Origin of the sequence: Bacteroides sp. NGMCC 1.200775, from assembly GCF_040798045.1 — a bacterium.
In the GTDB taxonomy this organism is placed as follows: domain Bacteria; phylum Bacteroidota; class Bacteroidia; order Bacteroidales; family Bacteroidaceae; genus Bacteroides; species Bacteroides hominis.
This window is the reverse complement of sequence record NZ_JASCQK010000001.1, coordinates 980,417-1,095,759: the sequence shown is the minus strand read 5'-3', so window position 1 is coordinate 1,095,759 and position 115,343 is coordinate 980,417. Positions and strand designations below refer to the sequence as shown.

Sequence of the window (115,343 nt, the reverse complement as noted above, 5' to 3'; positions counted from 1 at the left end):
GGCATGGTGCTCAAAGGTGTCGGTCCGGAGTTTGATCCTGCCTTTTTCCGCGACCATCTGGTAGAAGGAGAGATACCGGTCTTCAGTGATACGGCTTCCACCAATCAGGTGGTCATATCGAAAGCGATAGCTGACCGGCTGAAACTGAAACTGGGAGATAAAATATATGCCTATTTTATCCAGAAAGATGTGCGTGCCCGCCGATTGACGGTGAAAGGTATTTACCAAACGAACTTTTCTGAATATGATAATCTCTTTCTGCTGACTGACTTGTATTTGGTGAACCGTTTGAATAACTGGGCCCCCGGACAAGTGAGCGGAGCAGAGTTGCAGGTACGTGACTATGACAAACTGGAAGATATAACCTATGGTATAGCCGTTGATACGGACAATAAGCAAGATGTTTACGGGGGGACTTATTACGTACAGAGCATCGAACAAATGAATCCTCAGATATTTGCCTGGCTCGATCTGCTCGACCTGAATGTATGGGTCATTCTTATCCTGATGATTGGGGTAGCCGGCTTCACGATGATTTCCGGATTATTGATTATCATCCTTGAACGCACACAGATGATTGGTATCCTGAAGGCTTTGGGAGCCAATGATTTCACTATCCGTAAAGTATTTCTGTGGTTCTCTGTTTTTCTGATTGGGAAAGGGATGTTGTGGGGAAATGCAATTGGGATTACTTTCTGTGTTTTGCAGTCACAGTTGGGACTTTTTAAACTCGATCCCGAAACTTACTATGTAAGTATGGTGCCGGTTTCCATGAACATCTGGCTTTTCCTTCTGATCAATGCCGGCACCTTATTGGCTTCTGTATTAATGTTGGTCGGTCCCTCTTATTTGATTACCAAGATCAATCCAGCCAGTTCTATGCGGTACGAGTAGTCAAGTTATCTTCGCATAAAATCACCCTTTCTGCGATAGAGACGGTAGAGTCTGAACTTCAGGGATTGTAGCGGACGGATGATGTCGAAAACCGGTAGTGTAAAGTAGTAAGAGCGGTTGTCTCCCATCTCATTGGCTGTTTTGTTGATGACGTAGGCTTGCGCCGAATAACGTACGATCCATAACAATAGAGCCAGTCCCGCAGCCAGCCAGTGAAAAGAGAGGATACCGAATACGATTCCCGATAGGCAGGCGACATAAAACAATAGCCTCGTGGCGGTTTCCAACCCCAGTAACCAGCGTTGTGAACCTTTATAGAAGCGTGCGGTTGCCATATAGCTTACCTTTTCTTCTTTCCAGTCCTTATAGCGTTCCACAGGTTGCATCCGTATCACTGAATCCGGTGAGGTTTCCACCCGGGTATTGTTTTCATTGGCAATTTGGTTGATAAACAGGTCATCTTCTCCCCGCTGCATGTTCAAGTGGGTAGAAAATCCTTTGACTTTGAAGAACAATTCCTTGCGGTAGGCCAGGTTGCGCCCGATGCCCATGTACGGTTTACCCGCCAGGGCAAAACCCAGATAGCGAAGCGAGGTGAAAAGCGAGTCGAAAGATACCCGTTTGTGCAGCCATCCTTTTCCCCGTTCGTAACCGCTATATCCCAGTACGATGTCTGTACTCGGCGTGAAATTGCGTGCTATCCGTCGAAGCCACTTGTCACTGACCGGAGTGCAGTCGGCCTCGGTGAATACCAGCCAGTCATATTTACTGGCTTTAATGCCCAGCGTCAGTGCCAGTTTCTTCCGGCTGATGTACCGCGCGCTGTCCGGTGTGAAACTGTGATACAGGTTCGGGTATTCTTCTTCCAGCTCTGACAGGAGATCTTCGCTTTCGTCCGTAGAACCATCGTTGATGACGATTACTTCAAAGTCCGGATAATCCTGTTTCAGGATAGCGGGTAGGTTTCGGCGCAGGTTTTCCGATTCGTTGCGTGCACAGATGACTACAGACAGCGGGGGAAGTTCCCGTCCGAAGTGTACTTCATCTTTTCCAACAGCAAGGTTGTGGGTGTGTATCCGGTTATACAGTCCGAGATAGTAGATAAGTTGAACGATCAAAAGAACGCCTGCGGCTGATAGCAGTATCAGTTCGGCCGTATTGAATGTGAATGCTTCCATTGAATCTTACAAGATGTTTACGTCACAAAAGTACATAATTTTTCAGAGATTAGGTGATTTGTTTCTTTCTTATTTCTTATTGTCCAGATATTCCTTTTTGAACATATCGACAAATAACAAGAACAGCGATAATATAAGCGGTCCGAAGATGACTCCCATGAATCCGAACAACGGTAATCCGATGACTACACCGAAGATTGTAATAAGCGGATGGGTGTCTGCCATTTTCTTCTGTAAGATAAAGCGTATCAGGTTGTCACATTGCGAAACGACAATTCCTCCGTAAGCTGCCAGTCCGATGGCGTTTGCCCATTCACCGGTCAGTGCAAGGTAGGCAGCCACCGGAAACCAGACGAGAGCAGTCCCCACCATCGGGATGATTGTAGCAAAACAAGTCAGAACACCCACTAACCAGGCATTCGGTGCTCCGAAGATAAAGTAGCCGATCAGTGCGACTCCTCCCTGAATAACGGCAAGTAAGGGAATGCCGATGGCATTGGAGCGGACAATCATGTTGATATTGTGTGTTACCTCCCGGGTGTTTTTCTCATTGAAAGGTAGGATGTCGTCAATGTAGGACTCCATTTTGGTTCCTCCTATCAGCATGAAATAAAGTACAAAGACCAGAACAAACAGGTTGATTGCAAAGCTGCTGATACCTCCCATGACTGCCTGTCCTATTTTGGGGAGCAGAGAAACGATGAACGAAAGTGTGTCACTGCCCAGTACGTCATATCCTGTTTTCGCCTTGATGATCCCTGCCAATTCTTCAACAGGGGCAATAATGGCCTGTGGGTCCAGATTGATGTCCTGCAACTTGTTGACCAGCATCCATACAATCAGAGAAATAGGTACCAGGAAGCACAGGATGGCTTCACCTGTAATCAGCAGGGCTGCGAAACTTCGTTTCATTCGTGCACCGAGATACATCATTTGTCGCCGGACCAGGATATAGATGGTGAGTGCTCCCAATAATCCGCCGAGAAAAGGGGTAATTTGCCGGAACAAGATGATGCCCAGTCCGATGATGATGATAATCAAAGAATATTTCCAATATTTTTCTTTCATAATAAATAAAAAGGAGAGTAGAGATTCCTCTCTATTTATAACATTACACCTACTAAAATGTTTCAGTCCTGAGGCAGGTCGATACTGAAAATTGTTTGTCCCGGACGACTCTTACGGATCGATAAGTGTCCGTCATGTTGTCGGATGATCTGCTTGCAGAGACTGAGTCCTATTCCGCTTCCTTCCGCTTTTGTGGTAAAGAAAGGAATGAAGATCTGCTCACGTATCTCTTCCGGGATGCCGGGACCATTGTCTTCTATTTCTATCAGCAGACGGTCTGCCTGTTGCAGGCGGAGGATGATTCTGCCTTCCGTCTGTCCTTCGAGAGCCTGCATCGCATTCTTCAGTAAGTTGAGGAATACTTGTGACAGCTGGTTTGCGTCGCCGGCGGTTTCTATCGAATCCGGTGTGGATTGTAACACGAAGTGAATGCCACGTTCGCGGAAATCACTTTGCAACAGTTCTTCCAGATTGCGCAACATATCGGTCAGTGAGAAACGTTTCTTTTCCGGGTGAGGGAGGTAGGACAGATGCCGGAATGATTCCGTGAATTCCATCAGCCGTTCGCTTTGCGTTTGGATAATCCGTAGTCCGCGGGCTGACTTTTCGTTGATATCCGGATATGCGGATAAGGTTTGTGAGAGTGAAATGATCGGTGCAATCGTGTTCATGATTTCATGGGTCAGCACATGTGTCAGTTTGCTCCACGATTCACTCTCCTTATCACTCAGCTCGTCACCGATATCTTTGATGGATAAGATGGTTATGGTTTCACCTTCCAGGATCATCTCTTTTCGGGATATGCTGAGGCTGTCGCGAATGCCGGTTGCATTCAGCAGTTGTGCCAGTTGCATTTCGGTGTAAAGACGGTTGCACTTCAGCAGAGAGAAGGCAGCACTGTTGGCAGTGATGATTCGGCCCGAAGCATCCCAGGCAAGCACGCCGCTGGGCACTTCTTCAAGTAACGACCGGTAGAAGTGCTCCTGTTTCTGGTTTTCGCCTTTGGTACGGGCAAGCAGGTCATTGAGCCGGTTGAGCGAACGGTTCAGTTGTTCCTGTTCTTTGCTGACATTCACTTCCGGAAAGTAGAACATATTGTCTTTATCCTGCACTGCATCGAAGAACAATTTGATTTTTCGGTTGAATGTATTTAGCCGCCGGGTCAGTGCACCGATCTGAAAAAGAGAACATAGCAACAATATACTGCCGATGATGTATCCGGTGCCGGATAAGATCAGCCATAGTCCGGCACCTGCCATAGCGAGTATCAGTACGATGTGGAGCAGTATAATGAAATAGATGCGTCGGCTGAATATCATCGGGGTCAGAGTTTGAATCGTTTGAGCTTGTTATACAACGTTTGCCGGCTCACGCCCAGTTGCTCGGCAGCGGCAGTCAGGTTACCGTTGTTTTGCAGGATGGCAGTTTCGATGGCTTGCCGTTCCACCTCTTCCAGATTGGGAACGGTGACTGCTGCCTGTGGCTGCCAGGTCTGTTTCACCAAGATATCTTTAGGGCGGATCACGCTGCCCTCACACAAGATGACCGCTTTCTCGATGGTATGCTGCAACTCCCGGATATTGCCCGGCCAGTGATACCCGCGCAGTTTTTCAACAGTCTGTTCGTGCATCCGTATTTCCTGACGTTGATATTTGGAAGCGAATTTACGTAAGAAACCGTCGATAAAGAGCAAAATGTCGTCTCCCCGCTCACGCAAGGGAGGCAGTTCCAGGTGGATGGTGTTGATGCGGTAGAACAAGTCTTCACGAAACATCCCCTCTTTTACCATTGCGGGTATGTCCTTGTTTGTTGCCGAAATCAGGCGGATATCTACCGGGATCACTTTGTTGCTTCCCAACCGCATCACATTGCGGCTTTGGAGTACCGTGAGCAACTTGGCCTGGAGCGACAGGGGCAGGTTGCCTATTTCGTCCATAAACAGTGAACTTCCGTCGGCGGCCTCAAACTTTCCCCGGCGGCTTTCGTAAGCATCGGTGAAAGCCCCCCGTTCGTGCCCGAACAGTTCACTCTCGAACAGTGATTCGCTGATCGCTCCCATGTCTACGTTCAGCATCGGGCGTGCACCGCGAGGTGAAAGGCGGTGAATCTCCCGTGCCAATATCTCTTTACCGGTTCCGTTTTCTCCTGTTATCAGGATGTTGGCATCTGTCCGTGCCACTTTAGATACTACTTTCATCAGTTGCAGCATGGCAGGCGAATGTCCAACCAGCATTTCGAACCCTTCTTTTTTGTTTTCCTTTGTCTGCCGTTCCGAAGGTTTCATGTTATTGCGGTAGGCTTCCGTCACTTTATCGATCAGGGCCTGATTATCCCATGGCTTCAGGAGGAAGTCGGCAGCTCCGTTTTTGAGTGCTTTTACGGCAAGTTCCACGTCTCCGTAAGCAGTCAGCATCACTACGGGCAGGGTAGGAGCCATCTTCCGGATATGTCCCAGCCAATACAGCCCTTCGTTGCCATTATTGATGCCTGCCGAGAAGTTCATATCCAGGATGACCACGTCGATGCGGTGGGTCGTCAGCAGGGCAGTGATCTGATTCGGGTTCGAAGCCGTCAGTATCTTGCAGAAGTAGTTTTCAAGCAAAAGTTCGAGTGAAGCCAACACCCCTTTGTTATCGTCTACAATCAGAATAGTTCCCGTGTTCATGATATCTCCTTTTGATTCGCTTCCTGTTTTTAAGTTCGTGGTAAAGATATTTGTTTTTGTAACTCCCTGCAAGAGAGTGTCCAATAATTAGACGTTTTCGAATTGAGAATTTATATGGGAAGGGGATGTGGGGACAAATCCGGGGAATGTTGACGTCAACCGTCCAATATCTGTACGCAGTAGCGTCCAAATATTGGACGGTATCTTTTTATTGATAAGTCTATGTGGTTGAATTTTAGTTGTTTATTCTTTTTGGCACACTCTTTGCCCAGATGGTTTATATGAAACATCTTATATCACTTTGTACTTTATTTCTTTTTTCCGCTCTTTTGTCTGCACAGACAGAGAGATCGCTCGACGAATGTATTCGTATCGCATGGAAACAGAATCCGTCTTTGCGGAATAGCGAGATAGATATCAAGGAAAACCGGATGAACTATATCTCTGCCGTGGGAAGTTTCCTTCCCCGCGTCAGTGTATCGGCCGAAGCCGGACGAAACTTCGGACATTCCATCGATCCGAGCACCAACGGATACACCAATAATACGTTCGATGAAGGAACCGTGGGGCTGGACATGACGCTTTCCCTTTTCGAAGGTTTCACCCGCATCAACCGGGTACGTTTTGAGAAGATGAACCGCAGCCGGAGTGAATGGGCTTTGAAGGAACGGCGCAACGAACTTGCTTGCCGGGTGACGGATGCCTATTATAAACTCCTGCTTGAAGAGCGGATGCTCGATCTGGCTTTTGAGCAGAGCCGGCTAAGCGAACGTTATCTCAAACAAACCGAAGCTTTTGTAGAACTGGGTTTGAAGTCGGTTTCCGACTTACAGGAAGTCAAAGCCCGTCGCGAGGGTGATATTTACCGTTACCAGGTGCGTGAGAACGGTTGTCGCCTGGCATTGCTCCAACTGAAACAATTGTTGAACCTGCATGCCGGGGATACGTTGGTACTTCAGGATACAATCAACTACGAATCTCTTCCGCCTTGTTCGCTGCCCCAGACAGATGAGCTCTATATGCAATCTCTGGTAGCAATGCCTTCGATGCGGATGATGGAACTCAGGCAGCGGGCCGCCCGTAAAGAGTATGCCATGGCGGGCGGTAAGTTCTCGCCGACGGTTTTTGCCCGTTTCTCAATGGCCTCCCGTTATCTCGACGGTTTTTCTACCAAACAGCTGAACGACAATTTAGGAAAGTATATCGGTGTCGGCATTTCCATCCCTTTATTGAGCGGGTTGGAACGACTGACCACCCTGCGCAAACACAAGTTGAATATATTCCGTCTCCGGAATGAGGAAGAACTTCAAAAACAACAACTCTATACAGAGGTGGAGGAAACGGTTCTTTCTCTCCGTTCCGGATATGATGAATTCCGGCAGGTATTGCAGCAGTTCAGGGCCGAAGAACTGGTACTGAAAGAATCCGAACGGAAATGGGAAGAGGGGCTTATCTCCGTATTCCAGCTGATGGAAGCTCGCAATCGTTTTATCTCTGCCAAGGCCGAGTTGACCCGGGTGCGCTTACAGGTGGATATGACCCGGAAGATGGAAACTTATTATCGGACGGGAAGCTTTTGTACGTTGCCCGGTGAGAAGTGATATACGGGGTATGTGACCGGTGCATCACGAGTTGTGCAACTGGTGCGCGACGGGTTGCACAACTGGTACATCGTTCCTTTACGACCTGACGGTATAACCTTATAAACAAACGTGAATCATACATAAAACAATAACTATCTATGGATACAATGATCGAACGGAAGCCCGGAATGAAGCGAAAACATTATTATGCTATTGCCGGAGCCGTGGCACTGGTGGGACTTATCTTTTATTTTATTTTCAGGGACACTTCCTCTTCTATGAGTGTAGAAAAAGACCGGCTGACCATTGCTACTGTTACCCGCGGAGAGTTCAGTGATTACATCCGGGTCATCGGACAAGTGATGCCCAACCGCATCATTTATATGGATGCGGTAGAGGGAGGCCGTGTCGAGGAGCGGCTGAAAGAAGAGGGGGCCATCGTCAAAGCAGGCGACGTCATTCTCCGTCTCAGCAATCCGCTCCTGAACATCGGGATCATGCAGAGCGAAGCCGATCTCGCCTATCAGGAAAACGAGTTGCGCAACACCCGCATCAGTATGGAACAGGAGCACCTGCGGCTGAAGCAGGAGCGCATCGGGCTGAGTAAGGAACTGGCTGTGAAGAAGCGTCGTTACGACCAGTACAGCCGTCTTATCAAAGAGCAACTGATAGCACAGGAAGACTTCCGGTTGGCACGTGAAGAGTATGAGGCGGCACGGGCACAACTGGATGTTGTGGACGAACGTATCCGTCAGGACAATATTTTCAGGGAGAGTCAGGTTCATAGTCTCGATGAAAACATCCGTAATATGAAGCGCAGTCTTGCCCTGGTACGTGAACGGGTGGAAAACCTGAAAGTAAAAGCTCCCATAGACGGACAGGTGGGGAACCTCGATGCTCAGATCGGCCAGTCCATTGCTGCCGGCGAGCATATCGGACAGATCATTACACCCGATTTGAAAGTGCAGGCACAGATTGATGAGCATTATGTGGAACGGGTGGTTCCCGGACTTCCGGCTGATTTTACCCGTGACGGAGGAAACTATAAACTCGAGGTGACCAAACCCTATCCCGAGGTAAAGGAGGGCCAGTTCCGCACCGACCTTCAATTTACTTCCGGACGTCCCGAGAACATCCGTGCCGGACAGACTTATCACATCAATCTCCAGTTGGGAGATCCTGCCCAGGCCATTCTTGTTCCTCGTGGCGGATTCTTTCAAATAACCGGGGGCCGCTGGATGTATGTTGTTGACGAAAGTGGTAAATTTGCCACGCGCCGTCCCATCCGGATCGGACGGCAGAACCCGCAATATTATGAAGTGACCGAGGGATTGAAACCGGGTGACCGGGTGATTGTATCCGGATATGAATTGTTTGGGGATAACGAGAAACTTATATTGAAATAAGAACCGAATACTATGAACTACATTTCGCAAGTGATACGAAGCCAGCGGGTTAAAAAGTCTCTGACGCTGATAAACATAACAGGGTTGTCGGTCTGCATTGCGGCGGCACTTCTTATTATGCTTTATGTCTGGTCGGAGTTAAGTTATGATTCATTTCATGATACCGACCGTGTGTATCGTGTTGAAAGCAGACTGTATGAGGGCGAGATGCTGACGGATAATTGGGCGACTACGGCTTATGGGCATGCTCCTGCCATGAACAGGGAAATAGCGGGAATTGAGAAGTACGTCCGTGTTACGGCTCAGGATCGCGAGCAGGTGGTGAATTACTTCGACAGGAGATTTGCCGAGGAACATTACTGCTATACCGAGCCTGCCTTTTTCGAAATATTCAACTTCCCCATAGTTAAAGGAGAAAAGACCGGGCAACTGGTACGCCCTAATACGGTGGTACTGACTGAAAGCGCTGCAAGCCGCTATTTTGGTGAAGAAGACCCGATAGGCAAGATACTGACCTTCAGTACCTCTTCATCACAGCAAAACTTTGAAGTAACGGGCATTATTGCCGATATGCCTGTCCGTTCGCACCTGCGCTACGATTTCCTGCTTTCCTACAATACGATTCCCAAGGAACGGCAGGACATCTGGTACATTCACGGTGTATATACTTACGTCCGCCTGATGCCCGGAAAGACTCCGGGAGAAATTGAACAGGCTTTCCGTGACATATCCGACAAGTACAAGACTGATGCACTGAAACATAAAACCTGGGCTGTAGAACTGATCCCGTTGAAAGACATTCACCTTACTCCTCAAAAAGCATACGAGAAAGAGGTGAAAGGAAGCCGGACGGCGGTTCTTATTTTGTTCGTAATGTCCGCCATTCTGCTGCTGATAGGTTGGGCAAATGCCTTGAACCTGACCGTAGCCCGCTTTTTGGAGCGTGGACGGGAGTTCGGGCTCCGTAAAGCTTTTGGTGCTTCGCGCCGTCAGATTATTATCCAGGGACTTCTTGAGTCCGGTTTCATGAACTTGCTGGCTACGTTGATAGCTTTCGGCTGGCTGGAACTCCTCTTGCCTCTTGTCTATCGCTGGGCAGGGCAAAGCTTCGGGACAGACATACTTATGCAACCCGCTTTCTGGGGGATTGTAGCCGGAGTGGTTATCATCGGTACGTTGGTTGTAGGGCTTTATCCTTCCTGGCTGATGGTCACTATCCGTCCGTCGGAGATTATGCGCGGTAAACTGTTGCACGGAAAGAGAGGCAACCGGATCAGAAAGGCGTTGATTGTTGTTCAGTTCCTGGCTTCTTTTGTTCTGATTGCAGGTACGTTTACTGTGTTTCAACAGGTCCGTTACATGCAGCGTGAGGCCGAATCGGATCTGAATACCCGCATTCTGGTCATTAAATATCCTTCGTTCACCGAGGGACTGTCGCTGCGCATGGAGAGTTTCACCAAACGTTTGAAGCAACGGGCGGATGTAAGTCACGTGACAGTTTCGGGAGCTGTTCCCGGTGTGGAAGTTGCCAACTATTTTACCAATCGGCCGTATGGAAGTGATCCCTCACAAGTAAAATTGATACAGATGTTTTCTGTAGACTACGACTATTTGTCTGCCTATATGCCTCGTATGATTTGCGGACGAAGTTTTTCCGAAGATTATGGTGGCGATCTTAACCGGGTGGTGCTTAACGAAGAAGCTGTCAGGCTGTTGGGCTACGAATCGGCAGAAGCGGCGTTGGGGCAACAACTTAAAATGGAAGTGGTTAGTGACCCGCTTGAGATAATAGGAGTGGTGGAGAACTACCACCAGCAATCGCTTGCCGTGGCTTACAAGCCTATCATTTTCTTTTTGAAAGAGCGTGTTCCTTTTATTGCAACGCCTTATATTTCTGTCTGTCTGAAAGGAAAGGGGGATGCCGGCGTCTTGACGGAAATTGAACAGATGTATCGTGAATACTTCCCGACTTCTTTATTTTCTTATTTCTTTTTGAATGATTTTAATGAATTCCTATACAAATCCGATCGTAATTTTGGCTGGATATTTGCCAGCGCCTCATTGCTTGCCGTATTTGTTGCTTGCCTTGGATTGTGGATTGTAACCCTGTTTTCCACCTTGTCACGTTTGAAGGAGGTGGGTATCCGCAAAGTGCTCGGCGCAAATAAAACCAGCCTGTTCTTTGTCCTGACCAAAGAACTGTTGTTGCTTACCGTATTGGCATCTGCAATCGGTATTCCTGTATCGGCAGTGCTGATGAATGCTTGGCTGGAAACGTACGCTTTCCACATTTCGCTGTCCTGGTGGATATATGCAGCCACTTTTGTACTGCTGATGCTGATAGCCTTTCTCACTGTGTTCCAACAGGTATGGCGTACCATCCGCCAGAAACCTATGCGCATTTTAAAATATGAATAACTAATATAATATATAACAATTATGATTAAAACAGAAAAACTGTCTATGCTTTTCACCACCGAGGAGGTGCAGACCAAAGCGTTGAATGAAGTGAGTATGCAAGTGGAGCGGGGAGAATTTGTAGCTATCATGGGCCCTTCCGGGTGTGGCAAGTCTACTCTGCTGAATATCCTGGGTACACTCGATTCACCCACTTCCGGCTCTTACTTCTTCGAAGGCAAACAGGTGGATAAGATGAACGAGAACCAACTGACGGCTCTGCGTAAGGGAAATCTGGGATTTATTTTCCAGAGTTTCAACCTGATTGACGAACTGACCGTATACGAGAATGTGGAGCTTCCTCTGGTATATCTGGGCATGAAACCTGCCATACGGAAAGAAAAGGTGAAACAGGTACTTGAGAAAGTAAATTTGTTGCACCGTGCCAATCATTTTCCGCAACAGCTTTCCGGTGGACAACAACAGCGCGTCGCCATAGCCCGTGCCGTGGTGACGGACTGTAAATTGTTGCTTGCCGATGAACCGACCGGAAACCTCGACTCGGTAAACGGTGTGGAAGTGATGGAGCTACTACGGGAACTGAACCGTCAGGGGACTACCATCATCATCGTTACTCACTCGCAGCGTGATGCGACTTATGCCCACCGGATTATCCGCCTGCTCGATGGGAAGATCGTAGCCGAGAATATCAACCGTCCGCTGGACGAAACTTCCGGGACTAATACAGAGAGCGTATGATAGGGAATTATTGGAATAGTGCCTATCGTAACCTGATGAAACGGAAAGGATTCAGTTTCATCAATGTTTTCGGATTGGCAGTCGGCATGGCATCTGCCTTGCTGATATTGACTTATGTCACTTTTGAGTTCAGTTTCGACAAGATGCACGAGAAGTACGAACGCATTTTCCGTGTGGAAAGCACTTTCTATGAAGGCGAAGTACAGACCGACTATTGGGCCAGCAGTTCGTTTGGTTATGGTTCGGCCATGAAAGAGAATCTGGCCGGAATTGAAGACTATACGCGGGTGGTTTCCTTGTATCAGCCGGAACAGATTGTGAAGTATGGTGAACTTACTTTACGTGAAAACCAGATTGCTTATGCCGATCCCGGCTTCTTCCGTTTGTTCGACTTTGAGTTGGTGAAGGGAGATAAGGCCACTTGCCTCTCCATGCCCCGGCAGGTGGTCATCACCGAACGGATTGCCCGTAAATATTTTCAGGATGAAGATCCCATCGGTAAGATACTTATCTTTACTGGACCTTATGACAAGGTGGTTTGCGAAGTGACCGGTGTTATGAAAGAGATGCCTTCCAATTCACATGTCCATTACAATTTCCTGATTTCCTATAAATCGCTCGGACAGTATTTGCATGATTATTGGTATAAGCACGAGGTTTATACTTACGTATTACTCGATTCTCCCGAAAGGAAGGCAGAAATAGAAGAAGCGTTTCCGGCAATGGCGGAGAAATATAAGACGGACGAGGCTCTGAAGAACAAAATCTGGGGCGTTTCACTGACTCCATTGGCCGATATCCATCTCAAACCCCAAGTGGGATACGAGGCCGAGATCAAGGGAAACCGCACGGCGATGATTGCCCTGATCTTTGCTGCCATAGCCATTCTGGCAATTGCCTGGATCAATTATATCAACCTGACCGTAGCCCGTTCGATGGAACGTGCCAAGGAAGTAGGGGTACGCCGGGTGATAGGAGCTTTCCGCAAACAGCTTATTTCACAGTTCTTATTTGAGGCTTTGGTGATGAACTTGGTTGCTTTTGTGCTGGCTGTGGGGCTGATTGAACTGGTTCTCCCGTATTTCAATCAGTTGGTAAGTCGTACGGTTACCTTCTCTGTTTGGTTGACCGGATATTGGTGGCTGTTACTGTTGTTCGTGTTAGTTGGCGGTATTTTCCTTTCCGGTTACTATCCTGCACTGGCACTGCTGAATCGTAAACCGATTACGTTGCTGAAGGGAAAGTTCCTCAACAGTAAATCGGGAGAAGGCACTCGCAAAGTGCTCGTGGTTGTTCAGTATACAGCTTCCATGATTTTGTTGTGCGGTACATTGATTGTGTTTGCGCAGTTGAACTTCATGCGCAGTCAGTCGTTGGGAGTGAAGACGGACCAGACCCTGGTGGTGAAATTCCCCGGACGGACCGAAGGGATGAATACCAAACTCGAAGCCATGAAGAAAGCTATTGCCCGTCTGCCTTTGGTGGATAAAGTCACTTTTTCCGGTGCGGTTCCGGGTGAGGAGGTGGCTACCTTCTTATCCAATCGCCGGAAAAGCGACGCTTTGAAGCAAAACCGGCTCTATGAAATGCTGGTGTGTGACCCGGACTACATCGATGCTTACGGACTTCAGCTTGTGGCTGGACGCGGGTTCTCCGAGGATTATGGAGACGACGTGAATAAGTTGGTGGTCAACGAGTCTGCTGTCCGTAACTTAGGACTTGCTTCTAACGAAGAGGCTCTCGGCGAAGAGATAGAGGTGGAGTGTACCGATGCTCCGATGCAGATCATCGGCGTGGTGAAGGATTATCACCAGCAGGCACTCAATAAAAACTATACGCCGATTATGTTGATTCATAAAGATAAAATCGACTGGTTGCCGCAGCGGTATATCTCTGTTGTGATGAAGTCCGGCGACCCGAAAGAGCTGGTGTCACAGGTTGAGGAGATCTGGCATCGCTATTTCGAAGATTCCAGTTACGACTTCTTCTTTCTCGACCAGTTCTTCGATCATCAGTATCGGCAGGACGAGGTGTTCGGTGTCATGATCGGCTGTTTTACAGGTCTGGCTATTTTCATCTCTTGTCTGGGATTGTGGGTACTGGTAATGTTTTCGTGCTCGACGCGTACCAAGGAGATGGGGATCCGGAAAGTATTGGGGGCTGCCCGTTGGAATCTGTTCTATCAACTGGGTAAAGGCTTCTTCCAATTGATCCTGGTAGCAGTAGTCATTGCGCTGCCCGTCGCCTGGTTCAGCATGAATGCCTGGTTGAGTCATTATGCTTTCCGCACGGACTTGAAAGCATGGTTCTTTATAATTCCGGTAGTGTTGATGCTGCTGATTTCGTTTGTGACAGTAGCCTGCCAGACAGTGAAGATCATAGTGGGAAAACCGGCACGGTCATTACGATATGAGTAACCTGACGGAATAGATACGAATACAATTCACCACAGGTACACGGAGTACACAGAGTTTTTAATCTCTGTGTACTCCGTGTACTCTGTAGTGGATTAAAAGTCATTGCAAAATCAGTTGGTTTAATTTCTCTGATTCCTGAGCGGAGCGATAATTCCTTTATGGCTGTGTATGGTTCTCTTCACCCCAATGCGTTTTCGCTTCCAGTTCTTCACGGTCACGCACCTCTTTTGCTTTCTTTGCATAAACAATCATTCGCAGAGACTGGTCGTAAGTGAAGTAATTCCATATCCAGTTGAGCAATACGTTTGCTTTGTTTCGCACTCCCAGGATGGAACGTAAGTGAACAACCAACCACATCACCCAGGCCAGCCATCCGGCGGTTTTGAAACTGCTGAACTCTGCTACGGCACGGTTGCGTCCTACGGTTGCCATCGATCCCAGGTTGCGGTAATGGAACGGTTGCATCGGTTTTCCTTTTTCCAGTCTTTGCAGGTTTTTGGCAAGCAGCTCTCCTTGTTGGATGGCTACTTGTGCCAGTTGCGGGTGTCCGTTGGGATAGTTCTTGTCCGTGGTCTGGATACACTGGTCGCCGATTGCGAAAATATGCTCAGTTCCCTGTACACGGTTAAATTCGTCTACCTTGATTCTTCTTCCCCGTCCCAGTAACTCTCCGCTGATATTGCCAAAGGTGATGGCTGCCACACCACTCACCCAGATGAAGGTGCGTGTGGCTATCTCTGTCCCGTCTTCCAACACCACTTTATGATCTTTGTAGTCCGTCACCCGCTTGTTCAGCAGGATGTTGACTCCCATTTCGCGTAGGAACTGTTCGGCATGACGCGATGAATCTTCGGACATTCCGGCCAACAGTCTGTCTCCTGCTTCAATCAGATAGACGTGCATCAGGCTGCTGGGCATATCCGGATAATCATTGGGGAGTACGAACTTTTTCATTTCCGAAAGTACTCCGGCTATCTCCACTCCGGTGGCTCCCCCGCCCACTACGACAACATTAAGCAACTCCTGTCGCTCACGTTCTGTGGCGCAGGTGATTGACCGTTCAAAGTTTGCCAGCAGAGCATTTCTCAATCCCATGGCTTCCGAAACGGTTTTCATAGGCATGGCTTCTTCTTCGATGTGTTCGTTGCCGAAGAAGTTCGAAGTAGTGCCGGCTGCCAATACCAGATAATCATATTCTGCTTTACCGATGGAAGTCTGGATCATCTTTTTCTCGGGGAAAATGGCCCGTACCTCTGCCATGCGGAAGTAAAAGTCTTTTCGCTTTTGAAAAATCTTCCGGAAAGGGAAGGAGATAGAGCTGGGTTCAAGTCCGGCGGATGCGACCTGATAAATCAGGGGAGGAAACTGATGATAATTGTTCTTGTCTACTAAAACAACCTGAAAGCCAGATTTCTTTAGCTTGTTGGCCAACTTGAGACCACCGAAGCCACCACCTACGATGATGACACGCTTCTTGTCGTTTTTTACAATGTTGAAACTCATACTGAAAACTTCTATTTAACCTGATGTGTCTAAAAACTAATGTCATGAAATAAACATTTATCATCGGTATAAAGTTTCCGTAAACAGCAATTAAAATACTTGTTATCATCACAGGTTAAGAGATTACACAAAGATATAACAGCCGGAGTTGCTTATCCTTGAATTGCCTGTTTGTGTAATCCGTTAATCTGTGGTGAAAGAGATTTTGCAATCGTGTACCGTGGCGTTTATAATTCCGGTACTGTCCTGAATTTAGTTTCCGGGAAATGCTTCTTCAGATACCGTTGGATAAATTGCTGTGTATCCTCTTGTATGGTTCGGTCTTCGACTGTGGGATAGAGGTTGTATAATACCGTATCCAGTTCGATGCCCCGGCTTTTAATAGCTTCCAGGCTGAGGAGAGTGTGGTTGATGCTGCCCAGCTTGCCCGAAGTGACAAAAAGTAACGGATAACCCTTTTGCGCTACATAGTCGATGGTCAGGAACTCTTCGGTGAGTGGAACCATCAGTCCGCCGGCACCTTCGAGCAGGACGATGTCGTAACGGTGGCTCAACTCTTCTGTGGCACGTTCTATCTTGTCGAAATCGATGGGCCGTCCGTCGATACGTGAGGCGAGATGTGGAGAACAGGGATAAGAAAAGATTTCAGGCATGGTCAATCCTTCCCGGTCGTCATCGGTAAGGGCGATGTCCATGATGCGGCGGTGCAGGTCGATATCTTCCGAATGACCCGTATTTCCGGTCTGGATAAACTTTTGGGTAATGGTACGTTGGCCTTTCCGGTTCAATTCCCGTGCCAGATAACCTGTGGCATAACTCTTTCCTGCATCTGTATCGATGCCGCTGATAAAATACACATTCTTTTTCATACTTCTTATGTTTGAGACCCGCAGGTCGTTATTATCTTTTCTTTGCAATGATATAAATGGGATGATAGGTCAGTGAAACAGAGCCTTTACCAGGGCTGAACAGACGCTCATATTCCTGACAGAAGAGGCTCAGTTTGCTCCGGGTCCAGGCTCTGTTACAGGTACCCGTCACTCCGGTTTGTTTCAGGTGATAAAGTACTTCCATCGGATTGCTGAAATTCAGTGAGATGACTTCTTCTTCCGTATGCACGATGTCGTATAGTGCCGAGAGCGAAGCAGTCAGTTCTTCTCTTGAACGGTAGGCGAGTCCCTGTCCGGTCAGTTGACGGATCTCCTTCATGTTTTCTTTCCCGAATGTACTGAAGGCGATGTATCCCTGTGCATTCAGGATGTTTTCGCATTTGCGGAAAAAAGCGTCGGGATGCTCAAACCATTGCAGGACGGAACACGAGGTGATCAGTTCCGTTCCGTGGGGAAAGGCAAGTGCTTCGGCATCTCCGGGCAGGAAAGAAACCTGTTCGTTCAGGATATCTTCGCAACTGTGGCGCATCTCTTCACAGAGATCATTCAGCAGTAAGCGTTCCGGACGAAACGAACGGAGCAACAAACGCGAGTAAGTACCCGTGCCACAACCGAACTCTACGATGCGGCGGAAAGATTGCCGGGGGAGGTGCTGCTGTAACAGGGTACACATTTTCCGGGCAATCTGCTGTTGCACGCGGGCTTCGTGAGGATAGGTATCGATTGCTTTTGAGAAGCGTTGGGCGATCAGCTGTTTGGAAAAGGGAATAATGGGAGAGAGGTTCTCTTTCAATATCTTATCGTCATAATGTGCTCCTTCATATCGCTGTATTTCAGTGCAATGCCCTTCCCACGCCTGTTCCTGATTCCGGGACGGAAAGATATGGTCTGATTCTCCGATAATCGCTTTATTCCAGACAAAGGCGGATGGGGGCAGTTCGTTGCATTGCTTGCGGATGGCGGCCAGTTCCTCTTTCAGTTCCTCAACCGTTCTTTGGGGAGCTATCTCGCAGAAAGCCTTAAAGTCACTTCCCGAACCGCACATCCGTCTGCGAAACTTCTGTAGCGTTGCTTCGCTGAGGTTGTTGAGTGTGCCCTCAAAAATGACGGGAGGGATTCCTCTTGCGTTATCGATGGGGAAAGGAGTACCGTTGATGGCAATGCTTTGCGTTATGGGAAGGTTACTGCCTTGCAGCACTTGTGAAGCAGCCCATACTCCCATTGACCAGGCTACAACCTGTATTTGGGTATATGTGGAGAGCAACGTCTTGTCAAAGTCAAGGGAACGGTAATCATAGCAGATAATCAAGTCTCTATGTTGTGGGAGATAATGTATGAAGGGAGTTTCGTCCATTCCCCATCCGGTAAAGAAGAGAATGACTTCACTCCCGGTCTCTCTCCCGGGGAGAGGAGAGTTCTGAGAATATTTTGTTTGATATAGTCTTTTAAGTATCATAGCTTTATTGTTTATCGTTCACAGTTTATCATTCATCGTTTACAGTTCATCGATTATCATTTACTGTTGATATGAGTTTTTCCACTTCCTCGTCTGTCACGTCTGCGGTCAGTGAAAAGCGGATGCGGGAAGTACCTTCCGGTACTGTAGGCGGACGGACAGGTAATGCGTAGAATCCTTTACGTTGTAACTCTTTCGCTATCTGTATGGCAGTTACACTTTCACCTGCTACCATAGGCACGATCTGACTGACTGAAGTGGAAGAATAACCTTTCTCCCGGAGCGCAACTCGCAAACGCTTACTGATGGCTGCTAAGTGTTCTCTCTTTTCTTGATATTCAGCCAAATGGCGGAGTACGAATGAAGTCCATTGTAGGGTGACGGGCGGAAGACCGGTGGTGAAGATGAAAGGACGCATCTTATTAATCAGATAATCCCGTATTACTTGTTTGCATACTACGTAGGCTCCGGCAGAAGCCAGCGCTTTTCCGAAGGTACCTACCAGAAAGTCGATATCCGCTATGCATCCGTAAGCTTCGGCGCATCCCAGTCCGCCTGCTCCCCGGACACCTACCGCATGGGCTTCGTCCACGTAGAGCAGTATGTTCGGATACTTTTGTTTGAGCTTGATCAGCCGGGGCAGGTCTGCTTCGTCTCCATCCATACTGAAGATGCTTTCGGTAACGATAATCACCTGTTCGTATTGTTTGTGATGGGTTTCAACTAATTTTTCTAACTGGCTGTATTCATTGTGCCGATAACGGATATATTTGGCCTCCGATAACCGGATACCGTCTATCAGGCTGGCATGTACCAGTTTGTCCGCGAGAATCAGTGTCTTTGTGTTGCATATGGCTGGCAGAATACCTGTATTGGCATGATATCCGCAGTTGAATACCAATGCTGCTTCTGTCCCGAAAAGTGAAGACAAGAGATCTTCCAGTTCACCGTATGCGGCAAAATTACCGGTAAGCAGACGGGAGGAAGAGGAAGAGAATTTGACTTCTTCCGGTTTTACTGTCTGCCAGAAAGCATTTAGTAAGACAGTATCATTGGCCAGTCCCAAGTAATCGTTGGACGATAGGTTTAGCATCCGTTGCCCGTTAATGATGACCTCTTTGCCTTGATGAATCAGGGTAGGGAGGATACGGAAATTATTCTGTTCTTTGAGAAGTTTCAACTCCTCAAAGAAACGGACGGATTCATAGCCTTCCGTTTCTTGATTATAGTTCATGATTGTAATGTTTTTGAGTTTATTTCACCACAGAGGACACAGAGGACACAGAGTTTTAATCTCTTGTTTATTAGGATGTTTAAGAGAAATATATTCTCTGTGTCCTCTGTGTCCTCTGTGGTGAATCATCAGTTTAGAGACAGGTGGAGCCGTCGGTTATACATTTTATCATTCCTTCCGTCAGTTTCGTCAACTGTTCGGATGTAATGATAAACGGGGGCATTACATATACCAGTTTACCAAACGGACGCAGCCAGATCCCTTCTTCTACAAAACGGCGTTGCAGATGTGCCATGTCCACCGGTTCTTTCATTTCGATCACTCCGATGGCACCCAATACCCGTACGTCCGCTACTTGAGGAAGCTTACGCGCCGGAGCCAGTTCACGGTTTAGTTGTGCTTCGATCCGTTTTACATTTTCTTGCCAGCCGGATTCCAGAAGCAGCCGTATCGATGCACACGCCACGGCACATGCCAGAGGATTTCCCATAAACGTAGGCCCGTGCATGAAGGCACCCGGGAAATGGTTGGAGATGCAGTCTGCTACTTCGTTGGTGGTCAGTACTGCCGACAGGGTCATGTATCCTCCTGTCAGGGCTTTTCCGATGCACATGATGTCCGGCTCTACTCCGGCATGTTCCCAGGCGAAGAATTTTCCGGTACGCCCGAATCCGGTCGCTATTTCGTCAAAGATCAACAATACCCCATGCTGTCGGCAGAGGTGTGCAGCTTGCCGTAGGTATTCCGGATGATAGAACCGCATGCCTCCCGCACCTTGTACAATTGGCTCGAGAATGAAAGCTGCCAATTTTCCGGACTGCTTTTCCAGCAGTTGTTCCAGCGGACGGATGTCTTCCGGATCCCATTCGTCTCCGAACCGTGAAGTAGGGGCGGGGAGGAAATGGCGGATAGGGAGTGCCGAACCGAAGATGCTATGCATTCCCGTTACTGGATCGCATACCGACATGGCATTCCAGGTATCTCCGTGGTAACCGCTGCGGATGGTGACGAAATTACTTTTTTCCGGTTGTCCGGCTGCATACCAATACTGTACGGCCATTTTCATCGCTACTTCAACTGCTACCGAACCTGAATCGGCATAGAATATCTTTTGCATGGAAGGCGGAACCAGCGGCAGCAACAGTTTGCCCAGTTCGATAGCCGGATCGTGTGTAAGTCCGCCGAACATGACGTGAGACATCTTGCTGAGTTGCTCTTGTACTGCCCGGTTCAATGCCGGATGATTGTATCCGTGGACTGCACACCACCACGATGACATACCTTCGATCAGTGTCTGCCCGCTTGCTAATGTGATGGTGACACCGTCAGCCCGTTTCACTTTATAGACCGGAAGTGGATTGGAAGTCGAAGTATACGGGTGCCATAAGTGTTCGCGGTCGAACTGTGAGTCGGCAAAATGGTAGCCTTCCGAAAGAATCATCTCTTTGTCATCCGATACTTTAGAGCCAAGAGTAGTCAGCAAATCTCCCACAATGGCGGAGTTAATGCCGATATAGAGCGATTTCCGGACAGCTTCGGGCGTGAGCTGCGAACGTCCCCCGGCAAAGCGCAGGTAGGCTGTAGGGTTGATGAAACGGAAAAGGGCGACTGTTGTCAGTACCTCTTCTTCGCTGAGCGGTGACTGATGTTCGAGCGGAGTGCCCGGTATGGGTTGCAACAGGTTGATCGGGATGGACTGGATGTCGAGCTCGCGGAGCGTGAAGGCAAACTCTATTCGTTGTTCCACGGTTTCGCCCATACCGATGATACCTCCGCAACAAAGGTCCATTCCCACCCGTCGTGCGGCATGCAGGGTCTTCAGTTTCTGCTCCTGTGTATGTGTGGTGCAGAGTGAGTCGAAATGTGAAGGAGCAGTCTCAAGGTTACAGTGATACCGGGTGACTCCGGCATTGTACAGTGCCTGTAATTCTTCTTCGTCCAATAGTCCCAGTGAGGCGCATAGCCGGATAGACGAGTGACGTCGCATTCGTCGTGCGGCTACACAAAGTTCCTTCATGTTTTTAGGCGAAGGTTTCCGACCGCTGGTCACCAGTGAAAAACGATTGATTCCTTGCGCTTCGTTGTATTTGGCCTGACGCAGACACTCTTCCGCACTCACCAGATCGTATACATCTGCCTTCGTCTTGTAGTGGGACGACTGTGCACACCATTTGCAGTTTTCGGGGCAGCGTCCCGAACGGGCATTGATGATGGAACACATGTCGAACTCCTGTGAAGCGCAGAAACGGGTGATTTCGTGCGCTGCATCGTACAACTCTTCTTTTCGGGGAAATTGTGCCAGCCATTCGGCCTGCTCACGGCTGATCGCCGTTCCCTGTAATACTTGGTTTTTGATTTCTTCAATGGTCATAGGATGGGGAATTAAAAAAGAGGTTGCCGGTCCCATTTGGATGGGAGGCAACCTCTTTATATAAAATGTATAAAACGGATGTCGCAACAGCCTGCTGTGCGGCACCTGAATAAGAATGTTTCAAAGATTGAAATGGAATGAAAAGAAAGAGTAAGGGTGTGGGAGACAGTACGGTACTCTCCCAATCTTCTTCCGGGACAGAATCTTCTGTTTCACGTTGCGGGTCAATTCCTTCCGTATGTGGAGTCTGTTGCTTGCACAACGCACATTCCGTAACATTCTTTCTCAATTGTCCGATGGTGACACACAATCCCAAAGTGGCGAATATGGCATAGGCTTTCCGGCTCCACTGGCGGAAGCGGATGAACGAATGCGATATATACCTTTCTTTTTTCATAAGCTATATGGGGGATATCTTGTTATCGGACGGGGGCAAAGCTACAAAGAATCTACGGAATGACCAAGGGATAGCATCGGTTTGTGAACAGAAGTGTCACTTCTACCACAAATGCGGTACAAGAATCCCCTATAAAAGGGATTTCGGGAACAACCTCTATGCTCTACTTTTGCAGCATGGAATGATCCGTGAAAATTAATTAAAAAATGTAGGTGGCTTTTGACACACCTTCAAGAATAAAACAACAATTTCAAAGCTTTTAACAACAATCTGCCGGATTGTGTGTTAAACAAAAGATTCTAATTTAAACATAACTAAACTTAAGGTATGAAGACCAATTTACGTCTATTATTTACGTTGCTCTTTGTGGTTTCGGTTGCAGCATTACATGCCGGGACAATGAATGACATACGTGTTTCGGGCACTGTTGTGTCCGAAGGAGACCCGTTGCCCGGTGTATCGGTATTAGTGAAAGGAACCAGTGTCGGTACCATTACGGGTATCGACGGTAAGTATTCCATTAATGTACCGTCCGATGGTACGCTGGTATTCAGTTTTATCGGACTGAAATCCGTGGAACATAAAGTGGGTGGACGCTCAGTGATCAATGTCGAACTGGTGCCCGACAGCAAACAATTGGAAGAAGTGATGGTAGTAGCCTATGCCACTGCCAAGAAATATAGTTTCACCGGTGCCGCTTCTACCGTTAAAGGTGACGAGATAGCAAAATTACAAACCTCGAGTGTCTCACGTGCCCTTGAAGGAACCGTAGCCGGTCTGCAGGCAAGTGCCGCAAGCGGTCAGCCGGGTACCGATGCAACCATACGTATCCGTGGTATCGGATCCATCAATGCGTCCAGTGCACCTCTTTATGTAGTGGATGGTGTGCCTTATGACGGCAGTGTGAACTCTATCAACCCCGAAGATATTGCATCGATGACGGTTCTGAAAGATGCGGCCTCGGCTGCTTTGTACGGTTCGCGTGGTGCCAATGGTGTAATTATTATCACCACTAAACAGGGACAAAGCGATTCGAAGACTACGGTGAATGTGAAAGCCAGCTTCGGTGGTTCCAATCGTGCGGTACGCGATTACGACCGGATCGGCACCGATCAGTACTTCGAACTTTATTGGGAGGCTTTACGTAACCAATATGCACTTGATACAAAGAATTACACTCCTCAGACGGCGGCTATCAAAGCTTCTAAAGACTTGGTAGGAAAACTCATGGGGAGTGGCCCCAATCCTTATGGGGCTAAATACCCTCAGCCGGTAGGCACGGATGGAAAATTGGTGGACGGGGCCGTTCCACTCTGGAACTTCGATTGGCAGGATGCCATGGAGCAGCAGGCACTTCGCACGGAATTGGGATTGAATGTCTCAGGAGGGGGCAAAACCAATCAATATTACTTCTCTGCCGGATATCTGAATGATAAAGGTATTGCCTTGGAGTCCGGCTATGAACGCTTTAATCTCCGTTCGAACGTGACAAGCCAGATGACCAAATGGCTTCGGGGAGGAGTGAACATGAGCTTTGCCCACTCTTTGCAGAATTATCCTGTATCATCGGATACGAAAACAAGTAACGTCATCAATGCCGGCCGTCTGATGAACGGGTTCTATCCCATCTATCAGATGAACGAAGACGGAACCTATAAACTGGATTCCGAGGGACAGCGGATATACGATTTCGGTTCTTACCGTCCGTCCGGTTCGATGGCTAACTGGAACCTTCCGGCTACATTACCCAATGATAAGTCGGAGCGTATGAAAGATGAATTTTCGGGACGTACTTTCCTTGAGGTTACTTTTATCGAAGGATTGAAGTTTAAAACCAGCTTCAACTTTGACCTGATCAATTATAATTCACTCGACTATACCAACCCTAAAATAGGCCCGGCTGTTAATACCGGAGGTTCATCGAGTCGTGAAAACGACCGTACTTTTTCGTGGACTTGGAATAATATCCTGACTTATGACAAAACCCTCGGAGAGCATCATTTCAACCTGTTGGCCGGACAAGAGGCTTATTCTTACCGTTACGATGTGTTGCGGGCATCCCGTTCGAATATGGCATTGCCCGATTTTCCCGAACTGGCTGTCGGTTCGCTGGTAACCGGAGGGACAGGATACCGCGTCAATTACTCGTTGGTAGGATACTTCTTAAATGCCCAATATGACTATCAAAGCAAATATTTCTTTTCAGGTTCTTATCGGCGGGACGGATCTTCCCGTTTTGCTCCAGAGACCCGTTGGGGTAATTTCTGGTCCGTCGGTGCTTCCTGGCGTATCGATCGTGAAGACTTCATGGTGGCTACGAGCGACTGGCTTTCTGCTCTCACATTGAAGGTTAGTTATGGTGCGCAGGGTAACGATAATTTGGGAACGTATTATGCCAGCAGCGGACTTTATTCGGTGGTGAGCAATAACGGAGAGAATGCATTGGTATCCGATCGTCTGGCTACACCAAAACTGAAGTGGGAAACCAACTTGAATTTCAATGCCGGCATTGACTTCTCGTTGTTCAACAACCGATTCTCCGGTTCGTTCGATTTCTTCCGTCGGCGTTCGAAAGATTTACTCTATTCCCGTCCGCTGGCTCCCTCGCTCGGTTATAATTCAGTAGACGAGAATGTAGGCGAACTAAAGAATACTGGTGTTGAAATCGATCTGAAAGGTACCTTAATCCATACCCGGGACTTTATGTGGCGATTGGGGCTTAACCTGACACATTATAAGAATGTCGTGACTGACCTTCCATTGAAAGATATGCCTGTGAACGGAGTTCATAAACTGGCAGTGGGACGTTCTGTTTATGATTTTTACATGAAGAAATGGGCGGGAGTTGATCCGGAAAACGGGGATCCGTTGTGGTACAAAAATGTGAAAGATGCCAATAACAAGATCACCGGGTGTACGACTACCAATGACTATGCCCAGGCGGATTATTACTATACCGGCAAATCATCCTTACCCAAAGTGTACGGGGGATTTAATACCGCTTTCTCGTATAAGGGCTTTGAACTATCGACAATTTTTGCCTATAGTATCGGAAATTATATCGTGGACCGTGACGTAACTATGCTATGGCATAACGGAAGTTCTACTGGACGTGCCTGGTCGACAGAAATCCTGAACCGTTGGACACCGGAGAATCGATATACTGATGTACCGGCACTAAAAACCGTATCGAACAGTTGGAATGCAAATTCCACACGTAACCTGTTTAATAACTCGTTCCTGCGGATGAAGAATATCACACTATCGTATAACTTCCCGCAACCGATGATAAAGAAGATCAGTCTGAACAGCCTGCAATTGTTTGTACAGGCCGATAATCTGCTCACCGTTTCGAAGAATCAGGGACTCGATCCCGAACAGGATATCAGTGGGTTGACATATTACCGTTATCCGGCCATGCGTTCCATTTCAGGAGGAATCAATGTTTCGTTCTAAGGCTTTAATCCCCGGAAAAGGGCTGTTGCAATCGTATGCTCCGCCCCGGTTTAATCATGCATAAATCACATATAACAGATATAGTAAAGTATAAAATAACAGATGATATGAGAACAATACGATTTAACAATAACAGACATATCTCTTCTTCTCCTCTTCCTCGGACAGAGGGTGGGAGAGAGGTTTCCGTGAGTAATACCTCCGGAGATAAGATCCCTAAAGGTAAGTTTTCCTTTCTCCTTCTCTTCTTCCTTTTGTTCCTGGGGAGTTGCAGCAGCGACTTCCTCGACAATAAGCCGACAGATGCCGTAGATTCCGGCCTCGTACCTGTACCTTCGAATGCCGAACGCATCTTTAACGGTGCGTGGTACAATCTGTTCGAATATGGTACCACTTATGCCAACATCGGCTATCGTGCTTTGATGTGCCTGGACGACATGATGGCCGATGACGTGGTTTCGCGCCCTATGTATGGGTTTAATTCTTCTTATCAGTTCAATGACGTGGTGATGCCTTCCGACGGACGTACCACTTTCGCCTGGTATCTGATGTATAAGACCATTGACAACTGTAATACGGCCATTTCTATTCAAGCTACCGGAGATGATGATACACCTGAGTTCCGGCATGCCCAGGGACAGGCACTTGCCGTACGTGCTTTCTGTTATCTTCATTTGGCACAGCATTATCAGTTCACCTATCTGAAAGATAAGAATGCTCTTTGTGTACCGTTGTATACCGAACCGACCAATCCGAATACCAAACCTAAAGGAAAGGCAACGCTCGAAGAGATCTATACACAGATCATCAATGACCTCAACCGTGCCAAAGGACTTCTTGACGGTTATGTACGTCCGAATGACAAGTCGAAATACAAACCTAACACCGATGTGGTAAACGGACTTCTGGCCCGTACTTATCTGCTCACCGGACAGTGGGACGAAGCCGCCAAAGCCGCATTGGAAGCTGCCAAAGGTTACACTCTGATGACGGATGCCAAAAACTATATGGGCTTCAACGATATATCGAATACCGAGTGGATCTGGGGGCATCCGCAATCTGTCAGCCAGTCCGATGCCAGCTATAACTTCTATTATCTGGATGTGGTGGAACCCGATTCATATAATAGTTTTATGGCCGATCCGCATTTCAAGGATACTTTTACCGAAGGTGATATTCGTCTGGAATTGTTCCAGTGGATGCGTGAAGGTTATCTGGGATACCGCAAGTTCCGTATCCGCTCTGATCAGACGGGAGATATTGTCATTATGCGTTCTGCCGAGATGTATCTGATAGCTGCCGAAGCTTTGGCACGTAAAGGTCAATTGGGCGAAGCCGTAAAACCGCTCAATACTTTAAGGAATGCCCGCGGACTGGCCGATTATGATCTTACCGGAAAAACGCAAGAGCAGGTTATTGATGAAATTCTGATGGAACGTCGCCGTGAACTTTGGGGTGAAGGATTTGGCATTACTGATGTTCTACGTACGCAACGTCCTGTGGTACGTGTCGCACTGACTGATGTGGAAGCTGCTAAGGAGTACGATTGTTGGCAGCAGAACGGCACTTTCAAGAAGTATCATCCAGAAGGACATTGGTTCACCAGCTTCCCCGATGGAACGAAGTTTGTGCCCAATAGTAAGTATTATTTGTATTCTATTCCTGAAAAAGAGACGAATGCAAATACGAATCTGAAATAAGAAACCATAGTCAACTGATTTTATATGACCTGTTTCTGAAAAATCAGATAGATTAATACAATAGACAAAAGGTGTGTCATAACTCTGCGGTGAATAAGAGTTGCGACACACCTTTTTTATCAATACCGTTAATGGTTAACTGAATATATACACAATGATTCCCGTAATGACTACATAAGCCAGTGCATATGGAATGGCTGCTTTCAGGATTTCTCCTTCTTTCCCTTGTTGGTTTCCTGCCGATGTAGCGATGGCGATACTTTGAGGAGAGATGATTTTGCCTCCTGTCGCACCTACCGTATTGGCGGCTGATAACCAGTCCGGACTGACATTGATATGTCCTGCTACGCTGGCTTGCAGCTTTCCGAAGAGGATGTTCGAGGATGTATCACTTCCGGTGATGAAGGTACCCAGACAGCCGATAACCGGAGCAAAGAGAGGGTAGAGGCTTCCGGTGGCTGTGGCGAGTGCAGTGGCAATCACGGAAATCATGCCTGCCGTATCCATAATGGTAGATAACCCCACCAGGCAGATAACGGTGACGAACGTTTTCTTTAATTGTTTCACCGTGTTCCATAAAACGACAAACAGCTCTTTCACTTTGGCTCCCTGTATCAGACCGCCTACAAACGTGCCTACGAAAAGCAGAACTCCGGCATGTGTCAGCCAGGCGATGGTATAGTTCACGGTGGAGTCATTGATGGGGAGGCTGATGCGTGTCACCCAGTTATTTTCAAGCGTACTTCGGAGTCCCGGGAAAAGCGGACTGGTCAGTATGATCAGTAACAAAATCAGCAGATAAATGCTCCAAGCGTTTAGGATATCTTTACCCTTCAACATGCTTTTCTGTTCTTTCTCTTTTTTCGGAGAGGTCAGTTTGCCATAAATAATGATAACGACGATAGACAAGATGCTGCCGATGATAGCCGGTGATTCCGCCCCCATATATCGGGCCGCAACGTACTGGCTGCCTAAAGATACAGCGCCTACCAGCAGTGCCAGAAATAGGTTTTTGGGTAATGATTTTATTTTCGGGTCGGCCAGGAAGAGCAGTACCAACGGTATCAGGAACATTAGTACGGAAAGTTGCAGTACGACGTTCGTACTCAGCACCTGTACATCCAGATTGGTTTCTTTGGCGAGTACCAGCACCGGTGTACCTATGGCACCGAAAGCCGTAGCCACACTATTGGCAATCAGGCTGACGGTAGCTGAAAAAATGGGTTTGAATCCCAGACTGATCAGGATAGCGGCGGGGATGGCAACAGCTGTACCAAAACCTGCCATAGCTTCAAGCAACCCTCCGAAACCCCAGGTAAGGAGCAGTACCTGGATACTTTTATCGGTAGAGATGGAAGAGAATTGTTGTTTGATAATCTCCATTTTCTCTGTTTTCAGCAATACATTGTAGCTGAAGATAGCCATTAGGATGATAATCAGGATGGGAGAAACCGCTTTCAGTGCACCGTATACGAATGAAAATACCAAGTTGTCTGCCGCATAATGGAATCCGAAAAGAGCTATCAGCATAGTTACTATGAGGGAGATGACGCTACTTTTGTCACCCGGCATTTTAAAAAATGCCATTAATACAATCAAGAGCAATACCGGAACGATGGCAAGGATCAATGTCATAATTGTCTGTTTTTAATAGTTGATGTTTAAGTTAAGATATTGATATAACAAAACCGGAACCTGTTTTGACGGATGAAATAATTATTTTTTTGCTGTATAGCGGTAAATAACGTGAGTTCGATATAATCTAAAACATGGCAAGCTGCCTGTCCTTGATAATATTAACATCAATGGCAGGCTTCTTTTCAAAGAAACAGTAAGCCGCAATGGCAGCTATGTGAAATAGATACTCAGATCTATTGTTTCGTTTTGTGTGATTTTTGAAGAATTACAAAGTGATTTTTATTTGAATGAAGAATGCAAGGAGTAATTGAATTTCTGTGAGTTCTTGGATTGTCAACTTGCGACTATATTAAAGATTGCGCGATAGCATAGATACGCCATTCCATAATTCGGCAATTTTATCGCGTGTCAGATTATGGCCATAATAATACGAGATCATAGCCAGGCAGGCTGTGCCACAATCCATCGCATTATATTGAGAATAAAACTTAAACTTTTTACATTTACTCATTTACGATCATTATCGAAATAAGTGTTTACCTTCTCCATCCGTTTTGATTTACCTGCCGTGAAATAGTAATTGATCCGGAGCATGAAACCTTTTGAATTAAGCTTAAAATAGTCTCTTTGTGAATAAGTATCACTAATAGTATGCACCACCTCTGCTGATTCCACTATGGATTGATAGCCTGCAAAAACGTTGAGATTCAATTTGTCAAAATGCTTCATTATGAAGATGGCGTTAATTGAACGAAGTGGAGCTATATATCCTGTAGTAGTAAGAGTCTTACTATTATATGATCCGTAAGTGCCGCAACCGAATCCCATTGGAAAAGCAAGCATGACAGTTCCGCCGAGTTTATACAGAAAATTACTTCGCTTAACGCCATTGTAGCCCATAGTCTCATAAGCCGCACTAAGCTCAGGGTCAATGCTAATCGCTCCACCAAGGAAGTTGAGTGAACCATTGATTCTCAGACCCGCTCTCTCAAGCTTACCTCCGTTTGTAAATGTGCTTATTGTGTTTAGCTCATTGTCGTGTAAAATTTGGTTTACTATCAGATTATTACTTTTATGATAGTATGGTATAGTGTTGATGGTTATGGCATCCGTTCTATAAGTGTATGTTAGTTCAAACACTTTGTATTGTTGGAGTTTGAGATTGGGGTTGCCTCGTGATATGGTCTTTTCGTCATCTTTTATTTCATACGGTGCCATCATCCATGCTGATGGATAGTTTGTAAGGTATTTGAATTCAGCTTTCAGAGTGTTTTCATTATTTATTTTCATTATAGCAGCAGCCGTTGGCATAAGTGTAAACTGTGAACTGGAGCCATAAGCTTTGTCCTTAAACTCGTTTGCATTTACTTCGCCTTTTGCACCGACTCTAAATTGAAACTTGCCAACAGAGGCGTTTAGATCGGCAAATAGGTTACAACGATAGTTCTTCAGGTTATTTTCGTTCGGCTCATTGTTGAGCGAACCTTTAAAATCCTGAAAATAGCCTTGCACGCCTGTGTTGAGATGAAAAACGTCACTTAAAACGTTATTGTACTCTACTCGTAACGTAGTCGAAAATTTATTTCCCAATTCACGATTCATAAAAGGCTGAGTTCCATCCTGATATTTAGTATCAACATCTTCAATCGCATCCATAAAGCCGAAATTGGCATTAATAGAAAAGTAATCCTTCGCCTTATTTTTCATCGAATGGCGATAATATAACGTATAGTTACCCATCCAGTACCTATTGGCAAAACGAGTGTTAAACGGCGAAAGATCGTACTGCTTCCCGTCAATGATATTGAAGGTTGAATAATCAATCTCTTTACGAGTACGAACCTGCTTAGTGCTGGTGGTGATATTGAAAAAGTCACGTGGGGTTATTTGGTAGTCGAGATTAAGACCGATGTCATGTGTCATTTCAAAAGGTTTAGCCGAATATCCAATTTTTCCATATAGTTCGTCCGTTAATTGGTCGGTACGTTGTTGTTGGATATCGAATGGATTGGCACGGTAATAGTTATCATAAGACATTTTTAGTCTCACTTTGTCCGATCCCCACGTTACTCCCACATAAGTGTCGTTAGAGCGTAAATCTAATTTCAGCGTTTCTTCAACATCAACCGAAATGCCTTTTTGAGCCTTAGGTTTGAGTATGATATTAATAATACCGTCATACTCCACTTCCGTGCCACTTGACGGCGAAGTAATCACCTCTACTTTTTCCACATCCCTGAAGTTGATTGAGCGCATATCTACCGAAGTTCCGGTATTCACGCCATTAAGCAATACAAGGGTATTCTCTTTACCCATAATTCTTATTTTCCGGCTTAGTTCATCTACAGCAATTTCCGGTATCTTACGCATAAGATCAGTAGATGTATATACATTCTTTAACCTGAGGCTGTCGATAATATAGGAAGTTTTGTCTACAGATACCCGGGTTCTGTAATTACCCAATACGGTTACTTGATCCATCTCCATGCTGAGCTCTATCGCTTTCAGAGGGATGACGCCCAAATCAATTTCCCGTTCAATCGCTTGTTCATCAAGAACAATATTTTTAGTAAAATATCCGTTATTGCTTATTACAACCTGACAACCGCCTTTATCTATTTTGATCTTATCGAATGCAAAAGAGGCATCTTCCGATTCAACCATACCGGTAAACAGCATCTTATTGTTGTTGTCGATAACGCTTACAAGCGTCATCGTAACAGGAGCAAGCGTTAAGCTATCTACGGTTTGACCTTTGAGTTGAATCTCTTTTGAAAAAACATTATTTAAACTCAATGTAAGATATAATAATACAAGCAAAGTGTTTTTCATTATCCTAAGTTTGACGTGAGTTCGATATAAGTATTAAATTATTTCTCTGAATAATAGTAACGTAGCGATAAAAGTATTAAATTTATAGTGCTAAATTATAACATTAAAAACAATTACTGCTATATTTTCAGAGGCTAAAGTTACATAAATATATTGTTTGGCTGGCGATTTCCTCCATAAATTTGCATTATAGCAAGAAAAATATACGATTAGGTTTATTCCGGTACTTATGAACCGGAATAAACCTAATCGTATGAATGATGATGAAATCACGGTCATCCTTATCTTATTCCACTCGGGAGGTTTCCGTTGTTTTAGGCATTATTACAAGGAATATGTTTGCAAACATCTGGTACATTTTTTCCAAAACCGTATATCTTGCAGGCGTTTCGTGGATTCCACCCCACTTCGTGTGTGTTGTAATCAACGCATACTGATTCATGAAACTTTTAGAGGGCATGCCGAACGTGGAAAATGTTCCATGGGGTGATAATAACTTTATTGCTAATTCACTCTGCCATTGCGGCTTACTGTTTCTTTAAAAGAAGTCTGCAGTTGATGTTAATTTTTTCAAAGACAGATAGTTTTCTATGTTTTAAGTTATATCGAACTCACGTTAAATAAAAAAAGGTGTAGCCCTCCGCATGGAAAGGCTACACCTTTTGGTCCGGATAGCTACACCCTTTTCATCGGATGGCTACACCCCAATGCCGGGGATTTATTTTTTCTTCATATTCAAGATCTGTTGCAGCTGCTGCAGGTTGGCTTTAGCGGCCTCGTTACCCATCTGGGCAGCTTGGTTGAAGGCAGCGACAGCACGTTGTACATCTCCATTGAGGAAGTTGTATACACCTACGTTGTTGATGAATTCTGCTGTTTGATGGTTGGCTTTATCCATATACTTGATTGCGTTTTCCAGATCTTTCTTGGTCAGTGATACGGCGGCGGCATTCAGGTTGGCTACTTCATCGTTCGGATACATACGTACAGCGATGTCGAATACATTCACGAAGTCGTTGCTTCCTTTTGGATAGCTGTTGGCCACCTGATACATCTCATTCAGACTCAAGTATTTCGGGTTGACTTTTATCACCACCCGTCCTTGCTCTACATCGAAGTTGGCTACGGTGTAGTCTATCTTGCAGTTCACTTTGCGGAGTCCGGGATAAATCTCTTTCAACATCGTACGGTAGGGTACGCCTCCGTCCACGCGCATGATTTCCTGTTTGCGGCGTGCATCGTCAGTCGTATTCTTGATGATACCGATAAATTTATCTTTATCCTTCATTGACGATTTTTCCAATGCTTGTACCAATCCGTCCCAGTTTTCACCACCAAAAGTTACTTTGTAAAGTTTGCCGGGAACTTTTTCGTTGGTAGTCAGATAATTCTTCAGAGCTTCGGCACGTTTCTGCGACAGTTGTTCGTTGAATTTCAACGGACCCTCCGGTGAAGCGAATCCTTCGATACTGATTTCTGTTACTGTCAGGTTCTTGTCATTCTGAATCTTGTCGAACATAGCATGAATGTTCATCAGTTCTTTGTGGTTATTCATGAATTCCGGCTGGATAACAGCTTTGCTTACAGGGAAATCGAGGTGGGCCTCATATTGCTCGCTACGGTTCTTCACAACTTCTACGGTAGGCTGAATATAAGCAACCACGGGTACCATGGCGCTCAGGCGTTTGGCTTCGGTAGAGACATCGTTGGTGATCAGTTCCTGTGCGAGCATCTCTTCGTTATTGCCGCATCCGCAGAGGTTTTCAACCAGATTCAGTGAGGCATTTGCCATCCAGGGTTCATAAGGGATCACTTGGGCATAATTGAGTACTTCTCTTTTATTATAAGGCACCACGATACCGGCAGGCAGTTCGCGGCTGATGGCTAATCCGCGTAAGTAAGCTTTCTGACGGCGTTTACCGTTAATGATGATCTCTTCCAGCGCTACGTTGTGCTGTCCGTCTGTCAGGAGCGGAGTAAGTGTGAGCATACGTTCGGGACTGACCGTTAGATTCTTCATATCGACCTGCATGTCTACATAAAGCGAATTGCCTTGTTGCCACAGCGAAACATCGGATAGACTGATGGCATCTTTAAAGAATTTCTGGGCACTGGCCGGCATAACAACTGCGAGGGCCAAGAGGAAATATATGATTTTTCTTTTCATTGTTACTATTGATTTAGTTTTTTATAATTGGTTCCGGAGAATGTGTGGGGGGATTTACTTGATAGTATAAATAATGCTGAGTCCTATTTTCGTCGGACCGAAATAGTTCTTGTTGTTATGTCCCAGCTTTTCACCACATTTGCCACACGCATATTTATCGTAGTTCAGGCGGGCATATCCTGCACCGATGGTAGCTTCCATACTCCAGCGATTCTTGAGTATCCAGTGGTAACCGTAAGAGATACCTGCACCGTATATCTTACCGTCATAGCGGTAGTTGCCCAATCCGAAGATGTCGAGATTGCTCATGTTGACATCGGCGTAATGGCCGTGCAGGCCGAAAAAGCTACCGTTGAAACGTTCGCAAAGCCAGTAACGGAGTTCGGGTTGTACCAGCCAGTGCTTGATTTGTCTGTTTTTGGAGAATTTCCAGGGGTTGTAGTTGCCCGATACGTCAAGAGTAAGTTTTTTCGCCAAAGCCACTTCAAATCCCAGGTTCGGAGTACTGGTAGCCCAGTAGAGGGCGTTGGTTTTGATGGCAAACTTGGGCAGATAAGTTTTTGTTCCCTGCTCTTGTGCATGTATGCCTGTGGCAAACACAAGCAGGAAGCATGCTGCTAAAAAAAGTTTGATTGTTCTCATTTTCATTTTGGTCTAGGTTTTTACATAAACTATTTGCGAGATTAAACGTCTGAGAGGGGAAGTTTGTTGACTCATACTCAAAATAATGTTATAGGACATGCACGCTAACATTTTTAAGCAAATAATTGTTATCCTAATAAAGTCGGGATTCCAAACTTTTCATTTTCTCCGGGAAAGAGGATGAAAATAAACAAGCAATTGTAATTTGGATTACATCTATTCTTTTTTTTGCATGCTAACTTTACATATACTTTAAAATAATAGCCTATGAAAGAGCTTATCAATCGCCTGGAAGAACTGAACAGGCAAGCTGAAAAAGGTGGCGGAGACGCCCGTATCGAGAAACAGCATTCTGTCGGAAAACTGACGGCACGTGAACGCATCGACCTGCTTCTGGAGAAAGGGTCATTTATTGAACTCGATAAACTGGTAACCCACCGTTGTACCGATTTCGGTATGGAGAAACAGAAGATTTCCGGTGACGGGGTTGTGACCGGATACGGAATGATCGGCAAACGGCTTGTCTATGTTTTTGCCCAGGATTTTACCGTTTTTGGCGGTGCACTGTCCGAAACGTATGCCAAGAAGATTTGTAAAGTGATGGATATGGCTATGCAGATGGGGGCACCCATCATCGGACTGAACGATTCTGGAGGAGCCCGCATTCAGGAAGGAGTCCGTTCGTTGGCCGGTTATGCGGAGATATTCCTACGCAATTCTTTAGCCTCGGGTGTCATTCCGCAGATCAGTGCCATCATGGGTCCATGTGCGGGCGGGGCAGTCTATTCGCCAGCATTGACCGATTTTATCCTGATGGTGAAAAACTCCGGTTATATGTTTATTACCGGTCCCGATGTGGTAAAAAGTGTTACGCAGGAGGAGGTCAGCAAAGAAGATCTGGGAGGGGCAGATGTCCATACTATGAAGTCGGGGGTGGCGCATCTTTCTGCCGAAAATGATATTGAATGTATCAATTACATCCGTGAACTGATTTCTTATCTGCCCGGCAATAATATGGAGGAACCTCCGTTTGTGGCTACCACCGATTCTCCGACGCGGCTTACGCCCGAACTATCGGAACTCGTGCCTACCAACCCCAATCAGCCATACGATATAAAAGAGATGATCCGTGCCGTGGCGGATGATAATAGCTTCTTTGAATTACAGGAAGAATTTGCCCGTAACATCGTTATCGGCTATATCCGCCTGAACGGGAAAACGATAGGAGTGGTGGCCAATCAGCCGTTGGCATTGGCCGGAACACTCGATATCAATGCTTCTATCAAAGCGGCACGTTTTGTGCGTTTCTGCGATGCGTTCAATATTCCGTTGCTCACGCTGGTCGATGTGCCGGGGTTCCTTCCGGGTGTGGATCAGGAGTATGGTGGCATTATCCGTAACGGTGCTAAACTGCTTTATGCTTATTGCGAAGCCACTGTACCTAAAGTGACTGTCATTACCCGTAAAGCTTATGGCGGTGCTTATGACGTAATGAGTTCCAAGCATATCAGGGGAGATGTGAATCTGGCATACCCTACTGCCGAGATTGCCGTAATGGGGCCGGACGGTGCGGTGAATATTCTGTTCCGCAAAGAGATTGACAAAGCCGCAGATGCCGAGGCGAAAAGAAAAGAGCTACAGGATGATTATCGCAGTAAATTTGCCAATCCGTACCGGGCTGCCGAATTGGGCTATGTAGACGAGGTTATCGACCCTGCCATTACACGTATGCGCCTGATACGCAGTTTTGAGATGCTCGCTAATAAGCGGCAGTCCAATCCACCGAAGAAACATTCAAACCTTCCACTTTAAAGCAGAGGAGAACATCGTATGATAAAAAAGATATTAGTTGCGAACCGTGGCGAGATTGCCATGCGTATTTTCCGTACCTGTCGGGTGATGAATATTGCTACGGTGGCTATTTATACCCGCGTAGACCGTGGTGCCTTGCATGTACGTTATGCCGAAGAGGCTTATTGTATTTCCGATTCGCCGGAAGATACCTCTTATCTGAAGCCGGAGAAGATTCTGCAGATTGCTAAAAAGACGGGAGCTGCCATTCATCCGGGATATGGCTTTCTGTCTGAGAATGCGGACTTCGCCCGTCGTTGTGAGGAAGAAGGGGTTATCTTTATTGGTCCGAGTGCCGATATTATTGCCCGAATGGGTATTAAGACTGAGGCCCGCCGGATTATGTGTGAAGCCGGTTTACCGATCGTACCGGGCACGGAAGATCCGGTGAAAGGCATTGCCGAAGCCAAAAAGGTGGCTGCCGAAGTAGGCTATCCCATTATGCTGAAAGCACTTGCCGGAGGTGGTGGGAAAGGTATGCGTCTGGTACGCAGTGAAGAGGAGATGGAAACCGCACTTCGCCTTTCGCAATCCGAAGCCGGAACTTCATTTGGCAACGATGCCGTTTATATTGAAAAATATATCGAGAATCCGCATCATATTGAGGTGCAGATACTGGGCGATAAATATGGCAATGTGATTCATCTGTACGAACGTGAATGTTCCATTCAACGGCGTAACCAGAAAGTGATCGAAGAGTCGCCTTCTCCTTTTGTGAAGCCCGAAACACGTGCCAAAATGCTGAAGGTGGCAGTGGAAGCCTGCAAACGAATCAACTATTACAGTGCTGGTACGCTGGAGTTCATGATGGACAAAGACCAGAACTTTTATTTTCTGGAGATGAACACCCGTCTGCAGGTAGAGCATCCGGTGACGGAAGAATGTACGGGAGTGGATTTAGTGCGAGACATGATTTTGGTGGCTGCGGGCAACCGCCTCCCTTACCGGCAGGAAGATGTCGAATTTCGGGGTGCTGCCATCGAATGCCGCATCTATGCCGAAGATCCTGAAAATAACTTTATGCCTTCACCCGGGGTGATTACTGTCCGTGAGGCTCCCGAAGGGCGTAATGTTCGTTTGGACAGTGCTGCCTACGCCGGCTTTGAGGTTTCTCTACATTACGACCCGATGATTGCCAAACTTTGTTGTTGGGGGCGTAACCGTGATTCTGCCATTTCGAATATGGCCCGTGCACTGCGAGAATACAAGATTTTAGGTATCAAGACTACGATTCCTTTCCACCAGCGTGTGTTGAAGAATGCGGCTTTCCTGAAAGGAGAATACGATACTACTTTCATCGACACCCGTTTCGACAAGGAAGACCTGAAGCGCAGGCAGAATACAGATCCGACTGTAGCGGTGATTGCTGCTGCGCTGAAGCACTATGAAGAAGAAAAAGAGGCTGCTTCACGCGCCACTACGCTTCCGGTAGTAGGAGATTCGCTTTGGAAATATTACGGCAAGTTGCAGATGACTGCCAATAACTATTAAACTCAGAATGATTATGACAACAATATTAGCAACCTATTATGCCAAGATACAGGATGTGCCCGACAGTGAATACAAAGTGGAGATACTGGAAGACGGGCCTGTGAAGAAAGTGGCGGTTAACGGAAAAGTATATGATGTGGACTATAATGTAGGAGGTGATTCTATCTATTCCATCATCATCAATCATCATTCGCACGGAGTACAGATATCTCCGACTTCCCATTCCTCCTATACCATTATGAATAAGGGGGAACTTTATCAGATTGAACTGAAAGGGGAGTTGGAAAAGATTCATAATGCCCGTAACGGAGCAGATGTCGTAGGACGTCAGGTGGTTGTGGCTCCTATGCCGGGTGTTATCCTGAAAACTTATGTGAAGAAAGGAGACGAAGTGAAGAAGGGTGATCCGCTATGTGTGTTGGTCGCCATGAAGATGGAGAATGAAATTCGTTCGGTGGCCGATGGGGTGGTGAAAGAGATTTTTGTGGAAGAAAATACGAAAGTGGGATTAAATGACCGCATCATGGTGGTTGAGTAACAAACAGGTATTTAAGAGGTAGGGGCTCTGGAAGTTTTTATTTCAGAGCCCTTTTTACGTGTATTGTTATCTTTCTTTGAAATAAATATAGTTGGTTTTGGAGACCGGTATAAGATATTCTTAATCATTCCTAAAAAGAACCTGCTTCGTTTTGTCAATTCAGAATCTGTTCGTAGTTTTGCGAACAATAAACAATGGGAGAATGATAAAGTGAAAACAAAGCAGTACACAGAAAAGCAGGAGCAGCTTGCCCGCTTTGCCAAGGCTATGGGACATCCGGCGAGGATTGCTATCCTTAGTTTCTTAGCGAAACAGGATAGTTGTTATTTCGGGGATATCCATGAAGAGTTGCCTATTGCCAAGGCAACCGTCTCACAGCATTTAAAAGAACTGAAAGATGCAGGATTAATTCAGGGAGAAATAGAAGCGCCTAAAGTTCGGTATTGCATCAACCGTGAGAACTGGGAGTTTGCCCGGTTGTTATTCGTAGAGTTTTTAAACGATTGCACCTGTACCGGGACATCATGTTGTGGGTAAAGGGATTTTTTTTACGAAAGATGTTCGTGTATTTACGAACAGATATTCTTGCAATAGGGCTTTAATGAAGAGTATCGGATACGGAAGATTATAGTATGATTAAAAATAAGAACAAGATGGAAAAGAATCAGATAAAAAACAATCAAGATTTAAAGGAGTTAGTGAAACAACGTTATAGTGAGCTCGCTCTGAATGCAGAAGAGCTGAAAGGTTGCTGTTGCGGTAGAAACCCTTTGGCTGCTTCAAAAAAAGTATTTACCATAATGAGTGAGGACTATACAAATTTGAAAGGTTATGAACCTGATGCGGATTTAGGGGTCGGCTGTGGATTACCTACACAATATGCCAATATTAGTGAAGGTGATACAGTGGTTGATTTAGGTTCGGGAGCAGGGAATGATTGCTTTATTGCCCGTGCGGAAGTAGGTGAAAGCGGTAAGGTCATTGGTATTGACTTTTCCCCTCAAATGATAACAAAAGCACGTAACAACGCACTTAAACGGGGATATGCCAATGTGGAGTTCTTGGAAGGTGATATAGAGAATATGCCTTTACTGGATAATACGGCAGACGTCGTTGTGAGCAACTGTGTACTTAATCTGCTTCCTGAAAAGAATATTATTTTCAAAGAGATTTATCGTGTGCTGAAGCCTGGCGGACATTTCTGTATATCCGATGTTGTACTTAATGGAACATTCCCCAAAAAGTTTACTGATAATGCGGCGATGTATGCAGGGTGCATCGCAAGTGCTATTCAAAAGGAAGATTATTTGCAGGAGATAGAAAAGGCCGACTTTGTGGATATTCGTATTGCGAGGACTAAAACGGTTCTTATTCCTGACGCAGTGTTATATGAACATCTGGATGAAGACACGATCCGAAAGTATAAATCCGGAAATGTCGGGATTTACTCAATTACAGTAACGGGAGAAAAACGATCTGTGTAATATGCGGATTCTTAATTCTTTCCGTTTAAATGGATATAATTCCGGTTATCGCTGATTCTGCGTTAACCGGAATTTTATTTGGAGGGGAGTCGGGCTTTTCTACGTGAGGACTATTAAATTTTATTCTTGTATATTGTTCCTCCCTTCATAATCATTGCGAAATTTCTTTCCGGATCGCCCAGTAGTGTAATGTCTTTCAGTACATCTCCATCTACCAAGATTAAATCGGCCCAGGCTCCTTCTTCTATACTGCCTAACTTTCCTGGATAGGGGTTTCTTGCACCAGATAAGGCCAGTAACTCCGCATTATCATGTGTCACCATTTTAAGAATTTCAAAATTGCTGAACCATTCCTGTAATTTGAGGATACCTTGATTCTGATTTTTCGTATTGGCCGGATTGAATAGTAAATCTGTTCCCCATGCCAACTTGACCTTATATTTCTTTGCCAGTTGATATGTCTGGTCTGTACCCTGAACTACTAAAGCATGTTTCTCCTGCTGTTCTTTCGTAGGGAACTGATTATCTCCCAAAGTGAAAGGCTGCATACTGAGCCATATCTCTTTCTCCGCAATCAGTTCCATAGTCGTCTCATCAATCAGATGTCCGTGCTCAATACTTTTTACTCCCGCATGGATAGCTCGTTGAATAGCTCTGGGCACATAGACATGCACCATTACATAGGTTCCCGCATCTTCTGCCGCTTTGACAGCAGCATGAATTTCTTCTTCAAAAAACTGTGTGTCTTCCAACCGATCGTATAGGGAAGCAACTCCGCCACCTGTCATCAACTTGATCTGGCTGGCTCCCAAGCGGAGATTGTTGCGTGCGGCAACAGTTACGGCATCCACTCCATCGGCAATAATGGCAGCACCGATCTCTTCCGTATGCGTTAATCCGCAACAATCGAATGGACGCGGTTCGTCATACACCGCTCTGAAATCTCCATGTCCTCCTGTCTGAGAGATAAGGGAACCGCTTGGATAGATACGTGGTCCGGAAAGAATATCTTCATCAATGGCCCGTTTTAGTCCGAAGACCGGACCACCGGCATCCCTGATGGTCGTAAATCCGCGTAGTAGCGTGGCCTCTGCTTCCTGTCCGGCTTTGAATTGTGTATAAGCGGTGTCAGCAGTCAGCAGATCCATCATTGTATTGCATGACATATAAGCATGCCAGTGTGCATCGATTAGTCCGGGCATCAGGAATTTTCCCTTTCCGTCTATGATAGTGGGATTACTAATTCCGTCTGTAGGGATCGGAGTTTCTGAAATGGCTTTAATCCGGCTGTTTTCTATCAGTACATTTCCCCGGATAGTCTGCTCGTGGCTGCCATCGAATATTTGAACGTTATTGATTAAAATACTTTTATCCATGATACATCGTGAATGGGTGAATACTGGTGGTATAACCCGTGAGGGAAGGTATTGGTTTACTTACCGGGATGATAAACTTCGTTAACCGGGAAATACTGCGTCTGTATTCTAAAAAACTTTACTAAATATGGAGCGCCCTTCTGTCTGATGATTTTGATTACTCTATATGCTGTTTTATGTCTTGTCATTATTAAAATAGAATATTTTTCTTGTCCGGAATAATTAAAATGACCTAATTAGAAAGTTCTAATAACTTTCCACATTGTACTATTTACAGTACTTTCATGCATAGATTACTTCTTTTTGATAGACTGTACATTAACCTTAATTGCTGTTGATTTGAACCTATTCTTTTTGCTGTACGTTCTCTTTTTATAGACGAAGTAATTGAACCCGTCACATTTCAGCCGGTAAATGTGGCATATTGTCTCACTATTAAACACATATGGATATGAAAACTTTATTCATTTTTCTATTTGTTTTGCTTGCATTCTACTCCTGCGATACGGACGAACCGATCAGTGCAGAGGATTTATCGGCTGCAACCGTTACGAATATGGATGATGTCGATGTAGCTTCCCGTCCGGGAAACTACTTAATCTGGCTCAATGGAACGAGTGCGGAAACAAAGAAAGTTGCAGTTCGACTGCAAACCGTGAACCACTACGACAAGATGATATCTTTTAATGATCTACCCGGTACAGATAAGCTGGCAACGTTGGAATCTATGGCAAAAGATACATTGAACGACCTGACAATTGTAGGCAATGTCGCTGACTTTTTAGCAGGTACTTATAATTTTGAAATGATACAGGATATCCGTCACAATCGTCAGGGAGTGATTTTAATAGCCAAAGATGGTAAGGAGGAAGATTTGAAGGAACAGATGCTGAAACTTTTCGGACTTTATGTAGATAAAGGGTATTATAAAGTTAGCTTCCCGCGCGAGCAGCGTTATGCTTATTATGACACAAATGATCCGGACGCTTTGAAGAAACTCTGTGGCACGAATGGTCTTAACCCCCATACCCGTAGTATGCTTTCTTCTCCCGGCCCAACGGATGATCCTTCTGCCCCTGAAGTTACCGAACGGGCTTTGCATGCTATGAAGAAAATTTATATCAGTAACCGGTTCTATGTTTATACCAGTGATTACAAGTATCATATGACTGGATATGAAACGCTGTTACCTTATACTGCTGAAACAAGGAATTATGCTCCAAGGGAAGATAAAAGGTATGATGGGATGGTTGACAGAGAATGGACTATTGATGCTTATAATTTACGCATTTATGCGCCAACCAATGGAGATAATATGCTTGCTGTTTACAGTTCGGGTGGCAACGGATTTTCTAACAGGCTCGATAATTCATTGGTATCTTTGAATAATCCACCCATGTATGAACTTTGGGCACTGATATGGGGATTACGGAATAATGCTTATACAAAGATTAATATCCGTGACGACGAACAGTCTCAATTAGATCTCAAATTGGTTGATTTTGCACCAGGACTGCCGCAAACCGAGAGTACCATTGAACATGCGTATGAAAAGAGTGTAGGGTTTGATTTGGGAGCGAGTCCTGTTTTAAAGGGTGAGTATCGTTGGGGAAAGTCTATCATCTATCAGCTGGCGGAAATGACCCGTGAAGTGACCCGTACGATTACCGATACTGAGATGGATTATTGCTGGAAATGGTATCCTGAAATCCTTTTCAAGGGGAATAAAGCAATGAAAGCAGATGGTATGATCGATGGGGTTGCCATGATTTCGCCCGCATGGTATGATATTCTCTACAACCATGTGGCGGGAACCCCGGGCACGGATAATGTTTTTTGCGATTATAACAATGACTTGCAGTTTAACCGGAATTTGCTCAATTACAATCAGGAGTGTGCTATTACTGCTCGTACAACCGGCGCGTCGGCGGGTGTTGTAGCCATTGAAATAACTGACGGAATGGTGTTACAGCGCGGAGGAGCCTGGTTCACGAGTTGGGGAGCTGCAGTGATTCATCCTTTGCCAAGTAGTGCCGGCACTGCTTATGATGCCACAGTAGATGTGCATAAAACAACTACGGTGTGGATTGACTATAATAACTGGTAAAACGAACCATTAAAAAAAGATTATTATGAAAACAAAAATGATATATGTGCTACTTCTGTTCTCAAGCATTCTTTTAGGGGCATGTGTTAGGGATATTATCGATGATGTTCCGGTGCCTGATGAAGATAATGAGATCGATAAGAAAGATGTAGTCTTGGTACGCATGGGAACTGATGATGCGGAAGTGAAAGATATTACTTCCCGTTTGTTCAACAACATTCCCACTTCCTGGGAAATAGGGAAAAAGACAATTGTGGACTATGATAAGATGACAAATCCTGAGACAGAACTCGATGCCGATATCAAGAATCCGGATATCTATGTGACGGTTATCCTGAATATCAAAGATGTTGTTTCCGGTAAATATCCGGTCTCTCTGTTCCGCATGCTGAAGTTCTATAAGAGAGATTTCTATGTTATTGCCACTCAGGATACTCCGGAACAAAAGAACGAAATGCTTTCATTAATAGGAGTTTATATGGAGCCGGGTTATTATGCCATTAATTATGATAATGTGCAGCATTACCGAATCTTTCCTTCTGCCGATCCATATGCCAAAAACAATATGATTGGTAAGGGAGCGGCCTCTTTCAACCAGCAACTGTTGACCCGTTCTGCGGATATTTTGCCCAAAGGTACCGATCCGGATCCTGCATATAATGCACAAATGGCAGATAAGGAGGCTTTGAAGCGGATAGAAATTTATAACCGTATCTACGGTTATGCTCAGGGGGATATGAACTATTCCATGCAGGCGGTTCCTTATAAGATGAAAGAGGGGGCAGCACCCGATGTGATTATAGATAACTCCTGGGCGATAGATGCCTATAACTTCCAGATATACAGTAAGAACAACAATTGTATATTGAGTATAACGAACGACGCGGGAAATGGTTTCACTGCTAATATCAAAGACTATACAACGCCCAAAGGAGCCAATGTCTATGCTTACATCTGGAACCTGATGCGGGAAGCCTCCAGTGAGATCACTGTCCATTCGGATGGGGGTATTTTCCGGGAAATCAGTTATCAGCCGCAAACGGTGAATCATGGAACCAACTATACAGAGAATTCTTTTTGGAAAGTATCTGTATCCGTATCACCTGCTGAACTGGAAGAAAAACCTTGGAAGGCTTTCAAAGTATCGTTTGGCAAGGAATCGTCTACTGAAATATCTTATAAAACATTGTCGATGGATTACTCTTGTAAAGGACAATATGGCAATGGGCTATACAGTAAGCTCTGGCAGTTTATTCCCGGAGAGTTTTATGATAGAGCAGAAGCCTTTGTTTACGAAACGAGCGAGGGGTTGCGGTGGATTGATGCTGCGCAGGCAATGACTCCCAATTATGTAACATGGGGGGGCTGGACTCTTCGCCAGAATTATCTGGCTCACATCAACAATAGTATGAAGCTCCATCGGCAGCAGTGTATTTATTCTCTGGAAGCTGATGCGCAACCCGGAGTTGTTTCTGTTGCCATTACCGATGCTATCAATTTGCAAAAGACTTATGTGCATTATAACTGTGGTATTCGCTATGGACACGATTCGGCTAAAACGGATCTCAAAATGTCGAAGATGGTTTGGATTGATTTCAGGCAGTGGGACAATTGAAACATCTAATTAATACGGAAAAAGTTATGCGAAATCTCTGTTACAATACGGATATGTGTAGCCCTTATATGCCTTATTCAGATGAGAAGTGAAGTGTTTCAGTCGGTCGCCATCTCCCCGGAAAGGAGGTGGCGACATTGTCTGTAAATGTTGCTTTTTTAAATTTTTGTTAATTGCTTGGGTGAGCCATGCCAGGAACACCCCAAGCAATATACTTCCGTAAAGTCGAATCCCTCAGTTGAGGCTTCCGGATATTTGGGGACTACTGTTCCATCTTGGGTGATGTATACTAATAACCGCTCTCCTTGGCTGTTTTTTACGTACATACCAGCGATTTTGCACTGGGGACAGAGTAATTTTTTCATATTACTAAAAATGGATTCTTTGATAAAATGTTATTTTATAATTGTTTTTATCTGTATGCCTATAAATCGGATAACATTCTACAAGCTCTTTAAATCTCAGCTCTCTGCAAATATGAATAGCAGATTTAGTAAAACTACTTCTATCTAATTATTTTGAGAAGAGATATTCCTATTCTTTGGTTATCTGCCAAAGATTTTTCTGTGGTCTGCCATCACTTATTGATCGCATTTCAACAGGGCTTGCCTATAAATAATTTTTCTATTTGGAATATCATAAATTTCGGTGACCGAACCCTTCTTTTTACCCTGTTCTGATATATATTTATCCAGCGCAGGATATACTTTGATAAAACCAATAAATATGGAAAGCCCGTTTTTGAGCGGAAGTTCAGCTGTTGCATAGTCTTCTGACGGTAGAACTTTTGTTTTGTACATGCATTCGTTGATAGACAAACGGTTAGTGTCTTTAGACTCAATGATGCAACCGATTTCCGAACGTAGCTTATCCTTGGCTATTTCTTTCGGATTATCATAAAAGATACCTATGCCTCTGTTGGCTTCTATTTTAAGTTTGTGCAACAAGTAATAATAGATCTTGTTGGTTATTGCTTTAGTCTGTTTATAGTCGCCTGTTACTTCTTGGTAGACAATAGTTTCTCCACCGGACTTTTGGGTACTTACTTTAATCTCGGAGAATCCGCCCAAGTAAGCATAGAGCCCCAGCAATAATACTAAAAGGATTATGATTAACATCAACAGTGTCATTTCTTCTTTTTATTAATGATAATGTTATGACCATTTTTAATGGATGCTGCAAAAGTACATATTTCCTTCTTATGTTTATGGTAAAAAAGCGACTTGTTACTTTTGTTCTCTTTCTTCATATGAAAGATACGGGATCAACTTAAAACTAAGCTCTATCCTTTTTTGTTGTTAATAGTAGGAATAACTTAAAAATTATACGATTATGAAATATGATATAGCTATCATTGGCGGGGGACCCGCTGGATATACCGCTGCCGAGCGGGCAGGAGCAAACGGATTACGTGCCGTTTTGTTTGAGAAAAAAGCAATGGGTGGCGTGTGTCTCAATGAGGGATGTATTCCTACGAAGGCATTACTCTATTCTGCCAAGATACTTGATAGCATCAAGAGTGCCCCGAAATATGGTGTCTCTGTAGATAGTGCTCCCACATTTGATATGGAAAAAATGATTAACCGGAAAAATAAGACGGTACAGAAACTGACGGGTGGGGTAAGAATGACGGTGAACTCTTACGGAGTGACCATTATAGATAAAGAAGCGGTGATAGAAGGTGAGGGTGAAAATGGCTTCCGCATCCATTGTGACGGAGATGTTTACGAGGCGACCTATCTGATGGTTTGTACAGGATCGGATACAGTGATTCCTCCTATAAAGGGGCTTTCGGATATAGATTACTGGACTTCGCGTGAAGCATTGGACAGTACCGTTCTTCCCTCTTCACTTGCCATTATCGGTGGGGGAGTAATCGGAATGGAATTTGCCTCATTCTTTAACAGTATGGGCGTCAGGGTACGGGTTATCGAGATGATGCCGGAAATTCTCGGGGCAATGGATAAAGAAACGAGTGCCATGTTGCGTGGAGACTATACAAAGAAAGGTATAAACTTCTATTTGAATACAAAAGTAACAGAAGTGAGTGATAAAGGGGTGACAGTGGAGAAGGATGGAAAAAGCTCGTTTATTGAAGCCGACCGGATATTGGTAAGTGTAGGTCGGAAAGCTAATATCACTCAGGTAGGATTGGATAAACTGAATATCGAATTACACCGGAACGGTGTAGTAGTGGATGAACATATGTTGACCTCTCATCCACGTGTATATGCTTGTGGTGATATTACCGGTTATTCACTGTTGGCACATACCGCTATCCGTGAGGCAGAGGTGGCTGTTAACCATATTTTGGGTATAGATGATTCAATGAATTATAATTGTGTTCCCGGTGTGGTTTATACTAATCCTGAACTTGCCAGCGTTGGTAAAACAGAGGAAGAATTGATGGCTAAGGGTATTTACTATCGGATACAGAAGCTCCCAATGGCTTATTCGGGACGTTTTGTTGCCGAGAATGAATTAGGTAACGGACTCTGCAAACTGATTATCGATCATAATGATCGAATTATCGGTTGTCACATGCTGGGTAATCCGGCTTCGGAAATTATTGTCGTGGCGGGCATTGCTATCCAACGGGGCTATACGGTCGATGAATTCAGAAAGAGTGTTTTCCCACACCCGACAGTCGGTGAGATTTATCACGAAACACTGTTTGCCTGATGCGTTTCATCAACAGTCTTTCAACGGATGCTGGTTTTAACTTGGCTGCTGAGGAGTATTTGCTGAAACAGGGTACGGAAGATGTATTCATGCTTTGGCAAAGTGCTCCTTCCATAATTATCGGTAAGCATCAACGGATGGAAGCGGAAGTGAATTTAACGGCAGCAGGTGAAAAGCAGATCCCTGTATTCCGCCGTTTTTCCGGTGGTGGCGCAGTATATCACGATCTGGGTAATATCAATCTTACATTTATTGAGACTACCCGCCTGGCACGTTTTGAGACTTATCTGGAGAAAACGATTACAATGCTGAGGGCTGCCGGAGTGGCAGCGACGGGTGATGAACGGTTGGGTATTTATGTCAGTGGGCGAAAGGTTTCGGGCAGTGCGCAATGCGTACATCGCAATCGTGCGATGTATCATTGCACATTGCTGTATGATACGGATTTGAAACTGCTGAATACACTGCTTGCCGTAGCCCCGTCAGAGGAAAATATCAGATTACATCCTTCTGTACGTTCGGTCCGTAGTGAGGTGACGAATCTGAAAGAGTATTTTTATCCGGCTATACCTACAGATAGGTTCCGGAATTGGATTTTCAGATATTTTGCAGAGACATCGGTCTCCGAGGGATTCAACAAGGCAGAACAAACAGTCATTAAAGAGTTGCGTAGGAACAAATACAATGCACTTGATGAATAATCATAGGATGGCCTGCAATATGATGTTAATCAAGATATTCGTGTAAAGTCTTTAGCAGAAGTTCCTTGTTTACCGGTTTTACGATATATGCGTTACAACCGGCTTCAAGTGCTGCTTCTTTGTCCGAGTTGAATGCATGTGCTGTTAAGGCGATAATGGGTAGGCTTTCATTTGTTCTTCTTATCCTTCGTGTAGCTTCCAGCCCATCGAGATGTGGCATTTTCATATCCATTAATATCAGGTCAAACTGTTCTGCCTTTGCTTTTTCTACAGCTTCGATTCCGTCCATTGCCCGATGGAGGCTATAGTTAGTGTGTTTTAATAAGGCGGTTATCAGCCGGTAGTTGCTATCGATATCTTCAGCTACTAATATTTTCTTTGGCTGGGGATCTGTCAGATCATTGAATCCGGCTGATGGTTTCTGTATAGCTCTGGATGAAGAGTCGGAGTCCGAAACTTCGATAATGTCAGTCTCTTTTGTGTCAGGTTCGCAGAACTCACATGGAATCCATGACCAGAAAGTAGATCCTACACCTTCTTTTGTCTCAAAACCTAATCGTCCACCACAGGCTTCGGTAATTGCCTTACAAATAGAAAGACCTAATCCTGTACCTTGTGCAAATTCGTCTAATTTCTCAAAGCGGTGATACACACGGGGTTTATTCTCTTCCGAAATGCCAATACCTGTATCTGACACATAGAAGCGGAGCCCTCCGTCACAACGTTCATATCCCATGCGGATAGTTCCTTTGGGAGTATATTTGATTGCATTCGTCGTGTAATTCAGCACCACTTGTGCCATTCGTTTGCTATCTAATTGTACGATACAGTGTTCGTATGGATTTTCGCAGATTAGTTTCACGTCCGGATTTGTCATTCGTTGTTGTGCCGAGTGATATAGCTCATTGAAGTAGATTGCCAAGTCGAGTTTATCTATCTTCCGGTCTACAAATCCGGCTTCAATTTTCGATAAGTCAAGTATGTCGTTAATCAAGCGCAACAGCAAGTCCGTATTTGTAGTGATAATCCGGTTAAATTCCATTTTTTCTTCTTGACTTTCAGTATTCATCAGCAAGCTTGAGAAGCCGACTATGGCATTGAGCGGTGTCCGTATTTCGTGGCTGATATTTGCCAGGAATGCCGATTTTAATTTGTCCGATTGTTCTGCACGTTCTTTGGCTTCACTTAGTTCTGAGATCAGGCGTTCGCGTTCCGAAACATCGTTAAGCCGGAGCACTACACCTTCTACCTTATCATGGCTGTTAAAAATAGGTGTAGCATAGGATTCTATCAGCCGGTTATTCAAATTGAGGACATGTCGTTCTGTTTGCCGGGAAAGCATTGCTTTTTGCATTACACAATCTTCGCAGGGAGTATTGCGACCGTATGTGGATTGATAGCAGAATGTTCCTTTCTTATAAGCTTCGTTTGAGATGCTGGTGGAGCAGGTGCCCAGGTTAGTCCATTGTACTATATGGTCAGTTGAGATATAAACCAGACCGGAATTACTGTTATTGAGTATCAGTTCGTTCTGTTGATTGGCTTTCAGGAGCGCGTCATTCAGTTTTTTCCATGACGAGATGTTACGACGGAAGCCGGTATAAACCAATACTTTTCCATTTTCATCTTTCAGAAAGGGAGTACCGCTTATGATATGATACAGTCCTGCCAGTCGGGATCGTATGCTGTTTTCACCCGTATGGGGATCTCATAAGAAAAATCCTTTCCTTCATCCATTGCATTGATATATTCGCGGACATTGGCAAGGTCTTCGAGATGATGCATTGCGCTAATATATTCTTCGGTTGGCATCAATGCATCATTGTTATAATTGGTCACCGGATCGTTATAGGATGAAAACAAACGACTCCGGTTGTCATATCGCCAGAGTACCAGGTTTGAAGCCTGTATAGCTTCATGAGATAGCCGGATGCTTTCTTCCAGTTGCTTTGCTTGTTCATACTCTTTGGTAATGTCATTCATGATAAAAACGTAATTCTGCATTTTACCATAAGAGTCGAATACCGGTGTACCGTTACAGCTGATACGTTTTATTTCATTACTGCGGTTAGTGTTGTAGAAACCTGTATTATTCACGATAGAGAAATCATAAGGAAAGTCTATTTGTATTTTCTTCTGGTGCTGAAAAGCTTCTTTCACAGCCAGTGGAATGACGGGGTTTTTCATGATTGGTATGGAGCCAAGTAACTCTTTTTTATCGGTTACTCCGAAGATTTTGCAACTACGTTCATTCAATCCTATCAGAACTCCTTCTTTGGAATATACTTCTACACCAACAGGAAGATCACCTAAAATCGCTTCGGTACGTAGGTTTTGCAGTTTTAGTGTTTCGTAAGCATCTTGCAGTGCGTTTGCCGTACTTCGTCGGTGCCTTGACATCCGGATCAGAATGACTGATAAGATAATGACGGCACAAGATGTCAGGAGAAGCAGAAGAGTTAATAAATATGTCATATCCTTGTTACTGATTTTAGTGAAAAACGTTACAGTTTAAAAACAAGTATACAAAAATACGTAATTTTTCATTAAAGCAGTATCTTGGAAACGCTTTTTTGAGCAGTACAACCTATTATTTTTGAATTTCACTTTAAAATATTCCAAAATGTTCGCTAAGAACATTTTTGTATAATCGCCCGGTGAATTTCAGGGGGAGTGATGGGGGCTTTATCAGTTACTTGGCAATCTTCTTTTTTCAAGCTATTACTTAAAAAAAACACTAACTTAAAACATTCTTTTTCAAAATCTTGTTCTACTTAAACAAGTGAAAGAATAAATAATTGTATGTATGGCAAGATTCGAAATAAAAATGCCCAAACTGGGCGAAAGTATTACCGAAGGAACCATTCTGTCATGGTCGGTACAAGTGGGCGACAGGATCAATGAAGATGATGTGCTTTTTGAAGTAAACACCGCTAAGGTGAGTGCGGAGATCCCTTCTCCCGTTTCCGGAAAGGTGGTGGAGATATTGTTTAAAGAAGGTGATACTGTGCCCGTGGGCACTGTAGTTGCTATTGTAGATATGGATGGAGAAGACTCCGTAGAAACATCGGAAACTGAAGGTTCCGCGGAAGATACATCTGTTTCCGAAGCGGCGGAAGTTTCAAGTGCCGCGTCTGCTCCGAATGTGAAAGCGGAAACTACTGTCTCGAAAGTAGAACGTTGGTACTCACCGGCAGTGCTCCAACTGGCACGGGAGGCAAAGATTCCCCAGGAAGAACTGGATGCGATCCCCGGGACAGGTTATGAAGGACGGTTAAGTAAAAAAGATATCCGTCATTATATTGAAATGAAAAAAGGTGCTCCGGTTGCCGATGCCCCTGTTGCGGTGTCTTCAGCGGTTAAGGTGAACACTCCTGCTTCTTCACCTGCGACTCCGGTTGCTGCTGAAATGCCAAAGAAACCTGTAGCTGTGGCTTCCCAGTCCCTCAGCCCCTCTGTTTCGGACGCATCGGTAGAGGTGAAAGAGATGGATCGTGTTCGTCGCATTATCGCCGACCATATGGTGATGTCGAAGAAAGTTTCTCCGCATGTGACCAACGTGGTTGAAGTCGATGTCACCCGGTTGGTTCGCTGGCGTGAAAAGAATAAGGATGTCTTCTTCCGTCGTGAAGGGGTGAAACTGACTTATATGCCTGCTATTGCTGAGGCTACGGCACAGGCATTGGCTGCCTATCCGCAAGTGAATGTGTCTGTGGATGGATATAACATTCTGTATAAGAAACATATTAATGTCGGCATTGCGGTTTCTCAGGATGACGGAAACCTGATTGTCCCTGTGATTCACGACGCTGATCGCCTGAATCTTAACGGACTTGCCGTAGCTATCGATTCGTTGGCGAAAAAGGCCCGGGTGAATAAGCTGATGCCCGATGATATTGACGGAGGTACGTTTACAATTACCAATTTCGGCACTTTTAAGATGTTGTTCGGTACGCCGATCATTAACCAGCCGCAGGTAGCAATACTTGGCGTGGGAGTTATCGAAAAAAAGCCGGCCGTAGTGGAGACTCCCGAAGGCGATGTGATTGCCATTCGTCATAAGATGTACTTGTCGCTCTCTTACGATCATCGGGTGGTGGATGGTTCGTTGGGAGGTAACTTCCTGCATTTCATTGCCGATTATCTGGAGAACTGGAAAGAGTGACTGCTGTGTGAAACTAACTAAAAAGATTGAAAATGAAGAAATATGATATAAAAACCACTGACGAACAGACCCTCCGCAAGTGGTATCATTTGATGACCCTGGGCCGCGCTCTCGATGAGAAAGCACCCGCCTATCTGCTGCAATCCCTTGGCTGGTCTTATCATGCTCCTTATGCCGGACATGACGGTATCCAACTCGCTATAGGGCAGGTTTTTACCCTTGGTGAAGACTATCTTTTCCCTTACTACCGGGATATGCTTACGGTTCTTTCTGCCGGAATGACACCGGAGGAGCTGATTTTGAACGGAATTTCGAAAGCTACCGATCCGGGCAGTGCCGGACGTCATATGTCCAATCACTTTGCCAAACCGGAATGGCACATCGAGAATATCTCTTCTGCTACCGGCACACATGATCTTCATGCGGCAGGCGTGGGACGCGCCATGGTATATTATGGACATAAAGGTGTTGCGATCACTTCACACGGAGAGTCCGCCACTTCCGAAGGCTTTGTCTATGAAGCCATCAACGGTGCCAGTAACGAACGTCTTCCGGTGATCTTTGTGTTTCAGGACAACGGTTACGGCATTTCTGTTCCCAAAAAGGATCAGACAGCCAACCGTAAAGTGGCCGATAATTTCTCCGGTTTTAAGAATCTCCGTATCATCCATTGCAATGGGAAAGATGTGTTCGACTCGATGAATGCCATGACCGAAGCTCGTGAGTTTGCTATTGCCAATCGTACTCCGGTCATTGTCCATGCTAATTGTGTCCGTATCGGTTCGCACTCCAATTCGGATAAGCATACGCTTTATCGTGACGAAAACGAGTTGGCTTATGTGAAAGAGGCCGATCCGTTAATGAAATTCCGCCGCATGCTATTGCGCTATAAACGCCTGACAGAGGAAGATCTCCAGCAAATAGAGGCTGCCGCTAAAAAGGAACTTGCCGCAGCCAATCGTAAGGCCTTGGCTGCTCCCGATCCGAAACCGGAAAGTATTTATGATTTTGTACTTCCCGAACCTTATATCCCTCAAAAGTATAAAGACGGGCTTCCGGGACCTGTTGAAGGAGAGAAGAGTTTTATGGTGAATGCCATCAACGAAACTCTCAAAGAAGAGTTCCGTCGTAACCCCGATACATTTATCTGGGGACAGGACGTAGCCAATAAGGATAAAGGAGGTGTATTCAATGTAACCAAAGGTATGCAGCAAGAGTTTGGTGATGCACGTGTATTCAGTGCCCCGATTGCTGAAGACTATATTGTGGGAACCGCTAACGGTATGTGTCGCTTCGACCCTAAAATACATGTTGTTATCGAAGGAGCTGAGTTTGCCGACTATTTTTGGCCAGCCGTAGAACAGTACGTGGAGTGTACGCACGAGTATTGGCGTAGTAACGGTAAGTTTACTCCTAATATAACACTTCGTCTGGCTTCCGGTGGTTACATTGGCGGTGGATTGTATCATTCGCAGAACCTCGAAGGGGCTCTTACGACTTTACCCGGTGCCCGCATCGTTTGTCCGTCGTTTGCCGACGATGCTGCCGGATTACTCCGCACCAGTATGCGTTCCAAAGGTTTCACTCTTTATCTGGAGCCGAAAGCACTTTACAACTCAGTAGAGGCTGCTGCTGTTGTGCCCGAAGAGTTTGAGGTCCCTTTTGGTAAAGCCCGTATCCGTCGCGAAGGAACCGACCTGACTGTAGTTACTTACGGGAATACGACTCATTTCTGCCTGAACGTAGCCGAACGTCTTGCTCAGGAGGGGTTGGGCAGTGTCGAAGTCATCGATCTCCGTTCGTTGATCCCATTGGATAAAGAGGCTATTTTTGCCTCTGTGCAGAAAACCGGTAAAGTATTGGTTGTACATGAAGATAAAGTCTTCTCCGGTTTCGGTGCTGAGATTGCCGCGCAGATTGCCGAAGAGATGTTCCGTTATCTGGATGCTCCGGTACAGCGTATTGGCTCCACCTTTACTCCGGTAGGTTTCAATCCGATATTGGAGCGTGCCATCCTGCCGAATGATGAAAAGATATATAAAGCAGCCAAAGAGTTGCTGGAATTTTAATTAAAAGCAAGCAATCATGAAAAAGATAGGAATATTTTATGCTGCCAAAGCTGATAAAACCTCTTGGGTAGCTGAAAAGATACAAAAGGAATTCGGTGCTTCCGCCGAGTCTGTGGCTATCGAAAATGCCTGGCAAAACGATTTTGAGGCTTATGACAACTTTATTGTCGGAGCTTCCACGTGGTTCGATGGTGAGTTGCCCACTTATTGGGACGAACTACTTCCCGAACTCCGTACTCTTCAGTTGAAAGGGAAGAAAGTTGCCATCTTCGGACTTGGCGACCAAGTGAAATATCCTGAAAACTTTGCCGATGGTATTGGTATTCTTGCCGAAGTATTTGAGAATGACGGAGCCACACTTGTTGGTTTCACCTCTATTGGCGGATATAGTTTCGAACGCTCACGGTCTTTGCGGGATGACAAGTGGTGTGGACTGGTTATTGATATTGAAAATCAGTCGGAAATGACTGATAAACGAATAAAAGACTGGTGCAAACAGGTAAAAAAAGAGTTTGAGAGCCAATAAGGACCTTTCAAGAGTAACAAAGAACTTTATTCAGAGGTAAGCTACGCAAATCCCACTAATTTCTTTGATGGATACAAAATCAGAATATTTGTGGGATTTGCGTTTATTGCTATGTTTCCTGCTCTTTTAGATGATTGAGCACAGGATGAATGTTCAAAGGAACTTTAATTAGAGTACAAATTTTACTGCTGTCCACCGATTCTTTTCCTGATGGTGTACAAATGTAAATCCGTTCTTTTCCGCTTCCTGTCGGATGACCGGAATATCATCTACATAAAATCCGCTCATATATAGCTCCGATCCCGGGTGCATGCATGCTGCATACTGTTTCATGTCATTCAGTAAGATATTCCGGTTGATATTGGCTATTACTACATCGAATGGTCCTTTTCCTGCCAAAGCCGAAGCATCTCCCTGAGAAACGGCAATATCTGTCACTCCGTTCAGTTCGATGTTCTCTATCGAATTACGTACACACCATTCGTCAATATCGATGGCTGTACAAGGTTGAGCTCCCCGCATCCGTGCAAGGATGGCCAGGATTGAAGTTCCGCATCCCATATCCAGCAAGGACTTACCGGTTAGCTCACTATCTAACAGTTCACCGATAATCAGGCTGGTTGTTTCATGGTGACCCGTCCCGAAAGCCATCTGCGGATTGATCACGATGTCATATTCCGCTTTGGGCACGTCTTGATGGAATGTACTATGAATCACACAACGGTTTCCGATCACAATGGGCTGAAAGAAATTCTTTTCCCACTCTTCGTTCCAGTTTTTATCTTCAGCTTCGGTAAATACATAAGTAATTTCCGTATCCGGTATCGGGAAGTTTGCCAGTTCAGTTTTCAGCGTCTCTTCATTGTAGAGTGATTGTTGAATATAAGCAGTCAGTCCGCCTTCCCGTTCGACAAAACTTTCAAATCCGGCCTCACCCAACACGGCAGCCAGTACATCATTCACCGTTTCGGTGCAAGGATGGGTATCAAAAGTGAACTCAAAGTACTTCATAAGTGTTTTTTTTATTTGCAAAAGTACGATTTAAAGAGATAGAAACAAAGTAAACATTGTTTTTATCGGGTTGAGATTTGTTAAGTTAAAGAACGGCAAAATAGGGAAATCCCTATTATTGTTTGGGGAAAATCTATCCGGTAGCGTGAATACCTTGCTTATCTTTGTAACGTGAATAAAAAGATAAAGTAACCAATAAACCACGGAAATATGAAAAAGATTGTTTTATTATCGCTGTTTGCCCTGTGCCTTCCACTGGCTGTGATGGCACAAAGCAATAATGACGACCTTTATTTCGTGCCTTCTAAGGAGAAAAAGCAGGAAGCAGAAAAGACTCCTGTAAAGAAGGTACCGGAAAAAAGGACAGTCACCACGAATATTTATACGGCTCCGGGTACTACGGTAGTGGTTCAGGACCGTAAAGGAAACAAACGCGATATGCGTGATGTGGATGAGTATAACCGCCGTTACGATGCTAAAGATAATGAGTTCGCAATGGAGGACGATACATTATATGTAAAAGAAAAAGCTGTCTCCGATCCGGATGGTGAATGGGTGAACGGGTTCAATGGCTCACAGGATGACTACGAGTACGCTGAACGCATCATTCGTTTCCGTAATCCCCGTTTTGCGGTGAGCATTAGCAGCCCGCTTTACTGGGACATTGTTTATGGAGCTAATTCTTGGGATTGGAATGTTTATACAGACGGTTTCTATGCTTATGCGTTCCCAACGTTTACCAACCGCTTGTGGTGGGATTGGCGTTATAACTCTTATGGTCCCGGATGGGGCTGGGGATGGGGATGGTCTTCACCTTATTACGCCTGGGGAGGCTATTATCCTGGTTATTGGGGTGGCTACTGGGGTGGTTACTGGGGCGGCTGGTATGGCGGCGGCTACTGGGGACATCACCATCATTATCATCCCGGATGGGGTGGTGGAGGCAGTTGGGCAGGAAGATACGATACTTATACCCGCCGTGGTTCGTCTGCTGTAAGAAGTAGCTATGGAAGTCCTTCAACTGTTCGTCGGTATGGTTCAGGTGCGGTTCGTTCCAATAGTGGTTCTGTTGTTCGTTCGTCCGGAACCTCCTCTTATAGCAGAGGACAAAATTCTGCCAGACGTGTGATTGGTACACGTGTAGTGGGAGAACGTCCGGGATCTACTACCCGTACAGATGCTTCTTCTTCACGCCGAAGCACTTATACGCGTCCAAGTAGTACACGCAGTAGTTCTTCTTACGAGGGTACTCGCGGTGGTGCTACTACCGGTTCTCCTTCTTACTCTGAGGGAGGCAGAAGGGCAAGTACTAGAAGTAGTTCTACTTATACCCGTGGCAGTTCGGCAACTCCTTCACGCAGTTATTCTAATGAAGGTACCACTCGTCGTTCGTACAACAGTACTCCTTCTCGCAGTAGCTCGTCTACGCGCAGTTATTCTTCACCATCCGGTAGCGGTTCACGTAGTTATTCTACTGGTGGCGGCGGTGGTTCTTCCCGTTCTTCCGGTGGAGGTGGCGGCTCTTCAAGAGGTAGAAGATAATAATGGAGATATTAACTTTAAAAGGCATTTGACGATGAAAAAAATAATAACTTTAGCAACTTTAGGGCTGCTGGTAGCAGCAGCCCCAATAGGTGCACAAACTGTGTACGATGCTGCCAAGATAACAGGAAAAGATCTGAATGGAACAGCCCGTTTTGTAGGAATGGGCGGTGCTATGGGGGCTTTGGGAGGTGATATCTCTACAATTGGAACTAACCCTGCGGGTATCGGTATTTATCGTAGCAATGATTTTATGACTTCTTTTGGCTTTTCTTCGTATGGGACCGAAAGTAAGTATTTGGGGAATAAATTAAGCTCGGATAAAATCCAAGGCTCTTTTGATAACCTGGGTTTTGTGTTTGCTACAAAAATAGGTAATGCAACTTCATTGCGTTATGTGAATTTTGGATTTAACTATCACAAGGCTAAGTCTTTTTATAAGAATATGAAGATGACAGGAGGACTTGGTAACAGTTCGCAGACCTATCAGATGGCCGAACAGGCAAGCGGTATATCAAAATGGGGAGATCATCCTTACGATGATCCGGAGATAGGATGGCTTTCCATATTGGGATATGACGGTTGGTTGATTAGTGATATTACAACTGATAAAATGAATGCAGCCGGCAAGCCTAATCCTCCGTATGTGGATAAAGATGGGAATCAAAGATATGACGTCAATGGTAAACCACTGTATACAACACCGGGCAATTATTATGGTATGTATGATGATGGTGTTGCCAACTTTAGCTCACAGGAACGTGGAGGAATCGATCAGTATGATTTTAATATTGCTTTCAATTTTAATGATCGGTTTTATCTGGGATTGACTATTGGAGCATATGCTGTTGATTATAGTAAGTACACTTATTATTCCGAAGCATATACAGGAGCACATGCACCACAGAATTACAACTTAAGAAGTTGGAATAAAGTAAGAGGTTCGGGCTTTGATGTAAAATTAGGTACAATTCTTCGTCCGTTCGAAGATTCTCCGTTCCGTATCGGTCTTGCTATCCATACTCCTACATTCTATAATTTGGATTATAAGACCAGTGCTTATTTGGAATCGGATGTGCTGAATGTTGAGACAGGGAAGATAGATCAGTGGTCTATAGATACAAGGGACAAGTTACCCGGAAATGGAGATATGGTACGTGAATTCCGGCTTCAGACTCCGTGGACTTACAATGTAAGTTTAGGATACACCGTGGGTACCAGTCTGGCATTAGGTGCTGAATATGAATATCAGGATTATTCAACGATGAAGTTCCGAGGACCGACCGGTTCAAGTTCAGAGTTTACGTTTGAAAATAGCACGAGACCTATGATGAAAGGTGTAAATACCCTCCGTCTTGGCCTTGAATATAAAGTGATTCCCCAGTTTGCTTTGCGTGCCGGTTATAATTACTCTTCGGCAATTTTCCATGGAGATGCTTTCAAAGATATGCCTTTTTATTCTATCCAGACAGATACTGATTGGGCAAATACGAAAGCTTTGAGCAATTATACTTTGGGTATTGGATATCGTGGATCTATGTTCTATGCAGATTTGGCTTACAAATTCTCTGCATATAAAGAAGATTTCTATCCGTTCGTAAATAAGTATGAGGAGAACAACGCAACTACGGTACTGACACCGGAAACAACCAAAGTAACAAATACCCGTAGCCAGGTATTGTTAACTTTAGGTCTGCGTTTCTAAACAGATTCCCAAGCAATTAAATTATAACTTTTGTGTGTATAGAAATCCCCGAAGAACGATGCAGTGTTCTTCGGGGATTCTTGTTTTATCAGTACTCTATCTTATCTTCTTTCTTCATCCACTCCTCAAAAGCTTTGATTGCTTCGTCGTGAAGTAATATCTCGGATGGCAACTTCCTGTCCTCAGGTTTCAGTTCCAATTCATCGTAAATAAACGAGTCGTCGAATCCGATGTTTTTGGCATCTGTCTTGTTATTGCCATAGTACATCTTGTCTAATCGTGCCCAATAGATAGCACCCAGGCACATGGGACATGGTTCGCAAGAGGTGTAAATCTCGTAACCGCTCAGGTTAAAAGTTCCCAGTTTTGAGGCGGCAGCACGGATAGCGCTTACTTCTGCGTGAGCGGTGGGATCGCACGAAGCTGTTACACGGTTAACACCTGTGGCTACTATTTCTCCATTTTTTGTGATAACGGCTCCGAAAGGGCCTCCTCCGTTTGCTACATTTTCTTTGGAAAGCTCAATCGCTTTCCGCATTAGTTCTTCTTTGGTCATGTGATATAAAAAAATCTATCGTTGATATTGTTATCTGTTTTTTGCAAATATAAACAATAAGAACGATAGATTGTTCCTTCAAGTTAAGAAATCGGCCTATTCTTTACGGATTGACAGGTTACTTTCATCTGCCGGGATGCGGCGGCTGACCGCTGGGGGCTATTGTTACCAATACCAGCAGAGGCCGAAAGAATAAGGATAAAGTTCGGGTCCTTTCTTGTGTTCGAAGAGGCTGTAGGTAGAATAGCGCAAATAAACTCCGATATCGCCATAACCTGCCTGTGCTAAAAGGTTGATGCCTATCGGATGAACATTCAGGTTATTGCCTAAATTTTCTTTATGTCCGTTTACTTTCGCCTTTGACTTAACCCCGTGGCGGATTTCTGCCTCAAGTCCGGCTGAGAAGAATAGAGGACCGTGTCCGTTACTGTGGCTAAATCTTTTTTGCCATTCCAATGTTACCGGAATGCGGAAATAGAAATAGCGTAACCGGCTTTTGCTGTAAACTTCTTCATCTGGAATCCCCGGAACAATGTTTGTGATTCCATCGGTTTGTCTGAAAGCGTAGTTGCCACCCAGACGGAAGGAGCGATATCCCCAGCCTAAGCCTGTCGTTATGCCCCATTGGCGATCACGTGAGAGCGTCAGGGAACCTTGAAACAGGTTAAAACCAATTTCCCAAGACTTATTTGCATTGACGTCCAATCCGTTCGGAGTGTTGAAATTGATACCGTCGGAGAGCCGTGTGTATCCCATATAGATCCCGGCAATATGCGGTTCAAACCGATAATAGTTCTTTCTCTTAACAAAAGGCATGGTGAATGCTGTGCGGCGTTCGGTTGTTTGTCCGTCCGTATAGATTCCTTCGAATATCTGATCGTTCTCTATCGTATCACCGCGCGAAGACTGTTCGTAAAGTTTTACCTTTATTTTCCCCTCTTTTTCTTTAATCAGGATTTTGCGTCCGTTTACGTAAAGAGTCGTGTCTTGCGAAACGCTTTCTTGAGCCATTCCCGCCATCGGGATCAGCATAAACAGTAATAAATAAATGTGTTTCATACTCTTATAATGTTTAGTTTTTCTTCATAAATAACATGGTTACCAAATCATCTGCATCCAACTCGCCTTCGATGTAAATCAAGGTAGCCGAGCCTTTCTTGCCGGTTTTGAAGAGGATGAACCGGTTGACATCTTCTTTTAGTTGGGGTAACTGATAATAGCCGGACTGTATTTGTCCGCCTGCTACTACTTCCTTTACTTTCCTGGCCTTTCTCTTGTCGGCTTCCAGGCAGTTGAGAATATCGGGCAAAGCTTCTTCGACGTCTTTAAAAACAAGGCTTTTATAGAGAGTCATCTGATAGGTTTCCAGCATCTCATTGGATAACTCTACCATAGTCACTCCTTTCTGTTTGCCGTATTTCTGGAATACGGAAGCTATTTGCAGTCCCTGTTGTGCTCTTACCATGCCCGAGGCAACGGTGAGCAGCAGGACAATCCATGTGGTGCGAATGACTTTATTCATACATCGTTTCTTTTATTGTTTTCTTTTTTTATTCGGAGAATAGCGTGGCAAACACTTCCTCTTCGCTGATACTGACATCACGGAATGCTACCATGGCCTGTTCGCGCACCAGTCGGGTGTCGGTATAGCATTTTCCGTCGATGATTACATAATTTCCGGTAGAGGTGCTGAAATGTTGGTTGAGGCCGGCGATACCCAGCACAATCAACATTCCGGCAGCTATTCCGCTGAATATGTATAGCAGACGGCGGCGCAGAGGAACGGAAGTTTTCGGAACTCCGGAGCCGGCAATCTTGCTTTGCCGGTTCTCTTCGCTGAAGAAAGCAAACATCGGGCCATACATCTGCAGATGTTCCGGTACGATGCCCTGAGTGAAAAAACGGCGGAGCTCACGTTCTTCCTCACAGTTGGTTTCCCCTTCAAAATACTTGTTCAATAATTCTTCTATATTCATGCTTCGTTTCTCCTTTTTCTTTGTTGTATGGTTTGTTGGTAAATGTCTCTCACTTTTTTCCGTGCCCTGCTTAGGTTGCTGCGGATGGCTTCGGCACCGCATCCTGTTATCTCGGCGATTTCCTCGTTTTCATACTCTTCAACATCTTTCATCCTCAGGATGGTTTGTTGCAGAGGTGGTAGCGTGCCGATTATTTCGCGCATCAGGCGGAATTCGTCTTTCTCTTCCAGTAAGCGTTCGGGGGTGGCAGACGGACTGGCAGCTTGTACGCTGTCGAGCGATAGGTTGTCCATATGTTTTCCCCGCCAGATGTCCATACAGGTATGGTGCGTCATTGTCATGGCAAGTGCTTCAATGCTGTGGTACTCGTCCAGTTTCAGGCGGAGGTTCCATAGTTTCAGCATTACTTCTTGCACGGCATCTTCAGCATCCGAATGGTCATCGGTCAACTTCCGCGCATAATTAAGTAATTTGTTGCGGAGTGGAAGAACGGCTATTTTGAATTGTTTTAGTTCCATTTACATAAGCAAGACGGAAGAGGAAGGAAAACGTGACATGGAAAAGATAAAAAAAAACGATGAACTAATTATCAGCGCTGAACGATCAATGATGAATGGTGCTTTAATAGGCCGAAAGCATAAGGAAAAAACAATCTCTATTGTTCATCAGTCATTGTTCACCGTTGATCGTTCAGCGTGGATGATTCATTCATCGTTCAAAACGTTTATCGTTTAGATCTTTCCAAGTATTTTATCCATGACCCAATTGGTAGTTGTGGCACTTTCGCCGTCACAGGAACAAGTCGATTTTCCAAGAAGATGGTCTACCACGGCTTGAATCAAAGGCTGCTGCACGTGTTCGGGGTTTTCTACAACTATTTCTTCACGTCCTCTTTCGGTGTGAAGGGCAATCGGGTCATAGGTGAATACGGAGAAACAGATCATGCCATTATCACCGATAATCTCAATGCGGTCTTCGCGAGCCGAATCATGGGCAACGAAGCACCATGAACCGCTTCCTACCAAGCCGTTGTCGAACTGGAAACAAGCACTCAATGTATCTTCTGCTGGATAAAGTCCCCCACGGTTACTCTTATATCCGCTGGCTTCAAGAATACAACCGAACATTTCCTGTAGAAGATCGATCTGGTGGGGGGCAAGGTCATAAAAATATCCTCCTCCGGCAATGTCTGCCTGTACACGCCAAGGCAGGTTCTCTCTGTTGTAATCCAAGTCGCGTGGGGGTTGGGCGAAACGTATCTGCACGTTAATCACATTTCCGATAGTTCCTTTGTCTACCAGTTCCTTGACTTTCATGAAATAAGGCAGATAGCGCCGGTAGTAAGCTACAAAGCAGGGTACTCCTGTCTCTTGAGAAATACGGTTGATACGGGCGCATTCTTCGTAAGTTTGCGCCATTGGCTTTTCGATATAAACCGGTTTTCCGGCTTTCATGGACATGATGGCATAAGTGGCGTGTGAAGAGGGCGGAGTAGCTATGTATACGGCATTTACATCCGGGTCGTCTATTAACTCTTGTGCGTCGTCATACCACTTCGGTATGTTCCGCTCTTTAGCATAGGCTTTGGCTTTTTTACCGTCACGGCTCATGACTGCCACTACTTTGGAGCCTTCTACTTTCTGAAAAGCAGGTCCACTTTTGTATTTGGTCACCTCTCCGCAACCAATGAATCCCCATTTTATAATCTTATCGCTCATATTTTTTTATTTATCCATCCGCAAATATACTCAATTCTGCTGAAAGCGACGAATGATTTACAGTTATCATAATAGAGACTCTCTGTGCCCGTTTCTTAGTTAACATTCTCCGGTTGCACAACTCCGTATGCTACCAGTTGCGCAACTGGTAATCGTAGTCTTTAAATGAATTGGAAAGAAGGGGAGGGAGTTGTTACTGCTTTCCGTAGTATTTACGATAGATGGCCTGATATTCACCTTTCTTTCGGAAGTCGGACAGCCATGTATTCAGGCTATCGAGCAGAGCAGGGGACTGCTTGCTGACTCCCCACGAGTAAAATTGGGTGAAACTGATAGCAGTATTAATATCGAGTTGAGGCAATGAATCTACGGCTATCCGGGCGATGCTCTCGTCACATACGGCAAAATCGATATCCCCATGCGCAACCATCGCAATCAGTTGTTCGGAACCATATTTTTCTACTTCGTTTACATAGATTGTATCACCTATTTCATTGCTGAGGTTGCGTATTCTAAGAATGGATGGAGAACCTTTTACTACGTTCAGTGTTTTGCCGGCCAGGTCGAGTTGGCTTCTGATAGCAAGCGAGTCGTTCTCTTCGGCTTTGCGTTGCACCAGGACTTGTTTGCTCAAGATAATGGGTGAGGTGAGGAGCAGAGAGTCTTTCAGTTCACTTGTTGTCGGTATACCATAAGCTACTACGTCATAGGTGCCATTGGCCAATCCTTCCAGCCGTTGGTTGAAACTCATCACCGGAGAGACCTGTACTTGCAAGCCCTTGTCACGTGCAAATGCCTCTATCAATTCATAATGAAATCCCGAAACGGTATCTCCATCCACATAAAAACTGATGGAGTTATATTCCGTGGCAGCATGGAGGATGCCGCTTTCTTCGATCTCTGCGTAGTTGCGCGGATGTCCTTGCGGCTTCTCTTTACAAGGCCAGAATGTGACAACGAGGGCTGATATCAGTCCTAATACTACATATTTCAGATATTTAGGCTTCAATAGATTCATGGTAGCGATTAATCGTAGAAGTTCCAGGAAACACCGATCTTAAACAGGCGCGGATTGATGGGATAGTGGGGCGACAGGAAGTAATTCGAGTTACCCATTCCCTGATTGACGTGATACATCATTGCGAAAAGACGCGTGCGTTTCAGTTGCAGGTTGGCATATACATTGATGATGGGGTAACCGCCAATCTTTACCTGATCGTCTTCCGGTTGCAGATGAAACTGCTGGATGGCCGGGGTATATGCCGGGGCATAATACTTGGTAAAATAGCGTACATCGGCTCCCAACTGCACATGAAGCACTTTTTTCGCCAAGGTTGTCTGGATGTAGAAATTATGGTAAAGTGAAAGCTCCGGTAAGGGCAATACGGTAGTGTTGCTCGACTTTTGCCAGGTCACTTCATTGTCCAGATGGAAAATACCCAATCGGAAATTCTGCGACAGAGTGGCGGAAAGCACCTGAATATTACCGTCATTCTGCTGAGGGAGTGCCTTTTGATTGAAGTACGTATAGTTTTTAATATTTTCTACTCCGGCTTTCAGGTGGGTCTGCCAATGCTCGATGTTCAGCTCGCCTTCCAGGCGTGTGCGGAACTCTTTGTCCATATTGTCATTATCCCAGTAGAAGTATTTAGAATGATAATGACGCATATAAAATGCCGGAAGGGTATTACTAATTGATCCGCGGGCAATAAAGCTGACCGTATCTTTCCATAAGCGGAAGTTCAGGTCGAGATCGGCATTGACACGGAACTGCCCAATCGCTTTATCCAGAATACCTACTTCGCCCATGGCACGGTAATGGAGCGTTTTTCCCTGACGTTTGGCCAATTCACCCCCGACAAAAACTTCGTGTTCACTGTATTTATCTACACTCACGGAGTCTCTGTCCATTAGCCGGTAATTGCTTAGCTTATGTGAGATAAAGGCAGTCAATCCGACTTTGGCATATTTATTAAAACCTTCAAGCAGAGCGATTCCCAATGTATTTTTTACTCCGATATAGCTGGTAGAGTCATTCACCAGCTTATTGCCCGGCTGGATATACGCTTCCGGGTAGATTTTGTACAATTCGTCCTCGGAAGTGAACTGGTGGCGGGCACGTTCCACTTTCATTGTATGGATGAAGCTGGTAACCGGAACAAATTCCGTCTTTTCCGTACTGGTGGTATCGTCTTTGGCTTTGGCCACTTCACGAGTGAATCCCAGTTTGTAACGTTGGGTGAGGAATATGTAAAAGTCCTTGTTACGATTGGCACTTTTGCTTAACAGGGTGGGAATGTTCTGTGATTCATATTCCTTTTTTCCCTCTGCCATTTCTTCCGGGCGGGTGATGTAACGGTCATCGGTGATACCGCCGTTTTCATTCATCTTTAGATAGTTGTTGCTATAAAGCAATGTCGCTTCGTAGCGGTCGCCTATATAACTTCCGAAGAGTGCGGCATTAAAGAAAGAAGTGTTTTGATTGTTGTAATAACCTCGTCCGTACAGATAATCGAAGTTGAAACCAAATGCCAGTTGTTTGTTTACATTTACTGAGAAATAGGACTTAAATCGCTCCTCTCCGTTCACTTTATTACCGGCTTTATAATAGCTAAGATTGGTGAAAGGCACGTTACTGTTAGTAAAGTTGAATTCGTCAGGACGGACAAAAAAACTGGAGAATGGCTCCATAAAAATGGTCGGTTCTGCGTCACGGCGTTCGAAAAAGAGACGTGACAGGCGGGGAGAACCTAAGTTACCCAGATAATTATAATGCCCTCTCAGGCCTTCCACTAAATTGGTGTTTTGAAACATGTGGGTTGCCGTATCAGCGGGTATTTTCTGGATTGTTCCCAGGTTTTCGCTGACATGCCACATATAGAGTTTTGGGGGAAGTCCTTGTATTTCAACGTCTGTACTGTCCTCATGCACCCGCATGGCCGGGTCTATTTGGTTACCGTTGGCATCTCTACCGGTACGGGGATCGACTTGTTGTGTAGGATTGAACTGTGCCTGTGCGGTCAGTAAACCTACGACAAGGAGTATATATGTAAGTAGGATTCGTCTCATAATTAGCCGCAAAGATACTTATTAAAATGAGAATTGAGAATTGAATTTTAAAAATTATCCGGTTTCCCAGGCTGTAGCATAGCTAATAATTTTTAAATTTCGATTCTCAATTCTCAGTCGGCTTAAACCTCTCTGATCAGTTCCATACCTTTTTTGATGGCTTCTTCATTCATCGGAATCAAGTGATGGTGACGTTCGGGTAATGTTTTTTTCAGACCTTTCACTACATTCTCTAATGTAACGATGGGGCGAAGCTTCAGTAATCCTCCCAGTACAATCATGTTGAATGCTTTGGCATTGTTCATCTCGTTGGCCGCATCCATTGCATCGATGCGGTATACTTTGATGTCTTTGCGGGTAGGAGGGTTAATGATTCCGTATCCGTCATAAATCAGGATACCACCTGGCTTTACACGGCTTTCGAACTTTTCAAGTGAAGGCTGATTCAGAATGATGGCTGTGTCATATTTACTCAAAATCGGTGAGGATATTTTGTCGTCGCTTACAATGACTGTAACGTTGGCTGTACCGCCACGTTGTTCAGGACCATAAGCCGGCATCCAGGTCACTTCTTTGCCTTCCATCAGTCCGGAGTAAGCTAAAATCTTTCCCATAGACAGTACACCCTGTCCACCGAATCCTGCTATAATTATTTCTTCTTTCATCTTAATAATATTAAATTATTATTTATCTTTCAGGTCGCCCAAAGGATAGAACGGGAACATGTGTTCTTCCATCCATTTGTTGGCTTTCTCCGGAGTCATTTTCCATCCGGAACTACAGGTTGAAACGATTTCTACCAGGTTGGAACCTTTTCCGTTCATTGAGTTCTCGAATGCTTTACGAATCGCTTTTTTAGCTTTTCGGATGGCGGGAACTGTTTGTACCGATTGGCGGGTTACGTAAGCTGTACCTTCCAGTTGAGCAGCGATTTCAGTAATCTTCAGCGGATAGCCGTGGAGTTCCGGATCACGTCCGTAAGGGCAGGTAGCCGTCTTCATTCCCATCAGGGTTGTAGGAGCCATTTGTCCTCCGGTCATACCGTAGATGGCGTTGTTGATGAAGACAATCGTAATATTTTCACCACGATTCAGTGCATGGATGGTTTCTGCCGTACCGATGCAGGCAAGGTCGCCGTCTCCCTGGTAAGTAAATACCAGGCGGTCAGGCCAGAGGCGCTTGATGGCTGTAGCAAGCGCGGGTGCACGTCCATGGGCAGCCTCTTGCCAGTCGATGTCAAGGTAATTATATATGAATACAGCGCAACCTACAGGTGAGATACCGACTGCTTTGTCTTCCAATCCCATCTCCTCAATTACTTCGGCAATCAGTTTATGTACTACGCCGTGGCTGCAACCCGGGCAATAGTGCATGCCATTGTCATTCATCAGAGTCGGTTTTTTATAAACCAGATTCTCGGGCTTGATTATTTCTTCTTTCGTCATAACTTCTTTTTTTAATCTTTAAGTCACTGAACTTATGGTTTTAAGTTCGGAGGTTTTAAGTCTCACGGATTTGAAAACACAAAAACTCAGAAACTTATCTGTTGGTGAACCGTATAAAAAACTCCATCAGCTTGACAAAGATTGCCGCGCCGCATACGTAGATAAACACCTTAAAGTCATCCTTCGCTACGAAGTAGGTGACAATAGCCGCCAGGGCCAATATCATAAACAGTATGTTCAATACGTTTCTTATTTTATCGGGATTCATCGTACTGTAGTTATTTGATTAATTGTTCTTTCAATGCAGTTACTATTTCGTCCGGGTCGGGAACAATGCCTCCCAGGCGGCCGAAATGTTCTACTTTCACTTTTCCGTTTACCGCTAAGCGGACGTCTTCTACCATCTGTCCGGCGTTCAGCTCGGTTACCAGCATACCTTTTACCTTATTGGCATACTCGGCAATTGCTTTTGTCGGGAACGGCCATAAAGTGATGGGACGAAGCATACCGACTTTAATGCCTTCTTCACGTGCCAGCTCCATGGCTTTCTGACCGATACGTGCCATTGAGCCAAAAGCTACGATCAGATATTCTGCATCTTCGCAGTCTATTTCTTCGAAACGTACTTCGTTTTCTTCAATTACTCTGTACTTCGCCTGGAAGCGCAGGTTGTTCTTTTCCATCTCTTCCGGACGCAACTCCAGTGAAGTAATGATGTTGGGCTTGCGGTCTTTCGTCTTTCCGGTAGAAGCCCAAGGACATTGTGCTATGACTTCTGCTTCCGTACGACGAGCTTTGGCGGGAGGAAGAACGACTTTTTCCATCATCTGTCCGATGACACCATCTGCAAGGATGATTGCCGGATTGCGATATTTAAACGCAAGCTCGAAAGCGAGTCCGACAAAATCTGCCATTTCCTGAACAGATGCCGGAGCCAGTGCGATAAGTTTATAGTCGCCATGCCCTCCTCCTTTCACTGTCTGGAAATAGTCTGCCTGACTGGGCTGGATGGTACCCAATCCGGGACCACCGCGCATCACATTCACGATCAGACATGGAAGTTCGGCACCTGCCAGATAAGAGATACCTTCCTGTTTCAGGCTGACACCGGGGCTTGATGATGAAGTCATCACCATTTTGCCGCTGCCCGCACCGCCATAAACCATATTGATAGCTGCCACTTCACTTTCTGCCTGAAGAACTACCATACCGGTAGTTTCCCAGGGTCTCAGTTCGGCAAGAGTTTCCAACACCTCCGATTGCGGAGTAATAGGATATCCGAAGTATCCGTCGGCACCACAGCGGATGGCCGCATGGGCGATGGCTTCGTTTCCTTTCATTAATACAACTTCTTCTGCCATATTCTTTTCTTTTATTCTACTTTAACTTTATAAACAGAGATACATCCGTCCGGGCATACAGTTGCGCATGAACTGCATCCGTTACAGGTATCTTCAAGAATCTGCTGGGCATAATTATACCCTTTTACATTCACCTCTTTGGCGAGGGATATTACGTTGAGCGGACAAGCTACCACACACAGGTTGCACCCCTTGCAACGCTCCGTGTCGACTACGATTGCTCCTTTGATTTTTGCCATAATCTGTCTTTATTACGTTTATTGATTATACATATCTTTATTGTAGAAATTTAAAATATCCATCACCATCTTGCGTGCCTGGAGAGCCGGGCTGTCGGGATTGAGTTCGATGGCGGATTGATAATTGTTGAGAGCTTTTTGCCAGTCTCCCAATTTGCGGTAAGCATTTCCCATCAGATAGTAAGCTTCATCTTTTCCGACTGGTTCAGTCCGGAGAAATTCGTCAAGTGCCTGAAGCGCCTTTTCTATATCTCCTTGGTTGATAAGCTCTTTGATGGTTTTCAGTTGATCCATATCTTTTGATTTTCCGGATTATTGAGTCACAAAGATAGCTTTTTATCTTTTAACCTGTTCATCTCTATTGTGAAAAATAGGAAAACTGAAAAAAATAGAGATCTGAGTATAGTATACCTCTTTGTCAACCTGATACTCTTTTGATGTGTTTGTAGGTATTTGTAGCTTCTACTGTTTACAATTCTTTGATTATATCAGACTTTTGAAGAATTATGTTTTTTATATCTTAATGTGCTTAATTTAAGGTATTCTTAATCACTTGGTAATCAATGAACTTCTTTTTCTGGGAAATGTATTACGGGAGTTTTATCCGGAAGGTGCTTTGAAAAGCGAAGCGGAGATTAAAGAAGGAAAACGTCATGGTCGTTACCGTGAATATTACGAAAATGGTAAACTGAAATTCCGTGGGAAGTATGCAAATAATCAACCTAAAGGTACGTGGAAATATTATACTGAAGAAGGTGAGTCTGAACGTAAGGAGAAGCACTGATAGAGAAGTATGCCGGATTGCCTGTAAATAGAAGAGGGTGTGTCGAAACTCACCACCGAGGACACAGAGTAACACAGAGATGATTTTAAGTTGTTGATTATTAGCAAAAAAAAGACTCTGTGCTACTCTGTCTTACTCCGTGGTGAAAAGAGTTTCGACACAGCCTCGTATTATTATAAGAATTGGCGTTCTACTGATATGAGACCGTATGGTTTTACTTTACCGGGATCTTATCAATACGTTTTTGATGGCGTCCGCCCTCAAATTCAGTGGAGAAGAACTCCGTCATAATCATGTCCGCTTCTTCGGTACTGATATAACGGCCGGGCATGACCAGTACGTTTGCATCGTTGTGCAGGCGTGCCATGTGTGCAATTTCTGCTGACCAGCAAAGTGCCGCACGTATACCTTGATGTTTGTTAAGTGTCATACTGATACCGTTTCCACTGCCACAAATGGCAATTCCCGGATAGCATTCACCGGCTTCTACAGCCAGAGCCAGCGGGTGGGCAAAGTCGGGATAGTCACAGCTGTCTGTCGAGTATGTTCCAAAGTCTTTGTATTCCCAGCCTTTTGCTTCCAGCCAACCTCTTACATATTCTTTTAATTCAAAACCGGCATGGTCGCAACAAATTCCAATTTTCTTCATTTTTCTTTAATGTGCTAATATAGTGAATGTGCTAATGCCCCAGTCCGGAAGAACTGGCACATTAGCACATTGAATGATTGATCAGAGCATTGATTTTACCTGATTGTATACGTTTTCTGCTGTGAATCCAAGCTTTTCATCCAGTACTTTGTATGGTGCGGAGAAACCGAAGGACTCAAGACCGAATACTTTACCGTTGGAACCTACCAGACCTTCAAGATTCACCGGTAGTCCGGCTGTCAGACCAAATACTTTGGCACCTGCAGGGAGTATCGATTCCTGATATTCTTTACTTTGATTGCGGAACAATCCTTCGGACGGAGCAGAAACGATGCGGACTTTTACACCTTCTTTGCGCAGAAGTTCGGCACCGGCAACCAGTGTGGAAACTTCCGATCCCGAAGCTACCAGGATTACATCTGGATTTTCATCGGCATCTGCAATGATGTAAGCACCTTTAGCAGCCTGTGAATAATCGGTTCCTACGGGCAGGTTAACGATGTTCTGGCGTGAAAGGATCAGTGCTGTAGGAGTCGACATATTTTCCATGGCGAGCTTCCACGCAATTGTTGTTTCTTCTACATCTGCCGGACGGAGTACCAACATCGAGTTGTGTCCTTTATGGTTTTTCAGCTTTTCAAGCAGACGTACTTGTGCTTCTTGCTCTACCGGTTCGTGAGTAGGTCCGTCTTCTCCGACACGGAATGCATCGTGAGTCCAGATAAACTTCACCGGTTGCTCCATCAGGGCAGCCATGCGAAGAGCCGGTTTCATATAGTCCGAGAAGACAAAAAATGTACCGCATGCAGCAATAATACCTCCGTGCAGAGACATACCGATGCAGATGCAAGCCATACTCAACTCAGAAACTCCTGCTTGCAGGAAGGCACCGCTGAAGTCGCCTTTTTTGAATGCATGGGTCTTTTTCAGGAAACCGTCTGTTTTGTCTGAATTAGACAAGTCAGCCGAAGACACGATCATATTTTCTACCTGAGTGGCCAATGCACCTAATACGGTTGCAGATCCGGCACGGGTTGCTCCGCCTGCTTTCTGTTCTATGGCATCCCAATTTACTTTCGGGGCTTTTCCTGAGAAGAACTCTGTCAATTTAGCGGCCAGTTCGGGATTCGCCTTTGCCCATTCTGCTTTGGCTGCATATTTTCCGGCAACAATTTTTTTCAGCTCTTCCGCGCGTTTTGCGTACAGTTCGGCCACTTCGGGGAATATAGTGAATGGAGCTTCCGGATTTCCACCCAGATTCTTGATTGTATTTACATATGCGTCACCGCCTAACGGTGCACCGTGTGTTGCACAATCGGCTTCATAACTGGTTCCATCTGCCCGGCGTGCTCCTTTACCCATGGTGGTTTTACCGATGATCAGGGTCGGACGGCTCTTCTCAGCTTTGGCTTCAATCAAAGCTTTACGTATTTCGTCCGGGTCATTGCCGTTGATTGTGATTACTTTCCAGTCCCATGCTTCATATTTCATGGCTACGTTTTCGGTTGTCACATCTTCTGTGTTGGTAGAAAGCTGTACGTCGTTTGAATCGTAGAACATAATCAGGTTGTCCAGTCCGAGTGTACCGGCTATACGGCCTGCACCTTGGGAAATTTCTTCCTGGATACCTCCGTCAGATATGTATGCGTAGATAGTCTGGTTCATTATTTCGCCGAAGCGGGCTTTCAGGAATTTTGCTGCAATGGCTGCACCTACTGCATAAGTATGTCCTTGTCCCAGCGGGCCGGAAGTGTTTTCAACGCCACGGTCTACATTCACTTCAGGGTGTCCCGGAGTAGGGCTGCCCCACTGACGGAATTGCTTTAATTCGTCCAATGTATATTTTCCGGTGAAAGCCAATACGGAATAAAGCATCGGTGACATGTGTCCCGGGTCGAGGAAAAAGCGGTCGCGACCTTCCCAACGTGGGTTTTGCGGATCGTATACCAAAAACTCAGAGAAGAGTACGTTCACAAAATCAGCACCGCCCATGGCGCCTCCCGGGTGTCCCGAATTGGCTTTTTCTACCATCGACGCAGCTAATATGCGGATATTATCAGCCGCACGATTCATAAGTTTACTATCGTTCATATCTATTGATTAATTTAGTTTTTTCAGATTTTTCGCAAAGATAACCTTTTAGTGGGATTTATCTACCATAAAAAGATAGCTTTTTTACATAACAAAAAGAAAGGCACATCTGTTTAGGATGTGCCTTGCCTTCTGAATATTAGTTTTTAAATCTTTATGCCAGTTTTCTTGAACCGTCACTGATAACTACATCATACACTTTCGGGCTTCTGCCGAATTTAGCTTTAAATGATTCTTTGGCTTTTTCGATGAAGTTGTCATACAATTCGTCTTTTACCAGGTTAATGGTGCAACCACCGAAACCGCCACCCATTACACGTGAGCCGGTTACGCCACATTCTTTAGCGCAGTCGTTCAAGAAGTCAAGCTCTTCGCAGCTTACCTCGTAAAGTTTGCTCATGCCATGGTGAGTTTCATACATTTTCTTGCCTACGGTTTCGTAATCTCCTTTTTCCAGAGCATCACATACATCGAGTACGCGTTGGATTTCTTCGATTACATATTCGGCACGCATATAATCTTCTGCGCTGATATCAGCTTTTGCTTCTGCCAGCATATCCATTGTACAGTCACGCAGGAATTCTACATGAGGATGTTTTTTCTGGATAGCAGCTACGGCAGCTTCACAGCTCTGACGGCGTTTGTTGTATGCTGATGAAGCCAGTTCATGTTTTACAACCGAATCAAGCAATACCAGACGATAACCTTCCGGTTTGAACGGGAAGTACTGGTACTCCAGAGAACGGCAGTCCAAGCGGATCAGGCTGCCTTCTTTTCCGAATACAGAAGCAAACTGGTCCATAATACCACAGTTTACACCACAATAGTTGTGTTCTGTAGCCTGTCCTATTTTGGCTAATTCAAACTTGTCTATTTTATTCTCACCGAACAGATCATTCAGTGCGAAAGCATAAGTACTTTCCAAAGCTGCTGAAGAGGACATACCCGCACCCAGAGGCACATCTCCGGAAAAAGCTGTATTGAATCCTTTTACATCAACACCACGTTTGATCATTTCACGGCATACGCCGAATATATATCTTGCCCAACTGGCGCGCGGAGCATCTTCTTCGTTCAATCCGAAAGTAACATAATCTTTCAGGTCGATAGAATAAGCATTTACTTTGTCTGTGCCATTTGGCTTGATTTCGGCAATCATTCCTTTATCGATAGCTCCCGGGAAAACAAATCCGCCATTGTAGTCGGTATGTTCGCCAATGAGATTGATACGGCCCGGAGAGGCATATACAAATCCTGTAGTTCCATCAAAATGTTTGATGAAGCGACTTCTTACGTGTTCTATATCCATGATCGTTTTGGTATTAAAAGTTATTATTTATGTTTTTATTCAACAGGAATATCCTTATTTACATTCTTGCAACCTACAAGTGCATAATACAGCATGTATGCTACAGCTGCGAAGATTACCCAGTAACTTGCAATATAACTGCTGGTTACATCGGCTACAGCGCCCTGGATCAGCGGGAGAATACCACCACCGCAAACCATTACCATGAAGATACCGGAAGCCATTGCTGTGTATTTACCCAATCCTTCTACTGCCAGATTGAAGATACCACCCCACATGATAGAAGTACAGAGTCCGCAAAGTGCGAAGAACATGATTCCTACAGGTACTGTTTCCATACCGAAGCCGATGCTGGCACCTCCTTTAAATACAGGCATAGCTACTGTTGTTGCACTGGGGGCAAACATACCGATCAGCAAGAAGATCAGAGCCAGTGAAGAAACTACTGTCAACTGAGTTTTACTTGAGAACTTAGCTCCCAAAGCACCTCCACACAGACGGCCGATCATCATTAGGAACCAATAGGTGCCTACGATTGAACCTGCCATAGCTGTATCCATACCGAATCCTTTGGCACCTGCCGCATCCGGTGAAGTGGTCAGGAACAGGTTAATAAAGTTAGGAATACCTACTTCCACACCTACATATACGAAAATAGCAACTGTTCCGAGAACGAAGTGGCGGAATGAAAGCGGGCTGTGAGTGTCTTTTACTTTATGATCGCTTGCACTTTCTTTGTGAGGCTCGGGAATGTCCATGATGGCCAATACGATGAATACGACAGCGAAGATACCCATAGCGATGAACAATGCAGGGTTAGCATCACTGATACGTGTATCCTGGCTGATGGTACCGATCAGATAACCACCCAATACCGGAACGATCGTAGCAGAAATAGAATTCAGAGAACCACCGAACTGGATCAATTGATTACCCTTTTTACCACCACCTGCAAGTGTATTCAACAGCGGGTTTACTACCGCATTCAACATACACATTGAGAAACCTGAAACAAAAGCACCGGTCAGATAAACCCAGAATACAGTCAGTTCTCCCGGCTGATAGTCCATCTGTCCCGATAGCACTTGAATGCCTACTCCGATAAATCCTACGGCTACGGCAGTAAGGGCAGTCTTTTTGTAACCGATTCTTTTGAGCATCATACCTGCCGGCAGTCCCATAAAGGCATAAGCTATGAAGTTGGCTGCATTACCCAGCTGCGTCATCCAGTTGGCAGCCTGGAATTGCTCTTTTACAATAAGTCCGAGCGGATTAGTAAGTCCTGTTACAAATGAAATCATTGCGAAAAGCGCAAACATCATTGCAATAGGCAACACATAATTCTTTTTTTGTTGTGTCATGGTTTTTAAAAAGTTGTTAGTTATAAAAATGAGGTTAGTTATTTCCTTATTTATTTTTCAACTCCGAATTTATAGATAGTTACCTGCTGGTATTCATCACCCGGCAGTAACGTAGCTGACGGGAAATGTGCTTTGTTCGGTGTATCGGGGAAGCATTGCGCTTCGAAACAGATTGCGCTTCGTGCTGGGAAGGTTGCTCCGTTTGTCCCTTCGAAACCTCCCAGCCAGTTACCTGTGTATAGTTGTACGCCTGCTTCTGTGGTGTATACTTCCATAGTACGTCCGCTGTTGGGCTCTTTGCAGGTAGCTGCCAGGTCCAGAGAACCCGCTTCTATCTTGTTTAGTACATAGCAATGGTCATAACCTGCACCATGTATCAATTGCTGGAATTTATCATTAATTCGTTCACCGACGGTGTGCGGGGTACGGAAGTCCATTGGAGTGCCTTCTACTTTGGCTATTTCTCCTGTTGGAATGGATACCTCATCTATCGGAGTATAGAAATCTGCGTTGATTGTGACGATGTTGTTTTCTACTGTTGGGGTGGGATTGGCAGTACCTGCCAGATTAAAGAATCCGTGGTTGGTCAGGTTTACGACAGTCGCTTTGTCGGTAGTAGCACGGTATTCGATGACAATTGCATTCTCTTCTTCTTCAAGGCGATAAATCATTTCCACTTCCAGATTACCGGGGAAGCCCTCTTCTCCGTCTGCCGAAGTATAGTTAAACCGGATCATGCCTTCCTCTATCTGTTCGGCATCCCAAACTCTGGCATGAAATCCTGTGGGGCCGCCATGAAGTGAATTAGGGCCATTGTTGATTGTGAGATTGTGCTCTTCACCATACAAGGTAAATTTACCTTTGGCGATACGGTTGCCATAACGTCCGATAGTGGTGCTCAGGAAAGGTTCCGGTCCGTGCATCAGTGCATCCAGTGTGCCGTAGCTGAGTACGACGTTGGCATATTTTCCGTCTTTGTCCGGAACCATGATAGATAGAATGGCGCATCCGTAGTTTGTTACGGCAACTTCCATTCCTTTCTTGTTTTTGAGGATAAACAAATCGGTTTTCTTATCGTTTATATCCTTTTGAAAATCTTTCCGGCTGAGCCCTGACAGATTTCCTTCAGTTGGGAATGTGTTAATCATGTCTGGTATTATTAAAATTTCTTGCAAATAAAGGGAAATTCTTTCGTTCTCCCAAATTATTCCTTGTAAATCTGTTCGGCGATTTAGGAAAGTTTAGCGTTTCCCGAAAAAGCATCCAAAATTGTAATGTGAAGATAAAATTTTCATGTTACTTTTAATTAAAAGGCAGGATTTTGTGTATTATTTGATATTTTTCGTATGTTTGTCCCTTGATTGTTAAAATCATGAGTTTTTAATCTAAGTTTATAACAAGAAAAACAAAAATGTATCCATTAAAATTCGAACCCATTCTGAAGCAGACGCTTTGGGGGGGCGACAAAATTATCCCGTTCAAGCATCTGAAAGATGATTTGAAGGGAGTGGGGGAAAGCTGGGAAATTTCCGGCGTAGAAAATAACGAGTCTGTCGTAGCTAATGGTCCGGATAAAGGCCTTACGCTGACCGATATGGTGAAAAAATACCGTGAGGAACTGGTAGGCGAAGCAAACTATGCCCGTTTTGGCAATGAGTTTCCTTTGCTGATAAAGTTTATCGATGCGAAGCAAGATCTGTCTATACAGGTGCATCCAACTGATGAACTGGCTAAGAAGCGCCACAACTCAAAAGGTAAAACTGAGATGTGGTATGTAGTAGGTGCCGATAAAGGGGCTAAACTGCGTTCGGGATTTTCTGAGCAGATTACTCCGAAAGAATATAAAGAGCGCGTGTACAATAATACAATCACAGATGTGCTTCAGGAATACGAAATCCATCCGGGCGATGTTTTCTTTTTGCCTGCGGGACGTATCCATAGCATTGGTGCGGGGGCATTCATCGCTGAAATCCAGCAGACCTCGGATATTACTTATCGTATTTATGATTTCAATCGTAAAGATGCGAATGGAAAAACACGTGAGTTGCATACCAGCCAGGCACTCGATGCAATCAACTATGAAGTGCTTGATGACTATCGTACCAAATATGAACCTCTGAAAGATGAACCGGTTGAGTTGGTGGCTTGTCCTTACTTTACCACGTCGGTTTATGACATGAGTGAGCAGATCAGTTGTGATTATTCAGAGCTGGATTCATTTGTTATCTTCATTTGTATAGAAGGTTCTTGTCTGATGACCGATAATGAAGGCAACGAGGTGACACTTGGTGCGGGAGAAACGATTTTGCTTCCTGCCACCACTCAGGATGTGACGATTGTTCCACAAGGCGGCAATGTGAAATTACTGGAAACGTACGTGTAAAGACTTCCTTGATATCACATGATAATAGTAGACGCCCGGATATACAATGATGTATGTCCGGGTGTTTTTTTAATATCTTTTCCGGAAAAGTCCGCGAACTTTGCGGATCATTTTCATGCCCAGCATGACGCCGTCAAAAATAGCCATACCGGTATTGAAAGAACGCATCAGTGAGCTACCACCTGAAGCTGCAGGTGCAAGGGGGGCGAAAATCCGGCGGGTAGTATCCGCCATGGCTTGTTTCTGGTTGCGGATATCCTGCAATATTTCTTGTTTACGCTGAGCAATGTCTTCCAGCGTAATTTTTGGGGGAGTAGGTGTGCTGTTGTTCATTGCTTCATTTTTTATCGGGATCGTTGAGAAACAGGTTTGCAAGGAAATTTACCATTGGTGAAATGATAAGTTGCCTGCGAAAAAAATAAATGATGGCGATCAATATGATATTGATGCCTGCTATGATGCCGAAACTTACCATCAATCCACCTACTAATGGCTCAAGAATGTAAGCCAAGGCAAAAAGCAGATAAAACAGGGCTACCATACCTAAGATAGTAAGCACTAAAATCATAATTAACGTGGATAGGAGTATCGTTAATTTTTCCGTCAATTCCAGTTTGGTATACTCTTTTTGGAGCACAAGAAACTTCTTGAACTCAGCAAACAGTTGCTGGATATTTTCAATGCTTTTATCGTCTGTAAACATGATAGCTCTGTTTTGGTCTTGTTCATTTAGTCAATTACTTCACCTTTGATTTCGGCTGCAATTTCGTCAACGAGATTTTCCATTTCGTTACGATTCAACTTGATACCTTTTTTGCGAAGAATCTCTGCGATTTTGTGACGAGTATCTTCTCCTTTTTCAGGAGCAAATAAAATACCCAGGGCTGCGCCTACGGCTGCACCACCCAGAAAAGCTGCTAATACATTAAGTCCTTTCATAATCTTTTGTTTTTAAATGATCATATTACAAAGCTAACATTTTTATTGAAAACTTGTTCTATTTGCCCTAATTTTTTTAGAAAATAATACTCTGTTTAAAATCTGAAGCCCCTAAAGCGGGAGATTCACTTCTTTGTGGGAATATTCGTATGGGAGATATATTTAATTAATAAAGAGTGTGTGTCGAAACTCACCACAGAGGACACAGAGTAACACGGAGGCGATTTAAAGTTGTTGATTATTAACAAAAAGACTCTGTGATACTCTGTGGCACTCCGTGGTGAAAAGAGTTATGACGCACCTTCTTTATACTTTTATATGGAGTGTTTTCTTGGAGTTATAAATCTCCAAGATTTTTCTCATACCATGGGGCTGTGTATATGGCGCTTTTGGGTTCTATTTACCATTGGCTTGATTTATATATTTTGATGTGAAAGAAAATCACATCTGCCCTATTGCCAACGGATTATTTCCTTTTTTCTTGCTTATTAGAAGAAGGCTGGTTAGGCTTTTGTTTTTTCCGTCTCCAGAAGTCACCGTTCGCCCGACTTCCACGGTATACTTTGTTGGCTTTTGCTTTGACCTTAATCTCTTCTTGTTTTTCTTCCTGAGCTTTGGCGCCTTCGGCAGTGACAAACGGATGTTCTTTCACTACAGGAATGTTTTTCCCTATCAGTTTTTGAATGTCTTTCAGGTAGGGAAGTTCTTCTGATTCGCAGAAAGAGATGGCTACACCTTCATGTCCGGCACGTCCTGTCCGTCCGATGCGATGCACATAAGTTTCCGGTACATTGGGTAACTCATAATTGATCACGTGCGATAGCTGATCTACGTCGATGCCTCGTGCGGCGATATCGGTTGCTATCAAGGCGCGTAGGGTGTGATTCTTGAAGTTGGTCAAGGCCCGTTGGCGGGCATTCTGGGTTTTGTTGCCGTGAATCGCTTCTGCGCCGATGCCGGCTTTGGTCAATATACGTGCCAGTTTATCAGCTCCGTATTTGGTGCGTGTGAAAATAAGTACCGACTCGATAGAGGCGTCTTTCAGCAAGTGAATCAGCAGGTCTTTTTTTTCTTTTTTCTCGACAAAATAAACTTGTTGAGAGATGATATCCACAGTCGAAGAAGCCGGGGTTACCTCCACTTTTTCCGGTTTTGTCAACATCGAGTTTGCCAGTGTCTCTATTTCCGGTGGCATGGTAGCCGAGAAGAACAGAGTCTGTCTTTTCGTCGGAAGCAGTTTCAGGATACGTTTGATATCGTGGATAAATCCCATGTCAAGCATTCGGTCTGCTTCGTCCAAAACAAAAAAGTCAAGTGAATTCAAGGAAACGAATCCTTGTGATATCAAATCCAATAATCTGCCCGGAGTTGCAACCAATATCTGTATCCCCCCCCGTAAAGCGTCGGTCTGTGGTTTCTGTCCTACTCCGCCGAAAATAACGGCATGTTTCAGACCGGTGTAACGGCCATATGCTTCAAAACTTTCACCAATCTGTATCGCAAGTTCCCGGGTTGGTGTCAGCACTAATGCTTTGATCCCTTTGCGATGGTCCGTTTTATACAATTTTTGCAAGATAGGGATAGAAAAAGCCGCCGTTTTACCGGTGCCCGTCTGAGCGCAACCTAATAGATCTTTTCCTTGAAGTAAAATGGGGATTGACTGTTCTTGTATCGGGGTGGGAGAGGTGTAACCCTCTTGTCTTAAAGCCTTTAAAATAGGCTCTATCAAATTCAAATTTTCAAATGTCATGTACAATAATTGAATGAGCCTCTCGGCTCTGTTATGTTATATAGCACAAAGATAGGTCAATAGTAAGACGTAAATCCTTTTTTCTGTAATGCTTTAATCTTATTTAACTAAGGTGTAGGGCATATCATCGGAGGTTTAAGCGTACTTTTGTGTCTCATTATATGGGAAATCTAAATTAATATATGAGAAATGAAAGGTAAAATCGTTTTTATAACAGGAGCAAGCAGCGGTATTGGTGAAGGCTGTGCACGTAAGTTTGCTTCACAGGGTTCGGACTTGATCTTGAATGCCCGTAATGTGGCAAAGCTGGAAGAACTGAAAAAGGAACTGGAAACTAAATATGGGGTGCGTGTCTGTTTGTTGCCGTTTGATGTACGTGACCGCAAAGCGGCTTCCGCAGCATTGGCCTCTTTACCGGAAGAGTGGAAAAATATCGATGTGTTGGTGAATAACGCCGGTCTTGTGATTGGAGTGGACAAAGAGTTTGAAGGAAATTTGGACGAATGGGATATTATGATTGATACCAATATTAAGGCATTGTTGGCTATCACGCGTATGGTGGTTCCCGGAATGGTGGAGCGTAGCCGCGGACATATTATTAATATCGGTTCGATAGCCGGTGATGCAGCCTATCCCGGTGGAAGTGTGTATTGCGCTACTAAGGCTGCCGTCAAAGCACTTTCGGACGGTCTGCGGATCGATTTGGTAGATACTCCCCTGCGGGTTACGAATATAAAACCGGGAATGGTGGAAACTAATTTTACGGTCGTCCGTTATCGTGGAGATAAAGATGCTGCCGATGCTTTTTATAAGGGCATTCGTCCGCTGACCGGAGATGACATTGCTGAAACCGTTTATTATGCTGCTTCTGCCCCCGAGCATATACAGATAGCCGAGGTATTGGTGATGCCCACTTATCAGGCCACCGGTACGATTTCTTATAGGAAAAAGGATTGCTGAGATTTCTGAAAAGGTGTTTTTTAGGAAGATTGTTTTGTGGGGTGATAAAAATTCTATTATTTTGTCCCCTTCAAACAGTGGATACGAAATTATTAACTAAATGTGTATAGATTATGAAAAAATTAGTAGTATTAGGGATGGGCGTATGCGTTGCCTTGGCATTTGCTTCATGTAAATCCAGCGAAAGCGCTTATAAAAAGGCATACGAGAAAGCTAAACAACAGGAATTGGCTGAACCGCGGGTAGAAGCTCCCGTAGAGGTCACTCCGGTGGTTACTGCTCCGGTAGAAACTAAAAAAGCTGTTGATAATGCTGCAGGCGTTCGTCAGGAAAAGGTAACAGTGGTTTCAGGTGCCGATGGATTGAAAGATTATAGCGTAGTATGCGGTAGTTTTGGTTTGAAAGCAAATGCAGAAGGTCTGAAAGATTTTTTGGATAAAGAAGGTTATAATGCAACTATTGCTTTTAATGCTGAAACAGCCATGTATCGTGTGATTGTAAATACATTTGCCGATAGAGCTTCTGCTGCACAGGCACGTGATGCTTTCAAGGCTAAATATCCTAATAGAAAAGACTTCCAGGGTGCCTGGTTGTTATATAGAATCTATTAATAAAGAAATTCTTTTTGGTAATTTCGGGGGCAACAGATGTTTGCTCCCGGATAAAGGCAGTAACTGTGAAGTTACTGCCTTTTTCAAATAGTGATGTGATTATTTCTTTTCGCCGAACTCCTCCTGTTGCTGTTCTACTTCTTTCAGTTTTTCGGCATTCTTAGCTTTCTGCAATCTTTCTTTTTCCAGTTGCGTTTCTGACTTTAGAGTTAGACTGTTTGTTCCTTGTCCGGTAAAGGTCGGAATAAATGCAGATTCTTCCTGACTGTAAATTTGAGGGAAGGTTCCCGGTTTACTTTCTAATTCTAATACGGCACTACTTGGCATTTGTGACCCTTCGAATAAAACACTGGCCGTGATTTTGATTTTGCCGGGTTTTAAAGTAGATTGAATCAGTACCGGAGCCGTTCCCCAACGAACAGATGCCGGGTTAGCCAAGTTATTTGCGCCGCCTAAGATACGTCCTTCACCTTCTACCTGAAATTTGATGGTATAGTTATTCAAACGTTTGATATTACCATTCTTGTCGGCAACGGCAGCTATAACAGTGATAAAGTCAGAACCATCTGCCTTCAGATCTACTCCTTCATTATCTATCCATAAGAGTAGTTTTTCCGGTCGTCGTGCCGGATAAACTTTATGCGTAGCTACTACTTTGCCGTCTATCAGCCCTTCTGCCAATAAGTATACGTCGGCCTGTTTGCCCTGGCGTGACAATGCTTTGTCTTGCATAAAGTCGTATGCGTCTTTGAAAGTAATGATGGGGTAAGGCATCCCTTCTTTCTCCGGGGTGCGGACATAGGTTTGTGTTTTTCCACCTTTGAGATAAGTAAGTCTCACTTCGTCGCAGTTAGAATAGACTGTGACATCTCTACCGGAGAACGGGGTCATTTCATGGGCGATATAAACCATCGGACCTGTCTTGAAAAGACGCTTCTCTTTCCGGGGAGATCGTTGGGACATAAACATATAGTAAGAATACTTGGGTTGTCGGAATACATCCATCACACCTCCGTAGAACGGATCGGGGTGATAACCGCGTTGATGGTCGAACGAATGCCATAAACAGCCTCCTATATGTTGCCGGGGGGTACGGTATAAAGCATCATAACTGGTGTATTTGTAAGGTGGGCAAGCATAATGTTGCGCTTGTATAAGCATGGCTTGTTCACCCCAGTTGCGTGCCACCCGGCTGGGAGAGTTGTGAGAATTCCAGTCATCCACATTATCACCCCATTCACGTGTGAAGTAAGTGATCTGTTTCTTGATATGGTTGGTTGAGTAGGCTCCTCCGCCTCCATTGAGCGGATGGGTGAAAAGTATTTGGAAATGCTCTTTTCCTTTGGCTTCACTATCACATCCGCTGTAACAATATGGATACGGATACTCTACTTTTACTATATCATGTGCATTCCGGGCAAAGTCGGCCGGGTACCAGGTTTCGTTCAGGATTGGTTCCCACATCCATACGCAGGGATGGTTGCGGTCCCGTCGAACCATATTCCGGATGTCGCTGTATACCCGTTGCGCAAAGACAGGGGCATCGTTCCAGAATTGCCAACCCGGTGTATTGACAATTACAAACAGTCCAAGTTCATCGCAAGCATCCATGAAAGCCGGGTCTTGCGGGCAATGTGCATTACGAATTACTTTCATCCCTGCATCTCTCAGCTTTTTGGCATCGCGCCAGTGAATGCTGTTTGGTACTGCATTGCCCACTATCGCGAAGTCCTGATGGCGGTTAGCTCCTATCAATGGTGTTTCATAAGGCCTTCCGTTCAGCCAGAATCCGGCTTCTCCCTTGAATTCGATGCTGCGGATCCCGATTCGGCGGCGGTATCCGTCTATTACGTTGCCCTGTTCGTCACGAACGCGGACAATCAGATTGTATAGTGTAGGTGTCTCCGGGCTCCACAACATTGGATTTTTTACCGTCAGCTTATCAGATGAACTGGCTGCCTTACCGGATTTGACACGAATGACGGAATTCAGAAAAGCTATTTGTTGTCCGTCCGGTTGTTGAAGCTCGTATTCGACGACTCCTTTAAAAGCTTTTTTTCCGGAGTTCCGAATCTGTATTTTGAGCAATACTTCGGCCGAGAGATCCGATACATTGTCATAAGCGACAAATAATCCTCCGCCTGCTTCTTCGTTTTCATAATTCGGATCGGTAATGAATATCTGATTATGTGCCACCAGCCAGCAGTCCCGGTATATTCCTCCGAAATAAGTGAAATCCAGCACTTCCTGTTGTTTTCCGGGGGGATAATTAGGGTCATTGCTATTGTCGGCCCATACGGCAATCAGGTTGTCTTTGCCAAATTCCAGGGCATCCGTCACATCGACAACTGCAGGTAGATAACCTCCAAAGTGTTCAGATAGTAGTTTACCGTTTACATATATTTTACTTTTACCCATGATGGCTTCAAAGTGCAGAAATAATTTCTTGCCTTTCAAGGTTGCATCCGGTGTAAAATGTTTGCGATACCATACTTCACCTTGGTAATTAACACAGCCGCTGGCTTCAGTAGGCAAGTATTCGATGCCATGGGGCAAGGAAACTACCTCCCATGATCGATCGTTGAAGTTAACAGCTTCGGCGCCAACGCAATTTCCTTTATAAAAGCGCCATGCAGGATTCATGGAATAGACCTCCCGACCGGAATCAGCCAGTCGGAAAAATCCGGCGGTGGAGAATTCTGGCTGATGCGCTTTAATGCATAGCGGGGATAAAAGTAGACTGATAAATAGCAGAATAATGCTTTTCTTCATTGTGGTAGGTTTTGATAATCAGTTATTGGTGTTTTCTTTTTTTTGATTTTAAATCTTAATAGGTTGGTTTCGTAATCCTTGCGGAGTACGGCGTGAAGTTATTAAAAAAGTCTAATACTCGCAAGAGGCTTGCAAACTCTTTATATAAATCATCTTTTAAGCTGTATAATTACCGTTCGTTATTTTCATATATTCAGATGGGAGAGTTGCTACTTGCTTAAATAGCAATTATCTTTTCCGAAACTATAAGATAAAGATTCTTTAGATAAAGAAGGCTGTATTGTACTATTTTGCTTATAACCAGTGATATGGCGGTGCTTGTTTTAAGCTTGGAAAAGACTTGGTTTAACATTGTGTTAAACCAAGTCTTTTGTGGGTAAATATCAAGTCTTTTTAATGCAAAAGGTTTGATGTTTGTGAATGGAAAGCAAATGATACAAAAGAGGAATTAACAATGTTAATTTGTACGCTCCGTCAGAGAAGTTGTTTGGAGCGTATGTTTTATCTTTGAAGCTTCTTTTTAGCACTGTCTGTGTCATATAAAAAATTGGAGGTATAGCTGAATAGTTTTTTTGATATGAAAGGTTTTTTAGGGTTTTGCCGGTTTCTACTAAAAGAAGTTATAATTAGCTATTTAAAAACTTTTTAAAGAGATAAAGTTTTTACTTTTGTGTCTCTATTTACCTGGGGATTTTACGCCTTGTCGGAAACAAGGTTTTAATTGCGTAATAAAATGGAACATAAATACTTATTTATTGCTGTTGATGCAGCCCTGAAAGCAGGAGAGGAGATATTGTCTATTTATACCGATCCGGCTTCGGACTTCGAAATAGAGCGGAAAGCTGACAATTCTCCTTTGACCATTGCTGACCGGAAAGCACATATAATAATTTCCACTATTTTGAATGAAACTCCTTTTCCTGTTCTGAGCGAAGAAGGGAGACATTTGGATTATGATACCCGTCGTAAGTGGGAAATGTTGTGGATTGTCGATCCTTTGGATGGTACGAAAGAATTTATCAAGCGAAACGGTGAATTTACAGTGAACATAGCTTTGGTGAAAGCGGGGGTTCCTATTATCGGAGTTATTTATCTGCCGGTGAAAAAAGAACTCTATTTTGCCGGTGAAGAGATCGGTGCTTATAAATTGTCGGATATTACAGCTTTAGAGGATAATGCCACACTTGATAAATTGATTGCCGCTTCCGTACGGCTACCGCAGGGCGGTCGGCAAAATCAATTTGTGGTTGTTGCTTCCCGTTCACATCTGACTCCGGAGACAGAGACATACATTGAGGCATTGAAGCAGAAACACGGCGATGTGGAGTTGATATCCAGTGGCAGTTCTATTAAAATATGTTTGGTTGCTGAAGGTAAAGCGGATGTTTATCCTCGTTTTGCTCCTACTATGGAGTGGGATACTGCTGCCGGACATGCTATAGCACGTGCTGCGGGAATGGAAGTTTATCAGGCGGATAAAAAAGATGTTCCCTTGCAGTATAATAAAGAAAATTTGCTGAATCCTTGGTTTATTGTTGAGAAGAGAAGATAAACCACTAATTGTTTGCGTTTATGACATTTGAAATTGCGTTTGTGTTATTATCCTTATTGGGGATGGTTATTGCTTTGATTCTGGACAAGATGCGTCCCGGCATGATACTTTTTTCAGTAGTGGTGTTGTTTCTCTGTGCAGGTATTTTGACTCCGAAGGAGATGCTCGAGGGATTCAGTAATAAAGGGATGATAACCGTGGCCCTGCTTTTTTTGGTAAGCGAGGGTATCCGCCAGTCGGGAGCGTTGGGGCAGGTCATTAAAAAGTTGCTTCCTCAGAAGCGAACGACGGTATTCAGGGCACAATTGCGTTTATTACCTTCCGTTGCCTTTATTTCGGCTTTTTTGAATAATACTCCGGTTGTTGTTATTTTTGCTCCAATCATTAAACGATGGGCGCGTACCGTCCACTTACCTGCTACCAAATTCTTAATTCCTCTTTCGTATGTGACTATATTGGGAGGTATTTGTACTTTGATCGGTACGTCTACCAACTTGGTTGTGCACGGAATGATACTGGAATCCGGACATGAAGGATTTACGATGTTTGAATTGGGTAAAGTGGGGATCTTTATTGCAATTGCCGGCATCATTTATCTGTTTGCTTTTTCTAAAAAGTTGCTCCCTGATGCACGTCCCGATACGGCCGTACCTGATGAGGAAATAGAAGAAGGAGATAAACTCCACCGGGTGGAAGCTGTGCTTGGTGCCCGTTTTCCGGGTATTAATAAAACGTTGGGTGAGTTTAATTTCAAGCGTCATTATGGTGCTGAGGTCAAAGAAATCAAGAAACGCAACGGACAGCGGTTCGTCAATAACCTGGAAGAGGTTGTTTTGCGTGAAGGTGATACATTGGTAGTGATGGCAGATGATACATTTATTCCTACTTGGGGAGAATCTTCCGTGTTTGTGTTGTTAGCCAACGGCAATGATAACGAACCTGTACCGGGAAAAGGGAAACGCTGGTTTGCATTGATTCTGTTGATTCTGATGATAGCAGGTGCTACTGTCGGAGAACTTCCAATAGTGAAGGAAATGTTTCCGGACATGAAACTGGATATGTTTTTCTTTGTTTCCGTTACTACTATTATCATGGCCTGGACTAAAATCTTCCCGGCACGCAAGTACACTAAATATATTTCGTGGGATATTTTGATAACGATCGCTTGTGCTTTTGCCATCAGTAAGGCAATGGTGAACTCGGGAGTGGCCGATAAGGTGGCAGAGTTCATAATCGGCATGAGCGATGATTACGGTCCCCATGTATTGCTGGCGGTTCTATTTATTATTACCAATCTGTTTACGGAACTGATTACAAACAATGCGGCCGCTGCGTTGGCTTTTCCGTTGGCTTTGTCGCTTTCAACCCAGTTGGGAGTCGATCCGATGCCGTTCTTTGTGGTCATTTGTATGGCTGCATCGGCCAGTTTCTCTACACCGATTGGTTATCAGACTAACCTGATCGTACAAGGTATCGGTAACTATAAGTTTATGGATTTTGTCCGTATCGGATTACCTTTAAATCTTATAACATTCCTGATTTCTATTTTCCTGATTCCTTTAATCTGGCCGTTTTAATGACTGAAACAACATCTAACATATTATAATGGAAGAAAATAATAACATATATCCAATATTCGACCGGATGCTGACCCGGCAGGATAAAGAAGGACTCCTGAGGCAGCATGGCGTGATGATTTGGTTTACCGGTCTGAGCGGATCGGGCAAAAGTACGATTGCAATTGCTTTGGAACGCGAATTGCATAAACGTGGATTGTTGTGCCGTATCCTGGACGGAGATAACATCCGTACGGGGATAAACAATAATTTAGGCTTTTCTGAAGCCGACAGGGTGGAAAATATTCGTCGTATAGCTGAGGTTTCCAAACTTTTTATTGATACCGGTATTATTACGATTGCTGCTTTTATCAGTCCTAATAATGATATCCGCGAGATGGCAGCCCGCATTATCGGGCAAGATGATTTTTTAGAAGTATTTGTCAGCACTCCGCTTGCCGAATGTGAGAAACGCGATGTGAAGGGGTTGTATGCCAAGGCCCGCAGAGGAGAAATAAAAAACTTTACCGGGATATCCGCCCCATTTGAGGCTCCGGAGCATCCGGCCTTGTCACTTGATACTTCAACACTTTCACTTGAAGAGTCAGTCAAGCGTCTGTTGGACATTGTATTGCCCCGTGTGAGCAGACATGAATAGAATATAGATGAAGAAATAATCATAACAATGAAAGAGGAATATAAATTAAGCCACTTAAAGGAACTCGAAGCCGAGTCCATTCACATTATCCGCGAAGTGGCGGCGGAGTTTGAGAATCCGGTTATGCTGTATAGCATCGGAAAGGATTCTTCGGTCATGGTACGCCTCGCCGAGAAAGCTTTCTATCCGGGCAAGGTGCCGTTTCCTTTAATGCACATCGATTCTAAATGGAAATTTAAGGAAATGATTCAGTTCCGTGATGAATATGCTAAAAAGTATGGTTGGAATCTGATTGTGGAAAGCAATATGGAAGCTTTTCATGCGGGAGTAGGACCGTTTACACATGGAAGTAAGGTACATACCGACCTGATGAAAACACAAGCTTTATTGCGTGCACTCGATAAATATAAATTTGATGCCGCATTTGGCGGTGCCCGCCGTGATGAAGAAAAATCACGTGCCAAAGAGCGCATATTCTCTTTTCGTGATAAGTTTCATCAATGGGATCCTAAAAACCAGCGTCCGGAACTGTGGGATATTTACAATGCCCGCGTACATAAAGGTGAAAGCATACGTGTGTTTCCGTTGAGCAACTGGACCGAGCTGGATATCTGGCAATACATTCGCTTGGAGAATATTCCGATTGTACCATTGTATTATGCCAAGGAGCGTCCTGTGGTGCAGATGGACGGAAATCTGATTATGGCTGATGATGAGCGTCTGCCGGAGAAATACCGTGATCAGATTGAGATGAAAATGGTACGTTTCCGTACGTTGGGGTGCTGGCCGTTGACAGGTGCTGTCGAGAGCGAAGCCGACACCATTGAGAAGATTGTGGAAGAGATGATGACTACTACCAAGAGCGAACGTACAACCCGCGTTATTGATTTCGACCAGGAAGGTAGCATGGAACAGAAGAAACGCGAAGGATATTTTTAAATATTACAACTATGGCAGATAAATTAGATATAAAAGCATTTCTGGATAAAGACGAACAGAAAGATTTGCTGCGTCTGTTGACGGCAGGTTCGGTAGACGATGGAAAGTCTACATTGATCGGGCGACTGCTGTTCGATAGCAAGAAATTGTATGAAGACCAGCTCGATGCGCTGGAACGCGATAGTAAACGGTTGGGTAATGCAGGAGAACACATTGATTATGCTCTGTTGCTGGATGGGCTGAAGGCCGAACGCGAACAAGGCATTACGATTGATGTGGCCTATCGTTACTTCTCTACCAATAACCGCAAATTTATCATTGCTGACACTCCGGGGCACGAACAGTATACCCGTAATATGATAACCGGTGGTTCTACGGCCAATCTGGCTATTATTCTGGTAGATGCCCGCATGGGAGTGATCACTCAGACAAGACGTCATACCTTCCTGGTTTCTTTGTTGGGAATCAAGCATGTGGTGTTGGCAGTCAATAAGATGGACTTGGTCGATTTTTCGGAAGAGCGTTTCAACGAAATAGTAACAGAGTATAAAAAGTTTGTAGCTCCTCTGGGGATTCCTGATGTAACCTGCATTCCTCTTTCGGCACTCGATGGAGACAATGTGGTGGATAGGTCGGAAAGAACTCCATGGTACGAAGGACTCTCCTTACTTGATTTTCTGGAAACGGTGCATATCGACAGTGATAATAATTTTGATGATTTCCGCTTTCCCGTACAATATGTACTTCGTCCGAATCTTGACTTCCGCGGATTTTGCGGTAAGGTGGCATCCGGTGTTATACGTAAAGGGGATAAAGTGATGGCTTTGCCTTCCGGTAAGGTATCTCATGTTAAGAGTATTGTTACTTTTGATGGTGAACAGGAGTATGCTTTTCCTCCACAGTCGGTTACACTGACACTTGAAGATGAAATAGATGTATCGAGAGGAGAAATGTTGGTTCATCTGGACAACCTGCCTATTGTAGACCGTAATTTTGAAGCGATGTTGGTGTGGATGGATGAAGAACCGATGGATGTCAACAAATCGTTCTTTATCAAACAGACAACGAACGTTAGCCGTACCCGTATTGATAGCATTAAGTATAAAGTGGATGTCAATACGATGGAACATTCATCTGTCCCTTTCCTTTCTTTGAACGAAATAGCACGTGTGGTGTTTACTACAGCCAAAGAGTTGTTCTTTGATCCGTATCAGAAGAATAAATCGTGTGGTTCGTTCATTCTGATTGATCCGATTACCAATAATACCAGTGCTGTGGGGATGATTATCGATCGGGTTGAAAGGAAAGACATGAATGCTTCTGATGATCTTCCGGTTCTGAACCTGCCAAAACTGGGCATAACGACTGAGCATTATGAAGCGATTGAAAAGGCTGTGAAATCGTTGAGTGAACAAGGTTTCGAAGTCAGAATAGAAAAGTAAATAATGATTCGATGTGCCGACGGGCTGGTTACGGCCTGTTGACACATTAACAACTAACACATTATTATGGGATTACTTGAATTTAATAAACTTCCTATAAATACTCTGGTGGGTGCAGACTGGCAAACATTTAAAGCTATTACGGGAGGAAGGGAGGTCGATGCGCCCTATAAAGGTAAATATCGTCTGACAAAGGCTGTTTGCCGTTTACTGTCTACTTTGGCCCCTCTTCAGGATAAGCGTTATGAGAAGATACTGGCAGATAAACCATTAGAGCATGATCCGGTTTTTATTCTTGGTCACTGGCGTAGTGGAACTACTTTTGTGCACAATGTTTTTTCATGCGATACACATTTCGGCTATAACACGACTTATCAAACCGTATTTCCACATTTAATGATGTGGGGCCAGCCGTTCTTCAAGAAAAATATGAGTTGGCTTATGCCGGATAAGCGTCCGACGGATAATATGGAACTGGCCGTCGATTTACCGCAGGAAGAAGAGTTCGCACTTGCCAATATGATGCCTTATACCTACTATAATTTCTGGTTCCTACCCAAATACCAGCAAGAATATGCTGATAAATATTTGCTTTTTGATGATATCAGCGAAGCTGAACTGAAGGTTTTTGAGGAGACATTTACCAAGTTGATCAAGATTTCTTTATGGAATACGCAAGGTACCCAGTTTCTCAGTAAGAATCCCCCTCATACAGGACGGGTGAAGGAGCTGGTGAAAATGTTCCCCAATGCGAAGTTTGTTTATCTGATGCGCAATCCGTATACAGTATTTGAATCTACACGGAGTTTCTTTACCAATACGATTCAGCCATTGAAATTACAGGATATTACTCCCGCCGAGTTGGAGGACAATATTCTTTCCATTTATGCTAAATTGTACCATAAATATGAAGCTGATAAGCAGTTCATTCCCAAGGGAAACCTGATGGAAGTGAAATTTGAGGATTTTGAGGCAGACGCTATGGGAATGACTGAGAATATTTATCATGCTTTGGATATTCCCGGATTCTCCGAAGCACGTGGTGCAATAGAAAAGTATGTGGGAGGTAAAAAAGGATATAAGAAAAACAAATATAAGTATGATGACCGTACTGTTCAGCTGGTGCAGGATCATTGGGATTTTGCACTGAAGCAATGGGATTATAGTTTATAAAAGAAAGGAGGAAAGATGATTCAGAAGACATATCGCTTATGGGTGGCAGGTCTGGTAACTTTGTGTTCTGCTCCTGCTGTGGCGCAGCAGAAGGTGGAGATGTTCTCTTTTGGGAATATGGACCAGTGGGTGACACGTGAGATAAAAGAATCGGGTATTATTGGCGGAAATACCAAAAAAGTATATGCCATTGGACCTACGGAAACCATTGTAGGTGCGAAACCTTATACGAATAAAGGAGGGTCTCCATGGGCTACTTCTAACGTTATGGCACGCGTGTCAGGGATTACGAAGACCAATACTTCGGTGTTTCCTGAAGCACGAGGAGATGGCTTTTGTGCACGTCTGGATACCCGTATGGAGAGTGTGAAAGTGCTCGGAATTGTAGATATCACAGTTCTGGCGGCAGGATCTATGTTTCTGGGGACAGTACATGAACCGATTAAAAGCACTAAGAATCCCAATAAAATGTTACAGATGGGAGTGCCGTTTACCGAACGTCCGTCAGCTATCCAGTTTGACTATAAAGTGAAAATGTCCGATCGTGAAAACCGCATACGGGCAACGGGATTCAGTAAGATAACAGACGTGCCGGGCAAGGATTTCCCTGCTGTTATTTTGTTGTTGCAGAAACGTTGGGAGGATGCCAAAGGGAATGTATATGCCAAACGTATCGGGACAATGGTGAACTATTATTATCATTCGACTGATTGGAAAAATGGTGCCACTTACAATATTATGTATGGCGATATAACTAATGATCCGGCATATAAGGCTCATATGATGCGTCTTCAGGCTTCTGAGTATTTTACGGTGAACAGTAAGGGGGAGAGTGTCCCAATCCATGAAGTGGCATGGGGAGAAGCTGACGATGTACCGACACATATGGTACTCCAGTTTACGTCCAGTCATGGTGGTGCATATATCGGATCGCCTGGAAACTCGCTCTATATTGACAATGTGAAGTTAGTATATTAGGACTCTGTCAGACGAAAAGGATAAGCGAAGATGTGTTCATGAATAATGGACACATCTTTTTTTGTTAGTTTACATTGGAAGAAAATATTCCGGAGCGGGGAGTCATGACTTGACAAGGCAAGAAAAAAGGTACGTCTCAGCGACGTACCTTTTCAAAGTATAGAGCAATTTGTTTCCCGCTCTATTAGGAAATCGAAACCCTATTATTCTAAAATTACAACACGGTTCAGGAAGTTCTTGCCAAACATGTTGGCAGTTCCGCCGAAACCGATGAGTTCCAGTTGATCTTTGCTTACGCCTTCTTTGATAAGAGCGTCATATACAGCTTGGGCACGTGCTTCAGATAGTTTCTGGTTCCACTTTGCACTACCGGTAGCTTCATCTGCATAGCCTGCCACTTTGTATTTCTTATCCGGATTAGCCTTCAGGATCTTAGCTGCCAACCGGATGTTAACCATGCCGTAGTCATCGATTTTAGATTTGCCAATCTGGAAGAAAACAGCACGAGGACCGGCTACTTCAACTTCTTTTACAACTTCTTTTGTTACAGGTTTCACGTTAGCCAGTGCGTTCTTAGCATCAGCCAAGTCAGACTGAGCTTTTGACAATTCACTTCTGTAACGATTCAACTCTTCGTTAATAGCACTTTGGTCTACCTGGGCACCACAAGATACGAATCTCTTACCTCCGAATGTGTAAGTAACACCTGCTGTCAGAGAAACAGCGCCATCCGTATGAGCTGAGCTATAGCGTCCGAATACGGAAGGGGAAACTTCTCCTCTTGCCTCTACATTAATGTCCAGGTATTTGTTGATGTTGAATTGTCCCATCAGACCAACAGAACCATTAATCAGTGCATCCAGTTTATCCTGGTTGCCATAAGCCTTGGCAAACGTAAGTCCCGGACCGGCAAACACTGATACGGTGAACAAACGGTCGGGGTTGTAGCCTCCGATGGCATTTGACAAATTGAACAATCCGTCGGCACGCAAAGTGAAGTACTTTTTATTCTTCATTTTGTTATATTCTCCTTCCGGCATGCCGTATTCGGAGTATAATGTGCTCCAGCATCCGGCTACCTGACCGCGGATACCCCAGATAGGGTTGAACAGTTTACCGACTGATGCATGGATCAGCGGAGTTATGGCATGTCCGAAGCCATAATCAAAGTTGTCAGGGTTTACACATCCCTGTGCTCCCACACCCACACTGATAAAGATATTATCTTTAGCTTTCTCGCTATAATAATGCTCTTTGGTCTGGGCTGAGGCGGAGATGGCTGCGCCTGTCAACAGTAAAGACAATATTGCTATTCTACTTTTCATGTTATTTCATTTTTTATTTTAACTCTTTGTTTCGTTTTTGCTTTTTTATTCCATTTTTCCCTGACAAGCGGAACTGGAGTGTCAATCCTCCCGTAACGTACTTCATCTTTTGTAATTCCACTTGTGCGTGTAGATGGTTGAAAAGCAAATAGGTGGCACCTAACGCAAAATCTTTCGAATCATATTCGGCAATCAATCTCAATTGCGGATGGAAAGACGGATTGTAGCTGATACCTGCCGCGATCCCATTCAGTTTGTATTCTATCCGTTTGTTATAAAGGTAGGAGAGGTGTACTCCTATTGTCTCTGATCCCAATCGGATATGTTTGGTGGCTGCGATATAGAAACGGCTGAAATATCCGTTACCTTCGGTCGGGGCGACAACTCCGTCACCGGACGAGGTAAAAGGATCGGAGGTTCCTATTACCACAGCGGGCATGTATTTCCAGAACTGCCCCTCTTTCAATGCCCGTAATCTGAGAGAAAAATACCGGTCCTGATTGGTGAACCCTGAGTAACCATAAGGCTTTAATCCAAGAGCTTCTGCCTTGAACAAAGTACAAGTATATGCCACTTCCATCCAAGGTAGAATGGTTACATTCAGGTAGTAATTGTACGTATGATAATACCACGTCGGAGGAGTTATCTCCTTATTCATAAAGTTAGCACCCAGCATCACTGTTTTATCCTTTTGCATCTCTGCCGAAGGGGCATGCAGTAATCCCGTAGTACCGTAGGTCAATTGAGCCGAAAGCATAAAGGGTATAGCTATAAATAGCGATACGATGAGGATTCGTTTTAAATTTATTGTATACATTCTCTACGCTTTCGGTTCAATGATTTCAATTACTACATTTATTTTCTCAATTATTCAGAGATGATGATACCACCACCGGCATTCAGATCATCACCGTGTCCGTGACCATGTCCGTGACCGATTGCTTCTATAGTTTCCACTACTACTGAAGAAACCTTGCTGATTGTAACTGTAGCTGTTTTCTTTTCAATAGCTTTGGTCGCTTTGTTGTAAACGGCAAACGGTAATGTATAAGTCGTTTTGATAACGTTTCTTGTTACCTTGAAACCGGTCAACTGTGTGTAAGCGGGCACTTCCAGTTCGTATGTGAATTTTGTATCTGTAGTAAAGGCTGCTCCCGGAGTAACATTAGCGTTGTCATCTTTAATAGCTTCTTCCAAAGCAGCAGCAACCATCTTGATGGTGGTTGAGGTCAAAGAAGAATGAGCTTTCTTAACGATTTCTTCTACAGAAGCACCGTTTTCGCACTTGATGCCACCCTTCCAGTTGATTTCCATTTTTACTTTAGCTGTTTCACCTTCAGTGTAGCATGCCTTATCAAAATTCATAGTGTCTAATGCAGCTTCTGCATCAGCTTGGCTGTCAGCTTCTTCAAAACCGAATTTAAACTTAGAGAAGTGGTGAACATTGCCTACAAATACACCATTTTGATAAGTTGCGTAGTTTTCTTCAGCTTCCCAAGTGCTGGTCTTTTCGTTGAAGTAGAGAGTAGCCAGTGCAACTTCAGGAGTTTCTCCCTGAGCAACAACAACTGCAGGTGTGAACTTCACTTCCATCGGAGTAACGAAGATAGTACCGGTAGGAGTACCGTCATATTCGCGGATAGAAGCACCTTCCTTACCTTCGTCGGTGCGGCTGATGTTCAGAGTACTTGCCACGCCGCTTGTGAAGATAACCACTGTGTTGGCCGGAAGAACAATTTCGTCAGTAACCATCTCTTCTTTGTCGTTATTGGTATCGATCACTTTAGATTTCAGTTCGAAAGTAGTTTCTTTTTCGATCGGAAGAACTGCTACTTTATCGATTTCTGTCAAAGTTCCGTTAGCGATGTATTTCTCCATGGTGTTAACCACTTGCTCTGCTTGTGCCGGAGTGATCTTGATATCCGATCCTGTAGCTTCCAATACCTTGTTGATTGATTCTTCTACTGCAGACTTGCTCGGTACTTTTTCACCTTCTGCTTTTTCCGGAGCAGCTTCTACGGCATTTTCTGTTGGAAGTTCGATATCTACATTACCGCCGATAAATACATTATCGTCATCAGCAGGTTTTTCTGTGTCAGGTTTCAGAATCAGTGTAACGTTGACTACGGTGTTAGATACTTGACCATTACCTTCCGGTGCTATAAATGCGGTATATACATAAATTTTATAGCTATTGTGGCGGATTGTTACAGTTGCTTTAGTCAACCCTTTTATCTTGTCGGCTGGAATTTCGAACTTATAAAAACCGTTGGAAGCAGTTGCGACAGTTTCATATCCTGAAAGGTTTAGTGTAACTTCAGCCTTGGTTACCATACCACCATCTTGATTATAGATGTTTCCTGACAGATAATATTTAGGAGCAATCTCTACTTCGCTTTTCTGCATAGAAACAGTTACCGGAGTTTTTGCAATGAAAATACCTTCGCCTTCCGGACCTGTTACTTCACTGATGGCAACATTGGCAGTAGTCGGTTTGTATCCGTCAGCAGTAATATAGATTGTATGCTGACCCAGACTTACGTTAGACATTGTGAATTTGTTACCGTTCTGGATGGTTGCTGTCAGTACTCCCGGAATGGTTGCAGCTTTAATAGCTACGGCTTCACCACTTTCTGCATCAAATACGGAACCTTCAATCTGATATTCTACATCCATTGTCGGTTTTGTTTCTTTGCCTTTTTCCATTCTGGCATCAATCGTATAGGCAACGATAGAACCATTTTCCTGTTTGGTAACAAATACAGAGCTTGTCACTGTTTTGTAGCCGCTCTTTGCAAAAGTCACTACGTTGGTTTCTCCTACTTTGGCTTCCAAAGCATACTTACCGTCTGCGGCGGTGGTCATTGACTTTGAGTTTGTAACATTGGTTACCGTTACACCATCCATCACAGCATTGCTTTCAGCATCTGCAACAATACCTGCAACTTGATATGTTGTTGCTGTAGGCTCGGTCACTTTAGGTACATCAATCTCATCTTTTTCGTAGCAACTTGCGAACATACCGCACATTGCTAACAGGGTTAACGCTAATTTAGCGCTACTACCGAAAAATTTACTTTTCATTTTCATCTCAATAAAATTAAAAATTTAATAACTCAGATTTTACAAAATATGGATTAAAACTATTATTCTTCATTATGTTGTCATCGGGTGCCGGCCGATAAGTTTTATAGTAATATTGTTCATTTCCTGCATTATAGGACATTCCCATATTGTTGGAGGGCGTGATCCGGGGGATATGTCCTTTACGTTTATATCGGTAAGGAGGTAAGGCTATCTGGAAACGGAAACCTCCATTGGCTTTTACATTCTTGGCTTTCATGGCATAAAAGCCGATAGAGGCATAGCGAAAATGCCGGATTGCTTCTACTCTGACCGCCTTTTCTTGCAGTAGATATTGTTCCATTCTTGCATTTAGTTCTACATTATAGCGGGGCCAATAGAAACTTCCTCCCAATGACCATGTTGTACGCATCTTTGTGCCGTAGTGCATAGTAAAACCTTCCCAATATCCGGTTCCGGTATATCCTATACGTCCTTCTACGCTGAAACGTTCATCGTTGAAATGATGAATCAGATTGAAATCAATGCCATATCGGCTATTATTAAAATTACCTACAGACAGTGTTGCCCATAAGTTATAAGGTAAACGGACCGTTTGTGATAGTTCAAGGAAACCCGGATGCACTTTATCGTATCTGCTGGCATATCCGTCATTGTATACCGGAATCACCATTTGAGCGGTGAATTTCATCCCTCCCCATAAAGAGACTTCTATGGCGGGTGATAAATTGAAAAGTACTTGATAGATTTGCGTTATTACCAGATTTTTTAGTGATAATTCCGGATATATTGTGATATCTACTTTATACAAAGAGCTATTCTTTTTTTTATTCCTTTTTACTTTGTTCCAGCTATTTCCAAGATTATAGCTGACTTCCCAGTCTTGTTTGCTAATATCTATGGTTCTGTCTTTTTTAGATGGCTGATAATAAAGAGAAATCTGAGGAACGTTGTTATTCAAAACGATAATTCGACATGGCTTTCTTTCGGGAAATCGATATATGGTTTTGCATAATATGGTTTTGCTTGTTGTTTGATTTTAGATTGTTGATATATAGTGTTTTATGCAAATGTTGCTTTTGCCTGGTTTATTATGATTTTGATTGATCTTTACTTTCATGAAGTATGTATGTTACCGAGCTGCTACTTTAATTAAGACTCATAAAGAATCTTTGTGAAATTGATAAGTGGCTAAAAAACAGATGTTTATTTGAATTTTGCAGGCGGATATCGTCTAATCATTTTTCTTTAGAAATCTTTTTTCTGAGACTTTTGTTACCTGTTTGTTACTTATAACGGAATAATGTCTATATTTATAACTAATAACATGCAAACAAATAATATGAAAAAAGAAGTAAGGATTAAAGAACCGGTTAGAATTAGAACCAAGTGTCTGTCGAATGGTTGTGAGTCTATATATTTAGATATATATATAGATGGAAAGAGACAATATGAGTTTTTAAAGTTATATATAATACCTGAGCATACGCGGGAAGACAAAGATTTAAATCAGAGTACTATGAAGCTTGCTAATGCGGTGAAAGCTCAAAGAATTGTAGAATTGCAGAATGGAATATATGGCTTTAACCATCAAAAAGAGAAAAAGGATATAACACTGATAGACTATATAAAGTATTTGGCAGACAGGGATATAGAAAAAACTTCAAGAAAAGTGTCTATGTATACTTTGATATATCATCTCCAGCGTTATGATAAATTAGGTATTAAGCTTAGGCAGATAGATAAAAAGTATATACTCGGCTTTATTGAGTACTTGAAAACTGCAACTCAGAAGCATTGCAAAAGTATAAAGCATATAAATGCCAATACTCAGGTATATTATTATAAAGTTTTTCATTATTGCCTTAATAGTGCCATAATTGATGAAATTATAATCTCAAACCCGATGGATAAGATAAAAAAAGAGGAAAAACCTAAACGTAAAAGAACCGAAAGGGCCTTTTTAACTATTGATGAAGTTAAAACATTATCGCAAACGGATTTTCATAATAAGACTTTGAAGAGGGCTTTTCTATTTAGTTGTTTTTGTGGGTTGAGACATAGTGATATAGTGGCACTTACATGGGGAAATCTGAAAAAAAATAAGATAGGGAAAATAGAACTGCATATGACACAGCAGAAAACTCAGGAAATCCTTTCGCTTCCTTTGAGTAATGAAGCTTTAAAACAACTCCCGGTCCGTGGGAAGGCTCAGGATACAGAGAAAGTATTCAAAGGACTGATCAGTTTAGGAAGGACCAATGAGATATTGCCAAGATGGGCTGCTAAAGCCGGTATTCAAAAACATATCACATTTCATTCGGCACGCCATACTCATGCTACGATGATGATTACTCTTGGGGCTGATCTTTATACCGTGTCCAAACTCCTGGGACACACTAACATTCAAACAACTCAGATATATGCCAAGATAGTAGATGAAAGTAAAGAGAAAGCTATTGATCTGATTCCGGATATAACTTGAGAGGGTGATAAATGGTTCGGGTATGTAGTTGCGAAAATGTGAACCTCAATCTTATGCCTGAATGTTGTGGAGTAACGATAAAAAGCTAATAAGACATAAGATGTTGACAAACAGTGACATTAAATACTAATATCTTGGGTTTACGAAGTTAACTTTAACACTGTGTTAAAGTTAACTTCGTAAACCCAAGATATTAACTTCATAAATACATAAGGTTAACTTCGTAAATCTAAGAATATAATTGGCTACTTTTGTAGTTAACATTGTTAATTCAACTGCTTTATATAGTAGGTTTATATTAATATATGAATACATTATTATATATATACTGGTCTTGCCGATGCATTTTTGTTTTAGTTGTTAATAATTGTGATTTGGTTAGATTAGCTACTACTTGATTTTACCCGGATTTAGTAAATTTGTAATATAGCGGTATTTTATTGGAAATTTAGTATTAATATATATTTCTATTTTATTTTATCATTTCTTTATTTATATAACTTGCTCTATTAGTGATTCTAAAATATATGATGGATATTATTTAAGATTATAAATGGTTTTTCTGGTCTATTTTTAAGTAAGCAGGAGTTCGAATGAAAAAAAACTGATACAAATCTGCGAAAAAACATGTAAAACTCTTTGGTATTATTAAAATTGTGTCTATTTTTGCACCATATTTTGTATCTATAATTTTTAGGGTACATAAGTTTTAAAGCAAACAAATGAATCACAAAAGCCCTTACATGAGGAAAAACATAACAATTGACGCTACTTTGCTCAGAATTTTACTCATATCATTCTGTTTACTCCCTTTAAAAGGTGTATGTCAAACAGGAGAGGCTACTGTTGACGCACTGGTGAAAATGGGATTTGAGAATGTAGGGTGGACAGAAGATAATGAGGAACGGGTTTTTGTGATACAGAATTCAGCCTATCGTCTTGAAGGAGTCGGAATAGGTAAAGCTGTTGATTTGATTCAAAAGATGGGTTTACCCGAAAATAAGCCATGTAGGTTAATAGTTTTGGACAATAATATACCTCAGATATCTCTCTATTATCAGCCGATGAAAGGAGATAGTATTGCTGAAGCAAATCGGGCTGACTGGAATGTAAGTTATGATTTGGGAGAAGGATGGAAGCAGGCAAGACGTATTAAGAAGCAAAACAGTTCTTTGTTTAAGGTAGATATAGTGGTATATCCGGAATTATTATTCAGAAACTATATTTTGTCTAAGGTCTATGAAATTGTGGTTAATGTCTCTCCTGCCATAGAAGTTTCTTTGTGGAAGGGAATGAAACTGACCGGACAAGTGATTTTCCCTATCTATAATGATTATGGTCAAAGGTATAAGCAGATCCGTCCCGGATTTGTGACTTTGTCACAGACTGTGCGTTTGCCTCAACGCACATTTCTGACAGCCTCAGTCGGATTTTTTAATAAGTTTCGCTGGGGAGGTGATTTAAAAGCAAAACACTTCTTTAAAGATGAGCGCTTTTCAGTAGATGCGCGCATCGGGTATACCGGAAGAGGGTATTTTGAAGATTGGGCCTTTTATCATGGTACCAAATGGACTCTGACCGGTTCTATCGGAGCTAATTTCTATTGGCCGAAATACAATACACAGTTTAGTTTAAAAGGAGAGCGATATTTGGAGGAAGAATATGGAGTCCGTTTTGATATGGTTCGCCATTTTCGCTATGCCTCTATTGGCTTTTATGGAATGAAAGTGCAACATGCAGGTAATAAAGGACTGAATGGAGGTTTCTTGTTTCAGATAGCTTTGCCTCCATACAAATATAAGAGAAAGGGGTATATCCCAAGAGTAATGCCTAATAATTTCGGATTCCAATATAATGCGGGTAATGAACGTATATATGGTAAAGGGTATAACTCTCAGGCAAGTGATAATGTAATGAATGATAATAGTTTTAATCCATATTTTGTAAAATCAGAATTATTAAATTTTTAATTTTATTGAGATGAAAATGAAAAGTAAATTTTTCGGTAATGGCGCTAAGTTAGCGTTAGCCGTTTTGGCAGTTTGCGGTACACTGTTTACAAGCTGCTACGAGAAAGCAGAAGTTGATGAAGCAACAAAACCAGCCCCTGCAAAGTATTATATTGCCGGTACTATTACTGACGCAACTACAGGTCAGGTTTTGACTACTGCTAAAGTTACATTGGGTGGCGAATCAGTTGGAGCTACATTCAACAAAGAAGTTACTTATAAAGCAGAAGGATATAGCTTGGAAGTTTCTGCAACCGGTTATTATTCTGTAACAAGACAAGTATACCTGAACCAGGTTAGTGACGGCCAGACAAGTGTTGCTACTGTAGACGTTGCTTTGGTTTCTGTTGAAGCAGCAACTATTCCTCCGGTAGTTTCTCCGACTGATCCTAAGACTGATGTTACTGAATCTGAAGCCGGAGCATTGGTAACTAAAGCAGCTGAAGAAGCTAAACCTTCTGCTGAAACAGTTAAGAATATGTGGGATGGCGCAACAGCTACAGCTGAGGAAAAGGCTGGTCTGGAAACTACAAAAGAGTTGACCGGTGACGTTACTACTGGAGCTACTACTGCTGAGGCTCAGGCTGATGGATCGATTTTGGTTACTACTCCGTTTGAATTTGCAAACTCTGTTAAAGATGCCGCTATCTTGGTTCCTTACTTCTACAATGAAGGTTGTGAACTTACAGGTGATGTAAAAGAAGTGGCTGCTCCTGCAACAAGAGCAGAAGGCGCTGTTTCTACTGATATTCAGGCTGCTTTCCTTGCAAATGCTGCTAAAGCTTTGAATAAGAATGCCGGTTTCGTACAGAAGGTTGGTTATGCTAAAATCAGCGTATTGAGCGGTTATGGTATTATTGGCTATAGAGTTAAAGGACAATTGGTTTCTAAGAAGCTGACATTCCTGATCTCTGGCAAATATTATGAAGGTATCGTTTCTTACCAGAACAGTGTAATGATCTATCCTAACTATTACAGCCACGATTCTCACGATTCTCATGACTCTCACGGCTTCAACCCGAACGCCGGTGGTGGATCTAACGACTAATCAGAGGTAAAAGTAATTGTTGAGAATTAAAAAGTACGAGTTGAACCGAAAGTATAGAAACTGCAGGTAATGATGAAAAAGATACTTCTTATGGGCTTGTTCCTTTGCTGTCATTTGGCACTTTCGGCTCAGTTGACGTACGGAACTACCGGTCTGCTCCATGCTCCGTCAGCAGAAATGCAACGGGATAAGACAGTGATGATCGGTGGAAATTTTCTAAATAAGGAGATAACTCCTCCTACATGGGATTACCATACGTATAATTACTTTTTGAACGTGACTATCTTTCCCTGGCTCGAAATAGCCTATACATGTACGCTGTTTCAGTCGCAGACTATAGGGATTGACTGGAAAGTTGGAAAGAAGAAGTTTACGAATCAGGACAGATATTTTTCTGCCCGTTTGCGAGTTTTGAAAGAAGGACAATTGTGGAAGCACATGCCGGCTGTTGTAGTGGGAACTTCTGATCCTTATACTGAGTCAGGCGATGGACAAGTAGGTTCTGCCGATGGTAATGGCTATTTTTGCCGTTTTTATGTCGCAGCCACCAAGCATATCCCGGTTGGAAAGGAGAAGATAGGTGTGCATCTGTCATATCTGTACAACCGAAGAGTGGATTACCACTTGAATGGATTAGCCGGAGGGCTCACTTATGCTCCATCTTTTGCTCCTGATCTGACAGTAATCGCAGAATATGATGCAAAGGACTTCGCGTTTGGTGCTACCTATTTGCTTTTCAACCATTTGCATGCGCAGGTAGAATTGCAAAGAATGAAATATTTTACCGGCGGGCTTACATATAAGATTTATTTGAAGTAAGCAGAATGGTCGGAGCAAATAAGAAACTAAAAGAGTTGAAATATTTAAAAACAAAAAACAATGAAAAGTAAATTAGTAATATTATCTTTATTGTTGGTCGGTGCTACTGCAGCTACTGCTCAGACTAAAGAGACGTTCTATAGCGAAAGCTTTAAGGACAATATCTTTGTGAGTGTAGGTGTTGGCGCTCAGGGTTGTGTAAACCCGGACAACTTTGATTATGGCTTTGGTAAAGCCATAACTCCGCTGATCAATGTGTCAGTTGGTAAACTGTTCAATCCGGTTTGGGGTATCCGTGGTCAGGTGGCTGGCGCATGGACTACCTTGTATTCTAACTACGGACAACCTGCCGATACTTATATTAAGAGTAAGAATAAACATTACTTCACTCTGCGTGCGGACGGTATGTTTAACTTGTCGAATGCTATTGGCGGTTACAATCCGGACCGTTTGTTCACAGTTTCTGTTTTTGCAGGTCCCGGTTTGACATTTGCCAAAGCTTATGGCGATCAGGATAAAGTAAATGCACTGATCAACGGTTCTGTTGGTTTGGCTGGACAGTTCAATATCAATAAGTATTTAGATATCAACATTGAAGCAAGAGGCGAGGTTTCTCCTTCTCCGTTCGGTAATATTAGCTCTGCCCATACCGACGGCGCTGTTTCTCTGACTGCAGGTGTAACTTATACATTTGGTGGCAAGAGATTCGTATCTTGTGGTTCTCAGGTAGACCAGAATGCTATCAATGAAGAACTGAATCGTTACAGAAGCGAACTGGCTAAGGCTCAGTCTGACTTGGCTGATGCCAAGAACGCGCTGGCTAACGTGAAACCTGTAACAAAAGAAGTTGTGAAGGAAGTTGAAGTAGCCGGACCTCGCGCTATCTTCTTCCAGATTGGCAAATCTAAGATTGACGACTATGGTATGGTTAATATTCAGTTGGCTGCTAAGATCCTGAAGGCTAATCCGGATAAGAAATATAAGGTGGCAGGTTATGCAGATAAAGCTACCGGTAGCGCCAAGTGGAACCAGAAGTTGTCTGAAGCTCGTGCACAGGCTGTTTACGATGCACTTATTAAAGAAGGTGTAAGCAAGGATCAGCTTGAACTGGTAGGCTTCGGTGGAACTGCCAACATGTTTGGCAAGAACTTCTTGAACCGCGTTGTGATTCTGGAATAATACAACTTTATTGAGGCAATAGCCTGATAAATAATGGAAGGGGTATCCGTTGTGCGGATACCCTTTTTGTTTGTTAAATAGGGAATAATCCAAATTTTAATCGTATTTTTGCACTCCAAATATGAGTAGAATAATAGCAATAGATTACGGGCGAAAACGTACAGGAATAGCTGTGAGTGATGCGATGCAGATTATCGCTAACGGGCTGACAACTGTATCAAGTCATGAACTTCTGGATTTCATAACCAATTATGTAAAACAGGAACCGGTGGAACGCATTATTATAGGTTTGCCGAAGCAGATGAATAATGAGGTTTCTGAAAATATGAAAAATATAGAGCCTTTTGTACGTTCGTTAAGAAAACGTTTGCCTGATATTCCCGTTGAATATGTAGATGAACGTTTTACTTCTGTGCTTGCACACCGTACGATGCTTGAAGCCGGGCTTAAGAAAAAAGACAGACAGAACAAGGCATTGGTCGATGAAATTAGCGCAACTATTATTTTGCAGTCTTATCTGGAAAGCAAACGTTTGTAAGAAGAAAGAATATTTAAAAAGAATAATTATAAGATATGATTTTACCTATTTATGTATATGGTCAGCCAGTTCTCAGGCAGGTGGCGGAGGATATCACGCCGGATTATCCGAACCTGAAAGAGCTGATTGAAAATATGTTTGAAACGATGGATCATGCCGATGGGGTAGGGCTTGCCGCTCCTCAGATTGGTTTACCTGTCCGCGTAGTTGTTATTAACCTGGATGTGCTTTCAGAAGATTATCCTGAATACAAGGATTTTCGTAAGGCTTATATAAACGCACATATTGATGTTGTGGAGGGTGAAGAAGTATCCATGGAAGAAGGATGTCTTAGTCTGCCCGGCATACACGAGTCTGTAAAGAGAGGCAGTAAGATTCACGTACGATATATGGATGAAAATTTTGTAGAGCATAACGAAGTGGTAGAAGGGTTTCTGGCACGGGTTATGCAGCATGAATTTGACCATTTGGACGGGAAAATGTTCATAGATCACATTTCTCCTTTGCGTAAACAAATGATAAAAGGAAAACTGAATACGATGTTGAAAGGAAAGGCTCGTAGCTCCTATAAGATGAAGCAGGTGAAATGATATACCTGAGATTTTGGAATAAAAAGCAATGGGTAAAGTTGATCATATAAATCAATTTTACCCATTACTTTTTCAGGACTGCATCTCAAATATCCTGCAACGGCTATTTGATGTTTTTATTAAAAGAGCCCTGTTATGGTTGCTTTAAATATACCAGCATCATTACCGGATTATCGTCTTCCTTTAAGCCTTTCAACTGTTCGATTTGAAGTATGGAAGGCGTTTCTTCCGCTTTTTCTAAAAGTTCAGGAGCTTCCCATACATATAACAGTGTGTGGCTGTCAAGTGCCGTTATCGGGCGTAATGGTAAACCAGGAGTCAAGTCATTTTTTATATGGCCTGTGGCTACTTTGAAACAGTTTTTGGCTTTTTTGTCGTAAATAGCCATTTGTCTTTCTCGCGCTTTCTCTCCTGCCCAATTAGAATAAGGCATGAATATGTAGGAGTCAGTCTCTATGGCACTGTACTGTATGTAAGGAGCGGCCATTTCCTGAAAACGCTTTCCGTTTCCATCGAGATATTCAAACCTGCATTCCATCGGTAATGAGTATTTGCCCATCTGGAATATATATCGGGGTTCTAAAGCTTCTGGAGTGACGGTGAATAGGGTGTCGTTATAATATTCTTTATAACAGGTGTGGTTTTCGTAATGGAACATATAACGATCTATATCACTACTGATCATCCAGCGATATTGGCTGTTTAGCTCAAATAGGTCCCAACGATTGAAGATTTGCAACGTATCACCTTTCAGGTTGGAAAGGTAAATACGTTCTTTTCGTCTTCCGTTATTATTGCGCATGAATGTTGCGGCAATTGTATCCTGAACACGTAACATCGCAAACTCACTAACTTCTATATTAGGAACTTTCATTGCACGGATGAATTTACCTGTTTCCATAGAGTAGATATTGATTTTTCCTGTAGTTGTTAGCATGTAGACCAATCCTTTTTCTTCATCCACGTCAATCTGCATGATCCAGTTAAATTCACCCGGTCCACCGCCTTTGCGGCCCAGTGTCCGTATGAATTTACCATCTTTTGTGTACTGAAATAATTTATCGAGCCATGGTAGGAAGAAATACTCTTTTGTCTGGATGATATTGGTTCCCTTTAACCCTCTTATCAGGCATTTATTGTTTGTCTCCAACGGGATATACCGTATTGAATCGGCTATTTCACTCAGTAGTATTTCCCGTTCTGTTTCGATACCTGTTTCGAAAGGTACGATTTGAGGGAATTCTGGTTCTGTAATTTGGACCGTTGCTTCGGACGGCTGGTCACTGTTCTTCTTTCCGCTGCAAGAAAGCAGCAGGAAAGGTAGTAGTAAAAGAAGTGATTTTTGTTTCATGTTGATACTATTTTATGTATAAAAGAGTTCCTGTTTGCAATATTGTACAGGTGTCTTTCTTTCTGTATTTTTAATTTTCGGATAACCCGTTTCATATATTGATTTATGGACATATTACAAATCTACGAAATAATCGTAAATTAATAATGAATGTGAGGTTAATAGGTGTTAAGAAGGTGTATAGACTACTGAATATCTGCATGGAGGGGTCCTATAAAATAATCAAAAAATATAAAAAGTTGTCCGTTATCCCTGTTTAATAGATGAAAAGCATTACTTTTGCTCTACTTAAAAAGTATTCAGAAGCCGATGATTAAAAAGATATTAGCAGCATTATTGTTGTTTCCTACATTTATATATGCTCAGATAAACACAGACAGGGTAATGATGATTGCCCGAAACGCGTTATACTTTGAGGACTATGTCCTTTCCATTCAGTATTTTAATCAAGTGATCAATGCAAAACCCTACCTGTATGAACCCTATTTTTTCAGAGGGCTTGCCAAGATCAACCTGGATGATTATCAGGGAGCTGAAGATGACTGTGATGCGGCCATTGACAGGAATCCTTTTGTAGTGGGTGCTTATCAGATTCGTGGGCTTGCAAGGATTAAACAGAATAAGTATGATGGGGCTATTGAAGACTATAAGAAAGCACTTCATTTTGACCCTGAAAATATTACGCTTTGGCATAATCTGACTTTATGCCATATACAGAAAGAAGACTATAAAGCTGCTGAAGATGATTTGGGTAAATTGCTGGCAGTTGCTCCCAAATATACAAGAGCCTATCTGATGAGAGGAGAGGTGGCTTTGAAGCAACAGGATACATTGCGGGCTTTGAATGACTTCAATACAGCTATTGAGATGGATAAGTATGATCCTGATGCCTGGGCATCCCGGGCCATCGTCAGGTTACAACAGGGAAAATATGCAGAGGCAGAATCGGATTTGAATCATGCAACGCATTTGAATGCCAGAAACGCCGGGAATTATATTAATCGTGCTTTAGCCCGTTTCCATCAGAATAATCTGCGGGGAGCCATGAGTGATTATGATCTGGCTCTTGATATTGATCCGAATAATTTTATCGGACATTATAACCGTGGTTTGCTTCGGGCACAAGTAGGAGATGACAATCGAGCTATTGAGGATTTTGATTTTGTACTGCAAATAGAACCGGATAACATGATGGCTACGTTTAACCGAGGATTACTTCGTGCACAAACGGGGGATTACCGGGGAGCCATTAAGGATTATACAACTGTGATTGATATGTATCCGAACTTTTTGGCCGGATATTATCAACGTGCAGAGGCAAGGAGAAAGATCGGCGACCGTAAAGGTGCTGAAATGGACGAGTTTAAAGTCATGAAAGCGCAACTTGACAAGCAAAATGGTGTAAGTAATAGCGATAAGACCGTGGCTGATAATAAAAAAAGTAATAAGAAAGAGGAGACTAAAACTCGTAAAAAGTCCGATAAGGATATGAATAATTACCGGAAAATCGTTATCGCAGATAATTCTGAAGTGGAACAGAAATATAAGAGTGATATTCGGGGCAGGGTACAGGATCGTAATGTTAATATCAAGATGGAACCGATGTATGCTCTTACCTATTACGAGAAGATGGGCGATGTGAAGCGGACGGTACATTATTATAAGTATATAGATGATTTGAATCGTGCCGGTGTTTTACCAAAACGTTTGTATATCACTAATATGGAATCACCGCTTACCGAAGAACAAGTGAAGTTCCACTTTGCATTGATTGATACACATACTTCGGCAATTGTTGAAAATCCGCAGGATGCACGTATACGATTCTCCCGTGCACTTGATTTCTATCTGGTACAAGATTTTGCCAGTTCTGTTGAAGATCTGACTCAGGCCATTTTGTTGGATGATAAATTCTTCCCTGCTTACTTTATGCGTTCCTTGGTGCGTTGCAAGCAGTTGGAATATCAAAAGGCAGAAGAAGCTAATGCAGCCTCGGCAGCACCGGCCACACTACCGGGTATATCCGCTCCACCGAAGTCGGAAATCAGTGCCTTGGACTATGATATAGTGAAAAGTGACTTGGATCATGTGATCTCTTTAGCCCCCGATTTTGTTTATGCGTATTATAACCGTGCCAATGTATTGGCCATGTTGAAAGATTATCGTGCGGCAATTGCGGACTATGACAAAGCTATCGAATTGAATAAAGAGTTTGCGGAGGCTTATTTTAATCGTGGATTGACACATATTTTCCTGGGTAACAATAAGAATGGAATAGCTGACTTAAGTAAGGCAGGCGAGTTGGGCATTGTTTCGGCCTATAATATCCTGAAACGATTTACAGAAGTGCCGGAATAACATTTTTTAGATAAAAAATAGTAAACTCAAAAAGAAATCCTTATTTTTGCGTGCAATAATGAAAAATATAACATAACATTATGATAAAAATAACATTTCCTGATGGCTCTGTTCGTGAGTATAACGAGGGAGTAAACGGACTGCAAATTGCAGAAAGTATCAGTTCGCGTCTGGCGCAAGATGTATTGGCGTGTGGAGTGAACGGTGAGATTTATGATTTGGGACGTCCCATCAATGAAGATGCTTCGGTAGTGCTTTATAAATGGGAAGATGAACAGGGTAAGCATGCTTTTTGGCACACAAGTGCTCACTTGTTGGCTGAAGCTTTGCAGGAGCTTTATCCGGGTATTCAGTTCGGTATTGGTCCGGCTATTGAAAACGGTTTCTACTATGACGTTGATCCGGGAGAGGCTGTCATCAAAGAGTCTGATCTGCCTGCAATTGAGGCAAAAATGGCTGAACTGGTTGCAAGGAAAGAAGCTGTGGTTCGCCGGGATATCGCAAAAAACGATGCTTTAAAGATGTTTGGCGACCGTGGGGAAACTTATAAATGTGAGCTGATTTCGGAGTTGGAAGACGGACATATTACAACATATACACAGGGTGACTTTACGGATCTTTGTCGTGGCCCTCACTTGATGACAACCGCACCTATTAAAGCTATTAAGCTGACTTCTGTTGCCGGTGCATACTGGCGCGGACATGAAGACCGTAAAATGCTGACTCGCATTTATGGTATTACTTTCCCTAAAAAGAAAATGCTGGATGAGTATCTGGCTTTAATGGAGGAAGCTAAAAAACGTGACCATCGTAAGATTGGTAAAGAAATGCAACTTTTCATGTTCTCCGATACGGTGGGTAAGGGATTGCCTATGTGGCTGCCGAAAGGAACTGCTTTGCGTTTGCGTTTGCAGGATTTCCTTCGCCGTATCCAGACTCGTTACGATTATCAGGAAGTGATTACTCCGCCTATTGGTAACAAGTTATTGTATGTGACTTCGGGGCACTATGCAAAATATGGTAAAGATGCATTCCAACCCATTCATACACCGGAAGAGGGTGAAGAATACTTCCTGAAACCGATGAACTGTCCTCATCATTGTGAAATTTATAAGAATTTCCCTCGTTCGTATAAGGACTTGCCTCTGCGCATTGCTGAATTTGGTACTGTGTGTCGTTACGAGCAGAGCGGTGAACTTCATGGATTAACACGTGTGCGTAGCTTTACACAGGATGATGCACATATTTTCTGTCGTCCGGATCAGGTGAAGGGAGAGTTCCTTCGTGTGATGGATATTATTTCAATCGTGTTCCGTTCTATGGATTTCACTAACTTTGAAGCACAAATTTCTTTGCGCGATAAAGTGAACCGTGAAAAATACATTGGCAGTGATGAGAACTGGGAAAAAGCTGAACAAGCTATCATTGAGGCCTGCGAAGAAAAGGGGCTGAAAGCTAAGATCGAATATGGTGAAGCTGCGTTCTATGGTCCTAAATTGGACTTTATGGTGAAAGATGCTATCGGTCGTCGTTGGCAGTTAGGAACTATTCAGGTGGATTATAATCTGCCGGAGCGCTTCGAACTGGAATATATGGGATCGGATAACCAGAAGCACCGTCCGGTGATGATCCATCGCGCTCCATTCGGATCTATGGAACGTTTTGTTGCTGTATTGATTGAACATACCGCCGGTAAATTCCCGTTATGGCTGACTCCGGAACAAGTCGTTATTCTCCCGATTAGTGAGAAGTTCAATGAATATGCGGAAAAAGTGAAGACTTACTTGAAAACAAAAGAAATTCGCGCAATTGTGGATGATCGCAATGAGAAGATCGGCCGTAAAATTCGTGATAACGAGATGAAGCGCATTCCGTATATGCTGATTGTCGGCGAGAAAGAAGCTGAAAATGGTGAAGTTTCTGTCCGCAGACAGGGAGAAGGAGACAAAGGAACCATGAAATTTGAAGATTTTGGTGAAATTTTGAACGAAGAAGTTCAGAATATGATAAATAAATGGTAACTTTGCGCCCAATTGTAAAAGCACAGCATTTTGATAATGTTCTAAAGACAGCTTTTACTTTAATACATAATTTAATTTGGTAGACAATAAAAAACAAACTGGAAGTAAACGTTATTTAATGAAGAATGACAGTATGAAATCGCAATATCGGATCAATGAACAGATCCGTGCGAAAGAAGTCCGCATTGTAGGTGATGATGTAGAGCCTAAAGTATATCCCATTTTTCAGGCATTAAAATTGGCTGAAGAAAAAGAAATGGATCTCGTGGAGATTTCTCCCAATGCCCAACCACCTGTTTGTCGTATTATTGACTATTCCAAGTTTCTGTATCAGTTAAAGAAGCGTCAGAAGGAACAAAAGGCTAAACAGGTAAAAGTAAACGTAAAAGAAATACGTTTTGGTCCGCAAACGGATGACCATGACTATAATTTTAAGTTGAAACATGCTAAAGGCTTTTTGGAAGATGGTGACAAGGTGAAAGCTTATGTTTTCTTCAAAGGTCGTTCCATCCTTTTTAAGGAACAAGGTGAAGTGCTTCTGTTGCGTTTTGCTAATGATCTGGAAGACTATGCAAAAGTCGATCAATTGCCGATTCTGGAAGGTAAACGTATGACGATTCAGCTTTCTCCGAAGAAGAAAGAAGGAGTTGTAAAGAAGCCTGCGGCTCCCAAACCAGCTGCTCCGGCTACAGTAAAAGCAGAAAAGCCTGCTGAAAACAATGAAGAGTAAGAAAAATGCGTAACGCGCAGGTATAGTGCGTTGCCATATAATTTAATAATTTAAAAACAATTAAGATGCCAAAGATGAAGACTAACTCCGGTTCTAAAAAAAGGTTTACCCTTACCGGAACAGGTAAAATCAAAAGAAAGCACGCTTTTCACAGTCACATTTTGACTAAGAAGTCTAAGAAGAGAAAAAGAAACCTGTGTTATTCAACAACTGTTGATACAACAAATGTAAGCCAGGTTAAGGAACTCTTAGCTATGAAGTAATCAAAAGCGTACAAAGTATTATTAAAGTTATTAACCGAATGCTTTAGCTTCAAGTTCGTTACGTGAAGTAACGGCGCTAACATTCAAAAAAGAGAAAACTATGCCAAGATCAGTAAATCATGTTGCTTCAAAAGCAAGAAGAAAGAAAATTTTGAAATTGACCAGAGGTTACTTTGGTGCAAGAAAAAATGTATGGACCGTAGCTAAAAACACTTGGGAAAAGGGTTTGACCTATGCGTTCCGTGACCGTAGAAACAAGAAGAGAAACTTCCGTGCTCTTTGGATACAACGTATCAATGCTGCTGCACGTCTGGAAGGAATGTCATATTCTAAACTGATGGGTGGTCTGCACAAAGCCGGTATCGAAATTAACCGTAAGGTTTTGGCTGACTTAGCTGTTAACCATCCGGAAGCTTTCAAAGCTGTAGTCGCTAAGGCTAAAGCAGCTTAAGTTCCGACAGTTTTATGATTTACAAAATGCTGGTTACATTAACTGTAACCGGCATTTTTCATTTTTAAAGCTGGGTTTATAATTTAAAAAATAGTCTAAGAGAGAAACAAAATCTTCTTTTTCCTTGTTTATCTCACTAAAAGTAACTACATTTGTTGTAGTAAAATATTAGCCGCATTGATTGGATCGGGAAACTCATCAATTAAACTGAAAACCGAGACAAGCTTCGCTTCTCAATGGCGGGCCACATCCTTCGGGATAACTTTATAGTCGGTGGATTACAAAGAGGACGGGCACTCAAATCATGTCATTCGGAGTTTCATCACATCATCGGTGCGGCTTTTTAATAAAGGAAAAGGGCGGTAATCATTTAAAGACTACCGTCCTTTTTTTATGCTGTTTTCTTTTAAATACACATATAGTTATGATATTCTATTTTTCAGGAACTGGAAATTCTAAATGGATTGCGGAGCAGATTGCAAGGGTACAAAACGAAACACTTGTTTTTATGCCGAATGCCATTAGGGATGGAATAAAAGAGTTTGTGTTGGCGGATAATGAAAAAGTAGGTTTTATTTTTCCTGTTTATTCATGGGGACCTCCGTTGGCCGTGTTGCAGTTTCTGGATTGGGTCACTTTGGCTAATTATAACTCCCAATATGTCTATTTCGTGTGTTCTTGTGGAGATGATACAGGATTGACGGAGAAAGTGTTTCGCAGGGCATTATCTCGTAAAGGAATAGAGTGTAATGCCGGATTTTCGGTGACGATGCCTAATAATTATGTGTTGCTTCCCGGATTTGACGTGGATAAGAAAGAATTGGAGAAAGAGAAATTAGAAAAAGCTGTCGGCAGGGTAGAAGAAGTTAACTACTCGATAAATGCTCGTGAGACGGGTTTTCATTGCAATGAGGGGAGTTTTCCATGGTTAAAAACGAAGATACTGAATCCGCTTTTTAATCGTTTTATGACTTCTGCAAAACCGTTTTATGTTACTGATGATTGTATCGGTTGCAAGCGCTGTGAAAGAATATGTCCGGTTGGGAATGTAGTTGTGATAGGGTGGAGACCGGTGTGGGGGATGGACTGTACATCTTGTTTGGCTTGTTACCACGTTTGTCCGAAGCATGCAGTGCAATATGGGAAAAGAACCAGAAGTAAAGGGCAGTATTTAAACCCTAATGTGAGTATTTCACACGAATCAGCTAAGTAGAAAGTATTATAAAGAAAAGCCTTTGTATAGCCTGTCCGGGAGAATACAAAGGCTTTTTTACAGAGTTAATCTTTTATTGTAATCTGGCAATT

Annotated in this window: 96 protein-coding genes and 2 pseudogenes (2 of these 98 running past the window's edge); 47 read left to right on the top strand and 51 right to left on the bottom strand. The window is 43.7% G+C overall.

The features are described from left to right. Positions 1-894: the 3' portion of an ABC transporter permease gene (locus QK890_RS04745; protein ID WP_032531923.1), read on the top strand. Its footprint begins 351 nt before the window's first position; only the last 894 of its 1,245 coding nucleotides appear in the window; its start codon lies off the left edge, out of view; it ends in the stop codon at positions 892-894. 5 nt (positions 895-899) lie between these two features. Here the strand turns inward: QK890_RS04745 and QK890_RS04740 are convergent, their stop codons facing one another. The 4 genes from QK890_RS04740 to QK890_RS04725 all read right to left on the bottom strand — a co-directional run bounded on the left by QK890_RS04740 (position 900) and on the right by QK890_RS04725 (position 5,805). Beyond that, positions 900-2,072 carry a glycosyltransferase gene (locus QK890_RS04740; protein ID WP_005809282.1) on the bottom strand — a complete coding sequence of 391 codons (1,173 nt, stop codon included), beginning with the start codon at positions 2,070-2,072 and terminating at the stop codon, positions 900-902. 69 nt (positions 2,073-2,141) lie between these two features. Beyond that, positions 2,142-3,140, bottom strand: coding sequence for an AI-2E family transporter (locus QK890_RS04735; protein WP_005809158.1), 999 nt, complete (start codon positions 3,138-3,140; stop codon positions 2,142-2,144). Positions 3,141-3,202: 62 nt separating this feature from the next. After that, entirely contained in the window at positions 3,203-4,459 is a 1,257-nt protein-coding gene (locus QK890_RS04730) for a PAS domain-containing sensor histidine kinase (protein WP_367627224.1), read from the bottom strand. 5 nt (positions 4,460-4,464) lie between these two features. Continuing rightward, the gene (locus QK890_RS04725; RefSeq protein ID WP_032531853.1) at positions 4,465-5,805 is read right to left on the bottom strand and encodes a sigma-54 dependent transcriptional regulator; all 1,341 of its coding nucleotides are present in this window, start codon (positions 5,803-5,805) and stop codon (positions 4,465-4,467) included. A 281-nt stretch (positions 5,806-6,086) separates the two neighbouring features. Between QK890_RS04725 and QK890_RS04720 the strand changes: the two genes are divergently transcribed. The 5 genes from QK890_RS04720 (at position 6,087) to QK890_RS04700 (ending at position 14,367) form a co-directional block, all read left to right on the top strand. Next, a complete protein-coding gene (locus QK890_RS04720) occupies positions 6,087-7,406 on the top strand; it encodes a TolC family protein (protein WP_032531924.1) in 1,320 nt (439 codons plus the stop codon). A gap of 140 nt (positions 7,407-7,546) precedes the next feature. Beyond that, positions 7,547-8,794: an efflux RND transporter periplasmic adaptor subunit gene (locus QK890_RS04715; protein WP_022013030.1), complete on the top strand. Its 1,248-nt coding sequence runs from the start codon at positions 7,547-7,549 to the stop codon at positions 8,792-8,794. Between the two features lie 12 nt (positions 8,795-8,806). After that, positions 8,807-11,212 (top strand): ABC transporter permease, encoded by a 2,406-nt coding sequence (locus QK890_RS04710; RefSeq protein ID WP_032539806.1) that lies wholly within the window; start codon positions 8,807-8,809, stop codon positions 11,210-11,212. A gap of 21 nt (positions 11,213-11,233) precedes the next feature. Further along, positions 11,234-11,950, top strand: a complete 717-nt coding sequence (locus QK890_RS04705; protein WP_032539805.1) for an ABC transporter ATP-binding protein — start codon at positions 11,234-11,236, stop codon at positions 11,948-11,950. Further along, entirely contained in the window at positions 11,947-14,367 is a 2,421-nt protein-coding gene (locus tag QK890_RS04700; protein ID WP_032531858.1) for an ABC transporter permease, read from the top strand. Before QK890_RS04705 ends, QK890_RS04700 begins: the two co-directional genes overlap by 4 nt. Before the next feature lie 156 nt (positions 14,368-14,523). On the opposite strand, the gene QK890_RS04695 is transcribed toward QK890_RS04700, so the two are convergent. The 6 genes from QK890_RS04695 to QK890_RS04670 all read right to left on the bottom strand — a co-directional run bounded on the left by QK890_RS04695 (position 14,524) and on the right by QK890_RS04670 (position 22,218). Further along, positions 14,524-15,870 carry an NAD(P)/FAD-dependent oxidoreductase gene (locus QK890_RS04695; protein WP_005776382.1) on the bottom strand — a complete coding sequence of 449 codons (1,347 nt, stop codon included), beginning with the start codon at positions 15,868-15,870 and terminating at the stop codon, positions 14,524-14,526. Between the two features lie 227 nt (positions 15,871-16,097). Further along, positions 16,098-16,739, bottom strand: a complete 642-nt coding sequence (gene bioD / locus QK890_RS04690) for a dethiobiotin synthase (protein WP_032539804.1) — start codon at positions 16,737-16,739, stop codon at positions 16,098-16,100. A 31-nt stretch (positions 16,740-16,770) separates the two neighbouring features. Further along, positions 16,771-18,216 (bottom strand): malonyl-ACP O-methyltransferase BioC, encoded by a 1,446-nt coding sequence (bioC, locus tag QK890_RS04685; protein ID WP_032539803.1) that lies wholly within the window; start codon positions 18,214-18,216, stop codon positions 16,771-16,773. 46 nt (positions 18,217-18,262) lie between these two features. Beyond that, on the bottom strand, positions 18,263-19,450 hold the full coding sequence (locus QK890_RS04680) for an 8-amino-7-oxononanoate synthase (protein WP_032531860.1): 1,188 nt from the start codon (positions 19,448-19,450) through the stop codon (positions 18,263-18,265). 133 nt (positions 19,451-19,583) lie between these two features. Next, positions 19,584-21,821 (bottom strand): adenosylmethionine--8-amino-7-oxononanoate transaminase, encoded by a 2,238-nt coding sequence (gene bioA, locus QK890_RS04675; RefSeq protein WP_032539802.1) that lies wholly within the window; start codon positions 21,819-21,821, stop codon positions 19,584-19,586. Further along, positions 21,811-22,218: a hypothetical protein gene (locus QK890_RS04670; RefSeq protein ID WP_032531862.1), complete on the bottom strand. Its 408-nt coding sequence runs from the start codon at positions 22,216-22,218 to the stop codon at positions 21,811-21,813. Before QK890_RS04670 ends, bioA begins: the two co-directional genes overlap by 11 nt. A gap of 327 nt (positions 22,219-22,545) precedes the next feature. On the opposite strand from QK890_RS04670, the gene QK890_RS04665 reads away from it, so the two are divergent. Both QK890_RS04665 and QK890_RS04660 read left to right on the top strand, forming a co-directional pair. Next, the gene (locus QK890_RS04665) at positions 22,546-25,674 is read left to right on the top strand and encodes a SusC/RagA family TonB-linked outer membrane protein (RefSeq protein ID WP_367627223.1); all 3,129 of its coding nucleotides are present in this window, start codon (positions 22,546-22,548) and stop codon (positions 25,672-25,674) included. A gap of 107 nt (positions 25,675-25,781) precedes the next feature. Then, on the top strand, positions 25,782-27,374 hold the full coding sequence (locus tag QK890_RS04660; protein WP_367627222.1) for a RagB/SusD family nutrient uptake outer membrane protein: 1,593 nt from the start codon (positions 25,782-25,784) through the stop codon (positions 27,372-27,374). 135 nt (positions 27,375-27,509) lie between these two features. On the opposite strand, the gene QK890_RS04655 is transcribed toward QK890_RS04660, so the two are convergent. The 3 genes from QK890_RS04655 to QK890_RS04645 form a co-directional block, all read right to left on the bottom strand. Next, positions 27,510-29,009, bottom strand: coding sequence for an L-lactate permease (locus QK890_RS04655; RefSeq protein WP_234211661.1), 1,500 nt, complete (start codon positions 29,007-29,009; stop codon positions 27,510-27,512). Between the two features lie 352 nt (positions 29,010-29,361). After that, on the bottom strand, positions 29,362-29,523 hold the full coding sequence (locus QK890_RS04650; RefSeq protein ID WP_080714348.1) for a cysteine peptidase family C39 domain-containing protein: 162 nt from the start codon (positions 29,521-29,523) through the stop codon (positions 29,362-29,364). Then, positions 29,520-31,727 carry a TonB-dependent receptor plug domain-containing protein gene (locus QK890_RS04645; RefSeq protein ID WP_367627221.1) on the bottom strand — a complete coding sequence of 736 codons (2,208 nt, stop codon included), beginning with the start codon at positions 31,725-31,727 and terminating at the stop codon, positions 29,520-29,522. The genes QK890_RS04650 and QK890_RS04645 overlap by 4 nt, the downstream gene beginning before the upstream one ends. A gap of 265 nt (positions 31,728-31,992) precedes the next feature. Between QK890_RS04645 and QK890_RS04640 the strand changes: the two are divergent. Beyond that, positions 31,993-32,331: pseudogene (locus QK890_RS04640) on the top strand (transposase); the annotation flags it as partial. Between the two features lie 231 nt (positions 32,332-32,562). Here the strand turns inward: QK890_RS04640 and QK890_RS04635 are convergent. Beyond that, the gene (locus QK890_RS04635; protein ID WP_032536319.1) at positions 32,563-34,011 is read right to left on the bottom strand and encodes a DUF3868 domain-containing protein; all 1,449 of its coding nucleotides are present in this window, start codon (positions 34,009-34,011) and stop codon (positions 32,563-32,565) included. A gap of 54 nt (positions 34,012-34,065) precedes the next feature. Continuing rightward, the gene (locus tag QK890_RS04630; RefSeq protein WP_032531925.1) at positions 34,066-34,653 is read right to left on the bottom strand and encodes a DUF3575 domain-containing protein; all 588 of its coding nucleotides are present in this window, start codon (positions 34,651-34,653) and stop codon (positions 34,066-34,068) included. A 267-nt stretch (positions 34,654-34,920) separates the two neighbouring features. Here QK890_RS04630 and QK890_RS04625 point away from each other — a divergent pair, with 267 nt between their 5' ends. From QK890_RS04625 to arsM, 5 genes are all read left to right on the top strand, one after another. Beyond that, positions 34,921-36,465 carry an acyl-CoA carboxylase subunit beta gene (locus QK890_RS04625; protein ID WP_005776394.1) on the top strand — a complete coding sequence of 515 codons (1,545 nt, stop codon included), beginning with the start codon at positions 34,921-34,923 and terminating at the stop codon, positions 36,463-36,465. Positions 36,466-36,483: 18 nt separating this feature from the next. Next, positions 36,484-37,995, top strand: coding sequence for an acetyl-CoA carboxylase biotin carboxylase subunit (gene accC, locus QK890_RS04620; protein WP_367627220.1), 1,512 nt, complete (start codon positions 36,484-36,486; stop codon positions 37,993-37,995). Positions 37,996-38,008: 13 nt separating this feature from the next. Beyond that, entirely contained in the window at positions 38,009-38,533 is a 525-nt protein-coding gene (locus tag QK890_RS04615; RefSeq protein WP_005809115.1) for a biotin/lipoyl-containing protein, read from the top strand. A gap of 210 nt (positions 38,534-38,743) precedes the next feature. Further along, entirely contained in the window at positions 38,744-39,070 is a 327-nt protein-coding gene (locus QK890_RS04610; protein WP_005776397.1) for a helix-turn-helix transcriptional regulator, read from the top strand. A 116-nt stretch (positions 39,071-39,186) separates the two neighbouring features. Beyond that, positions 39,187-40,017 (top strand): arsenite methyltransferase, encoded by an 831-nt coding sequence (arsM, locus tag QK890_RS04605; protein WP_032539817.1) that lies wholly within the window; start codon positions 39,187-39,189, stop codon positions 40,015-40,017. Between the two features lie 113 nt (positions 40,018-40,130). On the opposite strand, the gene QK890_RS04600 is transcribed toward arsM, so the two are convergent. Continuing rightward, positions 40,131-41,393 (bottom strand): amidohydrolase family protein, encoded by a 1,263-nt coding sequence (locus QK890_RS04600; protein ID WP_220575885.1) that lies wholly within the window; start codon positions 41,391-41,393, stop codon positions 40,131-40,133. Positions 41,394-41,844: 451 nt separating this feature from the next. Between QK890_RS04600 and QK890_RS04595 the strand changes: the two genes are divergently transcribed. Beyond that, positions 41,845-43,500, top strand: coding sequence for an ATP-binding protein (locus tag QK890_RS04595; RefSeq protein WP_367627219.1), 1,656 nt, complete (start codon positions 41,845-41,847; stop codon positions 43,498-43,500). Positions 43,501-43,525: 25 nt separating this feature from the next. Continuing rightward, the gene (locus tag QK890_RS04590) at positions 43,526-45,115 is read left to right on the top strand and encodes a hypothetical protein (protein ID WP_005819268.1); all 1,590 of its coding nucleotides are present in this window, start codon (positions 43,526-43,528) and stop codon (positions 45,113-45,115) included. Between the two features lie 158 nt (positions 45,116-45,273). Here QK890_RS04590 and QK890_RS04585 read toward each other — a convergent pair whose 3' ends face one another. Then, entirely contained in the window at positions 45,274-45,480 is a 207-nt protein-coding gene (locus QK890_RS04585) for a hypothetical protein (RefSeq protein WP_022013044.1), read from the bottom strand. Positions 45,481-45,696: 216 nt separating this feature from the next. Continuing rightward, a complete protein-coding gene (locus QK890_RS04580; protein WP_233481130.1) occupies positions 45,697-46,233 on the bottom strand; it encodes a hypothetical protein in 537 nt (178 codons plus the stop codon). 214 nt (positions 46,234-46,447) lie between these two features. Between QK890_RS04580 and lpdA the strand changes: the two genes are divergently transcribed. Both lpdA and QK890_RS04570 read left to right on the top strand, forming a co-directional pair. Beyond that, the gene (gene lpdA / locus QK890_RS04575; protein WP_032539799.1) at positions 46,448-47,797 is read left to right on the top strand and encodes a dihydrolipoyl dehydrogenase; all 1,350 of its coding nucleotides are present in this window, start codon (positions 46,448-46,450) and stop codon (positions 47,795-47,797) included. Continuing rightward, a complete protein-coding gene (locus QK890_RS04570; RefSeq protein WP_032539798.1) occupies positions 47,797-48,498 on the top strand; it encodes a lipoate--protein ligase family protein in 702 nt (233 codons plus the stop codon). Before lpdA ends, QK890_RS04570 begins: the two co-directional genes overlap by 1 nt. Before the next feature lie 25 nt (positions 48,499-48,523). On the opposite strand, the gene QK890_RS04565 is transcribed toward QK890_RS04570, so the two are convergent. Beyond that, on the bottom strand, positions 48,524-50,107 hold the full coding sequence (locus QK890_RS04565) for a response regulator (RefSeq protein ID WP_367627218.1): 1,584 nt from the start codon (positions 50,105-50,107) through the stop codon (positions 48,524-48,526). Positions 50,108-50,145: 38 nt separating this feature from the next. After that, on the bottom strand, positions 50,146-50,973 hold the full coding sequence (locus QK890_RS04560; protein ID WP_367627217.1) for a hypothetical protein: 828 nt from the start codon (positions 50,971-50,973) through the stop codon (positions 50,146-50,148). A 331-nt stretch (positions 50,974-51,304) separates the two neighbouring features. Here QK890_RS04560 and QK890_RS04555 point away from each other — a divergent pair, with 331 nt between their 5' ends. The 3 genes from QK890_RS04555 to QK890_RS04545 are packed head-to-tail and all read left to right on the top strand — an operon-like array spanning position 51,305 to position 55,258. Next, positions 51,305-52,663 carry a dihydrolipoamide acetyltransferase family protein gene (locus QK890_RS04555; protein ID WP_032539797.1) on the top strand — a complete coding sequence of 453 codons (1,359 nt, stop codon included), beginning with the start codon at positions 51,305-51,307 and terminating at the stop codon, positions 52,661-52,663. 32 nt (positions 52,664-52,695) lie between these two features. After that, complete coding sequence (locus tag QK890_RS04550) at positions 52,696-54,732, top strand: thiamine pyrophosphate-dependent enzyme (RefSeq protein WP_005819279.1); 2,037 nt, start codon at positions 52,696-52,698, stop codon at positions 54,730-54,732. A gap of 16 nt (positions 54,733-54,748) precedes the next feature. Continuing rightward, complete coding sequence (locus QK890_RS04545) at positions 54,749-55,258, top strand: flavodoxin (protein WP_032539796.1); 510 nt, start codon at positions 54,749-54,751, stop codon at positions 55,256-55,258. 168 nt (positions 55,259-55,426) lie between these two features. Here QK890_RS04545 and prmA read toward each other — a convergent pair whose 3' ends face one another. After that, positions 55,427-56,269 carry a 50S ribosomal protein L11 methyltransferase gene (gene prmA, locus QK890_RS04540; protein WP_032539795.1) on the bottom strand — a complete coding sequence of 281 codons (843 nt, stop codon included), beginning with the start codon at positions 56,267-56,269 and terminating at the stop codon, positions 55,427-55,429. 210 nt (positions 56,270-56,479) lie between these two features. On the opposite strand from prmA, the gene QK890_RS04535 reads away from it, so the two are divergent. Beyond that, entirely contained in the window at positions 56,480-57,811 is a 1,332-nt protein-coding gene (locus QK890_RS04535; RefSeq protein WP_032539794.1) for a hypothetical protein, read from the top strand. A gap of 34 nt (positions 57,812-57,845) precedes the next feature. Further along, the gene (locus QK890_RS04530; protein ID WP_005809088.1) at positions 57,846-59,516 is read left to right on the top strand and encodes an OmpP1/FadL family transporter; all 1,671 of its coding nucleotides are present in this window, start codon (positions 57,846-57,848) and stop codon (positions 59,514-59,516) included. 88 nt (positions 59,517-59,604) lie between these two features. On the opposite strand, the gene QK890_RS04525 is transcribed toward QK890_RS04530, so the two are convergent. From QK890_RS04525 to QK890_RS04460, 14 genes are all read right to left on the bottom strand, one after another. Then, complete coding sequence (locus QK890_RS04525; RefSeq protein WP_005809086.1) at positions 59,605-60,072, bottom strand: nucleoside deaminase; 468 nt, start codon at positions 60,070-60,072, stop codon at positions 59,605-59,607. Between the two features lie 165 nt (positions 60,073-60,237). Beyond that, complete coding sequence (locus QK890_RS04520) at positions 60,238-61,131, bottom strand: hypothetical protein (RefSeq protein ID WP_005809084.1); 894 nt, start codon at positions 61,129-61,131, stop codon at positions 60,238-60,240. Between the two features lie 13 nt (positions 61,132-61,144). Next, a complete protein-coding gene (locus tag QK890_RS04515) occupies positions 61,145-61,594 on the bottom strand; it encodes a DUF6108 family protein (RefSeq protein ID WP_005809082.1) in 450 nt (149 codons plus the stop codon). Between the two features lie 28 nt (positions 61,595-61,622). Continuing rightward, positions 61,623-62,048, bottom strand: a complete 426-nt coding sequence (locus QK890_RS04510) for a hypothetical protein (RefSeq protein WP_032531879.1) — start codon at positions 62,046-62,048, stop codon at positions 61,623-61,625. After that, the gene (locus QK890_RS04505; RefSeq protein ID WP_032539793.1) at positions 62,045-62,566 is read right to left on the bottom strand and encodes an RNA polymerase sigma factor; all 522 of its coding nucleotides are present in this window, start codon (positions 62,564-62,566) and stop codon (positions 62,045-62,047) included. The genes QK890_RS04510 and QK890_RS04505 overlap by 4 nt, the downstream gene beginning before the upstream one ends. Before the next feature lie 213 nt (positions 62,567-62,779). After that, positions 62,780-63,766, bottom strand: coding sequence for a Gfo/Idh/MocA family protein (locus QK890_RS04500; protein WP_367627216.1), 987 nt, complete (start codon positions 63,764-63,766; stop codon positions 62,780-62,782). Between the two features lie 193 nt (positions 63,767-63,959). Then, entirely contained in the window at positions 63,960-64,784 is an 825-nt protein-coding gene (locus tag QK890_RS04495; RefSeq protein ID WP_122296645.1) for a transporter substrate-binding domain-containing protein, read from the bottom strand. A gap of 8 nt (positions 64,785-64,792) precedes the next feature. Further along, entirely contained in the window at positions 64,793-66,835 is a 2,043-nt protein-coding gene (locus QK890_RS04490; RefSeq protein ID WP_032544017.1) for a putative porin, read from the bottom strand. Between the two features lie 122 nt (positions 66,836-66,957). After that, complete coding sequence (locus QK890_RS04485; protein WP_005776426.1) at positions 66,958-67,500, bottom strand: 2-oxoacid:acceptor oxidoreductase family protein; 543 nt, start codon at positions 67,498-67,500, stop codon at positions 66,958-66,960. An 18-nt stretch (positions 67,501-67,518) separates the two neighbouring features. Further along, complete coding sequence (locus QK890_RS04480) at positions 67,519-68,280, bottom strand: thiamine pyrophosphate-dependent enzyme (protein ID WP_005776427.1); 762 nt, start codon at positions 68,278-68,280, stop codon at positions 67,519-67,521. A 94-nt stretch (positions 68,281-68,374) separates the two neighbouring features. Next, a complete protein-coding gene (locus QK890_RS04475) occupies positions 68,375-68,548 on the bottom strand; it encodes a hypothetical protein (protein ID WP_080720342.1) in 174 nt (57 codons plus the stop codon). A 10-nt stretch (positions 68,549-68,558) separates the two neighbouring features. Next, entirely contained in the window at positions 68,559-69,641 is a 1,083-nt protein-coding gene (locus QK890_RS04470) for a 3-methyl-2-oxobutanoate dehydrogenase subunit VorB (protein WP_005776431.1), read from the bottom strand. An 11-nt stretch (positions 69,642-69,652) separates the two neighbouring features. Continuing rightward, positions 69,653-69,880, bottom strand: a complete 228-nt coding sequence (locus QK890_RS04465) for a ferredoxin family protein (protein WP_005776432.1) — start codon at positions 69,878-69,880, stop codon at positions 69,653-69,655. Positions 69,881-69,898: 18 nt separating this feature from the next. Next, positions 69,899-70,174, bottom strand: coding sequence for a tetratricopeptide repeat protein (locus QK890_RS04460; RefSeq protein ID WP_005776433.1), 276 nt, complete (start codon positions 70,172-70,174; stop codon positions 69,899-69,901). 286 nt (positions 70,175-70,460) lie between these two features. On the opposite strand from QK890_RS04460, the pseudogene QK890_RS04455 reads away from it, so the two are divergent. Then, positions 70,461-70,664: pseudogene (locus QK890_RS04455) on the top strand (hypothetical protein); the annotation flags it as partial. Positions 70,665-70,878: 214 nt separating this feature from the next. Here QK890_RS04455 and rpiB read toward each other — a convergent pair. The 5 genes from rpiB to QK890_RS04430 all read right to left on the bottom strand — a co-directional run bounded on the left by rpiB (position 70,879) and on the right by QK890_RS04430 (position 77,222). Continuing rightward, positions 70,879-71,313, bottom strand: coding sequence for a ribose 5-phosphate isomerase B (rpiB, locus tag QK890_RS04450; protein ID WP_005776435.1), 435 nt, complete (start codon positions 71,311-71,313; stop codon positions 70,879-70,881). Positions 71,314-71,394: 81 nt separating this feature from the next. Then, a complete protein-coding gene (locus QK890_RS04445) occupies positions 71,395-73,404 on the bottom strand; it encodes a transketolase (protein ID WP_005819299.1) in 2,010 nt (669 codons plus the stop codon). 154 nt (positions 73,405-73,558) lie between these two features. After that, positions 73,559-74,713 (bottom strand): galactokinase, encoded by a 1,155-nt coding sequence (galK, locus tag QK890_RS04440; protein ID WP_005776437.1) that lies wholly within the window; start codon positions 74,711-74,713, stop codon positions 73,559-73,561. 35 nt (positions 74,714-74,748) lie between these two features. Continuing rightward, the gene (locus QK890_RS04435; RefSeq protein ID WP_005809061.1) at positions 74,749-76,074 is read right to left on the bottom strand and encodes an MFS transporter; all 1,326 of its coding nucleotides are present in this window, start codon (positions 76,072-76,074) and stop codon (positions 74,749-74,751) included. A 50-nt stretch (positions 76,075-76,124) separates the two neighbouring features. Next, the gene (locus QK890_RS04430; protein WP_005776439.1) at positions 76,125-77,222 is read right to left on the bottom strand and encodes an aldose epimerase family protein; all 1,098 of its coding nucleotides are present in this window, start codon (positions 77,220-77,222) and stop codon (positions 76,125-76,127) included. A gap of 263 nt (positions 77,223-77,485) precedes the next feature. On the opposite strand from QK890_RS04430, the gene QK890_RS04425 reads away from it, so the two are divergent. Continuing rightward, complete coding sequence (locus QK890_RS04425; RefSeq protein ID WP_005776441.1) at positions 77,486-78,457, top strand: type I phosphomannose isomerase catalytic subunit; 972 nt, start codon at positions 77,486-77,488, stop codon at positions 78,455-78,457. A gap of 69 nt (positions 78,458-78,526) precedes the next feature. On the opposite strand, the gene QK890_RS04420 is transcribed toward QK890_RS04425, so the two are convergent. The 4 genes from QK890_RS04420 to QK890_RS04405 form a co-directional block, all read right to left on the bottom strand. Further along, positions 78,527-78,790 (bottom strand): hypothetical protein, encoded by a 264-nt coding sequence (locus tag QK890_RS04420; protein ID WP_032544015.1) that lies wholly within the window; start codon positions 78,788-78,790, stop codon positions 78,527-78,529. 4 nt (positions 78,791-78,794) lie between these two features. Further along, positions 78,795-79,160 (bottom strand): phage holin family protein, encoded by a 366-nt coding sequence (locus QK890_RS04415; protein WP_005776444.1) that lies wholly within the window; start codon positions 79,158-79,160, stop codon positions 78,795-78,797. Between the two features lie 26 nt (positions 79,161-79,186). Continuing rightward, complete coding sequence (locus QK890_RS04410) at positions 79,187-79,396, bottom strand: YtxH domain-containing protein (protein ID WP_005776445.1); 210 nt, start codon at positions 79,394-79,396, stop codon at positions 79,187-79,189. A gap of 466 nt (positions 79,397-79,862) precedes the next feature. Beyond that, entirely contained in the window at positions 79,863-81,146 is a 1,284-nt protein-coding gene (locus tag QK890_RS04405; RefSeq protein ID WP_005776446.1) for a DEAD/DEAH box helicase, read from the bottom strand. Between the two features lie 189 nt (positions 81,147-81,335). On the opposite strand from QK890_RS04405, the gene QK890_RS04400 reads away from it, so the two are divergent. Beyond that, complete coding sequence (locus QK890_RS04400) at positions 81,336-82,106, top strand: SDR family NAD(P)-dependent oxidoreductase (RefSeq protein ID WP_005809052.1); 771 nt, start codon at positions 81,336-81,338, stop codon at positions 82,104-82,106. 113 nt (positions 82,107-82,219) lie between these two features. After that, positions 82,220-82,717 carry an SPOR domain-containing protein gene (locus tag QK890_RS04395; protein ID WP_032544014.1) on the top strand — a complete coding sequence of 166 codons (498 nt, stop codon included), beginning with the start codon at positions 82,220-82,222 and terminating at the stop codon, positions 82,715-82,717. Positions 82,718-82,816: 99 nt separating this feature from the next. On the opposite strand, the gene QK890_RS04390 is transcribed toward QK890_RS04395, so the two are convergent. Next, positions 82,817-85,489 carry a glycoside hydrolase family 2 TIM barrel-domain containing protein gene (locus QK890_RS04390; RefSeq protein WP_367627215.1) on the bottom strand — a complete coding sequence of 891 codons (2,673 nt, stop codon included), beginning with the start codon at positions 85,487-85,489 and terminating at the stop codon, positions 82,817-82,819. A gap of 733 nt (positions 85,490-86,222) precedes the next feature. Here QK890_RS04390 and cysQ point away from each other — a divergent pair. The 7 genes from cysQ to QK890_RS04355 all read left to right on the top strand — a co-directional run bounded on the left by cysQ (position 86,223) and on the right by QK890_RS04355 (position 93,787). After that, the gene (gene cysQ, locus QK890_RS04385; protein WP_005776451.1) at positions 86,223-87,041 is read left to right on the top strand and encodes a 3'(2'),5'-bisphosphate nucleotidase CysQ; all 819 of its coding nucleotides are present in this window, start codon (positions 86,223-86,225) and stop codon (positions 87,039-87,041) included. A gap of 20 nt (positions 87,042-87,061) precedes the next feature. Then, the gene (locus QK890_RS04380; RefSeq protein ID WP_005776452.1) at positions 87,062-88,618 is read left to right on the top strand and encodes an SLC13 family permease; all 1,557 of its coding nucleotides are present in this window, start codon (positions 87,062-87,064) and stop codon (positions 88,616-88,618) included. Between the two features lie 28 nt (positions 88,619-88,646). After that, the gene (gene cysC / locus QK890_RS04375; RefSeq protein ID WP_005776453.1) at positions 88,647-89,255 is read left to right on the top strand and encodes an adenylyl-sulfate kinase; all 609 of its coding nucleotides are present in this window, start codon (positions 88,647-88,649) and stop codon (positions 89,253-89,255) included. Positions 89,256-89,282: 27 nt separating this feature from the next. After that, the gene (gene cysD / locus QK890_RS04370; protein ID WP_005776455.1) at positions 89,283-90,194 is read left to right on the top strand and encodes a sulfate adenylyltransferase subunit CysD; all 912 of its coding nucleotides are present in this window, start codon (positions 89,283-89,285) and stop codon (positions 90,192-90,194) included. An 11-nt stretch (positions 90,195-90,205) separates the two neighbouring features. Beyond that, positions 90,206-91,636 (top strand): sulfate adenylyltransferase subunit CysN, encoded by a 1,431-nt coding sequence (gene cysN / locus QK890_RS04365; protein WP_032544012.1) that lies wholly within the window; start codon positions 90,206-90,208, stop codon positions 91,634-91,636. A gap of 66 nt (positions 91,637-91,702) precedes the next feature. Then, on the top strand, positions 91,703-92,809 hold the full coding sequence (locus QK890_RS04360; RefSeq protein ID WP_005776457.1) for a sulfotransferase: 1,107 nt from the start codon (positions 91,703-91,705) through the stop codon (positions 92,807-92,809). 15 nt (positions 92,810-92,824) lie between these two features. Continuing rightward, positions 92,825-93,787, top strand: a complete 963-nt coding sequence (locus QK890_RS04355; protein WP_005776458.1) for a PCMD domain-containing protein — start codon at positions 92,825-92,827, stop codon at positions 93,785-93,787. A 203-nt stretch (positions 93,788-93,990) separates the two neighbouring features. On the opposite strand, the gene QK890_RS04350 is transcribed toward QK890_RS04355, so the two are convergent. From QK890_RS04350 to QK890_RS04335, 4 genes are read right to left on the bottom strand one after another with little or no spacing between them, the layout of a single operon-like run. Further along, positions 93,991-95,112 (bottom strand): OmpA family protein, encoded by a 1,122-nt coding sequence (locus QK890_RS04350; RefSeq protein ID WP_005819308.1) that lies wholly within the window; start codon positions 95,110-95,112, stop codon positions 93,991-93,993. 13 nt (positions 95,113-95,125) lie between these two features. Beyond that, a complete protein-coding gene (locus tag QK890_RS04345; protein WP_032544009.1) occupies positions 95,126-95,929 on the bottom strand; it encodes a YjbH domain-containing protein in 804 nt (267 codons plus the stop codon). 50 nt (positions 95,930-95,979) lie between these two features. Beyond that, on the bottom strand, positions 95,980-98,202 hold the full coding sequence (locus QK890_RS04340; RefSeq protein WP_032544008.1) for a carboxypeptidase-like regulatory domain-containing protein: 2,223 nt from the start codon (positions 98,200-98,202) through the stop codon (positions 95,980-95,982). 10 nt (positions 98,203-98,212) lie between these two features. Further along, the gene (locus tag QK890_RS04335) at positions 98,213-99,157 is read right to left on the bottom strand and encodes a hypothetical protein (RefSeq protein WP_032544007.1); all 945 of its coding nucleotides are present in this window, start codon (positions 99,155-99,157) and stop codon (positions 98,213-98,215) included. 381 nt (positions 99,158-99,538) lie between these two features. On the opposite strand from QK890_RS04335, the gene QK890_RS04330 reads away from it, so the two are divergent. The 7 genes from QK890_RS04330 to def all read left to right on the top strand — a co-directional run bounded on the left by QK890_RS04330 (position 99,539) and on the right by def (position 106,864). Then, complete coding sequence (locus QK890_RS04330; protein WP_005809037.1) at positions 99,539-100,681, top strand: site-specific integrase; 1,143 nt, start codon at positions 99,539-99,541, stop codon at positions 100,679-100,681. Positions 100,682-101,403: 722 nt separating this feature from the next. Further along, entirely contained in the window at positions 101,404-102,651 is a 1,248-nt protein-coding gene (locus QK890_RS04325) for a hypothetical protein (protein WP_005776466.1), read from the top strand. A gap of 10 nt (positions 102,652-102,661) precedes the next feature. Beyond that, positions 102,662-103,738 carry a DUF3869 domain-containing protein gene (locus QK890_RS04320; protein ID WP_005776467.1) on the top strand — a complete coding sequence of 359 codons (1,077 nt, stop codon included), beginning with the start codon at positions 102,662-102,664 and terminating at the stop codon, positions 103,736-103,738. A gap of 69 nt (positions 103,739-103,807) precedes the next feature. Next, complete coding sequence (locus tag QK890_RS04315; protein ID WP_032530687.1) at positions 103,808-104,557, top strand: YjbH domain-containing protein; 750 nt, start codon at positions 103,808-103,810, stop codon at positions 104,555-104,557. A 60-nt stretch (positions 104,558-104,617) separates the two neighbouring features. Further along, on the top strand, positions 104,618-105,736 hold the full coding sequence (locus QK890_RS04310; protein ID WP_032544006.1) for an OmpA family protein: 1,119 nt from the start codon (positions 104,618-104,620) through the stop codon (positions 105,734-105,736). 121 nt (positions 105,737-105,857) lie between these two features. Beyond that, the gene (ruvX, locus tag QK890_RS04305) at positions 105,858-106,274 is read left to right on the top strand and encodes a Holliday junction resolvase RuvX (RefSeq protein WP_032539460.1); all 417 of its coding nucleotides are present in this window, start codon (positions 105,858-105,860) and stop codon (positions 106,272-106,274) included. Positions 106,275-106,309: 35 nt separating this feature from the next. Then, the gene (gene def / locus QK890_RS04300; protein WP_032539459.1) at positions 106,310-106,864 is read left to right on the top strand and encodes a peptide deformylase; all 555 of its coding nucleotides are present in this window, start codon (positions 106,310-106,312) and stop codon (positions 106,862-106,864) included. A gap of 133 nt (positions 106,865-106,997) precedes the next feature. Here the strand turns inward: def and QK890_RS04295 are convergent, their stop codons facing one another. Continuing rightward, positions 106,998-108,215 carry a 6-bladed beta-propeller gene (locus QK890_RS04295; protein ID WP_005809027.1) on the bottom strand — a complete coding sequence of 406 codons (1,218 nt, stop codon included), beginning with the start codon at positions 108,213-108,215 and terminating at the stop codon, positions 106,998-107,000. Between the two features lie 309 nt (positions 108,216-108,524). Here QK890_RS04295 and QK890_RS04290 point away from each other — a divergent pair, with 309 nt between their 5' ends. From QK890_RS04290 to QK890_RS04265, 6 genes are all read left to right on the top strand, one after another. Continuing rightward, on the top strand, positions 108,525-110,573 hold the full coding sequence (locus tag QK890_RS04290; RefSeq protein WP_367627214.1) for a tetratricopeptide repeat protein: 2,049 nt from the start codon (positions 108,525-108,527) through the stop codon (positions 110,571-110,573). Between the two features lie 80 nt (positions 110,574-110,653). Then, positions 110,654-112,594, top strand: a complete 1,941-nt coding sequence (thrS, locus tag QK890_RS04285) for a threonine--tRNA ligase (RefSeq protein ID WP_005809024.1) — start codon at positions 110,654-110,656, stop codon at positions 112,592-112,594. 118 nt (positions 112,595-112,712) lie between these two features. Then, entirely contained in the window at positions 112,713-113,324 is a 612-nt protein-coding gene (gene infC, locus QK890_RS04280) for a translation initiation factor IF-3 (protein WP_032530688.1), read from the top strand. Between the two features lie 65 nt (positions 113,325-113,389). Continuing rightward, entirely contained in the window at positions 113,390-113,587 is a 198-nt protein-coding gene (rpmI, locus tag QK890_RS04275) for a 50S ribosomal protein L35 (RefSeq protein ID WP_004297539.1), read from the top strand. 100 nt (positions 113,588-113,687) lie between these two features. After that, positions 113,688-114,038, top strand: a complete 351-nt coding sequence (gene rplT / locus QK890_RS04270) for a 50S ribosomal protein L20 (RefSeq protein WP_002561638.1) — start codon at positions 113,688-113,690, stop codon at positions 114,036-114,038. 424 nt (positions 114,039-114,462) lie between these two features. Beyond that, positions 114,463-115,251 carry an EFR1 family ferrodoxin gene (locus tag QK890_RS04265; protein WP_032539458.1) on the top strand — a complete coding sequence of 263 codons (789 nt, stop codon included), beginning with the start codon at positions 114,463-114,465 and terminating at the stop codon, positions 115,249-115,251. A gap of 65 nt (positions 115,252-115,316) precedes the next feature. Here QK890_RS04265 and xpt read toward each other — a convergent pair whose 3' ends face one another. After that, on the bottom strand, positions 115,317-115,343 hold the final stretch of the coding sequence (gene xpt, locus QK890_RS04260; RefSeq protein WP_005776479.1) for a xanthine phosphoribosyltransferase. 543 nt of this gene lie beyond the right edge of the window; 27 of the gene's 570 nt are visible here — the last part of the coding sequence; its start codon lies off the right edge, out of view; the stop codon is at positions 115,317-115,319.

Bases quoted from the DNA above. Each gene is read 5' to 3' on its own strand.
- QK890_RS04400 (WP_005809052.1), top strand. From the start codon at position 81,336: ATGAAAGGTAAAATCGTTTTTATAACAGGAGCAAGCAGCGGTATTGGT.
- QK890_RS04295 (WP_005809027.1), bottom strand. From the start codon at position 108,215: ATGAAACAAAAATCACTTCTTTTACTACTACCTTTCCTGCTGCTTTCT.
- QK890_RS04415 (WP_005776444.1), bottom strand. From the start codon at position 79,160: ATGTTTACAGACGATAAAAGCATTGAAAATATCCAGCAACTGTTTGCT.
- rplT (WP_002561638.1), top strand. From the start codon at position 113,688: ATGCCAAGATCAGTAAATCATGTTGCTTCAAAAGCAAGAAGAAAGAAA.
- QK890_RS04460 (WP_005776433.1), bottom strand. From the start codon at position 70,174: ATGGATCAACTGAAAACCATCAAAGAGCTTATCAACCAAGGAGATATA.
- QK890_RS04355 (WP_005776458.1), top strand. From the start codon at position 92,825: ATGATTCAGAAGACATATCGCTTATGGGTGGCAGGTCTGGTAACTTTG.
- QK890_RS04720 (WP_032531924.1), top strand. From the start codon at position 6,087: ATGAAACATCTTATATCACTTTGTACTTTATTTCTTTTTTCCGCTCTT.
- QK890_RS04435 (WP_005809061.1), bottom strand. From the start codon at position 76,074: ATGACACAACAAAAAAAGAATTATGTGTTGCCTATTGCAATGATGTTT.
- QK890_RS04710 (WP_032539806.1), top strand. From the start codon at position 8,807: ATGAACTACATTTCGCAAGTGATACGAAGCCAGCGGGTTAAAAAGTCT.
- cysD (WP_005776455.1), top strand. From the start codon at position 89,283: ATGAAAGAGGAATATAAATTAAGCCACTTAAAGGAACTCGAAGCCGAG.
- QK890_RS04320 (WP_005776467.1), top strand. From the start codon at position 102,662: ATGAAAATGAAAAGTAAATTTTTCGGTAATGGCGCTAAGTTAGCGTTA.
- QK890_RS04420 (WP_032544015.1), bottom strand. From the start codon at position 78,790: ATGAACAACAGCACACCTACTCCCCCAAAAATTACGCTGGAAGACATT.
- QK890_RS04405 (WP_005776446.1), bottom strand. From the start codon at position 81,146: ATGACATTTGAAAATTTGAATTTGATAGAGCCTATTTTAAAGGCTTTA.
- cysC (WP_005776453.1), top strand. From the start codon at position 88,647: ATGGAAGAAAATAATAACATATATCCAATATTCGACCGGATGCTGACC.
- QK890_RS04600 (WP_220575885.1), bottom strand. From the start codon at position 41,393: ATGGATAAAAGTATTTTAATCAATAACGTTCAAATATTCGATGGCAGC.
- QK890_RS04515 (WP_005809082.1), bottom strand. From the start codon at position 61,594: ATGAATAAAGTCATTCGCACCACATGGATTGTCCTGCTGCTCACCGTT.
- QK890_RS04390 (WP_367627215.1), bottom strand. From the start codon at position 85,489: ATGAAGAAAAGCATTATTCTGCTATTTATCAGTCTACTTTTATCCCCG.
- QK890_RS04705 (WP_032539805.1), top strand. From the start codon at position 11,234: ATGATTAAAACAGAAAAACTGTCTATGCTTTTCACCACCGAGGAGGTG.
- QK890_RS04650 (WP_080714348.1), bottom strand. From the start codon at position 29,523: ATGAGTAAATGTAAAAAGTTTAAGTTTTATTCTCAATATAATGCGATG.
- lpdA (WP_032539799.1), top strand. From the start codon at position 46,448: ATGAAATATGATATAGCTATCATTGGCGGGGGACCCGCTGGATATACC.
- bioA (WP_032539802.1), bottom strand. From the start codon at position 21,821: ATGACCATTGAAGAAATCAAAAACCAAGTATTACAGGGAACGGCGATC.
- galK (WP_005776437.1), bottom strand. From the start codon at position 74,713: ATGGATATAGAACACGTAAGAAGTCGCTTCATCAAACATTTTGATGGA.
- QK890_RS04615 (WP_005809115.1), top strand. From the start codon at position 38,009: ATGACAACAATATTAGCAACCTATTATGCCAAGATACAGGATGTGCCC.
- QK890_RS04700 (WP_032531858.1), top strand. From the start codon at position 11,947: ATGATAGGGAATTATTGGAATAGTGCCTATCGTAACCTGATGAAACGG.
- QK890_RS04725 (WP_032531853.1), bottom strand. From the start codon at position 5,805: ATGAACACGGGAACTATTCTGATTGTAGACGATAACAAAGGGGTGTTG.
- QK890_RS04445 (WP_005819299.1), bottom strand. From the start codon at position 73,404: ATGAACGATAGTAAACTTATGAATCGTGCGGCTGATAATATCCGCATA.
- cysQ (WP_005776451.1), top strand. From the start codon at position 86,223: ATGGAACATAAATACTTATTTATTGCTGTTGATGCAGCCCTGAAAGCA.
- QK890_RS04290 (WP_367627214.1), top strand. From the start codon at position 108,525: ATGATTAAAAAGATATTAGCAGCATTATTGTTGTTTCCTACATTTATA.
- QK890_RS04560 (WP_367627217.1), bottom strand. From the start codon at position 50,973: ATGACATATTTATTAACTCTTCTGCTTCTCCTGACATCTTGTGCCGTC.
- QK890_RS04500 (WP_367627216.1), bottom strand. From the start codon at position 63,766: ATGAGCGATAAGATTATAAAATGGGGATTCATTGGTTGCGGAGAGGTG.
- QK890_RS04585 (WP_022013044.1), bottom strand. From the start codon at position 45,480: ATGAAAAAATTACTCTGTCCCCAGTGCAAAATCGCTGGTATGTACGTA.
- QK890_RS04480 (WP_005776427.1), bottom strand. From the start codon at position 68,280: ATGACGAAAGAAGAAATAATCAAGCCCGAGAATCTGGTTTATAAAAAA.
- bioC (WP_032539803.1), bottom strand. From the start codon at position 18,216: ATGATACTTAAAAGACTATATCAAACAAAATATTCTCAGAACTCTCCT.
- QK890_RS04315 (WP_032530687.1), top strand. From the start codon at position 103,808: ATGATGAAAAAGATACTTCTTATGGGCTTGTTCCTTTGCTGTCATTTG.
- QK890_RS04645 (WP_367627221.1), bottom strand. From the start codon at position 31,727: ATGACGCTTGTAAGCGTTATCGACAACAACAATAAGATGCTGTTTACC.
- QK890_RS04595 (WP_367627219.1), top strand. From the start codon at position 41,845: ATGAAAACTTTATTCATTTTTCTATTTGTTTTGCTTGCATTCTACTCC.
- QK890_RS04330 (WP_005809037.1), top strand. From the start codon at position 99,539: ATGAAAAAAGAAGTAAGGATTAAAGAACCGGTTAGAATTAGAACCAAG.
- accC (WP_367627220.1), top strand. From the start codon at position 36,484: ATGATAAAAAAGATATTAGTTGCGAACCGTGGCGAGATTGCCATGCGT.
- QK890_RS04635 (WP_032536319.1), bottom strand. From the start codon at position 34,011: ATGAAAAGAAAAATCATATATTTCCTCTTGGCCCTCGCAGTTGTTATG.
- QK890_RS04495 (WP_122296645.1), bottom strand. From the start codon at position 64,784: ATGAATCTATTGAAGCCTAAATATCTGAAATATGTAGTATTAGGACTG.
- QK890_RS04340 (WP_032544008.1), bottom strand. From the start codon at position 98,202: ATGAAAATGAAAAGTAAATTTTTCGGTAGTAGCGCTAAATTAGCGTTA.
- QK890_RS04670 (WP_032531862.1), bottom strand. From the start codon at position 22,218: ATGAAAAAAGAAAGGTATATATCGCATTCGTTCATCCGCTTCCGCCAG.
- QK890_RS04715 (WP_022013030.1), top strand. From the start codon at position 7,547: ATGGATACAATGATCGAACGGAAGCCCGGAATGAAGCGAAAACATTAT.
- QK890_RS04735 (WP_005809158.1), bottom strand. From the start codon at position 3,140: ATGAAAGAAAAATATTGGAAATATTCTTTGATTATCATCATCATCGGA.
- QK890_RS04345 (WP_032544009.1), bottom strand. From the start codon at position 95,929: ATGTATACAATAAATTTAAAACGAATCCTCATCGTATCGCTATTTATA.
- arsM (WP_032539817.1), top strand. From the start codon at position 39,187: ATGGAAAAGAATCAGATAAAAAACAATCAAGATTTAAAGGAGTTAGTG.
- QK890_RS04325 (WP_005776466.1), top strand. From the start codon at position 101,404: ATGAATCACAAAAGCCCTTACATGAGGAAAAACATAACAATTGACGCT.
- QK890_RS04730 (WP_367627224.1), bottom strand. From the start codon at position 4,459: ATGATATTCAGCCGACGCATCTATTTCATTATACTGCTCCACATCGTA.
- thrS (WP_005809024.1), top strand. From the start codon at position 110,654: ATGATAAAAATAACATTTCCTGATGGCTCTGTTCGTGAGTATAACGAG.
- QK890_RS04470 (WP_005776431.1), bottom strand. From the start codon at position 69,641: ATGGCAGAAGAAGTTGTATTAATGAAAGGAAACGAAGCCATCGCCCAT.
- QK890_RS04520 (WP_005809084.1), bottom strand. From the start codon at position 61,131: ATGAAACACATTTATTTATTACTGTTTATGCTGATCCCGATGGCGGGA.
- QK890_RS04265 (WP_032539458.1), top strand. From the start codon at position 114,463: ATGATATTCTATTTTTCAGGAACTGGAAATTCTAAATGGATTGCGGAG.
- rpmI (WP_004297539.1), top strand. From the start codon at position 113,390: ATGCCAAAGATGAAGACTAACTCCGGTTCTAAAAAAAGGTTTACCCTT.
- infC (WP_032530688.1), top strand. From the start codon at position 112,713: ATGAAGAATGACAGTATGAAATCGCAATATCGGATCAATGAACAGATC.
- QK890_RS04545 (WP_032539796.1), top strand. From the start codon at position 54,749: ATGAAAAAGATAGGAATATTTTATGCTGCCAAAGCTGATAAAACCTCT.
- QK890_RS04360 (WP_005776457.1), top strand. From the start codon at position 91,703: ATGGGATTACTTGAATTTAATAAACTTCCTATAAATACTCTGGTGGGT.
- QK890_RS04665 (WP_367627223.1), top strand. From the start codon at position 22,546: ATGAAGACCAATTTACGTCTATTATTTACGTTGCTCTTTGTGGTTTCG.
- QK890_RS04625 (WP_005776394.1), top strand. From the start codon at position 34,921: ATGAAAGAGCTTATCAATCGCCTGGAAGAACTGAACAGGCAAGCTGAA.
- QK890_RS04555 (WP_032539797.1), top strand. From the start codon at position 51,305: ATGGCAAGATTCGAAATAAAAATGCCCAAACTGGGCGAAAGTATTACC.
- QK890_RS04395 (WP_032544014.1), top strand. From the start codon at position 82,220: ATGAAAAAATTAGTAGTATTAGGGATGGGCGTATGCGTTGCCTTGGCA.
- QK890_RS04530 (WP_005809088.1), top strand. From the start codon at position 57,846: ATGAAAAAAATAATAACTTTAGCAACTTTAGGGCTGCTGGTAGCAGCA.
- QK890_RS04680 (WP_032531860.1), bottom strand. From the start codon at position 19,450: ATGAACTATAATCAAGAAACGGAAGGCTATGAATCCGTCCGTTTCTTT.
- bioD (WP_032539804.1), bottom strand. From the start codon at position 16,739: ATGAAAAAGAATGTGTATTTTATCAGCGGCATCGATACAGATGCAGGA.
- QK890_RS04485 (WP_005776426.1), bottom strand. From the start codon at position 67,500: ATGAAAGAAGAAATAATTATAGCAGGATTCGGTGGACAGGGTGTACTG.
- QK890_RS04550 (WP_005819279.1), top strand. From the start codon at position 52,696: ATGAAGAAATATGATATAAAAACCACTGACGAACAGACCCTCCGCAAG.
- QK890_RS04430 (WP_005776439.1), bottom strand. From the start codon at position 77,222: ATGATTAACACATTCCCAACTGAAGGAAATCTGTCAGGGCTCAGCCGG.
- QK890_RS04570 (WP_032539798.1), top strand. From the start codon at position 47,797: ATGCGTTTCATCAACAGTCTTTCAACGGATGCTGGTTTTAACTTGGCT.
- QK890_RS04380 (WP_005776452.1), top strand. From the start codon at position 87,062: ATGACATTTGAAATTGCGTTTGTGTTATTATCCTTATTGGGGATGGTT.
- QK890_RS04590 (WP_005819268.1), top strand. From the start codon at position 43,526: ATGAAAACAAAAATGATATATGTGCTACTTCTGTTCTCAAGCATTCTT.
- def (WP_032539459.1), top strand. From the start codon at position 106,310: ATGATTTTACCTATTTATGTATATGGTCAGCCAGTTCTCAGGCAGGTG.
- QK890_RS04505 (WP_032539793.1), bottom strand. From the start codon at position 62,566: ATGGAACTAAAACAATTCAAAATAGCCGTTCTTCCACTCCGCAACAAA.
- prmA (WP_032539795.1), bottom strand. From the start codon at position 56,269: ATGAAGTACTTTGAGTTCACTTTTGATACCCATCCTTGCACCGAAACG.
- QK890_RS04695 (WP_005776382.1), bottom strand. From the start codon at position 15,870: ATGAGTTTCAACATTGTAAAAAACGACAAGAAGCGTGTCATCATCGTA.
- QK890_RS04310 (WP_032544006.1), top strand. From the start codon at position 104,618: ATGAAAAGTAAATTAGTAATATTATCTTTATTGTTGGTCGGTGCTACT.
- QK890_RS04490 (WP_032544017.1), bottom strand. From the start codon at position 66,835: ATGAGACGAATCCTACTTACATATATACTCCTTGTCGTAGGTTTACTG.
- ruvX (WP_032539460.1), top strand. From the start codon at position 105,858: ATGAGTAGAATAATAGCAATAGATTACGGGCGAAAACGTACAGGAATA.
- QK890_RS04350 (WP_005819308.1), bottom strand. From the start codon at position 95,112: ATGAAAAGTAGAATAGCAATATTGTCTTTACTGTTGACAGGCGCAGCC.
- QK890_RS04535 (WP_032539794.1), top strand. From the start codon at position 56,480: ATGAAAAAGATTGTTTTATTATCGCTGTTTGCCCTGTGCCTTCCACTG.
- QK890_RS04740 (WP_005809282.1), bottom strand. From the start codon at position 2,072: ATGGAAGCATTCACATTCAATACGGCCGAACTGATACTGCTATCAGCC.
- QK890_RS04655 (WP_234211661.1), bottom strand. From the start codon at position 29,009: ATGACATTGATCCTTGCCATCGTTCCGGTATTGCTCTTGATTGTATTA.
- QK890_RS04465 (WP_005776432.1), bottom strand. From the start codon at position 69,880: ATGGCAAAAATCAAAGGAGCAATCGTAGTCGACACGGAGCGTTGCAAG.
- QK890_RS04410 (WP_005776445.1), bottom strand. From the start codon at position 79,396: ATGAAAGGACTTAATGTATTAGCAGCTTTTCTGGGTGGTGCAGCCGTA.
- QK890_RS04630 (WP_032531925.1), bottom strand. From the start codon at position 34,653: ATGAGAACAATCAAACTTTTTTTAGCAGCATGCTTCCTGCTTGTGTTT.
- QK890_RS04510 (WP_032531879.1), bottom strand. From the start codon at position 62,048: ATGAATATAGAAGAATTATTGAACAAGTATTTTGAAGGGGAAACCAAC.
- QK890_RS04580 (WP_233481130.1), bottom strand. From the start codon at position 46,233: ATGTTAATCATAATCCTTTTAGTATTATTGCTGGGGCTCTATGCTTAC.
- QK890_RS04525 (WP_005809086.1), bottom strand. From the start codon at position 60,072: ATGACCAAAGAAGAACTAATGCGGAAAGCGATTGAGCTTTCCAAAGAA.
- cysN (WP_032544012.1), top strand. From the start codon at position 90,206: ATGGCAGATAAATTAGATATAAAAGCATTTCTGGATAAAGACGAACAG.
- QK890_RS04660 (WP_367627222.1), top strand. From the start codon at position 25,782: ATGAGAACAATACGATTTAACAATAACAGACATATCTCTTCTTCTCCT.
- rpiB (WP_005776435.1), bottom strand. From the start codon at position 71,313: ATGAAGAAAATTGGAATTTGTTGCGACCATGCCGGTTTTGAATTAAAA.
- QK890_RS04425 (WP_005776441.1), top strand. From the start codon at position 77,486: ATGTATCCATTAAAATTCGAACCCATTCTGAAGCAGACGCTTTGGGGG.
- QK890_RS04475 (WP_080720342.1), bottom strand. From the start codon at position 68,548: ATGAATCCCGATAAAATAAGAAACGTATTGAACATACTGTTTATGATA.